Raw genomic sequence first — 112,508 nt, forward strand, 5'->3', positions numbered from 1 at the left:
AGCGGTCCGCACCCACGACGTCCGCTACCACCACATCTCCACCGACGAGGTCTACGGCGACCTCGAGCTGGACGACCCCGCCCGGTTCACCGAGAACACCCCCTACAACCCCTCCTCGCCGTACTCCTCCACCAAGGCCTCCAGCGACCTGCTGGTGCGAGCCTGGACCCGATCCTTCGGCGTCCGCGCCACCATCTCCAACTGCTCCAACAACTACGGCCCCTACCAGCACGTCGAGAAGTTCATCCCCCGCCAGATCACCGGCGTCCTCACCGGCATCCGCCCCAAGCTCTACGGCGCCGGACTCAACGTCCGCGACTGGATCCACGTCGAGGACCACAACACCGCCGTCTGGACCATCATCGACAAGGGCGCCCTCGGCCAGACCTACCTCATCGGCGCCGACGGCGAGGTCGACAACCGCACCGTCGTCGAGACCATCCTCGAACTCTGCGGCCACGACAAGGCCGACTTCGACTTCGTCACCGACCGCCCCGGCCACGACCTGCGCTACGCCATCGACAGCACCCGCCTGCGCACCGAACTCGGCTGGACACCCCGCTACTCCGACTTCCGCAGCGGACTCGCCGCCACCATCGACTGGTACCGCGACAACGAATCCTGGTGGGCGCCGCAGAAAGCCGCGACCGAAGCGGCCTACGCATCGGCCGGCGAACGGACGCTCTGATCACACAGGGCTACGCGCTTGTCGCCCACTGCATGTCATCCAGAACCATTGCGGAGACGATTGCGTCGAAATCACGGGACGGTGCCCACCCGAGCATTGTTCGGAGTTTCGATGCGTTGCCCACGGCTCCCGCAGCATCCGCCGGTCGGAGAAGGTCCTTATCTGACGTAACCCTGTGTTCCCACTCAGTGACACCCGAGGCGTCGAAGGCAGCGCCAACGAAATCCATGATCGACCTCGCCTCCCCCGTCGCCACGATGAAGTCGTCACCCTTCCCGTGCATCGCCATCCTGTACATCGCGTCGACATAGTCCGGGGCCCAGCCCCAGTCGCGCCGGATGCTCGTGTCGCCGAGTGTCAGGGTGTCCTGTTTGCCGGCCGCGATGGCGGCGACGGCCGCGGTGATCTTGCGGGTGACGAAGGTGGTCGGTCGACGAGGCGACTCGTGGTTGTACAGAATCGCGTTGGTCCCCTCGAGACCACGGGCTCGGTAGACCTGAACAAGGTTGTGCGAGAACGCTTTGGATGCGCCGTACGGCGACGTGGGCCTGATCGGGGTGTCCTCGGTCTGCGGTGACTCGGTCGATCCGGCGAAGATCTCGGCGGACGAGGCGTTGACCACCATCACCTTCTTCCCCGACTTCTCCTGCTGCTGCAGGCAGGCGTCGAGCAGCGCAGCCGCGGAGACTCCGTTGACTCGCGCGGTGGTCACCGGGTCCTGCCACGACTTCCACACGGACGAGATGCCGGCCAGGTGAAAGACGTAGTCGGGCGCGATCTCCTGCACCGCCGTCGTCGTCGCGATCGGGTCGGCGACGTCCTGGTATCGCACGGTCACGCCGTCGAGGTACTGCAGGAACGGCGGTCCGTCGTCGTTCGGGCGCGTGATGCCGTGGACCTGCCACCCTTTCGACACCAGCAGCTCGGCCAGGTAGGTGCCGTCCTGACCACCCACTCCGGTGATCAGCGCTACGGGTGCGGTGTCGTCGAGCTCCACGTCGGTAGGGCCGGTGCTCATGCGGTCAGTATGCCGTCCCGCGTGCCTCGATCCCCAGCCACGTTCGCAGTGTTGCCCAGGCGTGAACGGGCGAAGTCGTACGCCTCGGTCAACCGCCCGGCCATCAGCGCGAAGTCGAAGGACTTCGCCACCTCCACCGACTGCGCTCTCACGAGTTCCTGGTAGTCGAGGTCGGCGAAGAACCGCCGGACGGCGATCGCCATCTCCACCGGGGTGGTGCCGGCCAAGGGGTAGTTGAGCGACACCATGCTGGGAATCGAGCGGCTGAGAATCGGGCATCCCATCTCGGCCGCCTCGAGAGTGGACAGCGGAGCACCTTCCCACGCAGCGGTGTGGAGGTAGAGGCTCGCGGTCTGGACCAGACGACGAACCTCGGCCGGCTCGATCCATCCCGTGATGCGGACTCCCGCTCGCTCGAGGCACTCGCGCCCCTCGTCACCCGACCCGATCCACACGAACTCGCACGACGGGCCCACCACCTCGGCCACCTCGGCGAAGAAACGCGGGTCCTTCTGGTCGGCAATCCGTCCGAGCATTGCCACCAACGGGCGGTCCGACGCGGGCGGGCGCTCCACGACGAGGGACATGGGGGTAGCGGTGTTGGGCACTTCGCGGCTCGGCATGCTCGGGCGCAGATCGTGCCCGATGGCCAGTTCGCGAGGACTCACGGCCATCAGCATCTGCTCGCGGCCGGCGAGGAAGCGTTCCACCGCCCAGTACGTGAGGCGCTTCGCGGGCGGGTGGCCCTCCTCCATGGCGTAGCAGTGCGGGGAGTAGACGATGCGGGTGCCCTTGGGGAGCATCGCGCGGAGCAGCCCCGCGTAGCTCGAGTGCAGGTGCACGATGTCGAAGTCGTTGTCCAGGATGAATCTTCGTGCGTCACGGAGGAACGCCATGAGGTCGCCGTCGAACGTCTGGACGGTCGCCGTCTCCGGCACGTCGAACGTCTCGTGCCCCACGCGCGTGCGAACGAACAGATGGTGCTCGTGGGCGTCGGCGCCGCGGACGTAGTTCACGATGGCGCTCCGCAGCCCGCCGCCGAACGCTTCCGACACATGCACGATCTTCATCTCGCACCTTCTCGGTCGTGGGTGGCACGACGCTCCCCACCCGCGTGCAGACGAAACATAACGCCCAGAACCATTCTTCGCACTCCGAACAATGTTTGTTCGCGTCGCTCGCGTTCTTACAATGGAAAAGGCGAGGCTACTTTACTCATAAGGGCGCTGAAACCGGGCAGAAAGCGGCGTCGTGACTGTTTCGAGGCTGCGGACGCACGCTGACGGACCACGACGATCCGTCCATTTTCGTGCCATAGTTGTCGGCATGGCGGCACCGGTCTCGACGGACGATTCGCGCAAGCAGTGGGTCTCCCGCGTGCAGACGGGCGCTCGGGAGCAGGCCGGTGAGCGGCTCTACAACGTGGTGATCACCCGAATCCCGTCACGCACGCTTCGCGTGAGCTGGTTGCGGCTGTTCGGGGCCACCATCGGCGAGGGCACGACCATCAGGATGGGCACCCGAGTGCTGGGGCTGCGCTCCCTTGTCATCGGTGCGCACTGCGCCATCGGTGCAGGCTGCCTGCTCGACGCGCGGGGGCAGCTCACCATCCACGACGACGTGGAGATCGACACGCACGTGCAGATGATCAGCGGCCAGCACGTCGTCGACTCGGACGATTTCGGCACCACCTACTGCCCCATCGTCATCGGACACCACGCCTGGATCGCCAGCCGGTCGATGGTGGTGGTCGGCGTGCGCATCGGAGCCGGTGCAGTGGTGGGAGCCGCGTCGCTCGTGCGCGACGACGTGGCGCCGAGGACCGTCGTCGCGGGTGTCCCTGCTCGTCCCATCGGGACACGCGACGCGGCGCTCGACTATCACCCGGTACGGAGCCCGCGCCTCACCTGAGGTGCGTCGTGCTGCCTGCGCCGACGGTGGCTGGTGGCCACGCACCCCAGGACACTCGCGCCGGACAGTCCCAACTTCCCCACCGAGTGCGTCAGATCCGCCGAGGTGGTCGACCCCAGAAGCGCCACCAGCAGGACGCCGTCCGCGACTCCCGCGAGGACGGCCGCGTCGGCCGAGCACAGCACCGGCGGTGCGTCGATGATGACGAACTCGAAGTACTCGTGAAGTTGCTTGACCATCTCGTTCATCGTCACGCGGCCGAACAGGGCGCTCGACGACTCGGTGGCGACGCCGGTACCGATGATGCTGAGGTTGTCGCGGTCGGTGGGCACCACGGCGTCGTCGAGTGTGGCCTTGCCGCGCAGCAACTCGCTCAGCCCCGGCACTCCCCCGATACCGAACAGGGTTGGGAGCCTCCCGCCGCGGAAGTCGGCGTCGATGAGGGCCACCGATCTGCCGGTGTCCGCCAGTGCAGCCGCCAGTCCTGCCGCCACCGTCGTCGATCCGGTCCCCACCGTCGGCGCCGCCACCACGATGGTCCGCGGCGGTGTGCCCGTTCTGAGCGCGAGGATCGCTGTGCGGATCTCGCGGAATGCTTCCTCCGCCGTCGGGAACGACGAGCCGAGAAGCAGGGAGTCGGCCATCGCGTCGTTCTGGCGGGGAACGACGCCGAGCACGGGCCCGGCGGCGCCGGCCGCGATGTCGTCGTCGGTGTGCACGGTCGAGTCGAGGGCCGAGCGACCCACCGCCGTCGCGAGACCGAGGATCAACCCTCCGAACAGGCCGAATACCAGGTTGCGGCCCCAGCGGGGACTCGAGGGAGCGACGGGGAGGTCGGCGAAATCGGCCACGGTGGCGGTGGCCGCCGGCAGTTGCCCCGCCTGCGCCGTCTCCAACTCCTGCACGAGCTGGCTCGTCTGGGACGCCACCGCATTGGCCAGGTCTCGAGCAGCGGCCGCGTCGGAGTCGCTGGCCGTGACGTCCAGCAGAACCGATCCCGTGACGGCCGCGGCGGTGACTCTCGACATCACGCTCTCCGGAGGAACGTTCAGACCCAGTTCGTCGATCGCGCGCTCGGCCACCTGCTTGCCCACCGCGAGCCCCGCGTACGACGCGACGCGACCGGTGGAGAACAGGCTGCCCTGATACGCGTCGCTGATGGAGCCCGCACCGGTGGTCGAGATGAAGAGTCGCGCCGTCGCCACGTAGGTCGGTTGCGACAGGGCCGACACCGCGCCGGCAGCACCGACCGCGAGCACGGTGCACAGCACGATGGTGACCCAGTGTCTCCGCCAGGCCGAGAAATACTCCCGTATGTCCATGACCCGTTCTCCCCGCGGAAGATACCCAGCGATTGTGGCCGGGAATGATTGCTCATAGTATGCGGATGATCAGTGAAAAGCGCAGGGCAACATGGGTGTCACAGAATGGTCATCCGCTCGCGCAGTCGCACTGACAGAATGAAACGGCGATACCCGGAAATGGCCCCGTTTACGGGGACGTACATGAGCACGACGCGACGGAGTTCGGCGTTTCGGACACTCGAGCTCGACTGACGGAAGCGATGGTGTGTCTTGACCAAGCGAGCTCTCATCACAGGAATCACCGGGCAGGACGGCATGTACCTCGCCGAACTGCTGCACGAGAAGGGGTACGACGTGTTCGGCCTGGTGGCCGGACAGAACAATCCCAAGGCAGATCTGCTCCGCGTCACACACCCGTACGTCGAGATCATCAGCGGCAACCTGCTCGATCTGGTGAGCCTCATTCGCGCCGTCGCCCATGCGAAGCCCGACGAGGTCTACAACCTCGGCGCCATCTCCTTCGTCGCGTACTCGTGGGAGAACGCCCGGCTCACCAGTGACGTCACCGGCGGCGGTGTGCTGAACATCCTCGAGGCGGTGCGCTTCTTCCAGGACAGCTCCGGCCGCGACGTGCGGTTCTACCAGGCATCGAGTTCCGAGATGTTCGGCAAGGTGCAGGAAGTACCGCAGACCGAGAAGACGCTTCTCTGGCCGCGCTCGCCCTACGGCGTCGCCAAGGTGTACGGCCACTACATGACGATCAACTACCGCGAGTCCTACGGCATGCATGCCAGCTCCGGCGTCTTGTTCAATCATGAATCACCGCGCCGTGGACCGGAATTCGTCACCAGAAAGGTGTCGCAGGCCGTCGCTCGCATCACATTGGGCCTGCAGGACGAGATCGCACTGGGAAACCTGGACGCCAAGCGCGACTGGGGCTTCGCCGGCGACTACGTCGAGGCGATGTGGTTGATGCTGCAGCACGACCACGCCGACGATTACGTCATCTCCACCGGTGAGACGCACTCGATCCGCGAACTGCTCGACATCGCGTTCGACGAGATCGGCATCTCCGACTGGAGCGAGCGGGTGCACATCGATCCGGCCTTCATGCGACCGGCCGAGGTGGACGAACTCATCGGCGATTCCACGAAGGCACGGGAGACGCTCGGCTGGCGCCCCAAGGTCGGCTTCGACGAGTTGGTCCGCATGATGGTGCGGCACGACGTCGACGATCAGTCCAAGCGTGCGGCCGGTGCCCAGTGAACTCCGCGCCCTACTCGAGCACGCGCAAGGAACAACTGGGTGAGCGCGTCTTCAACTTCCTGATCACCCACATCCCGTCGCACACGCTCCGCCAGGGGTGGCTCCGCTTCTTCGGCGCCACCATCGGCACGGGCTCGTCGATCATGCTGGGTTCCACGACGTTCGGGCTCCGACGGCTGGTGATCGGCAACAACGTCTCTATCGGATCGTCCGTGCTGCTGGACGCCCGCGGGGGTCTCCTCATCGACGACGACGTGGTGATCGCGTCCGACGTCCACATCATCACCGGGGACCACGACGTCGACAGTGACGATTTCGGTGTCCGCCTCGGGCCGGTGCACGTGGGACACCACGCGTGGATCGCGAGCCGCGCCACGGTGCTGAGGGACGTGGAGATCGGCGCCGGCGCCGTGATCGGTGCCGCGTCTCTGGTCCGCCGCGACGTGGGCGAGATGGAGATCGCCGCCGGCGTCCCCGCCACGGCGCTGGGCAAGCGCACGTCCGCGTTGGACTACCACCCCACCTTCCGCCCACTCCTCTACTGATGGGACCCGACGTGGTGGATCTCGCCCGTACACGGCTGGTCTACGTCGCGCCTGCTGCCGGCCGCAGCGGCGTCGGCGACTACGCCGACGATTTCCTCGCCGAGGTCGCCCCGCACTTCCTCGACGTCGTCGACTACCGCATCGAGACAGAGGGCGCGGAGACGGCGCGCGAGGTACTCGCCCATGCGAGACGGATCCGCGCGCTGGTGAAGGCATCGTCGGCGCAAGGCCCCACCCTCGTCCACTTCGAGCAGAGCGGCGGGTCGCTGTCGGTGTTCTGGGCATCGCTGCTGCGCGGGGTGACCGTCACGGCCACGGTGCACGATCCGCCGTACCCGGTGTGGTGGCCGTTCAAGACCAAGTCGGTCGGGCGCCACCGCCTCCTGCACCACGCCGTCCACTACCCGTTCCGGATCGTCACCACCGCGCTGCAACGTCGAGTACTGCGGGGGCGCACCGTCTTCGCCCTCACGACGATGGGCGCCGACAGCATCCGTCGCACCTTTCCCCGGTCACACCCGGTCGCGGCACGCATCTTCGTGCCGGCCCGCCCCGACCTCACTCCGCCCGCGGAGCGTCCACTCGCAGTCGGATTGTTCGGCCACGTCTACCGCGGCAAAGGCTTCGATCTCATCGGCCGTCTGCGCGAGGAACTGGACGTCGACATCGACATCCGCGCCGCCGGACGAGGAACGGCGGCACTGCCGGCGATGGACGGTGTGACCCTCGTGGGCGAGGTCAATGGTCCCGACGAGGACCGCTTCTTCGAGTCGATCCGACTGCTGCTGGTGCCGTACTCCAAGCACAATCCGTACGGCAAGGCCTATCCCGCCTCGAGCGCCGTCACCCGATCGTTCGCGTACGGAACACCCATCGTCTGCATCACCGAGGGAGCGCTCGCCGAGACGGTGGAGCGCGGAGGCGCCGTGGGAGTCGACAGCGTCGACGATCTCGCCGCCGCGGTCCTCGACGTGGTGCGCGACGGGGCCCGGCTCGACGACCTCACCCGCCAGGTCGACGCGGTACGGCGAGCCGATGCCATGACCCACTGTGCGGCCGTCTTCCTCGACGCGTGGTCCGCCGGGGCGAGCGTCGACGCCGCCGAGTACTCGGTGCGATGAGAGCGCTCGACAGCCATCTCCTCCGCACGGGGGTGGCGTCGTTCTGGAACTACAGCGGCCGGCTCGTCGGGCTCGGCTGGACGTTCGCCCTCATCCACACCCTCGGCATCGGCTCCTACGGGCAGTACGCCGTCGCGGTGGCGACGGCTGCCATCGTGAACGCCGGCATCGACAACGCGTTCTACGTCCGCTCCCTCCGACTCGACGAGGCCAGATACGAGCGGGAACGCTGCGCCCGCGTGCTGTTCGGCTCGGTGGTGGCGGTGGTCGGTGTCGCCGCGTTCACCGCGTCGTTCGTCGTGGGTTTCGCCGTGATCGTCGCGGCGGGCGAGCTGCTGTTCAACACCTGGAAGAGCCACCTGCTCCGCGAGGGGCGTCCCGACGTCGCCATGCGCTTCGACGCGGTCCGGCAGATCACGAGCATCGTCCTCGGTGCCACGTATCTGTATGCGGTGGAGGCACCGTCGCTGTCGACGGCCGCGGCCCTGTACCTGCTCCCCTACCTCGTGGTGGCGGCCGCCTGCCTCCGGTACGTCCCCGGACGGACCCCCGCCGCACCCGGCGGGCCGAAGGAGTTCGCGCTGCTCTCCTTCGAGGCTCTCGCCGCCGCCCTCTACGCGCAGGGCGACGTCGTCGTGATCGGGTGGGTCGCGGGCGACGAGGTCGCGGGCTACTACTCCGTGGCACTCGTGGCGGCACTGGCCATCTCGACCATCGGCCAGAACTACGCCAACACCTACCTCGAGAAGATCCGGGCCGCCGGCGGCCACGTGTCGGGAGCGCCGGCGCTCCGCGACGTCGTCAAGGTCGGCCTGCTCACCGGTGGGTCGATGGCCGTCATCGGCGTCGGCATCCTGCTCTGGGGCGGCGCCGACTACACCGGCCACATCACGCTGATCCTCTCGCTGTTCGTGGTCGCGCGGGCGATCAACCACTCGTTCATCGTGGTGCTGTTCGTGCAGAAGCGCGACGCCCTGCGGGTGAAAGCCACCGTCGCCGTGGCGGTGGCGAAGCTCGCGGCACTGGCGTTGCTCGTGGGCCCGCTCGGCGGGTACGGCGCGGCCGTGGCCTGTGTCGTGTGCGAGGCCGCCCTGCTGTTCGTGTACCACCGCGCCGTGCACGGCACCGGCTCGTCCTACATCCGAGAACCACTCCACGACAGGGCTACTCGATGAAAGCGGCATTTCTCCTGGCCAAGGATCCCCGGTTCGAGTCGACCGGCGATCTGACGATGGCCAAACTGGTGATCACGCTCTCCCGGTCGTCGTACGACGTCGCCGTCGTGTGCCTCTCCGGCCGCCCGGAAGTGGCGGAGGCCGACGTCGTCCGCATTCCCAAGACGGCTCCGCGCCCGGCCGAACTGGTGAGCCGGAGCCTGCGCACCCGTCGCAGTCTGGTGCACACGCGCTTCACGTCGGACAGCCTCGTGAAGGCCGTGGACGACACGGACGCCGACATCTTCGTCGCCGACCACAGTTACATGGCCGAGGCCTTCCTGCACTCCTCGCGGGCACACACCCGTCGACACGGAGACCCCATCCTCGCGGTGAGCACCGTCGTGTCGGAGACGTTGGTGTGGAAGGCCACTCGGGGAGTGCTCGGCCGGGTCGACTCGCGCCGCATCGTGCGCGACGAGCTCCGCGTCGCGCGGCAGGCCTACTCCGTCGGGACGTACGACGCGGAGGAGGCGCAGTTCTACTCCGATCACGGGGTGCGGCGAGCGCACTGGCTGGATCTGACACTGCCCCCGAAGACGCAGGTGGACATCGGCGAGTCCGGCCCTCGACTGGTGTTCCTCGGCGACCGCCAGTGGTCGCCCAACCAGGAGGCGTTCGAACGGCTGCTGACGTGGTGGCCGGACATCGCCCGCGGCATCGACGGTGCGGAACTGCGCATCGTCGGCTCGCGCGGACCCGGCCGGCCCGTACCGCTGCCGCCCGGTGTGGAGGATCTGGGCTTCGTCGACGACCTGGACGCGTTCCTCTCGACCAGCCGCGCCATGGTCGCGCCCATCGTCACCGGCGGCGGAGTCCGGGTGAAGATCCTCGACGCTGCCAGCCGGGGCATGCCCGTCGTCGGCACCACCGCGGCCGTCGGATCGCTCGGACCCGTCCTGGGAATCGACGGTATCGACGACAAGCACGAGTTCGTGCAGCGCTGCCGGCGCTACCTGCTCGACCGTTCGGCCGCGGTGGCCGACGGCGACGCCCTCTACCGAGCCAACGCCGACCGCTGGAACGAGGGCGCACCGCACCGCGCGGTGCAGGAGTGGTTGGCGCCATGACCCCCCGCAGAGCGTCTCTCCTGGTGGGCATCCTCGGCGCCGGTGTGGCCGTCGCGGTGGGCCTGCTGTCCGGCTCGAGCACCAGCGCCGCCCGGCTGCTCGCGGTGGGCCTGATCGGCATGGTGGTCGGCGTGACGGTCACCCTTGCCTCACCGAAATTCGTTTATGCCGCACTCGGATTCACGCTCGGTGGCATCCCGTTCGCGGTGATTCCCGGCGCGGGACCCGCGGTGCTGCTCCTCGCGGTCGCGGTGTGGGCCGCGATGCTCACCCACCCGCCCCCTGTCCTGCGGGTGCGCAGCCTCGACGTGATGGTGGCGCTGCTCCTGCTCGTCTCGTTCGCCTCGGTCACCGAGAGTGCCACCAGCGGAGTCCATGTCACCGAGTTCCTGAAATGGGCAGTGGCGACGTCACTGATCTTCCCGCTGCTCCGACTCGATGCGGTCGACCTGCGCCGCTTCGGCCTGTCCTACGTGTGCGGCGCGGCGGTGGGCGGCGGCGCCTCCCTCCTGATCCTGTTCTTCGACCGCACCGGGACGGCGATCTCCGTCCTGTCCCCCATCGGGTACGGGAACACCGGGACCATCGGCACCACGCTGCGCTGGTTCGAGGTGGGCGGCACGTCCATCCGTCGGTTGGCCGGCACCTACATCGACCCGAACGTGGCGGGCATCTTTCTGTTCCTCGGCTTCGCCCTCGCGTTGGCGTTGACCCGCGGGTGGATCCGCATCGTGTCGAGTGCCGTCATCGGTCTGGCGCTGATGGCGACCCTGTCGCGCTCGGCCATCCTGTCGGTGATCGTCGCGCTGGCTGTGTACCTCGCGTTCCAGCGACTGCGGACACGGACCCGCGTGATCGTCGTGGCGGCCACGCTGCTGGGCGCGGCTGTCGCACTCGCCATCCCCGCCGTCAACGCGCGGTTCCTGTCCAGCTTCGGCTCGTCCGACCGCGGAACCGACGACAGGGCCCGCGCACTCGCGAACTTCCTTCCGTCGATGGACGGGCATTGGCTCTTCGGGCGCGGGTGGGGTGCCCTCGAGCTCATCGACGAGGTGGCCGGCTACAACGCGAACTACGTCGCCAACACCCCGTTGCTGACGCTCTATCGCGGCGGCATCATCGTCGGCGTCGTGTTCCTCGCGCTGCTGCTGGCCGCGCTGGTCATCGCGTACCGACGGATGCGCTCGTCGACGCACTGGCAGGCCGGTGTGATCGGTGCGGCCTTCATCGGATTCCTGCTCGTCGCACTGCAACTGGACTTCCCGGTGGTCACCAATCCGATCGTCACGATGGTGTTCTCGGTCTTCCTCGCTCTGCTCACAGTCAACCCGACACCCACACCGGACGACAGCGCCGTCGAACCCGATCATGCTCGACTGCAGGAGGTTCCACGGTGACCGATACTCCCGCTCCCGTCACCGCACCGCCGACCCAGCGGAAGGCCTGGATCGCCGGGCTGGAAGGCCCCCGCGGTGTCGCCGCGATCTGCGTCGTCCTCGCCCACGTGGCCGTGGTGCACACCCCGAACATCGTCGCGTCGACGCGGATCGACTTCCTGGGCCAGGCCCTCACGTTCTTCTTCGCGCTGTCCGGGTTCCTGCTCTACCTTCCGTACGTCACGCGCTTCGCCGACGGGGCAGCGTTCCCGAACACGAAGCGCTACTTCGTCGCCCGCGTCCGACGGGTGTTTCCCGCCTACATCGTCATCTTCCTGATCGTGAACTTCGTCCTGGGCGCCGGCTACGTGGTGAATCCCGTGACGAGCGGCTGGGATCATTCCGCCGACGGCACCGGCACCATCACCGCGCCGCTGCCCCTCCTGGCGCACCTGACGCTGACGCAGTCGTACTTCCCCAGCACTCTGCAGACCGGAATCAATCCCTCCTGGTCGCTGAGCACCGAGTGGGGCTTCTACCTCGTCCTCCCGATCGCGGGCTTCCTGCTCTTCCGGTTCGGCCGCGGCGGCCGGCGACCCCTCGTGACCGCGCTGATCCCCGCGGTGGCGCTCATCGCGCTCGGACTGATCGCCAACACCATCGTCGGCAGGCTGCAGCACGCGAGCGGCCTCCCACCGCTCGAGCAGTACTGGGGACCGAACTGGGTTGCGGTGTTCTCGCGCAGCTTCCTCGCTCTCGCCGACCACTTCGCCTGGGGCATGGTGGCGGCCGTCGTCTACGCCGCGATCGCCCGGGGAGCCTTCTCCCGCTTGTCGACGTCGCGGTTGTCGGCGGTTCTCCTCAGCATCGCCGTCCTGGCGCTGTCCGGCTCGATGCTGCTGTTCGCGCTCGGATCTCGCTACATCTCCTCGGTGTTCGCGATCGCCTCGTGCGCCTCCATTCTCGCGATCGTCGCGCCTCTCGGCCGCGGCGAGGACTCCCGCCTCGCGAGGATGACCGACTGGGCGCCGCTCAAGTATCTCGGCATGGTCTCCCTGTCCTCCTATCTGTGGCACTACCCCGTTCTGGTCCTGGTCGGCCGTGCGGGGATTCCCATCCCGCCCACCGCACTCGGTCTCGTGTGGGGATTCGTACTGGTCATGTCTCTGACGGTGGCGCTCGGGTCGCTGACGTACTACCTGGTGGAACGACCGATGATGCGATGGCGAGCCGGACGTACCACGTGAACCGACGGGGGTTCCTCGTGCTCGCGGCCGCGGCAGCGGCGGCCGGGTGCACGCGGGACCGGAGTGCGACGCCCGTGCCCGAGGAACTCCAGGCGCCTCCCCGGGTACTCGGCTACTCCACCGGGTCGTCCATCCTGTGGGCCGACGACGCGGACGTCTCGCGGACGATGGCCGCGGTCCGCGACGGGGGGGCGACATCGGTTCGTATCGACGTCTCGTGGCGCTTCGCCGAACCTGCTCGGGGTCAGTACGACTGGCGACCCTCCGATCGGGTGGTCGACGCTGCCAGGGCGGCCGGCCTGGACGTGGTGGCCACGCTGACCACGACACCGGCGTGGGCGGCCATCGGGTTCTCCGACCTCGCCGCAGCGGCTCCCCGGAACCCGCAGGAGTACGGCGTGTTCGCGGGCGTCGTCGCCGATCGGTATCGCGGGCGGGTGTCGACCTACGAGATCTGGAACGAGCCGAACGGCCGACTGTTCTTCTGGCCGAACCCCGACCCCGCCCGGTACACCGCCATGCTGCGGTCCGCCTTCACCGCCGTCACCGCGTCCGATCCCGACGCCGTCGTCGTGGCCGGGGCACTGGGCAACACGGACACCACCGACGGCCGGATGGACTCGAACGAGTTCCTCGTGGGTATGTACGACGCCGGTGCGGCCGGGTCGTTCCACGCGCTCTCGTACCACGCGTACGACTACGGCACCACCCTCGCCGACGCCGGCCTGTACCCCAATTCGGCTGTGCAGCAGATCATCAGGATGCGGCAGACGATGGTGGCGCACGGGGATGCGGCGGCACGCATCTGGATCACCGAGTACGGCGCACCCGACACCGGCGTGGACGCGGACACGCAGGCGCGGCTCATCGTGGAGTCGGCGCAGCAGTGGGGTGAGGTGCCGTACGGCGGGCCGTTCTACGTCTACACCGTCCGTGACGGCGACAGCCTGTCCCCCGATCCGGAGGCCCGCTTCGGCGTGCTCGACGATGCCTTCGTACCCAAACCCGTCTACGGACAGTTGGCCGCACTGGCCGCGGCGGGGCTGCCCCAGCGCGACATCGCGGACCAGTTCGATGCCGCCGCATCCACCGACTTGGGCGAGCCGTGGGGCCCGGTCTTCGCACTCCCCGCGGGCTCGGGCCGCCAATACACCCACGGCAGTCTGTACTCGACCGCGAGCGGCTGGCTCACCTCACCGCCGGCGGTCGCCGACATCGCACGCACCACTGGGCTCGTTCCGGCGGGCCCGTTCCACGACGGATACCAGGACCTGCTGGCCGACGGCGGGATCCGGGTGTTCTCCGATCCGCGCTTCGGCACATGGGCCGTCGTCGGCGCGATCCTCGATCAGTGGCGGCCGGAGCTCGGGTTCCCGGTCACCGGGGAGTACGAGACGCCCGACGGTCAGCGCGTCGTGGACTTCGAGTCCGGCCGCATCCTGTGGAACCCGACGGACGGGGCAGTGGTGGTCCGCGACCGGTGACGCGGCTGGGCGCGCTGTGCCGGGTTTCCGCTGACGTCGCCAATGCTGGACATAGCGACACCGTTTCGGCGGCCGCTACTCGAGCGTGACGGGCGTCCGGGGAATGCGGTTCAGAGGCGTCTCCTCGCGCAGGATGCGAGCCCCATCCTCGATGTCCGCATTGTGAATGGCACGGCCCATGACGACGCCGATGACCAGGGCTGCGACAACCCAGACGGCGCCGATGCCGTAGACGATCCACCACATCGCACGAGTGTGACACCGAAATCCGGAAATGTGACCATAAATGGCAATGAAACCATTGAGAACGTTTCTCGGCGGGGTTCGAAGCGCCACCACGGGCGTCTTCGGTACGCGATCCGCACCACAGAACCTGTCATTCGATCGGAGGACGGGGTCAACGACGCTTCCGCGCACCCGGCCTGTTCAGGCGTGTTTCGAGTTCTTCGACGCCGAGGACGAGTCGGATGAGATGACGGGATGACTTGCAGCAGAAACAGCGGATGGCCATACTTTCCGCATGGTCAGACGACGTTCGCGCATTGTTGCGCCCGATAAACCGACGCTCGGACAAGTCAGTTCCGTCGGTGTCAGCTTCGTCGCTTTTCTCGTGTTGCTGTTTCTCTGCATCAGCCACGGCCTTCTCTAGATTCGGCCCACTTGCGCGCATGTAGGCAAATCGAACACACGTTCGATTCATGTCGGTGGGTCGCGGTACTGTGAGGCATGTTTTCGGGGGGGAACGCAGGGGATGGTCGTCGTGACGACGGCTCCATCGGCGACCCCGTTCTCGCCCAGCTCGTCGATGCGCAGGAGGAGCTGACGCGCCGCATCGCGGCCTACGACACTCAGCACATCGGGACGGCCGACCGTCTCGCCCTTCTGGTGCGGGACGAGAAGGTGACGCGGTCGCGGCAGGCGCAGGCTCACGTGTGGCTGGCCGAGCTCGTCCAGCAGCGCGGCTTCGAGGAGACCGGAGCACACAACGCCGATGCGCTGGCTCAACTCTTGACCATCGACCGCGCAGCCGCCGTCGCGCGACTGTCCGTGGCCGCTCAGCTCGGCAACAGGACCACCCTGCTCGGCGACGTCATGGAACCCGAGCTGCCCGCCACCGCCGCGGCGCTGCGCGACGGTGCCATCGACTCGGCCCATGTGAAGGTGATCCGGAAGTTCGACAAGAATCTCCCCGCCGCTGTGGATGCAGACACCCGCGCCCACGCAGAGCGTCACCTGGCCGACGCGGCGCGCGAGGTGCGTCCCGCGGAGCTCACGGCTCTCGCCGAGCGCATCACCGCGCACATCGTCGAGGAAGGCGAGTTCGAGCTCCCGCCGGAGCGCGTCCGCAAGCGCGGCATCTTCATGGGCAAGCAGGACAGCGACGGGATGCGCAGCGGCAGGTTCGTTCTCGATCCCGAGACCGCGGCGTACTTCGACGCCTACAACAGCAAGTACGCGGCGCTCGGAGTGGGCAATCCCGAGGACACACGCGCGCCCGTCATCGGAGAACCGGACGACGAGACCCGCCAGCGCGACACCCGGACCACACCGCAACGACGGCACGACGCCCTCAAGCTGCTACTACGCGACACACTGTCCTCCGACGATCTCGGCAAGCACCGCGGTGTGCCGGTCAAGGTCATCATCGTCGCCCGTCTCGAGGACCTGATCCGAGGCACCGGACTGGCCACCACCGCAACGGGTTCCACCATGCCGATCCGCGACGTCATCCGCATGGGGTCGCACGCCGATCACTACCTCGCTGTCTTCGGCGACGACGACGGCAGGCCACTGCACTTCGGCCGCACCCGCCGCATCGCCAGTGAGGACCAGCGCCTCGTCCTCATGGCCACAGACCGCGGATGCACCGCACCGGGATGCGATCGCCCCGCCGTCGCCACGCAGGCGCACCACATCCACGAGTGGCAGGACGGCGGGCCCACCGACATCGAGTCGCTCACCTTCGTGTGCGACATGCACCATCCAATGGTCCATGACGGAGCACTCGGATGGTCCACCACCACAGCGCCGCCAGGCCATCCCTACGCCGGGCGCACTCTGTGGCACCCGCCTGCCCTCATCGACCCGTCGAGGACGGGCCGGGTGAACCACTATCACCACCCACAGGACTATCTGTGGGAGGACGACGAGCCGGCGGCATGAGTCATCTCGCTGAGTCGCAACGCATCCCACGGCGCGAAGCCCTTCGCGTCGTTGTCGAAGTAGACGTACACGTCTCGCTTCGCAGCGCGCCACTCACCGATGCGCTCGGCCCACCGGCCGAGCGCCTCGTCGGAGTACCCACTCGTGTACGGCTCGGTGTCGCCGTGCAGCCGGACGTAGACCACGTCGCTGGTCACCTCGGTGAGCATCGGGAACTTCCCCGCCGAGTCGGCCACCACGCACCCGATGCCCTGTGCCCGCATCAGCTCGTACGCCTCCGCTGAGTCGAAGCTCGGGTGCCGCGCCTCGAGGCAGTGGCGCAGTGGACGGTCCTCGTCGACGTCCAGGAACACGCGGTCGTCGGCGAGCTTGTCGTCGTGCTTCTCCCCCAGCCGAGCGGCCTCCGTCGTCGACCGCGGCAACAGCGCGAAGAAGTCGGCCATCCGCGAAGCGTCGAAACGGAACGTGGCCGGCAGCTGCCACAGGATCGGGCCGAGCCGCGGGCCCAGCGCCAGAACACCCGACGCGAAGAAGTTGCCCAGCGCCGCATCCACTCCGACAAGCTTCTTCATGTGGGTGACGAAGCGAGGACCCTTCACTGCGAACACGAAACCCTCGGGTGTCTCCGCACGCCAACGCTGGTAACTCGACATCCGCTGCAGGGAGTAGAACGAGCCGTTGATCTCGATGGAGGTCAGTGCACGGGAGGCGTACTCGAGCTCACGGCGCTGCGCCAGGCCTGCGGGATAGAAGTCGCCCCGCCAGCCCGCGTAGCGCCACCCGGAGATGCCGATGCGCAGTTCCATCGGCTACCTCCCGTCCTCTCGGCCTCCGTCAGCAGGTACCCGCACACCGAGCTGCGACACATGGGCCTGGTGCGATCACGGTCGCGGTGGCCAGGCGGCCCAGCCGTCAGGAAGTGAGCTGAGAATATGGTCCGCGGCGTCGAGACGTGCTGCGGGGATACCGTCGGAACCGGTCCGCCCCGAGCTCGCGCCGTCGGGAAAGGTGAATGCGTACCCGACCATCGGACGGAGCCCGCGCTTCACACTCTCCCGATAGTTGCCGTTCACGACCGCGAACACCTGACGCTCGAGGCCGTCGGCTTCGACCTGCCAGGTCGAGTCGCACGCGTCGCACCCGCAGCTCGGGAAGTAGAAATCGTGCAGCAGACCAGCGTGCATCCCGATCCCGGGGTAGGACGTGAAGATCAGTGTCAGTGTCGCGCAGTCGGAATCGCTCGGTCGCATTCGAACAGCACGGGTCGTATCGCGATGCGGCCGAACCAAGTCCGCCACCGCCTCCGGACCCTCGTCGAACTCGACGTCGTAGGTGTCGCCCAGGTGCTCGATGAGGGCGTCGGCGACGACGTGAAGGGGTGCATAGCGTTCGAGGTGTTCGGTCACGGAATACGCACTCTCGGGCGGGGAGTCGGCCCACAGGTTCCCGTAGTCGATGACCCGACCGTCGGAGTCGCGGAACACCGGCTCCTCGATCGTGGGGCGTACGTACGAACTCACGTCAGTCATCCCCTCTCTCGCTGCGAGCAGTCCGATCGGCGCTACTGCCCGGTCGGTGCGGGGATCGCGCCACACCGCGACACACGCGTCGACCATCTGGGTGGGCGCACCCATTCCGGAGTCGGGGAGCAGCGGAAACGTCCATTCGTCGACGTACTCGAGATCGGGGCCCCACATCGGTCCAGTGTGGCAAGCATTCCGGTGCTCGGAAAACTGTTTTTCACGATCCCGTCGACACCGTACGGTTCGGTGCATGGACGAGGTCGTGACCCGACGGAAGAACCAGCCACCGCCCCGACATGTGGTCTTCGACGATCTCGCGCATCCGGGTCGAGAGACCAGACGACCGTGGTTGCACCTGCTCGATGACGAGACGCTTCCGCGCGTCATCGAGTCCGAGCCGCCGTCGCTGATCGTGTGGTCGTCGCTCTGGCCGGCGAGACCCGATGCTCTCATTCGATTCGACCTGGCCGACGGTGGCGCTGGGACGAACCTCCGGTGGACATTGCTCCTCGACCCACCGCGCCCGGACGACGACGCCGTTCGCAGCTTGCGCAAGCGCATCGACAGGCTGATCAATGGCAACCTCCGCCATACCTACGGCCAGTGACCGACCGGTGCGGTGGACGGGAGCGTGCGAGCAACCATGACGCCGGGATCAGGGGCCGTCCAGCACCCGCTCCAGCGGCACGTTCGGGATCGTGATCCCCCTCGACGCGCCGAGGCCGGTGATCTGCAGCCAGATGGTGTCGGCGAGGAAGGCGGCGAAGGTGTCGAGATCGACCGAATCCTCCTGTGCGCGCCACGTTCTCACCGCGCCGACGCAGCCGGAGATGAGGCTCGACACCCACGGTCCGACCAGGCGCAGGTCGTCGTCGCCCAGGTCGGCGTCGACGAGGGCGAGGAATCCGCCGACGGCCACCTCGATCTTCTCGGCGACGCGGGCGATGGTGCTCTGCAGCGGTGATTCGGACGATCCGGTGACGTTCTGCTCGATGACGTACGTCCAGGTGGGGTGGGCCACCACCCAGCGCACGTACGAGTCGACCACCCGTTGCACCACCGAGCGTGGCAGACCCTCGAGTGTCACCGACGCCGTCAGGGTGTGTTCCAGCTGCTCACAGATGGTGCGCTGGATGGCGACGTCGAGGTCAGCCCTGTCGGCGAAGTAGCGGTAGATGCCGGTGCGATGGATGCGCGCCTCGTCGGCGATCTGCTGCGCCGTGACCCACTCCCCCGGATGCACGCCCCGCTCGAGCACGTCGAGGGCAGCGGCGATCACCTGACGGCGGCGGTCGGCGTTGTGCTGATCCCACCGTCGCCTCCGGCCGTCACCGGAGGTGGTGCGCTCGGTGCTCATCGCACCGAAGCATCTCACGTACGCAGTAGTCTCCGCGGAGCCCTGACGTTCACACGTGCCGCGACGGCCTCCTGATCGAGCCGATCGACGATCTTCACGCGCGGCCGACCGTTCCGTCGACCGAGAGCGAGCTCCTCCGTATCCAGCCGGCGCCATGCCGCCAGGTCACCCGCCCGCGGGATCGCCGCTGCGATCAACTCGTCGGGCGTGTGGTGCGGCTCGGTGATGTCGGAGTCCAGGTGGTCGAGCACCGCCTCCGCCGTCTCCTGCGCGCAGGTCTTGTTCGTGCCGATGAAGCCGCGCGGACCGCGCTTGATCCACCCGACGACGAACACACCCGGCGCCACCCGCCCGCGATCGTTCGGCACGGTGCCCGTGCGCTCGTCGAACGGGAGCCCGGGCAGACCGACACCGCGGAAGCCGACCGACCGCACCACCAGGCCGGCGTCGAGGACGTACTCGTCGGACGTCGGGACGGCGACGACGGCACCGTCAGCACCCTCGACCAGGTCGTTCCGGGCGACGCGGACGCCGGTCACCCGGCCGTCCCGGCCCAGGATCTCCACCGGCGACACCGCGAACGTGAGCACGATGCGACGGCGCGTGGCGTCCGTCGATCGCGGCCGAGCAGCCAGCTCCGCGAGCAGGCGACTCCGCTGATCGTCACCCTGCAGCTGCGCAGGATCCGCCTCGACGATGACGTCGACATCGGTGAGCGCGGCGAGCCCCATCAGTTCGGGCACGGTGAAGGCCGCGTCGGCCGGTCCGCGTCGGCCGAGAATCTGCACCTCTCGGATCTGAGAACCCCGCAGCTGGTCGAGAGCGTGCGGCGCGATGTCCGTTCTCTCCGATAGCCATTCGGTGTCGCGAGTGAGCATGCGCGCGACGTCGAGGGCGACGTTGCCGTTGCCGACGACGACGGCGCGCTCGTGATCGAGCGTGACGGCGGCGTCCCGATGGTCGGGATGGCCGTTGTACCAGCCGACGACGTCGGTGGCCGCCACGGAGCCCGTCAGGTTCTCACCGGGAATGACGAGCAAGCGGTCGGACGACGCGCCGACGGCGAACACCACCGCGTGATAGACCGACTGCAGTTGCGCCACAGTGACAGTCGTTCCCACCTCGGCGCCCAGCACGTAGCGGAAGCCGGGCTCGTTCTCGATCGCCTCGAAGAGGTCGGTGACCTTCTTGGTGGTCGCGTGGTCGGGTGCGACGCCGTGCCGCACCAGGCCGTGCGGAGTGTGGAGCTTGTCGTAGACGTCGACCGACGCCACCTCGGGATGCTTGAGCAGCTCGTCCGCGGCGTACAACCCGGCAGGCCCCGCACCGATCACCGCGACGCGGAACGGGCCACCGCGGCGCAGACGTCGTTGCGGCGCAACGAGAGCCAGCGGAGTGCGGTCCGCGTGCGGAGACCGCTCGAAGTACTCCGCGTTGAGGGCCGCGTACGGAGCGGTCTCGATGGTCAGCTTCGTATCGGGGACGATCGCGCCCACCGGGCACGCCGTCACACAGGCACTGCATCCCACGCATGTCGCCGGGTCGATGAACAGCATGTCGGTGGTCCCGAACCCGGGCTCACCCGGCGCGGGGTGGATGCAGTTGACCGGGCACGCGAGGACGCAGGACGCGTCGGCGCAGCACGTCCCGGTGACGACGTGGGGCATCGAATCAGGCCGCGGCGGAGGCGGGCTCGCTGCGGAACCGCGACGGGCGTCCGTCGATACGCAGACTCGTCCACAGACGCTTCGAGACGCGGTTCATCAGGCCCATGTCCTCGGACAGCTTGCGGACGTCACCGAACATGTCGCGCAACGTCTTCGCGGAGGCCTCGTTGTCCCACCACACCTCACGCACCACTTCGGGCGGGATTCCGAGCTCGCGCTGCACCTGCTTGCTGGGCTTCATGATGACGTCGCACAGCACGCGCATGATGATCGGCGTCGCGATGGACATCGCGAACCGCTGACGTCGGGACAGCTTGGGCGCGCGGTGCTCCAGGTACTGGTGCGCGAAGCCGATGTGCCGCGCCTCCTCGGCGACGTGGATCTGCATGATGCGCGTCATCAACGGGTGCTGCGATGCACCGGCGCGCAGGATCGACTTCTGCGCGTGGTCGATGGGCTCCTCGCCGGCCAGCACTCCGACGAAGAAGCCGAACGGCAGCGGGCCCGCGAAAAGGGGAAGAAGAGGGCCGGCCTTGCGGAACCACCTCGGGCCACCGGGCACGGCGACCCCGATGCGGTTCACCAACTCCTGGAACATCTGGGTGTGGTGGCACTCCTCCGTCGCCTCGTGCGTGGAGTAGCGGAACTCCGGCGAGCCGTTCGGGAGCCGCAGCGCGTAGTTCATGATGCCGGCGATGAGCACCTGCTCGAACTGCAGACCCACCTTGAGAATGTTGGCCTGCCGGTACATCCCGACCGCGATCTGCCGATCGAGAGGGAGCGACCGGTACCACTCGGTGTTGCCCAGCGGATCGGCTGCCGGGAGCACCCAGCGGGGATCGTCGGCCACGATCGCGTAGTGCGGATCGTCCCAGGGGATGTCGAGGAAGGCATCGAAGTGCTGGTGAACGGACGCCTCGGACAGGGTGCGCAGCGTCTGCTCGTACTCGGAGCGCGTGTCGGATGTGATCGTCATGGCGTGAACCTCCGTGAGTGCCGGGCCGACTTGGTGCGACAGGCTGTTGCAGTAAAAGTTACTGCAACTCGGTGTACCACGCAAGCAGTGAGCCGTCGCGAATTGGTACAACGAACGTTGTCATCATGGCCGAAATCAGGCCATTCTCGGTTGTTGCATTCACTCGGTATCTATTCTTCGATCATCGGGTACCGTTTGCCCGTCCTTGCGAACCGCAGCTCCGAATACCGGGAACTCGACCTGTCCTTCTCCTCACTGCCGCATCGTTCGTCGGGGGTCGACGCGGCTCGACGAACGAGAGTGTGTGTTGCCCGTACGTCCGATCCCGACCGCTGACCACGCCGCGGCACGCCTCGAGTACCCGAGCGTGCCTGCGATGCGTCTCGTCGTGTTGACGCTGGTCATCATCGTGGGCCTGGCCGGGATCACCTGGGGTCTGTCACCGCAGTTCGACAGGACGTCCTTCGTCATCGTCGCCGTGGCGGCGCTGACCACTCTTCCGTCCGCGTTGCTCATCTACCTCTACGGGCGGAACCTCCGCTACTCGATCCCTTTCGTCGTCTACGCCGACATCGGCATCACCGTCGTTCTGTTCGCCTCCCGGTCGCCGTTCGACGCCCTTCCCGGCGTAGTGCTGCTGATGCTGGTGTCGTTGTTCGCGGGTGTGTACGTCTCCGGGCGGATCCTGGCGGCCCAACTGGCATTCGCCGCGGCGATCCTCGTCGTGCTGTCCGTGCTCTCGGTACACGACGGTGTCCCCGGCTGGCTCGTTCTGTCGCGAGCGCTCACCCTGCTCACCGCGGTCATCGTGCCGATTCTGCTCAAGATGCACGTCGACTTCCTCACCGACAAGCTCGAGAACAGCCGACGCGACAGCGTCAGCGGCCTGCTCAACCGTCGCGGCCTCGACGGCGCCGTCGCCCGGTTCGATGTCCCCCGCGGAGTCGAGCAGACCCTGGGCACGGCCGTCGTCCATCTCCGCGACTTCGTGCAGATCGAGCGACGCCTCGGCCGCGCCACGAGCCACGACCTGGTCGCCGAGACATCGAGTCTCCTCACGGACGCGTTTCCCGACGCCATCGTGGCCCGGACCCAACCGGGCGAATTCGCTTGTGTCTGGCTCGGTTCCGCGGACGACGTGGCCGAGCGGCTCGCCGCGGCGCGCGCCCTGGTGGAGTCGACCCGCCTGCGCAGCGCCACCGTCAGCATGACCTGCACCAGTTCCACCGTGCCGGTCGACTACCGCACCACGGTGACCGTCGCGCTCGGCAAGACCCTCACCGCCGCCGCGTTCCTGCAGTACGGCGACGCCGTGGCTCCGCGCAGCAACCACCACGTCGCCGAGCTGATCGCCGACGGCGGGCCCGCCATCGTCTTCCAACCCGTATTGTCGGTGTCGACGGGTCGCGTCATGGGCTACGAAGCGTTGTCCCGCTTCCCTTCCGGGCACGGCACCACCCAGAGCTGGTTCCTCGACGCGGCCGCCGACGGCCTGCAGATCCCGCTGGAGCTCGCTGCTGTCCGACGCGCCGTCGCGGCGTCCCGAGACCTCCCGACCGACGTCTTCCTCGCCGTCAACGTCTCGGCGACCACCATCGTCGCCACCGACCTGGTGCCGATCCTCGACGAGGCCGCCGAGTGCCGACGCGTCGTCGTCGAGATCACCGAGCACGACCTGGTCAGCGACTACACCGCACTCGGCGCCGCCCTCGATCATCTGCGCGACGAGGGCCTGTCCATCTCCGTCGACGACGTCGGGGCCGGCTACTCCGGTCTCCGTCAGCTCGTCGAGATCAAGCCCGACGTCCTCAAGCTCGACGCCTCGATCGTCCGCGGCATCGACACCGACCCCATGCGCCGCGCCGCCGCCAGCGCCCTCACCACCTTCGCGGCCGCCATCGGTGCGGAATGCGTGTACGAGGGCATCGAGACGCCGCAGGAGCTGGAGTCGGCGCGCAGCCTCGGTGCCGACATGGTGCAAGGGTTCCTGCTGGGGCGCCCCACCTCCACTCCGATCCTGAGCCGTCAGAACGGCATGAACGCCCTCTGAGCGGGTATGGCCCGGCCATGACGACACCAGGTTCCGACTTCGTTCCCCGCACCGCCGTCGTGACCGGCGGCGACTCCGGCATCGGCCGCGCGGTGGCCGTCGCGTTGGCCGGCGGCGGCCTCGACGTCGGGGTGACCTACAACCGCGACCGCGAGGGCGCCGAGGCCACCGTCGCGGAGATCCGCGCGCTGGGGTGCAGCGGGTTCAGTGCCCACATGGACCTGACCGACCTCCCGGGCGCCCCGTTCGCCGTGGACTCACTGGCCAGTGAGCTCGGCGGGATCGACGTGCTGGTGAACTGCTCCGGCACGGGGACCGCCACCTCGTTCCTCGACCTGGACTTCGACTAGTGGCGCACGGTGCTGTCGGTGGACGTCGACGGCGCGTTCCCGTGTGGACAGCACGCCGCACGGTTGATGGTGGAGCAGGGTCACGGCGGGCGCATCGTCAATGTCACCAGCGTGCACGAACACCTGCCCAAGGTCGGTGCGGCACCGTACTGCGCCGCGAAGGCCGGTCTCGGCGGACTGACGCAGGTGATGGCGATCGAGCTCGCGCAATACGGCATCACCGTGAACTCGGTTGCACCGGGCGAGATCTCGACACCGATGACCGGTCAGACCGACGAGAACCCCGAGAGCAACCCCCGGCCGGGTGTCCCGCTCGGGCGTACCGGCGACGCACGTGAGATCGCCTCCGTCGTCGCGTTCCTCGCCGGCCCGACGTCGTCGTACATGACGGGCGCCTCCCTCGTCGTGGACGGCGGCATGGCCCTGATGGGGCCGCAGGCCGTCCAGTTCGTGAGGGACGACGCCTGGCGGAGCGTGTGACGTCCGATGGCCCTGCACTGCAGGGCCATCGGGGTCGTCAGGTGCCCTTGACGTTCATGATCTGGCGGAGCTCGTGGAGCACCGTGACCAGATCGCGAGCATCCTCCATCACCACGTCGATGGACTTGTAGGCATCGGGGATCTCGTCGATGAACTCGGCCGAGTCCCGGTACTCGATCCCCACCATCCGCTCACGCAGGTCGTCCTGCGTGTAGCGCTTGCGCGCCTCGGTCCGGGAGAACCGCCGACCCGCACCGTGCGGAGCCGAGTGCAGACCGCTCGCGCTGCCCTTGCCCTCGACGACGTACGACCGCGTTCCCATGCTGCCCGGAATGATGGCCCGCACACCCTCGGCCGCGTGGACGGCGCCCTTACGGGTGAGCCACACGTCCTTGCCGGCATGCTTCTCCGGCCGGGTGTAGTTGTGGTGACAGTTGATTCGATCCGACTCGACACTCGTGTCGGTACCGGCCCGATGCACGAACTGGTGCAGGAACCGATCCATCATCTCCGCCCGGTTGAGGTACGCGAACCGCTGCGCCCACGTCAGATCCGCGATGTACCGATCGAACTCGGGCGTGCCCTGGGCCAGGTACGCGAGGTCACGGTCGGGCAGCTGGATCCACCACTTCTCGCACATCTTCTGCGCGATCGCGATGTGCTTCTTGGCGATCTTGTTGCCCACCCCTCGCGAACCCGAGTGCAGGAACAGCCACACCCGGTCCCGCTCGTCGAGACACAGCTCGATGAAGTGGTTGCCACCACCGAGAGACCCCAGCTGCTGACGCCACTTCGGCGAGTGCGACAGGTCCACCCCGCTCTTCTCTGCCAGTTCCTCGAGCTCCGCGATCTTGGCAGCGGTGAACTCGAAGCGGTCGAGGTGCCCGTTGTAGTTGCCGGGCGAGAGGGGGATGACACGCTCGACGTCCTGACGCAGCTGCGCCAGGTCGAGGTCCGTGATGTCGCTGTGAGTCAGCGTCGTCTCGACGCCGATCATCCCGCACCCGATGTCGACGCCGACCGCGGCGGGGATGACCGCGCGCAGTGTCGGAATGACCGTGCCCACAGCGCTTCCCATTCCGGGGTGCGCATCGGGCATCAGGGCGACGTGGGGGTGGATGAACGGCATGGCCGCGGTGCGACGCGCCTGCTCCAACGTGGCGTCCTCGATGGCCGAGGCCCAGTTGAGCAGCCGCGTTCCCGCGCCTGTCGGTGGCATGGTGATCTCCTTCGTTGTCGGTGAGTCAGTGACGGTACGAGGTGTGGGTACCTCGGGGCCAGGCAATTACGCTGTCCCGCATGCACTCGGAGTACGACGCGATCGCCCCGGACTACGCGGCCGCCTTCGCCGACGAGCTCGGCTCGCGCCCCTTCGACCGCGGGTTCCTGTCGTCGTTCGCTCGCTCGGTACGGTCCTCGCGCGGCACGACGGTGCTCGACGCCGGGTGCGGGCCCGGCCAGGCGGCACGCGAGCTCGCGGGTGCCGGCCTCGACGTCCTGGGCCTCGACGCGTCGCGCGGCATGATCGCCGCAGCATCGGGGCCGGCCTCGTGGGTGGTGGGCGACATGACCGCGCTCCCCCTGGCCGACGGTTCTGTGCACGGCGTGTGCGCCTGGTACTCGATCGTGCACACCCCCACCGCCGATCTGCCCGCTCTGTTCTCCGAGTTCCGCCGCGTCACCGTCCCGGACGGCTGGCTGCTGCTGGCATTCCAGACCGCCGCACCCACCCGCGAACTGCGCACCGCGTTCGGGCGGGACGTGCACCTCGACTACCTCCGCCACGACGTCGACGAGGTGCAGTCGCTGCTCATCGACAGCGGGTACGTGCTGCACCGGGACGCCGTGCGATCCGCTCACGGCACGGAGACGGCGGCGCAGGCGTTCGTCGTCGCGCGGGCACGCGATCACCTCGTGGAGCCGCCGCCGCGGGGGTGTTGATCGTGGATGTCAGACCCCGGTTTCCGGGGTCCTGGTTCCACTATTGCTCCCGGGATCCCCGGTGGGCCCACGCCCGTCCAACAGTGCGTGGACGAACTGGACAGATTCGCTGGTCGGCACGACGGCGTCATCAGCCGGGCGCAGGCCCTGGCACTGGGGCTGTCGTCCACTGCGCTCGAACGCCGCGTGTCCGCAGGACGCTGGACCCGCATGGCTTCGGGCATCTACATGCCGGCAGGTCAACCGGTCACCCAGCAGGCGATGGTGCGCATCGCGGTGCTCCGATGCGGTCGCGGAGCACTCGCGAGTGGGCCCACCGCCGCATGGTGGCTCGGGCTGCTCGAGCGGCCGCCCGCCCACTCCTGGGTCACCATTCCGCGTGCTCGGCGCTACCTCGATCGGTCGGTCACCGTGCGACGACGCGACGTTCCCGCAGTCGACGTGGCGGTGGCCCGTGATCTCCGCGTCACCGGCCTCGCTCTGACTGTGCTGGAGACCGCGGTGATCCTGGAGGAGGCACGACCCGGCGACGGAACTCAGTTCCTCGACCGCGCACTGCAGACCCGCACATCACTGGACCGGCTGCGGAGTGCCCACGCTCGCAACCCCGGACGTGTCGGCAGCCCTCGCGCCGCGGCGATGCTCGTGCACGCCGCGACCGGCGGCGAATCCGAGGCGGAGCGAATCTTCCTTCGACTGCTGCGCACCTTTCGCATCACGGGATGGGAGTGCGCCATGCGATCGTGCGGCTACGTGATCGACGTGGCCTTCGTCGACCGGCGGGTGTCGATCGAGATCGACGGCTGGGCGTATCACCGCACGGCCGAGCGCATGGCACACGACGCGGTGCGTCAGAACGCGCTCGTGAACGACGGCTGGACGGTACTCCGGTTCACCTACCACCGGCTGATTCGGGAGCCCGATGCCGTGATCGCCGAAGTGCGTCGAGCACTGCGTCGATAGTGGAATCGGCACCCCGGATTCCGGGGTACAGATTCCACTATCAGCGTTTTCCACGCAACAGGATGATCGCGAACGCCGGCACACCCACGAGCGCCGTCACGACCCCCACCGGAATCTCCTGCGGTGCGAAGACGCTGCGCGCCAGGGTGTCCGCCCACACCATGAACACGGCACCGATCGCCATGGACACCGGCAGCACGCGGTGATGGGCGGTGCCGACGAGGATGCGAGCCGCGTGCGGGATGACCAGCCCGACGAATCCGATGGCTCCCACCGACGCCACGATGGTCGCGGTCATCAGTGCAGTGACTCCGAGCAGGACGACGGACAGGCGGAGCATCGAGACACCGAGCGCGCGGGCCGTGTCCGATCCCAGCGTGACCGCGTCGAGCGACGGCGCCGCCACCACGCACGCCACCGCCCCGATCCCGACGGCGCCGGCGCACACCGCGACATCGCTCCACCCGGCACCGGCGAGCGAGCCCAGCAGCCAGAACAGCACCCCGCGCGTCTGCTCGGCGTCGGCAGAGGACAGCACGATGAACGAGGTGAGGGCCGAGAACAACTGCGTACCGGCCACTCCCGCCAAGGTCACCGGCCCTGTTCCACCGCCGGCGCCGGTGGCCAGCATCATCACCAGCACGAAGGACACGAGAGCACCGACGAAGGCGCCGGTCGACAGCGACAGTGCGCCCGCACCCACACCGAGCACCGCCACCGACACCGCGCCCGTCGAGGCACCGGACGAGATGCCGAGAACGAACGGATCCGCCAAGCGGTTACGCAGCAGCGACTGCATGATCGCGCCACACAGCGCCAGGCCGCACCCGCAGATCGCCGCGAGAAGTGCACGGGGAAGCCGCAGTTCCCAGACGATGCCGTCCTGGATGCGGCTGACGTCCGCCGGCGGGCCACCGAGATGCGCGACGACGACGGCGACCACGTCGGGCACCGTCACGTTCGCCGGGCCCAGCGCGATGGACACCGCCACCGACGCGACGACCGCCAGCAGCGTGGCCACGACCGCCAGTACCGGTCGCACCCTCACCCGTTCGACCACTCCTGCAGTGCCGCAGCCACTTTCTCGATACCGTCGATGGTCCGGATCGACGGATTGAGGTCGGCACCGTTCACGACGATGTAGCGCTTGTCGATCACCGCCTGCATGCGACTCGTCACCGGGTTGCTCTCGAGGAATGCGATCTTGCTCGCCAGCGCGTCACCGTCGATGCTGCGCCGGCTGAGGTCGGCCAGCACGAGTGCGGAGGGGTTGCGGTCGGCGACACTCTCCCAACTCACCTGCGGCCATTCGTCCTTCGTGTCCGCGAGGACGTTGCGCACGCCCACCGCGTTCGAGATGACACCGGACGCTCCGCAGCACCCGGCCATGTAGGGAGCAGTGGTGTCGGCGAACCAGTACGCGAGCGACGCCTCCGACACCGGCGTGGATGCCGCGTCGTAGCGCGTTCGCAGCTCGTCGACGAGAGCATCCCCTCGGTCGCGCACATCGAAGATCGCCGCGAGATCGCGCACCTCCTCGAACACCGTCTCGATGCTCAGTGGCTCGTCCCGGGCACCGTCAGCGTTGACGCTGGTGGCCGACTTGCCGATGCAGTCCGTCGGCGACAGGTAGGTCGGGACGCCGAGGGCATCGAACCGGTCGCGGTCCGCGACTCCACCCTCTCCCAGCGTTCCGCCGAACGACGCGGTGACCAGATCGGGCTCGGTGTCCAGCACCACCTCGAGCGAGGGCTTGTTGTCCGCCAGCCGAGGAACCTGCGCGTCGGCGTCCGCGAGGTCGGCCCGTACCGGGTCGGTCCAGGTGGCGGTACCGACCATCCGATCTTCCAGCCCGAGGGACAGCAGAATCTCGGTGGATCCCTGGTTGAGGGAGACGGCGCGCTGCGGCGGCGCGTCGATGGTGACGGTGCGGCCGCAGTTCTCGAGGGTGACGGGATAGTTGCTTCCAGCCTCGGCCGCAGCCGTCGTGGTCGGGCCGGTGGAGCATCCTGTGGCGAGGAGGCCGACTGTCGTGACGACAGCGGCGATCGCGAGGCGTGGGGTCATGTTCGGTTGTGCCGTCCTGCTGGGAGCCCGTGCGCGGAGCTTCGAGGGTGGTGCCGGACAGCAAGCGATCGGACTTCGAGCCGAAGCTCGTCACCGTTGCGCGCCAGTCCCGGAATCGCACCGGGTTCCCTCGCTGAACGACTGTTCGAGGGTCACTCTAACGGTCGGTCGTCAGGCCGCCGAGTCGCGGCGGTGTTCGGGAGTCGACTCCTGCCGACGCGCGTCGCGCTCGTCGCGCTCCGCCTTGCGGACGGCGCGACCGATCCAGACACCGATGAGGACCGCCATGAGAAGCCACGCGACCGCGATGCCGACCACGAGCATCCAGCCCGTGGTCACGAGCGGGTCCCGAGGTGGTGCGGTGTCGTCACGACGAGTTTTCGTCACGGCCATTCGCGAGGATTGCCGTGCTCGATCACAATCCGATCTCGGCCCCCATCACCTCGTGGGAGCGAGTGGCGCGTCACCGTCGACGTCGTGTGCATGCTCGACATCCTCCTCGACGTCGGCCACATGGATGGCATGGCCGACTCGGACGCCGAGAACGACCGACACCACCATCCAGACGGCCACGAAGCCGATGACGAACCACCACATGTCACGAAGTGTTCCACCGATACCGGCGACCGAACCGCCTGCGAGGACGCGACATGGTCACGGTATCCGCTCAGTTCACATACGGAATGTTCACGAAGCTGGGGTTCGCGGGGTCGAGTTGCACGTGCTGAGGTGCCAGCGCGGAGTCGACGAGCATCGGCCCCAGTGGCAGGTAGCGCGGCACGCTGGCGGCGTAGACGTCGATGCGGATCCGGTGGCCCGGCGCGATCACGGCATCCGTGGGGAGCAGGTTGATGTCCACCGTGGTCGGGACGCCGGGCACGAGCGGCTGCCGGCTCGCGAGCGTGAGCGCCGGCTTCGCGTCGACGTAGTCGCCGTTGGCCGAGCGGGTGCTCTTCGCCTCGTCGATCTGGCGCAGCGATGCGGTGAGAGCGCCGTGGCTGATCGGGGTGGACGTGCCGTCCGGCGCGACGTCGTTCATCGTCGCGGCCCAGAAGCCGTCGGGCCGATCGAGCACCGTGTTGAGATGCAGGTTGGTGGCACCCGAGATCTGGGTGGGCTTCTCGGCCGGCGCGCTGGTGAACGTCAGGGCCTCGGCTTCGTTGAACCGGGAGTCCTTCGTGCACACGGACCCCAGGATCGCCGCCGCACCCGCAGTACCGACCGCGGCGTCGCGAGAACAGACCCCGCGCAGCCCGGGAGCAACGGTGAGGCGCGCGGTGTCGGACGTCGGCGACGAGGACAGCGAGCCGTCATGGAGGCTGTGCCCGGCGGTGCCGCTGGGGGCGGCAGAGAGGTAGGTGCGCTGAGACTGCGCTCCGGCCCGGGGGAACTGGTCGGTGGTGGTCCACCCGCCGCCCTGCTGGAACAGCGTCACGGGGCCGTACTTCTCGACACCGTTGTCGACGCCCTTCAGCCAGTGGTCGAACCACGCGCGTTCGAGTGCATCGAGTCGCGGCGGGTTGCCCGGGCGTCCGAAGCCCGCACCCGGATTGACGTGGTAGCCGTCGCCCATGATCAGCTGCTTGCGTCCGGGCGCGACCGGGATGTCGTTGTAGATGCGCGGCTCGCTGTTGGTGAAGATGTCGTGCCAGCCGCCGTAGACCATGGTGGGCACCTCGATCTGCGACAGATTTGCGGATCGATCCGCGTAGAACTGTCCGTCCTGGGCGACACCGAGGGTCTCCGGCCGGATGTCTCCGATGGTCGGCGCCGTGAAGGCGTTCGCGAGTTCGGGGATCAGGATCGCCGGATCAGCCAGTCGATCGGCGAGCCACCGAGTGTCGAACTGCCCCTGCAGGATCGACTGCACGTTCGGGACGAACTTCAGCACGTTGACCAACGTGAGCCACAGCGGCATGAACCCGACACCCAACGCGCCGCCGGTACCCACGATGTCGCGCAGCAGGTCGTTGCCGGGCTCGACCGGGAAGATGGCCTTGAGCGCCGGCGGACGCAGCGCCGCGGCCTGCACGGAGTTGATGGCCGAGTAGGAGATGCCCGACATGCCGACCTGACCGTCGGACCAGGACTGCCGTGAGGTCCAGTCGATGATCTCCGCCGAATCCTGTTGCTCGCGTGGACCCAACACGTCCCATGTGCCCTGCGAGAACCCGGTGCCGCGGGCGTCGACGACCACCTGGGCGTAGCCGTTCTGGACGAGGTTCCGGTTGACGGCGAAGATGCGCAGGCCCCCGCCGTCGACCGCCTGCGTGAGATCGGTGATGCCGTCGAACGGCGTACCCGCGAAGTTGAGGCTCGCCAGGAAGTCGAGCACCGGCTCGCTCACTCCGGGGATCTGCTGGATCGAGTCGATCAGGTTGCCCACGAGCTTGGTGTACGGCGTGATGTTCAGGACGGTCGGGAGGTCGGTCTCCACCGGGCGACCGGACGCATCGGCGGGCCGGTAGATGTTGGCCTGCAACACCGTTCCGTCACTCATCGTGATGGGGACGTCCCAGTCGATGGCCACCTGCGGGTACTGCGGCGGCGCATCGGCCGCGGCGGTCCAGGCGACGGCGTCCGCGCCGCCGGTGGGATCCGCCGTGGCCGGCACCGCGGTACCGGATGCGACGAGGAGGGCGACGAGAACGCCCGAGATGACCGTGGAACGACGCCGCACACGAGCCCCCATGCTCTGATCGGCACCCTCCCCTGTGATGGGCGCCACTAACCTACCGGACGGTAACCTACGGTCACGGAAAGGTCAACGACCATTCATGCACCGAACAACAAGAAGAGACCGAGGAAGGTGTACAGCACCATCACCAGCATCAGTGCCAGTTCGCCGAGCAGCGCATCCTTCTTCGGTAGGAGCCGCAGAGCCGCGTCGTGCGCCAGTGTCACTCCGACGATGTGCCCGATCACCACGCACAGCACCGTTATGGACGCGACCACCGACGGGTGCGAGGACAACGCGTAGTTCACCGACGCGTCCGCGATGCCGAGCGGATTCCATCCTCGGTCGAACGGATCGAACAACGTGAAGACGCTCTGCTGACCTTTCTCCACGAGATAGGTGAGGTAATGGGCGAAGAAGTACCCGACGACGATCGGGATCAGCGAGTGCGCCAACAGACCGGGCAACTGCGCGCGACGCTCCCTCGTCACACCGCCGGTGGTGCGCGCCGCGAGCCAGAACACGGTGCCCACCAGTGCGACACACGCCAGCACGCCGGCCGTGCGGATCAGCACCGGGTCACCGAGGTCACGCGCGAACGACTTCCAACTCGGCGTCTGCGCCAGCGAGTCGAACGCGGTGGAGCCGAGCAGCGTGGCCGTCACGGCGACGGTTCCGCGTCGTACGGGGAGGGTGGCGGCGCCGTCGAGCGGGTTGCGCACCACGAGGGCGCGTGACTCCCTGTCGCGCGCCAGGATCGACAGCCGCGCCACGGTGTCACTGAACACCTCGAACGGATCCGCGCGCGCGAACCATTCCTCGCCGAAGATCAGGGCGCCGCCGAGCAGGACCACCACGTACAGCAGACACCAGGTACGCACGGCGGCAACCGAACCGGGATCACTCGACGCCAGTTCGAGCCACACGAAGGCCAGTAGGCCCAGCACCGCCGGGACCACCCCGATGCCGTCGGGCAGGGTCCGCGGCCGGCCGTGCGGCAGAACGCGATACAGCGCGCGGACCGGGGACACGATGCGCCACACCGGCCCGAAGACCAGCGATGCCGGGACCAGCCCGACCCACACCAGCACGTAGAACACGCCGAGCAGCGCGTTGGATGCATCCTGCGGACCCAGCACCGACGCCGCACCGACCCACACGGCCAGCGCCACCGACGCGGTGCCGACGACGCCCCGGAACGCGGCAGCGTCCACGAGTCGCGCCAGCGGCGTCCGGACCAGGTGTCGATCGGGCGTCAGACGCGGAGTCTTCCACGCCAACAACAGGACCGCGAAGGACGCTGCCAGCGCCCAGGCGCCGCCGATGAGAGCGTACGTCACCGGGATCGGCAGGTCGGTCGACCCGCCGAGACCGTGCGCGAGGAGCTCGCTGCTCACGACCGGACGAGCACCGTCGCCACGGTGACGTCGGCCTCGTGCAACTCGATGTCGACCGAGCCCGGCACGTCGACCGTGAAGCGGAACTGCTGATCGTCACCGACCGCCACCGGGAAGCTGTGCTCCGGAACGGAATGCACGTGGATCTCGTCCTCCGCGTCGCTGGACACGGTCACGAGGATCTCCTCGCCGACCCTGCCCTCGAGACGCTGGTCGACCGGGGTGACCTCACCGCCCGCGATGGAGACGTCGAGCGTGGTGGTCGGCGTGATGCGCGGAATATTCGCTGCCCCTACCGATATGGACGGTGCCGGTGCAGAGGAATCCCGCTCGAGCGTCGCCTCGGTCTCCGGCTCCGCCTGTGCGCAGCCAGCCAGCGCCAGTACCGCCAGCCCGACCACCACTACCCGCCTCACTCCGTGCCCTCCCTCTCGTTCGCGTCCTTCAGGTCGTTCTCCGCCCGCTCGGCCCGCCGGTCGCGCACGACGATGACGATCACCACGAGAGCGATGAGCACTGCGGGGATGACGGCTGGAAGTGCCAGCACGACAGAGTGATCCGCGAGGTAGATCACGTTCGGATCGGGCGTCATACGCGACTGCGCTCCTTGCTGCCCTTCGTCGCGGTGTTGCCGGGGGTGGCCAGGCTGATGCGCGCGGCGCCCCAGGACAGCGACCAGATGAGGGCCAGCGAGCAGGCCAGCACCACGAGGCACGCCGCCGTGAACAGCCACGCCGGGTGGTCGAACGAGCGCTCGCGCTGCAGCAGCTTGGTCTCGTACTGGAATTCGCGGGTGAACTCGGTGGTCGCGGGGACCTCCTCGGCGCCGATGCCCTCGTCCGCCGCCATGAAGATGGGCGCACCGGCCATGGTGCGGCCGTCCTGGATGCGCAGGAACGTCTTCCACGTCCCGTCGACCGGCATGGCACGCGTGGAGCGGTACTCACCCGGGCCGGTGCGCTCGAGGTTGTCGACGACGAGTCCGTGCAGCGAGTCGCCTGCGCCCTGCCAGGCGAGGATGGAGACCCACTCGGGATCGTCGGACACCAAGTCGCTCGGGTCGATGCTCACCGTGGCGGTGACCATGCGGAAGCCGTCCTCGCGGGGAGCGTCGGTGAGACTCACGGTCGCGCTCGCGCCCTGCGGAACGTCGATCATCAGGCCGTTCGCGACGCTGCCGCCGAGCACCAGCACCATCGCGACGACGATGGAACGCCGGACGGCGGGACGCGGGAGTCCGTCACCGCTGAGCGCCTGCGCGAAGAGACCCGCGGTGAGACCGACGACGAGGCCGGCGGGGATGCAGGTGGCGAGCGCCTCGACCCACATGCTGTTCGGCCACGGGTAGAGGAAGACGGCGTCGACCCACATGGACTCCAGGTACAGGCCGACGGTGCCCACGGCGACACCGGTGACGGCACCGAACAGGAGGCGGCGGTGGACGAGAGTGGTCAGACCCATGATCTCGACGACCACGGCCATGCCCAGGTAGAGCGTGAACACGCTGTGCGGCTCACCGAGGACGGGACCGACGATCAGCGCGGTGATCTCGCGGATCACCGCGGCGAAGGCGACGGCGAACAGAGCGGATCCGCGGCCCACCATCAGGCGGGCGGCGATGAGCGCGAAGGCGCCGGCAGCCGTCATGAGCAGCGGCTGGAAGACGAGGCGGAACTGTTCGACGCCGAAGTCGTACTCGATCTGGAAGACGGACAGGCCGATGACGAGACCACCGAAGGCGGAGCTGCGCATGAACCAGGTGATGATCGAGCGCTTGCGCGAGTCGACGGCCTGCGCCGGGTCCGCCGTCGTCTCGCCGTCGGGCTCACCGGCGGTGGCGGCGGTGGTCACGGCGGTGGAGGCCATCGCGACGCGACCCTCGTGCTCGAGCAGCAGCACGCCGACGAGCGAGAGCCCGGCGCCGCCGATGAGCATGAGGTGCGTCGGTCCCCACAGCGTCACGTCCTGGCCGAACATGCGGTGCCAGATGTCGTCGAGCGGGAAGCCGATGAGCGCGTACAGGCCCGAGCCGGCGATGAGCAGCCCGCCGGTGGGGGCGTACCAGGTCCGGGTGATCTTGATGGCTGCCGGACCGGGCTTCTCGTCGCGCGGCAGGATGATCGCCAGCGCACCGGCGATGAACAGGAAGAACAGGCCCACCAGGATGAAGTAGTGCGCCGGGTTGGCCAACGGGCCCTCGTCGCGACCACGTCCGATGTGCAGGCTGACGTCCCAGATGAAGCCGAAGAACGCGGTGAGGATCGTCGAGATGAACATGACGAGCGGCAGCGCCACCCACCCGGGGCGGTGCAGCTTCTCGCCCGCGTAGTCCGCGAGGCGCTGCAGCCACGTGATGCGCCTCGTCCGGTGCATCACGGCCAGATACAGCAGGAACAGCGAGATGACACCGGCTGCCGCGGTCATGCCGAAGACCTGATCGAGCGCGGCGCCGCCACCGGCCGGCGCCTGTGCGATCAGGTTACTCGAGGTAACACCTACATTGTTCACGCATCGGATTATGTCTGTAACCGGGCGTCGACACCAGAGCTACCCGAAAGTAATTTCTCGGGCACTCTCACGTGCCGCGCGCGGCGGTCGTCGCTGCTCTATCGTCTGCGCATGGACGTCGAACTCCGGCACAACCCCTCCAACACCGTCGCCCGATGCCGCCTCGCGCCACGGGAATCGCTGAACACCGAGGGCGGGGCGATGCTCGCGTGTTCGGCCGGTGTGGACATCCGGAGCAGCACCCCGGGCGGATTCCTCGGCGGACTCAAACGCAGCGCGCTGAGCGCCGGATCCTTCTACGTCACCACGTACACGGCACCGGACCAGGGCGGCTGGGTCGACCTGGCCGGCAAGCTGCCCGGCGACGTCATCACCGTCGACGTCGCCGACGGGCAGGAGTGGTTCGTGGGCCACGGTTCCTGGCTCGGCAACTCCCCCGACGTCACCGTCGACCCGCAGTTCGGCGGAATGAAGCAGATGTTCGGCGGCCAGGGCGCCTTCGGCTACAAGGCGTCGGGACGCGGGCACGTGCTGCTGGGTGTGTACGGCGCCATCGACGTCATGGACCTCGGTCCCGGGGAACGCGTCACCATCGACACCGGTCACGTGGTGGCGTACCACCTCGCGATGACGTTCGACGTGCGTCGAGCGGTACAGGGGAAGACGATGCAGACGCTGAAGTCCGGCGAGGGGCTGGTGTTCGACTTCACCGGTCCGGGCCGCGTCCTGCTGCAGACCAGAAACCCTCGCGAACTCGAACGGCTCATCGACGAGAACCGGCCACGCTCGAGCTGATCGTGGAACTCAGACCCCGGAATCCGGGGTTCGGACTCCACGATTCGCGGTGTAGGCCCGCCAGCCGCCGAACTCGGTGATGTCGGTGCCCGCCTCCGCCGCATCGGCGGCGCACATGAAACCGACCACCTCCCGACCGTCGGACAGCGTCACCGATCCCAGGCCCATCGGTGCGGGCAGCCCGGCCAGGAACGTGCCGAGGTGCGCCGGGGCCATCCGATACAGCTCGCCCGCGATGGAGGCGCTGCCGCCGCGCACCAGTCCGGGCTTGGGCGGCGTGGTGCCCAGATCGACCAGGCGGTAGTCGGCGGAGGTGCTCACCTCACCGACGAACCGCGCACCACGCTCGACCAGCTGACCGTTCAGCGGGAACCCTCGCAGGTGCGCGCCGACGACGAGCACGTCCACGCCGTCCTCCACGAGTACCGCCGTGTCCTGATCCGCCACCGCGGCGCCGATGTCGAGCAGTACCTGATCGGTGAACGCGGGGCCCACGACCATGACGCCGAAGGGATCCCCCGCCGTCGTGCGCGCACCCGGCACCGCGACGGCCGCCATGTCGAGAAGGTTGCAGAAGTTGGTGAACGTGCCGAGCCTGCGATTGATGCCGAGCGGATCCGCCTGTACCGCAGCGATGGTGGGGTGCTCGGTGGTCGTCGGCAGCACCAGGCCGTCGAGCCCGTCGAGAATCGACGCCGCGTGCGCCTTCGCCGCCAGCAGCGTCGAGAGGTCGTCGACGTACGCGTGCGCTGCCGGATCCTTCGCGCCCAGCACGATGCGGGAGACGGTCGGGTCGGCGTGCTCGGGCGATGTCGACAGAAACTCGCCGACCGCCGCGTAGCGCTGCGCCACGATCGCCCCGTCGTACAACAGCACGGCCGCGTCCAGCAGCACGGAGATGTCGACGATCTCGTGGTCGATCCCCACAGCGTCCAGTCCCGACACCGTGCGCTCGAACGCCTCCGCGTACTCGGGGCACAGCGCGCGGAGATCCTCGGTGCGTGGAACGGCGACACGGGGGCGCGGCGGGGCCGACAACGGCACCGTCGCGGGCCACGCACGACTCCGTGGATCCGCCGAGTCCGCACCGATCATGATCGCCATGGCTGCTGTGGCCGTGGTGATGTCGGCGGCGAAGACCGTCACGGCGTCGTAGTCCACGCACGCCGGGACGACGCCGGTGTTCGGCACCAGTCCCAGCGTCGGCTTGATGCCCACCAGGGACGCGAAGGCCGCAGGAACTCGGCCCGACCCTGCCGTGTCCGTTCCGAGGGCGATGTCCACGATGCCCAGCGCGACCGCGGTCGCGGAGCCGGAACTCGAGCCGCCCGAGATCTTCTCGGGGTCGTGCGCGTGCCGCACCGCGCCGTACGGGCTGCGCGTTCCCACGAGTCCGGTGGCGAACTGGTCGAGATTGGTCTTGCCCAGCACCAGAGCGCCGGCGGCGCGGAGTCGCGCGACAACGGTCGCATCGGCGTCCGGGGTACGGGCGAACTCGGGGCACGCCGCCGTCGTCGAGAGACCCGCGACGTCGATGTTGTCCTTGACCGCGAGCACGGTCCCGTACAGCGGCAGGCTCTCGTCCAGACCGGCGGCCTCCGCGAGGACGTCCGCCTCGTCGCGCAGCGTGATCCACACCTCGGGGCGGTCGACCTCGGCAATACGCTTGTACGCGAGCAACACTCGATCGGTGGCGGTCGTCATCATGCTCCCTGTGCTGTGGTGAGGGCGAACTCGCCGGCCGCGGACCAGGCATCGCGCTCTATGCCGAACGCCTCGGCCTGCTTCTTGCGGAACTCGGCGATGGAGCTGTCGTTCTCGGCCAGGAACTCGTCGTGGTCGGCCAGAGAGAAGGTGCCGTCGGTGATCTCGACACCCGCTCCGCGCCCGGCCGCGAGATCGGCGCGCATGTCGGCGAGTTCCTCGGTGCTGACGGGGTACCAGGAGATGCGGTCGAAGAAGCGCAGCAGCCAGGGCGTGCCCTCTTCGAACCCCTTCGTGGTCAGAGGATGACGGTGGTTCCAGACCTGGGTGGTGCGGCCGACGAACTGGTAGCCGCCGGGTCCCTCCATGCCGTAGATGCACAGATACGCGCCGCCGATCCCCACGGCGTTCTCCGGTGTCCACGTGCGGGCCGGGTTGTACTTCGTCGTGACGAGGCGGTGCCGTGGATCCAGCGGAGTCGCCACCGGCGCGCCGAGGTACACGTCGCCCAGGCCCAGCACCATGTACTCGGCGTCGAAGACCGTGTCGTACACGTCGTCGACGGACTCGAGCCCGTTCATCCGGCGGATGAACTCGATGTTCCACGGGCACCACGGCGCGTCGGAGCGTACGCCGTGCATGTAGCGCTGGATCGCCTCGCGCGTGGACGGGTCGTCCCACGAGAGCGGCAGCCGCACATGCCGACTGGGCACCGTGAGCTCGGAGGTGTCCGGCAGCGCGTCCTCGGCCTCGAGCAGCAGATCGAGGAGCTTCGCGGTCGGCAACACGTCGGGGTCGACCTTCACCTGCAACGACCGGATACCGGGCGTCAGATCGACCAATCCGGCGGGAGCGATGGCCTCGACGGCCTCGTGCAGCGCGTGCGCGCGGGCCCGCAGCGCCAGGTCGAGGGACATCTCGCCGTACTCGACCAGGATGTTGTCGTCACCGGAGCGTCGGTAGGTGACCGGCGTGGCACCGTCGCGGCGCGCGATGACACCGTCGTCCCCGTCGCCGCCGCGCGAGAACACCACGGGCAGGCCGGCGCGCCGGCCGACACCCAGCGTGTTCTTCGAGGCGGCCGCAGCGGCCTCGAGCGCGACGAAGCGCACCGTGTCGCCGGGGCGCAGCTGACCGAGCTTCCAGCGATCGGCCGCGACCACCGTCACCGGGCACACGAAGCCGCCCAGGCTCGGGCCGTCGGGACCGAGCAGGATGGGGGTGTCGCCCGTGAAGTCCAGCGCCCCGACCGAATACGCGTTGTCGTGGATGTTCGACGGGTGCAGACCCGCTTCTCCCCCGTCGGTACGCGCCCAGTCCGGGCGGGGTCCGACCAGCCGCACGCCGGTGCGATCGGAGTTGAAGTGCACCTCGTAGTCGGTGCCGAGAATGGTGTCCATGTCGGAGCGGGTGAAGAACTCGGGTGCTCCGTGCGGCCCCTCCGTGACGGCGAGCTGCCACGAGTGCGTCAGCGCCGGAACGTGTTCCATCGGCACGGGTGCGGGCGTGCCGGTCGCGCGATCCGCCGGGGCGAGGTCGTCGCCCGCCTGCAGCACACGGCCGTCGAGCCCGCCGAACGTCCCGAGTGTGAAGGTCGACGCACTGCCGAGGTACTCCTCGGCCAGGACGCTGCCGCGGATCGCGACGTACATCCGCAGACCGGCCCCGGACACCGCACCCACGTCGAGCACCCCGCCCGCGGGCACCGTGATCGGAGTCCAGCGCTCGGCGGGCTCGCCGTTCACCGTGACGGGTGCGTCCGCACCGGTGACGCACACGACGGTCTCGTCGTCGAAACGCAGTGCGGGACCGCTCATCGTGGTCTCGAGCGCCGGCGCTCCCTCCGGGTTGCCGACGGCGACGTTGGCCAACCGCAGCGACAGGTCGTCCATCGGCCCCGACGGGGGTACTCCCACCTTCCAGTACCCCACCCGGCCGGGCCAGTCCTGAATGGTGGTGAGCATGCCGGGGCGCTCGACGCGGATGCTCATGCGGGCCGCGTCACGATCAGACGAACCGGTGTCGGGTCGAAACCGTTGCACGGGTTGTTGATCTGCGGGCAGTTCGAGATCAGGACCAGCGAGTCGATCTCCGCGCGCAGCGCGATCCGCTTGCCCGGCGCGGACAGTCCGTCGACGATGCCCAGGCTGCCGTCCGCGTCGACCGGGACGTTCATGAAGAAGTTGATGTTGGAGACGATGTCGCGCTTGCCCAGACCCCACCGCGACCCCTCGAGCACGAAGTTCTCGACACACGCGTGCTGGTGCTTGGTGTGGTGGCCGTAGCGCAGCGTGTTCGACTCCTGCGAGCACGCACCGCCGATCGTGTCGTGATTGCCCACCTCGTCGGCGACGATGGTCATCATCGGCCGGGACTCGCTGTCGCGCAGAACAGTTCCCGTGGTGAGGTAGACGTTGCCCTGACCCACCATGGTGGCCGGTGCGCTGTAGCGGACGGTGTGATCGTCGGCGCCGTAGACCAGGGTGTCGACGGCCTGGTTGCCCTCCAGGTCGAGGATGGTGAGGACGTCGCCGGCGCGCACGACGGCCGACCACGGGCCGCGGGCAGGCGCGACCTCGTCGAGCACCACCTCGCCGGAGACGAGGGCCAGTTCCTGTACTGCTGCGATCATTTCGAGCCTCCTGCTGCGTACGTGTCCAACGTGTTGGCGACGGCACGGAGGTATTCGGGATCGGTGTTCGGCAGCGCGTCGAGATCCTGCGGCGACGGCCAGGCCAGCACCTGGAGCGACGTGGTGTCGAAGGTGGGCGACGGATCGATCGGGTGCGCCGTGTTGGCGATGCTCACGATCACCGGCAGGTGCAGGATCAGGTCGACCTCGCGGCCGGCACCCGCGGAACCCGTGCTGCGGAGGGCCCCGTCGGGATCGACGGTGACGCCGTGGAAGAAGCTGAGTGTCGGCGGCACGTCGCGGGGACCGAGTCCGTTCTTCAGGGCGGCCAGGATCAGCAACTCGCGGCCCGCGGGCGACGCCGAGTACGCGCTGCCGTCACCGTACTTCGCGGTGTTGGTGAGCAGCGTCGACGTACCGCACAGTGCGTCGTGGTGTCCGGACGAGTCGGCCAGCACGGTGGCGAGCACCCGCCCCTGGTCGGACAGCAGCGGATGACCCACCCCCAGGTACGCCTGCCACGGCACCTTGACGGTGTCCGCGGTGTTGAGGCGTTCCCACGGTGCGTCGGCACGGTGCAGCAGGACGTGCGCGCAGGCCGCTCCGTCGATGTCGCGCAACCGGACTCGGGTTCCGCGCTGGAGCACCTTCGTCGTGTACCGCCCGCCGGGAACCGTCTCGGCCCAGACGAGCGACGCGGCACCGGCTCCGGGAACCTCGTGCGGCCACAGGGAGGGTGGGACCACCGGCATCGAGTCGGTGATCTCCCGAGCCTGCGACCGGGCGTGCTCGCGGGCGGCTGTGGTGGTGGCGGTCATGCGGACACTCCTGTGGTGACGGGGTTGGGGTGGGCCTTGCCGCGCGGGAAGCACAGCGCACCGACGGCGACGACGGCCAGCACGGTGAGGGGTGCGGCCCAGCGCAGCAGCGGGAAATCGCCGGAGGGGTCGTAGATCTCGGGGCGCGGCCAGGACAGGTTGACCACCATGGCAGCGCCGTAGACGACGGCGAGAAGGTTGACGGGCAGGCCGAGGCGGCCGAGGGTGAACAGCGGCTTGCCCTCGGAGTCCACCTTCGGGGCGCCGGTGGTGCTGCGGGGCCAGCCCTTCAGCCGCTGGAGGAGTAGCGGCACGGTGACCATCATGTACGCGAGGTAGATGAGCACGATGCACACGCTGGCGAGGGTGGAGAAGATTGCCGCGTTACCGACGTTGACCACGAGCACCAGAACGCAGCCCAGCCCGATGACGACGGCCGGGGCGATGGGCGTGCCCGTGGTCTTGTTGACCGATCCGAGAACACGGGACGCGGGAAGCCGGCCGTCACGGGCCATCGAGAACATGAGCCGGGACGCGGCAGTCTGAATGGCCAACGTGCAGATGAGGATCGCGGTGGCCACGTCGATCAGGAGCACGGTGCCCCACGGGGACGAGAGCACGGAGTTCAGCACGTACGGCAGGCCCTGCGTCGCGAGTTCACCGTCGGTGAGGCTGGGTGCCGCCATGAGCGCACCGATGATCATGAGCCCGCCGCCCAGCGCGGAGACGGACAGCGCGAGACGGATGGTGCGCGGTGCGACCCGACGGGGATTCTTCGTCTCCTCGGCCAGTTCGCCGGCGGAGCCGAATCCCACCATGACGTAGGCGGCCATGAGTCCCGAGACGATCCACGCCCCGATGTAGCCGGAATCGACGGGCACGCCGCCGGTGTCGAACACGACGTCCGGTCCGCGCTGAGCATGAGTGAAGAACACGCCGATCACCGCGATGACACCGACGATCTCGCACGTCACGCCGATCGAGTTGATGCGCGCCATGGCGTTGACACCGATGGAGTTGACGGTCGTGGTGATCACCAGCAGCGCGGTGCCCAGCACGACGGCGTTGGTGGCGCCGTCCGACGAGGTCAGTGCGGTGTCGGTGCCGACGATCTGGAAGCCGCTCCAGACGTTCGGCAGCACCACCTGCAGTGCGATGGCGGCGGCGGAGGCCGTCACGATCTGCGCGATGATCATGAACCATCCGGCGAACCAGCCGGTGATCTCACCGCCGACGCGGCGTGACCACTGGTAGATGGCCCCGGAGATGGGGTAGCGCGCGGCCAGTTCGGCGAAGCACAGCGCCACCATGAACTGGCCGACGAACACCACCGGCCACGCCCAGAAGAACGCCGGGCCGGCGAAGCTGAAGCCCAGGCCGAACAGCTGGAAGATCGTCGTCAGGATCGAGACGAACGAGAAGCCCGCCGCGAAGGACGCGAACTTCCCCAACTTGCGATGCAGCTGTTGTTCGTACCCGAACTCGAGGAGATCGTCGGAGTCGCCGTCCGCGTGACGGTCCGACGGGGGTGGGAGCACGGCCTGGCTCATGGGTGTTCTCCATTGACGGGAGGGGTGTATCTGTCGAGTGATAGTTAATCGGACGCAGCGGCCGCGGTGGTGTCCGTGATGTATCGAGATGTTGCGAGTGCGTTACGAGCTCAGGGCGCGCAGGAGGAGGGGAATGAAGGGGCGTGCGGACGGTGCGCCGGCCTGGCGGAACGGTGCCGAGTCCTGCGATGCGGCGATCCAGTCCCGCCGCTCGACGTCGGTCAGATCCAGCCGGAACCCGGTCGGCGCGACGAGCAGATGCAGCAGCATGGTCGCGGCCCGACCGTTGCCTTCACGGAAGGGATGCACCTGATTGAGGTCGGCGTAGGTGCGGCTCAGGAGGTACGCGAGCTCGCCCCGGTCGGCGGCCGCCCAGTCGGCACTCAGGATGGTCTCGTGCACGCCCATGAGGCCGTCCCACACGACGGAGCACCTCGCGAACGCGGTGCCGTTCTTCGACAGTTCCACGGTGCGCACGTCGCCTGCCCACACGTAGACGTCCTGGAAGACGTAGCGGTGCACGCTCAGCAGGCGGTGCACACCGACGGCGCCCCCGAGGTCGGCCCGCCCGGTGTGACAGCGGACCAGACGGAGTGCAGTGAGGATGCTCTCCGCGCGGTGCAACGCGGCCGCGTCGACGATGCCCAGCACGTTGCGCAGCGTCGTCGACCCGGGCAGCAGGTACGGGGTGTGCCGCGGACGCAGTGCCGCCCAGCGTGATTCACGCTTCGGTCCGTCGCCGACGAGCCCCTCGCGCACCGACGGCAGCACCGTCTCGCCGCGACACTCGGCGACGAGGAGTGCGAGCTCCGCCGGCGTGGGACGCCATCCCTCGAGCCGTTCGGCGGCGACGGCCTGATCGACGGCGTGGCACTGCTCCGGGGTGAGCCCGGCGAAGGTGTCGGGATGTTCCTCGGACGGCCTCATCGAGCCAGGTACGCCGAGGCCCGTTGCACGCCCGCCACTTCCCGCGCAGCCGCGTCGAGCAGGCTCCGGTCGAGGGGCGTGAGGTCCGACGGGCGCACCAGGTCGTCGACGGGGCGGCCGTCGCGCAGTGCCTCGCACTGGTGCCGCAGCCGGATGCGCTGGACGACGTCGAACGATTCCGCGAGCACCGCGGCGTCGTCCTCGGACAGCACCTGCGCGCGAGCACCGTGCTCGAGCCGAGCCGGCGTGCCCACGGCGTCGTGCCCGGCGGAGACACCGGCCCAGCGCGCGATGTCCACGATGGGAGTCAGGATCCCCGCCTTCACGTCCATCGTGTCCGCACGACGGAAGAGCTTGTCCCGCAGTGTCACCCGCGCCTTGATCGTCGTCGCCTCACGCAACATCAGCAGTCGCGAGTGAGCGGCGTCGGCCAGCGCGGCGCGCGCGGGCTCCGCCGGTGTCCATCCGCCCGGCATCACCGGACGCGCATCGAGCGCGAGCGAGAGCATCACCACACCGGTGTCCTCGTACGGATCGGCCACCCAGCCCGCCACCGCGTCGGACCACTCGTCGACCGTCCGCACGAAGCGCGGCGACGCGGCACTCGCGTGATGGGGATCGGCTGCGAGACCGCAGCGTTCGAGTACGGCGTGCACGTCCGACCCCATCGGGGACGGGCCGCCCACCCGCGCCGTCTCGACATCGGACGACGGGACCGATTCGCGCCGAGCGACGCTTCCGGAGACGAGCCAGGTGGACGCGTCGTCGCCCAGCAGTTCGGCGGCCCGGCGCACGGTGGCCGTCACCACGGACGATCGCACTGCCGTCACGTCGGCCGACGGGACGCGGGAATCGTTCAGCGACAACGTCACCGAGGCAAGCCGCCCGCACGCCTCGACCAGATCGTCGACACTCGCCGAGCGCTCCACCGCGGTGCGCAGCGCTGTGCCCGCACGCAGCGCCGGCGAGAGCAGGTCCTGTTCGAGGGCGATGCCGAGCACGCCCCCACTCGCATCCAGCACCACCAGTCGGCGGACACCCGCAGCGAGCGCGACGGCCGCCGCCTCCGCGACGGGCACCTCGGCGTCGACAGTGACGGCAGGAACGGACGCGACGGCCGACACCGGTGCCGCGGTGCTCAGGCCCGCGGCGATCACGCGTCGGCGCAGGTCGCCGTCGGTCACCACTCCCCACGCCGAGCCCGGACACTGCACGACGAGGGTGCTCGACCTCGCCCGGGTCATCGCGTCGGCTGCCTCCGCGACGGTGATGTCGGCTCGACCGATCGGGACACCGCGACGCGTCAGCGCGCTCACCGGGGAACGCCGACGCGAGGAGGTCACCCGGCCACGTTAACCCCGACGGCCCCACTGTTCCCGGTGCACGGCGTCGGACAGGGGCCGACGCGGACGCCACCCGAACCGCTCGAGGTCCGGAACCTCCTGGAACTCCGTCACCGGACCGACGCACAGCCACGCGACGGGCCGCACGGCGGCGTCGCCGGTCAGGCCGACGATGTCCCGCAGCACCGCCTCGTCGTAGAACGACACCCACCCGACGCCGACACCCTCGGACACCGCTGCGAGCCACAGGTTCTCGATGGCGAGGGCCACGGAGAGCAGGCCCGTGTCCCGCACCGTGGCCCGGCCCAGGACGTGCTCACCACCGCGGGAGTCGTCGTACGTCACGACGACGCCGGTGCCACTGGTCTCGATCCCCTCGACGCGGATCGGGTCGAAGGTCTCGGCGCGGTCGGCGGGCAGTGATGCCGCGAAGTCGGCGCGGCACTGCGCCACGTGCGCGGCGAATCGCCCCAGCGTCTCGGGGCGTCGGACGATCACGAAGTCCCACGGCTGGGTGTTCCCGACACTGGGTGCGCGGTGGGCGGCGGCGAGAAGACGGGTGAGGACGGCGTCGTCGACCACCTCACCGCTGAATTCGCTACGGACGTCCCGACGTGCGGCGATGGCGTCGTGGACGGACAGGTGCTCGGTGCTCATGTGGTGACCGTGCCAGAACACGCCTAGTGTCGACACCACTCGGTGCGTCCGAGTCTCGAGACAACGGGGGGGTCGATTCATCGTGGGTTCGACGCCCGGCACCACGCCACCGCCCGGTAGGGGTCAGCTCACCCGCACCGTCATCCTGCGCGCGGGCATCGCCTTCATCGACGACAACGGCGCTCGGGATCTGACGATGCGCCGACTCGGCGGGCGTCTCGGCGTCGAGGCGATGGCGCTCTACCACTACTTCGGTGGCAAGGAAGAACTGCTCGACGGCATCGTCGACCAGGTCATCGACGATCTGGGCAGCGACCCGCAGGTGCTGATGAAGGGCGCCTCGAGCTGGCAGGACTACCTGCAGCGGCTGGCGCACGGCGTGCGACGGATGGCGCTCGAACATCCCGAGGTGTTCCCGCTCATCGCGACCCGGCCGAACAGCGCGCCGTGGGTGCGGCCCCCACTCCGCAGCGTGCGGTGGCTCGAGAACTTCCTCTCCAGCCTGAAGGAATGGGGATTCGACGACGCGGCCGCGGCTGCCGCCTACCGCTCGTACACGAGTTTCCTGCTCGGACAGCTGTTGCTCGAGGTCTCGGCGCAGGGAGTCTCGATCGGTCCGACGGACCCCAACGATCCCGACGATCCCCGCGCCACCGCTCAGCCCGGAGACGACATCGACCCGACGGAGTTCCCCACCGTGGTGCGGATGAAGGCGGAGCTGGCGCGCGATCTCGGCCTGCCCGAGTTCGAGAAAGCGCTCGAGGCTCTGCTCGACCGACTCGCCGCGACCCTGCCTCAGGTGGACGGGTAGCGCAGCTTGGCTCCGGCCTCGACGATGTCCGCGGCAAGCTTGTGCAGCGGTCGGTTGTTGTTCTGCGACAACTTCGAGAGCATCTCGAACGCCTGGACCGAATCCACATCGAACCGCTCCATCAGCATGCCCTTGGCCTGACCGATGATGTCGCGGGACGCGAGACCGGACCGGAACTGCGCTTCCTTCTGCAGACTCTGCACCGCGATGGCGGCGTGCGCCGCGATCGCCGTCGCCACGGTCAGGCTGTCCTCGTCGAACGCCGCGGTCGACGACGAGTACAGCGTGAGCACTCCCAGCGTGCGCTCGTGCATCGCCAGCGGTACGGCGGCCAGCGCGCGGACACCGACGGCGTCGGCCACCTCCGCCAGACCGGGCCAACGATGCACCGGACCGGCGACGACGGCAGCGAGGTCCACGTCCGCCTCGGAGGACCGATGCAGGAGATCGACGGTCGGTCCGTCCCCCGGTCGCCTCTGCACCCGGTCGAGTGCGGCCGCGATGTCGCTGCTCGTGCGGCTGGGCTCCGCAGGCCCCGATACCTCGGCCGCCAGCCGCACCGACGCGTGATCCGCGGCGTCGATCAGATCGACCGACACCGCGAGGACGTGATCGAGAACCTCGTCGATCGTCCGGACCTGGCGCGACCCGGCGAACTCGCGCGCCAGCTCGGCCAGAGTGCGCACCAGATCGAGGTGCTCGGAGCTCGGCGGCCGACCGTCGTTGCTCATGTGTGGTGCTGATCCCTTCGGTTCTCTCATCATCCGTCGTCACTCGGTCGTCGCAGACCGGACGACAAAAGGCGACACCCACCAGTGCCGACGCCTACTGCTGGACGCCGGGCGGGGTATCGCCTTCCGCGCAACTATAACCGGACACCCCGACAGCGGTACGGTGGTCTCGCACTCCGCGTACGGGTCGTCGAGTGATGAATCGGCGAAGGCGGGAGATGCGGGAATGACCGACAGCGCGGACACCACGGCCGAACGACGGGCGTTGGCCCTGTTGGCGGAGGCCCTGACAGACCTGGACAGTGCGCTCGCCGTCTCCCACACGGCCGACGGCGCGCTCGACACGATCTGCGCGCGCGTCGTGACGGCGATTCCCGACGCCGACGCAGCGGGCGTCACGGTCTTCCGCCGCGGCAGGCCGCAGACCGCCGCGAGCACAGAGACGTTCGTCCTCGAGGTGGACCAGGCCCAGTACCGCAGCGAGCAGGGACCGTGCATCGAATCGACGTTGACCCACGAGGTGGTGCGTGCCGATCTCGACGACGTGTCCCAGCGCTGGCCCGTGTTCGCGAAGGCGATCGATCACCTCGACGTCGCGAGTTTCCTGTCCGCGCCCGTCACCGCGGGTGGTGCCCACATCGGCGCCCTCAATCTCTACAGCCACACCGGCCACCGGTTCGATTCCGTCGACGAGTCGGCGATGCGGGTGTTCGTGCAGGCCGCCCAGTCGGCCCTGACCGGAGCGGAGAACTCCGAGCACGCCGCGAGACAGGTCGAGACCTACGCCGCCGCGATGGAGTCCCGGGCCGCGATCGAACAGGCCAAGGGCGCCCTGATGCTGGGACTCAACGTGTCGGCCGACAAAGCCTTCGACCTGCTGCTCTGGCGCTCGCAGACCACGAACATCAAGGTACGGACTCTCGCCGAGCAACTGGTCCGCGACATCGGCTCGCTCGGCGATGCACCGGACGCTCTGTCCACCGAACTCGGCAAGCTACTGATGACAGCGCACACGCGCGTGCCGTCGGGTCAGGTCACTCCGGCCGAGTAGTGCGCCCCGTGTGGCGGGAACGAGCCCGGTCAGCTCAGGGCATCGATCACCGCACGCGCCCGATCTGCGAGCGAGGTCCGTGAGCGGCGGGTGTCGGTGACGAGCAGGTCGGTCGCGGGGCCGATGGCGAGACCATGGGTCTCGGCGAGCACACCGATGGCCTGATCGATCACGGCGGCGTCCTCGAGGACCTGCTGTCGACGCGTCGCCTCGACCGACAGGCGCACGTCGCCCTCGGTGTCGACGCTGACGGCCAACGCCGCCAGATCCGCGACGGCCTGAACGAACGCCGCCGCGTGACCCGGTGCCCGCCACGGCCCCGACGTGTGGACCACGACGGCGCCGATGACCCGGTTCGCGATCCGAGCCGGGTAGGCACGCATACCGCCGATGCCGGCCGCACGCGCCTCGCGGGCGTGGTCCTGCCAGCGCCCCGGAGCGTTCTCCAGATCGTCGAGCAGCACGGCCGCGCCGCTGCGCACGCACATCGCCACCGGTCCGCCCACGGACAGCGATCGGTCGAGCAACCCGGTCGAGGCCGCAGCGACCAGGTCGAGGTCGACCGACCCGGACCCGTCGAACACCACCGACACCGCGGCGGCCCGCAGGGCCTCGCGGGTGCGGGTGGCGAGGAGGTGGAGCAGATAGGGGGCGTCGACCCCGGCGGCCAGATGGCCCGTCAACTCGGCGAGGACGACGACGGGCGACGGCACGTCGGTGTCACCGACGGGGCCGGTGCCGGGCGGATCGAAAGTGGGCGGGAAAGTCACGACGGCTGTCCTTTCGTCGTCGAGTCCGACGCGGTGTCGTCGGTGGAGAAGCGCACCTTGCGCTCGACCACCTCGCGGGCGATGTCGTCGACGGGGCGTCGGGCCGAGTACGCCGCGGCGCGCAGCCGGGCGAGCGCCTCGGTCGGCGACACCCGCATCTGCACCGTGATCATGCCGACGGCCAGATTGACGTAGGGCCGGGTGCGATGGTCGCCCAGCGGCGAGTCGTCCGAGGCGTCGCCGAGCGACTGTCCCGCGCCGAGGCCGGGCGCGAAGGCTTCCAGCAGGCTGATGGCTGCCGCGTCCGCGGTCAGCTGGGCGACAGCGGCGAACTCGTCGCTGAGTTCACCGACGGATGCGCGATACAGCTCGAGCACGCCGAACACGGTGTTGCCGCCGCGCAGCGGGAAGGCGAACAGAGCGGCCGCGCCCCCGTCCGACGCGTCGGCGGCGAATCCGGGCCAGTGCTCCTCCGCCTCGCTGTCGAGATCGGCGACGAACACGGTCCGGCCACGGTGGAAGGCGTCGACGCAGGGACCCTGACCGGTGGTGAACTGCAGTTCGTCGAGGTACTGCGACACGGCGTCGGTGGCGTAGACCAACTCGCGCGTGGTGCCGCTCATGACGGTGATGGCGGCGCCGTCCACCTCGACCAACTGCACGACACTGCGGCACAGATCGGCGATGTCGGTGATGGACAACGGTGCGTACGCGTCGTCGTCACCACCCGATCGCGTCGTCATGACCTGCACTCACTCCTCGTCGATCGACGTCCACACCGTTGTCCGCGACCCGAGGAATGCCCCGTGTGCCGCGAGTCAACCGTAGCGACAAGTCTGGACCGCGCGGGCGACCGGCGTAGAGTTTTCCCGCACCGTTGCACTCGTGAACGGGCGAACAGGCGAACGACCGAGAACACGGAGACCCATGACGAGCGACCCGGAGCAGTCGTTGCATGAACGCATCCGTGCGGCCGCAGACGAGCTCGTACTGCTCGAGCGACTCCGGGCCGTGGTCACCGAGCGCATCCGGCTGTCCCTCGATGCGCGCGCCGCGATCGATCTCGCCGTGGGTGCACTGATGGTGCGGCACGGATGCGAGGCACCTGCCGCGGTCGCGCGACTGGCGTCGACGGCGTCGTCGCGGTCCGCCACGATGCCCGAGATCGCCGCCGAGGTGCTCGCGACCATCCGATGAGCGGTCGACTCAGTACGCGCCGTCGCTGCCGACGACGGCCTTCAGGGTCTTCAGCACGATGAGCAGATCACCTGTCATGGACCAGTTCTCGACGTAGCTCAGGTCGAGGCGCACCGATTCCTCCCAGGACAGGTCGGAGCGGCCACTCACCTGCCACAGGCCCGTCAGACCGGGTTTGACCAGCAGCCGGCGGCGCACGTCGCCGTCGTAGGTCTCCACCTCGCGGCGCAGCGGCGGCCGCGGGCCCACGATCGACATCTCGCGGCGCAGCACGTTGAAGAACTGCGGCAGCTCGTCGATGCTCAGCCGCCGCATCACGCGGCCGACCTTGGTGACACGCGGATCCTCGCGCATCTTGAACAGGACGCCGCCCTCGCTGTCGTTGAGCGCCAACAACTCCGACACCCGAGCGTCCGCGTCCTGCACCATCGAGCGGAACTTGATCATCTGGAACGGTGTGCCGTCGAGGCCCATGCGCTCGGATCGGTAGAACACCGGACCCTTGCTGGTGGCCTTGACGAGAAGGGCGGCGAGAAGGAACAGCGGGGCCACGGCGACGAGGGCGACCACGGCGAACACCATGTCGAACGCCGTCTTCCCGAAGCGGCTCGCACCGTTGTACTGCGGCTTCTCCACGTGGATGAGCGGGAGGCCGGCGACCGGCCGCATGTGCAGGCGCGGGCCGGCGACGTCGACGACGCCGGGAGCCACGACCAGATCGACGTTCTTCTTCTCGAGGTCCCAGACCATGCGGCGGATGCCCTCGTGGCCGATGTGGTCCGTCGCGGTGACGGCGACGGTGTCCGCGCCCGTGGCCTCGATGGCATCGAGCACGTCGTTCTCGTTGCCGAGGACGGGAATCTCGAGACCGTCGACGGACAGCTGATCCTCGGTGACCGACTGGGTGCGCGGCAGGCACACCCCGACCACGGCGTATCCGGCACTCCCGTCGCGGTTGAACGACCGCGCCATGGAGAGGGCCGAGCTGTGACTGCCGACGATGACGACCGACGTCTGATAGTCGCCGCGACGACGTCCGCGAGCCACGTGCTTGCGGAAGAGCCACCGCGAGACCAGGAGCCCGATCAGCCCGACCGGCAGTGCGATGGCCAGGTAGCCACGCGCCAGTTCGAAGCGGAAGAGCAACGAGATGATGGCCACGAGCCCGAAGAGGCGGAAGGTGGCGGACAGCAGACGCCTGTACTCCTCGGCTCCCCCGCCGAGCACACGCGGCGAGCGGGTGCGGAAGATCGCGAGGAATGCGATCCACGTCAGCGCGAGGGTGACCGAGACCAACGTGTAGTTGAACGCCGCGCGCGGCACCTCGAGATCCGGCCGACCGAAGCGCACCACCTGTGCGCAGGCGACGGCGGCGACGACGACGAGCACGTCGGTCACCCGGAGCCGGTCCATGTACGCGCGCTCCCAGTCGCGTCGCGAGGTCGCCCTCCGCGATCGCCGAGCCCGCGGCAGTGCGACGTCGCGGCGCTCGGCCGACTCGCTCGCCGCCGGGCTGAGAGCAGACACGTGTACCTCGTTCCGTTCGACTGGATCCGCCTGGGACTCGACCGCTGATACGTGTACCAGGGCAGTCGGTAGCTTATTGCCTTCCCGCAAGGCTCGCTCAGACAACCACAGTGCGGTGAATCACACGGTGAGTTCACACAGATTTAGCGTGTTCGAACGACACGATTTCAGAGGACCCTCAGGCCATTTGTTTGCGGCCGCTCACGAAGAAGACGATCCGCGACGCGACATCGATGATCTGGTCGGCGTAGCGCTCGAAATACCGTCCCAGCAGTGCGATGTCCACGGCATTCATCACGTCGTGCCCGTGATCGTCCGCCGACACGGTGTCCACGACCGTTGTCTTGAGAGAATCGACCCGATCGTTCTGTGAACTCAGACAATCGATACGTCCGAGATCACTCGTACGCAGTGCGTCGACTATTCGACCGGACATGTCGAGACACAATTCGCTCATCTCGCGAAACTGCGGCATCAGATGATCGGGAACGATCGGCTCGGGAAAGCGACGGCGTGCGGCTTCGGCGATGTGCACCGCGAGGCCGACCATCCGTGAGAGGTCACTGCTGATGCGCACGGCCGAGAACACTCGCCGGAGATCTGCCGCGACGGGTGCCTGCAGCGCCAGTACGGTGACAGCCTGATCCTCGCAGCGGGCACCGAGTTCTCCGAGTGCCTCGCCGCGGGCGATGACGGACTCCGCAGCCTGCAGGTCGCCGTCCAGCAGAGCGATGCTGGCGTCGCGCATGGCGGTCTCCGCCGCCTGCGCGAGAGCGCACAGATCGTCGTTCAATCCCTCGAGTTGAGCTGTGTACGCGTTGCGCATGATGTCCCCGATCCTGGCCGTCCCGCCGACGCATCCCGAAGGACGCGACGATGGGGGGTACCCACGAGCGCGCCCCTTAATCGAGCAGAGAGCGAACATCGCGCGCGGGCACCGCACGAGAGTAGAGAAATCCTTGGACGCGAGTGCACCCAGTATGGCGGGCGGCCGCGACCTGGTGGTCGCTTTCGATTCCCTCGACGACCAGGGCACGGCCGGTGTCGACCGCGAATCCGGCCAGTGCGCGGACCAACGAGTCGCCCGCGGCTGTACCGAGCGTGCGCGCGATGCCCGCGTCGATCTTGAATCCGTCGACGGGGAAGTCGACGAGGCGTTCGAGCGACGAGAAGCCGATGCCGATGTCGTCGAGCAGCACCCGGAACCCGACGGCCTGCAGGGCGCTGACGAACTCGTGTGCCCGTGCCGGTCGAGCATGCGACACGGTCTCGGTCAGTTCGAAGACCACGCGCGCCGCCGGTACCGCGGACGCGGCGACGATCTCGATCAGGTGGTGCACCGCGTCGGGGGCCGCGAGATGCCGCGCGGACAGGTTGACGTGCAGGTCCATCTCGGGAGCGTCGACCATCCACCGCTCGAAGTCGACGAGCGCGCGGACGAGGACCGCGTGGTCGACGTCGATCTCGAGGTCGCTGCCCTCGATGGTGGGCAGGAAGTCCGCGGGACTCACCATCGACGGCGCAGTGGTGCCGTCGCCCGGACGCGTCCAGCGGGCGAGAGCCTCGACCGCGGTGACGGCGCCGGACGACACGTCCACGATCGGCTGATACCAGGGGGTGATCTCGCCCCGCTCGATCGCGGCCGCGACAGCGCGGACGCACCCGGCGGTCTTCGCACGGCCGTGACCACGCAGCGCCTCGAGATGGGTTTCGACCACCCGACCGAACTCGGTGAGAGTGGTGACCGTGTACTCGTTCGCGGGGTGCGGCTCGGCGTCCAGCACGCAGAGGGTGCCGATGATCAGCCCTTCGCGTCCACGGAGCGGTACCCCGACGTAGGACCCGAGTGACAGGGCGTGCAGAGCCTGCGCGGTGGCCGCGCGGACCGGATCGTTCGAGAACCGGTCGAGGCCGGAATCCGAGACCGCGACGGGCCCCGCGGACGCGACGACGTGCTGACAGGCGGTGACGGAGCGCGGCAGTGTGTGCGGGAACGGTCCCCCGTGCTGAGCACGGGTGTACTGCACGTCTTCGTCGAGGATGTTGAGCTGCGCGGCGGAGAACCCCAGCGTGGTCGCCGCGAGAGCTGTGAGGGTCTGCAGCGTGGAGTCCGTGGCCGTGAAGTCGACATAGTGCCGCGCCGACTCACTCTGGCGCCGGAGTGCGCTCCTCTGCATGACGTGTCCGTTCTACGAGGCCACCGTCGGATGGTTCCGACGTGGCGTGTCCCGACACCGTGACCCCCCGGATCGTCAGTGATTCGTACCTGTTCCAGCCCCGTATCGGTCACGGGCGGGAAAAGGTTTCGTCCATTCCACAGCCGAGTCATCGTACAAGCCGTCAAACAGGCACGACGCCGGGTATCGGAGGTTCCGCCGTAGTATCACCGAATGACAGCGGACGGGCCCCTGGCCGGGTCGGACTGGAACGCACGCGAGCGGAACGAGACCGAGACCGAGCGCCTCGATCGCAACTGGTCGAACCTTCTGCAGGAGCTGCGCGTGGTGCAGACCGGTATCCAGTTGCTCACCGGCTTCCTGCTCACCCTCCCGTTCCAGGCCCGGTTCCCGGAACTCGAGACGTACGAGCAGGCCGTGTACCTCGTGACGCTCGGAGCATCGGTCACCGCCACCATCCTGCTCGTCGCGCCGGTGGCTCTGCACAGGATCCTGTTCCGTCGCCGGGCACTGCGTCAGCTCGTCGACCACGCGAACCGGTTCGCTCTCGCCGGCTTCGTCCTGCTGGGCATCGCGATGTCCGGCGTACCGCTGCTCATCTTCGACCTGGTGGTGGGTCCCACCGCGGGCATCATCGCGTGCGCAGTGGCGGCCACCCTGTTCGTCTCGGTCTGCCTCGTACTGCCCGTGTCGCTGCGCCGCCGGCTGGGTCCGGTGAACGATCGGTCCGATTCGACCGAGTGACCTCGACCATGGATGTGCAAAATCTGCGCGCAGTGGGTACAGGGCTTCCATGATCACCGACGTCGCCGACGACATGCCGGTCACCGACCGTGGTGACGCGACCCGCGATCTGATCCTGCAGGACATCCCCGCCGAGCCTCGGGCGCTGACCGGTGTGCGTACGACGGTGCTCGCGTGGCTGCGCGACCGCGGCCTCGACGAGGACCTGTGCCAGGACATCACCCTGGCCACGTACGAGGCACTGGCCAACAGCGTCGAGCACGCCTACGAGCGCTCCGCGGACACCGTGGTGCGCACCGTCGGACTCGAGGTGCGTACTCCGCGGGCCGGCGAGGTGACCATCGACGTGACCGATCGGGGATCCTGGGTCGACAACGGCAACGATCCGCGCCGAGGTCGAGGGCTTCCCCTCATCCATGCGCTCGCGCACGAAGCGTCGGTGGATTCGTCGGAGGACGGCACGACCGTCCGGATGCGGTGGAACGCGGCCTGACGGTCAGACCAGTGCGTGCCGCGACTGCGTCGTCACCACGGCCACCGGTTCCGACCGCGTCGGTACCACCGGCAGCGGCGCGCTGAACGGAGACTCCGACCGTCGTGCGGCGAGAAGGGCAGCCCCCGTCGCGGCGATGGACTGCGGATCCTGCGGCATCACCAGAGCGGAACCCCACTCGCGCGCGAACACTCCGCGCAGCAGAGGGAGGTTCGCCGGTCCGCCGGCCAGCACCACGGCGTCGACACGATGCGCACCCCGGCGCACCACATCGCTCACCCAGTCGGCAGCCTCGGTGACGTAGTCCAGCATCAGCCGGTCCACCGTCGTCCGCCAGACGTTCACGGTGCCCCCGACGAACGGTCCGCCGACGCGCACGACGCGGTGCAGGGCGATCATCTCCATCGCCCACTCGACGCCCTCGGTCAGTAGCTGAGAGTCGTTCGGCGACAGCGGTTCCGCTGTGCCGTAGGCAGCCAGGAGGTGCTCGCGGACACTGTCCGCGAAGGCGCTGCCCCGGTAGCGGTCGGTCCACGTCGCATCCTTGACGAAGCCCGTGGCCACGTCGACGACGGACACCGACGTACCGCTCTTCCCCATGTCGACGACGGCGATGGTGGATCCGGACTCGACCAGGCCGCGCATTCTCAGATACATCAGCTGGGCGCCGAGTTCCGAAGCGAGACGGACACATCCGCCGGTGTGCACGGACAGGGAGATGGTTCCCACGCGTGACCGGGGCTCGTCCGGAACCACCAGCACGGCGGTCTCACGATCGGCGCCGTGGCGCGCACAGACCGAATCCACCACGTCGACAGCGGCTTCCAGTCGATCGCGACCGCGTGCCACCGTGACGGACTCGGTACCGAGCAACGCACGGCCCATGGGATCCATCACCGCGGCTCGTATCGCCGACGCTCCGAGGGAAATTCCTACCACTGCTCGCATGACCCGCCCCGTTCCTGGTGTTCCGCGACGAAGCCTAGGCGCTCGAACAGGGAAAAGGTCGGTTCTCAGTGGCTATTGGCAAAGTTTGGTTGGTTTCACTAGGAACCGGGGCGTCACTCGACCGACGCGGTACCGGACTCGTCCGGCGTCGGGTCGGGCTCGGACGGCTCGGTAGGCGGCTCGGAATCCGTCGGCGGCTCGGACGACGAGCCTCCCGTCGATCCGGGTGTCTCGCCGCCGCCGGAACCACCGCCCGTACCAGTGCCGGGATCGGTACCCCCCGTGCCGGTTCCGCCGCCGCTGGTCGATCCGCCACCGGCGGAGCCTCCGCTGGTCGAACCTCCACTCGTCGAACCACCGCTCGTGGAACCACTCGTCGTCGATCCACCGCTCGTCGATCCGCCGCTCGTCGATCCGCCGCTGGACGGCGCCGCCGACGAGGTTCCCGGTCGCGTGGTCGCGGCACCGGGTGCGGCGGGCACCGAAACGGCTCCGCTCTGCTGCGTGACATTGGGGCGGATGCCGGTGAGGGCGTCCGCGACCGTGGTGCCGCCGGGCACGGGTGCCGGCACGGCCGTGGGGCTCGATCCGGCGGGCGCTGCGGGATTGGGGGCGATACCGGTGCCCGCCTCGGCCGAGTCGGTGGCCGACGTGGACAGGGGTTCCGCGACACCGGCGGCCTCGGGAGCCCGCGGTCCCGTCACGGCCCAGACCGCGAACGATCCGGCCAGGACGGCGGCAGCGACTCCCGCACCCACGACGGCGAACCCTCGGCGCGTCTCGCGTGAGGACGCGTCGACCGGCTCGGGCAGCACCACCGGGATCGGACCGGTGATCGCGTCGCCCGCGTCGTGGTCGGCCCACAGCGCGACGGCGACCGCCGGTTCGAGGGACGGATCGACGTCCACCGCGTCGACGACGACCACGTCGCGAACGTGACCGTCGCGCAGCGCGGACTCGACGGGCTCACGCAGATGCGGCGACTCGAGGACGACGGCGGCACCGGTGAGCAGCAGGTCGGCGCGGGCAGCCCGGAGCCGCATGACACCGATGGACGTCGCGACCGCCGCGGCCACCTCGGCCGGGGACCCGGTCTGCATCGGGATGGTGCGCTCGTCGACCGGACCGAGCCGAGGCAGCTCGACGTCGACGAGAGCCGCCGTCACCTCGTCGCTCGTCGCCGAGATTCCCAGCACGATGTGCATGTCGTCGTCGTCCGCCTGTTCGTTCTCGATGATGCGTGGTCTCGTACGGTCCCGCCCGGCAACGTCAGGGCGTCGTGGTGGCCTGCGCGCTGGTTGCCGTGGGCGTGGTCGTCCGAGTCGTCGTGGGCGTCGGCGACGGAGCCGCAGATGTCGTCGTCGTGCTGGTGTTCGAGTTCGGCCGCCGTGTCGTGGTGAGCTCCGGCGTCTCCTCCGGCTCGTCCTGTACCGCGGTGGAGGGTGCCGGGGCGAGCGTCGGGCGCTGGGAGATCGAGGTCGACGGGGTGACGCTCGACGGTGCTGCGACGGGCGTCTCCGTGGACGGCGCCGGCGCGGCGGTGGCGCTCGACGACGCCGCCGAGGGCGAGGCCGGCGCCGCGTCGACGCGCGGGGCAGTGCTGGGCACGGTGGTGGCGGTGGGCGTGGCGTCGACGGACGACGTGACGACGACGCGATCCGTCGCCTGCACGGCCTCGGTCTCCGACCGTCCCGACGCACCGGCGGCTGCGCCGAGGGTGACCGCGGCGACGAGCGCCGTGGTTCCCACCACGACACCGGCACGGGACCGACGTCGCCGCGTGGAGCGGGCGCGTCGAGGCGCACCGGTGACGACGCGCGGCGTGGGCAGCGGTGGTCGAGCGGTCTCCGGCTCCGGTGCCACCTCGGGTTCCGGGGTGGGAACCGGCTCCGCCGCTGGGGTGTGAGCCGGCTCCGCCACCGTGGTGAAGGCGGCCGTGACCTCGTCGTCCGCCGGCGGTGCGGTGACGACGGGCAGCGGCATGGCGTCCACGGCGGGGGGCACGACGGTGGAGAGATGTGCGGCGCCCATGGCCGCGAAGAACTGCGGCCAGCGCGGCGTGATGACGGGGACCGCGACGCGGGCGGCGATGTCGCGGCGCACCGACGGGATGTGCGCGCCGCCGCCGACCAGGAGCACTGCGTCGGCTCCCCGGGCCACGGCGTCGTCCACGAGGTCGAGGAGCATCGCGGTGGGCTGGGCGATGAGAATTTCGAAGTCTGTGCGGCGCAGGCGAACCGAGTCGGTGACGAACGGCCCCGACAGGTCGACCGCACGCTCGTCGGACAACATCTCCTTGGCCGCGAGACTGTCTCGGGCCAGGGTGCGCACGGCCGCGGGGCTCATCTTCTCGGCAGCACCGAAGGTGGTGGACAGGTGATCGGCGACCGCGGCGTCGATCGCGTCACCGGACAGTTCCGTGATGCCCACGCTCGAGTACAGGTCACCGGTCTGCGTGTCCAGGACGTGCACGCGCGTGCCGACCCGACCGAGGTCGACGACCGCGAGCGTGCGAGCCGCGTCGACGCAGCCCTCCATCCGTGCGGCGGCCAGCAGCGCGTCGCACTCGGCGACGAGTCGGACTCCGCCGGGACCGTAGGTGCTCTCGGGGTCTCCCCCCACTGCGATCACCGGCGCGTCCGGACTCACGCACAGATCCGCGGCCATCTCGAACGCTGCCGCAGCGGCCGCGGACAGAGGATGGTCGGATCCGGTGGCGAGCGAGCGCACCTCGACGACCCGGCCCTCCGGGTCCATCACGACTCCGCGCACGCACCCGGTGCTCATGGAGACACCGAACGTTTCCGTCTCGGTTCGCATCATGGATCACCACCATCGGCTGTCGGAGTTTCAGACAGACCGATAGTAGAGCGTCAAACCGGGCATAGCAACGTATACGACGGCTGAAACCGACCGTAGGTCTACTGGAGAAAGTTCAAATAAGCCTTCGACGGGGTCGGACCGCGCTGTCCCTGATACTTCGATCCCAGCGCTGAGCTGCCATAAGGATTGATCGCCGGACTGGAGAGACGGAACAAGCACAGCTGCCCGATCTTCATGCCCGGCCACAAGGTGATGGGCAGATTGGCGACATTCGAGAGCTCCAGCGTGATGTGTCCGCTGAAGCCCGGATCGATGAAACCCGCCGTCGAGTGTGTGAGAAGTCCCAGCCGGCCCAGACTCGACTTGCCCTCGAGTCGCCCCGCGAGATCGTTCGGCAGCGTCGTCAGCTCGAGCGTCGACCCGAGCACGAACTCGCCCGGATGCAGAACGAACGGCTCCCCCTCGGCGGGCTCCACCAACGTGGTCAGCTCGTCCTGCTGCAGCTTCGGATCGATGTGGGTGTAGCGCGAGTTGTCGAACACCCGGAACAGCCCGTCCAGGCGCACGTCCACACTCGACGGCTGCACCATCGCCTCGTCGAACGGTTCGATGCCGAGCGTTCCGGCGTCCACCTCGGCCTTGATGTCGCGATCGGAGAGCAGCACGCACAGAGACTATCGACCGAGCCCGCCGAGGCCACCCGGGCGCCCTGCTAATCTTCAGGGGCAGCTCCACCGGCCGATGTAGTTCAATGGCAGAACATCAGCTTCCCAAGCTGAATACGCGGGTTCGATTCCCGTCATCGGCTCCACGTCTCCCCTCGCCGCCGGGCGATGGTGGAATCCGGACCCCGGAATCCGGGGCCTACATTCCACAGTTCACACTCGCGGTCGTCCCACTGTGTCCAGCGACACGCGTCGTTCCTGGTCAGGCTGGGTACATCTCCGCGCACACCCCCTCTCCCCCCGGAAACGAGCACCTCCATGACCGAACGCGTCGTCTCCGCACGCCTCGATGTCGACATCACGGCCGCCAGCACCCTGGAGTTCCAGATCGCCGTGGCCCCGCATCCCGGCGCGCAGGTCGCCGAGACCCTCTCGTTCGTCCTGGACGGGAAGACGGTCGAGGCCCGCGAGGTCAGCGGAGCCCACGGCAACCGGATCCACGTCCTCGAGGCACCGGTGGGCAACCTGCAGGTCTACTACGACGCGACCGTCACCGGGAACGCGGAGCCGTCCCCCGTCACGGATCTCGATCGCTCGGTCTACCTCCGTCCGAGCCGGTACGCGGAGGCCGACAAGTTCTTCGGCTTCGCCGCCACGGAGTTCGGCAGCGAGTCGGACGACGCGGTGCTGTTGTCGGAGGTGTCCGACTGGGTCGGCCGTCGACTGCACTACGTCCCGGGGAGCAGCGATCCCATCGACGGTGCGGCGGACACGCTGCTCGCCGGTGCCGGCGTGTGCCGTGACTACGCGCACCTGGTCGTCGCGATGCTGCGCGCGCTGAACGTTCCGGCTCGTCTGGTCGCCGTCTACGCACCCGGATGCGACCCGATGGACTTTCACGCCGTCGCGGAGGCCCTGGTGAACGACACCTGGCACGTCGTCGACGCGACGTGTCTCGCACCTCGATCGACGCTGGTCCGGATCGCGACCGGACGCGATGCGGCCGACACCGCGTTCCTCGACAACCACAAGGGTTCGATCACGCTGAACAGCTCCACGGTCACGGCCGTGGCGACCGACGGCCTGCCGAAGGACGACATCCACGAGCTGGTCTCGCTCACCTGATCCGGCGCATGCGTCGGTCGCCTCCTGCGTCGTCGGGTTACTGTGACTCGACGAATCAGGAAGCGAGACGCACATGAGCATCGAACGAGATGCAGCGTTCACGGGTGGGCGAGGGACGGCGGCGGACCGGAGCAACGACTCCGACGATGCCGTCGAGCGGCTGACGACGACGCCGAACAAGGACCCGTTCTACCGCTCCCCCGCCGGGTTCGAGAAGGCCGAGCTGGGGACCGTGCTGCGGTCGCGCCGTGTCGAGATCGCCCTGTTCGGCACCATCCGCCAGCGCGTGTCGGCATGGCAGCTGCTCTACCGGTCGTCCGACATGCACGGCGAACCGCACACGGGTGTCACCACGGTCCTGCTGCCGGCCGGCGCGGTCCCGGGTCGGAGCAGGCCGCTGCTGTCCTACCAGTGCGCCATCGACGCCGTCTCGGACCGCTGCTTCCCGTCGTACGCGCTGCGGGACGGAGCACACGCCCACGGCGCCGTGCCCCAGTTCGAGCTGCTCATCATCCTGTACGCGCTCCGCCGCGGGTGGGCGCTGTCCCTGCCGGATCACGAGGGCATGGACGGCCGCTGGGGTGCACCGATCGAACCCGGATACTGCACTCTCGACGGCATCCGCGCCGCCCTGTCCTTCGCACCTCTGGAGCTCGACGACTCGGCGCCCGTCGCACTGTGGGGGTACTCGGGCGGCGGCCTGGCCACGTCGTGGGCCGCCGAGGCCGCCGACGAGTACGCGCCGGAGCTGAACGTCGTCGGTGCTGCGCTGGGCTCGCCCGTCGGTGATCCGGCATCGGCGTTCTCCCGCCTCAACGGCACGATCTTCGCCGCGTTGCCCACCATGGTGGTCGAGGGGCTGCGCCGCACCTACCCCGATCTGGACCGGACGATCCGCGATCACGTCGCGCAGCCCGGCATGACCATTCTGTCCTCGCTCGAGCGCAAGACCACGGTGCACGCCGTTCTGACGCTGCTGATGCACGACCTCGAGCGCTACACCGACATCCCGCTCGCCGACGTCATGGCGACCCCCGAGCTGGTGCAGATCTTCCAGGACATCCAGCCGGGCAAGTCCGCACCGAGTTTCCCGCTCCTCATCATGCAGGCGGTGCACGACCCCATCATCGCCGTCGACGACGTGGACGGGCAGGTGGAGCGGTACCGCACCGCCGGCGCCCACGTGACGTACGTGCGCGACCGGCTCAGCGAGCACCTGTCGCTGCATCCCATCGCCGCACCCGCCACGCTGAACTGGCTCGCCGATCGCATCGCCGACCGCCCGGTGCCCCCGAACACCACCGAGACCGTGTGGTCCTCGGCCCTGTCGGTGTCAGGTGTCCGAGGGCTGCTCGGGCTCACCGTCTCGACCGGTCGCGCTCTGCTCGGCCGGGTCCGCTAGGCGGTCGTCGCCGGAGTCGCGGCGCGTCGGCTCGATCCCGAAGTCGGGTGGCCCCGACGCCTCCGCGAAACCGGACGGCTCCGAGTGCTTCTCGTCGGACGTCGACATGATCACGCCCCGAGCTTGTCGATCATGTCGTTCAGCGCGGTGGCCGCCGTCTCGAGTCGCTCGGGTGACCTGTCGTCTCCCAGTTGCTCGACGAGTGCCGCCTTGGTGGTCACCAGAACGGCACCCGAATCGTCGTCGGTCATCGTCAGTTCGCCGTCCCGCATCACCAGCAGCGTTCCGTCGGGTGCGTCGAGCACGCCGCGCACCGTGTCGCTCGTCATCGTCATCGTGTCGATCCTCCGGTCAGGGTGTTGCCTCGTGACCGCGCTTGCCGTGCGTGCGCCGGTCCTCCTTCATCTCCGCCTCGAAGACGTGACGGCGGCCGTCCATCAGGTCGTCGCGGATCCGGCGTTCGTGCTCGCGCGCGGTGGTCCAGTACCCGTCGTCGAAGTCCTCGACCATCTGGAACGTCCACCGACCCTCGATGACGTTGCGGCCGATCACCTCTCGCTCCAGTGCGTCCGCTGCGTCACCGTGCCCGGCGTCGCGGAGCTCGTCCGCGGCAGAGCCGAACTGGAGATCGGCGTGGCCCATGAGCTGGTGGAACGTGTACAGGTGGCCGCGGGCGCGTTCCACCCACTCGAGGGCCTCCGAGACCGAACCGACGGCGGACACCGTGGCATCGTCGGACCCGTCCGGACGGTGGTGGTCCGTCAGCATCTTCTCGCGATCATCGCTCATACGTGCTGGTTACCCGTCCGGCAGTCACGGCACACACCCCAGAAGAAGACGTCGACGCCGTCGATGTCGAAGTCGTCGTCCTCCGGCTCGGGAGCACGTCGACGCACATCGGAGGTGAGGGCCGTGTCGAACACTCGGCGGCACTGCCGGCACATCAGATGGTGGTGGTCGTCGCCGTCGACCCGAAGTTCGTACAGCGCGGGCGAATTGGCGGGCTCGATCCGGCGCAGGAGATCCACCGACACGAGTGCGTCGAGGTTGCCGTAGACGGTCTGCCGCGACATCCCCTGGCTCTTCAGCGTGCGGGCCACGTAGCCGGCGTCGACGTGTGGGTGCCGCGCCACGACGTTCAGCACGCGAAGGCGCGGACGGGTCACGCGCAGCCCGCGCTCACGCAGTATCCGACGCCACTGCTCTTCCGACGAGACGTCCGGAGACTGTTCCTTCGTGTCCACGACGCCGGAGTGCCCCCGCAGGGCGCCGTGAAACGTCCGGGCCGTGTCAGTCGTCGCGACCCCGGTCCTCGGTGGTGGCCGCGCGGATCTTGCGGCGATGGCTGGTGTCGCAGAAGGGGTAGTTCTTGCTGCGTCGACACGCGCAGAGCGCCACCATGAAGCGGTCGGACCGCACGCGGGTGCCGTCCTCCATCTCCACGTCGACGGGCCCCTCCACCATCACCGGCCCGCCCGGAACAACACGGACGAGCCGTGCTGCGGGAGCAGCGTCAGGCGCGTCGGGCACGGACGACCACCAGTTCCTCGGAGCGCCGACCCGGCTGCAGGGCGCCCGTGGCCTCGAGCCACTCGGCGCGTGCATGCATGACGGGACCGAACGCGATGCGACGGCGAGCCACCACGTCGACCGTGGTGCCGGACCGCATCAGACGCTCGATCGTGCGGTCCACACCGGCGAACTCGGACTGCACGATCAGCATGGTGCCGCCCGGAGTGAGGAGATCGAAGGCATTGTCGCACAACGGGTCCAAGACGATGCGACCGTCGGCGCCGGCGTCCCACGCACGGTGCACACCGCGCCCCTCCGGCGCGGTCGGCGACGGTACGTACGGCGGATTGGAGACCACGAGGTCGAACGGCGCCTCGGCGAGGGCGTCGATGAGCGTGCCCTGTCGCGCATCGACCTCGACACCGATGCGCTCGGCGTTGTCCAGGGCGCACGCGACGGCGCGAGCATCCAGGTCGTAGGCGAGCACCTCACGTGCACCGAGACACGCAGCCTGGAGTGCGAGCACTCCGGTACCCGTACACAGATCGAGGGCACGCGCACCCAGGGGCGACGCCGCCACCGGCATGACCTCGCAGAGCAGTCTCGAATCGTCCTGGGGGGCGTACACACCGGGGTGTGCACGCACCATGCTGATCGTGTCGCGATGAATCGTCGTCACACGAGAACCTTCCGTCGGCGCAGATGCGCTGGCAGCATCTGCCGCCTTTCTTCAGGAATGGCATTCCCGAACGGACGCGATTCAAACGCGGGACCGGCGCGTCACCACCTCCGGGCGATGATGGAGACGATGCGCGGAATCTCCTCGTCGGCAAGCGGTTCGACCCCGATGACCACCTGGCGGGTGAGCAGACCGTCCACGGACATGGCGAACAGTTCCGCCGACGCCACGGTCGCGGGGTAGCCCGCCTCGCTCATCTTGGACGACACCAGGCCGACGAACGCGGCCAACTGGGCGTCGAACGCCGCCTTGAGTTCGGGCCGCACCAGACCCTCGCCGAGAAGGTGGTGCCGTGCGACGACGCGGCCGCGATGCTCCTCGCTGCACATGTCGCGAACGAACCCGACGACGGCGTCGACCACGGCGTCGTGATGCCAGGTGTCGAGTGCGAAGTGCCGACCGGCGACCTCGAGATCTCTCCGGAACACCTCGTCGAGCGCCAGCGAGAGCAGGGTGGCTCGATCGGGCGCGTGATAGTTGACGGCGCCGGCACCGAGACCGGTTGCCTGATCGACCGCACGATGTGTGAACCCACGGGGACCGCGTTCGGCGAGCACCTGCACCGCGGCGGCAGAGATCAGTGAGCGCCGACTTCTGGGCTTCTCCACCGTCTCACCATCACTCATTGGTGAGATGTTACGGCCCTGACGTGCCGGTACCACCATCACCGGTCACGGTCGGCTCACGATGATCGCGCCGGCGGAACGGGCTGATCGAGCCCGCTCCACCGTCCCCCGACTGCCGCGTCACGATCATGACAGGCGTTGAGGGTACACCCGTCTCGGCACGTCCGCTCGTGCTTGACACCGGGGTCGCCGGCGTCTTTTCTGTACAGATGTTGAGGAATCGGTCCATGAGTCGTCGCGGGATGTTGGGAGCGGCCGCCGTCGCCGCGGGAGCGGTCACGGTGGGGATCGCCCCGCGCGTCCGCGCAGCGCCGACACTCCCCTCGGCGGCCTGCGCCGTTCGCTATCCCGGCTACCGCGGCGCCGACTTCGCGCTCCCGTACGCCCGCTACATGCAGGCCCGGACCGCCCCCGCGCCGCAGATCGTGACCGACGCCTTCGCCGGCCCGGCGCTACCGCCGGGAGCGGTACCTCGGTTCGAGGACATCACGCGCGATCTCGGCCCGACCGGGACGTCCGCCGTGGAGACCGGGTACGGCCAGGGCGCCGACGGGGTGGTCTTCGTGGCAGTGCGCACCGTCATGCCGAGAGTCACTGCGGCCATGTGGGACTGGTGGTTCGGGTGGCACTCCAGCGAGGCCGCGCGCTACAAGCTGTGGCATCCCGACGCGCACCAGTTCGCCGCCCTGGACACCGACCTCACCACCGCCGACCTCACGGACCGGCAGAAGTACATCGGCAACACCACCTACGTCGACGAGTACGTGGGGCCGAAACTGCAGCAGCTCGGGATCAACTTCCGAGACCCGGTGGCGCACGGGTTCACCGTGCCGTCGGATCAGACCATCGTCTTCGGCCGCGTCGGGAGCAGCATCGCCCCCGTGGACCTGGGGTGGCTCGCCCACCAGGTCCGCCCGATCGAGGGCGGCGCCGAGATGCGCAGCCGGTTCCACCTGAACCTCCGCGGCCTGCACGTACCGAACGTGACGCAGGCCGCGTGTGCGGTGGCCCGTGGTGCGTCGGTCGATCCGACCGATCTGCAGCTGAGCCTCGACCTCGGTCGTGATCTGCTGATGCACTGCGGGCAGGAGATGAACCACCTCGCGGCGTTCCTCCCCGAACTGCACGCCGAGTTCTCGTGACCCGGCACCTCAGCGAGCCGACTCGGACCCCTTCTCCACCAGTTGGACCGACAACCGGCCGATCGGGGTGTTGGAGTCCTGGGACAGCCTGGTCAGCAGGGTGAAGGCCTGCTGGGCGTCGACGCCGACACGCTCCATGATCATGCCCTTGGCCTGCCCGATGACGTCCCGGGACGCCAGGGCCGAATGCAGTTGATCCTCGACCCGACCCGCTGTCAGAGCGATCGCGGCATGGGTGGCGAGCGCCTCCCCGACCATGATCGCGTCGTCGGTGAAGGCTCGGGGCTCGAACGCGAACAGGTTCAGGGCACCGAAGGTGTCGCGGTGGGTGAAGAGCTGAAAGGAGAGCGAGCACCGCACGCCCTCCGCCAGGGCGATCGGCGCATACTTCGGCCACCGGGTGTCGGTGGTCAGATCATCGGCCCGCACCACCGCGGTGGTGGTCGCCGCGTCCAGGCACGGGCCTTCCCCGAACTCGATCTGAGCCGCGTCGAGCCGCGGCGGAAGAGACGACGTGGGCCCGTGCGAGGTGAACGACGACCTGCCCGAGATCGCCACCACGTCGGCGGCGTCCGTTCCGGGAATCAGATCGAGGGCCGCCTCGGTGACCCTGCGCAACGTGTCGTCGAGATCGGTGTGCGCCGTCAGGTCGCGAGCGAACGCCGCCAGCGCCGACGCGATGTCCGACGGCTCCCGTTCTCGGGACGCGTTCATCCGACCTCCTCGAGCAGCAGCGGGCATGACACTCGGCACAGATTGACCGCGACCGGGGACGGGTAAACCAGGACCACTCACTCGAAAGGCATGTCTTGCGCATCCTGGTCACCGGGTCCACCGGCTACATCGGCTCACGTCTCGTTCCCATCCTGCTGAGCGACGGTCACGACGTGCTCGCCGCCATGCGCGACGACAGCAAGGCGTCCTCCTTCAGCTGGGAGGACGACGTGACGCCGGTCCACTTCGACATCACCGACGAGAAGTCAATCGATGCCGCGCTCGAGGGTGCGGACGCGGTCGTCTACCTCGTTCACTCGATGGACGACGGCGACTTCGTGACCAAGGATCGAGAGGCCGCGCAGGCCGTCGCGCGCGCCGCGGAGAAGCACGGCGTGGGCCGCATCGTCTACCTGTCCGGCCACGTGCCCGACGACGACGAGGACCTCTCCGACCACATCACGTCCCGCCTGCAGGTCGAGGAGGTCTTCCTCAACTCGTCCGTCCCGGCGACGGTGTTCCGGGCGGCCATCATCCTCGGGTCCGGCTCCACCTCGTTCGAGCTCGTACGCAGGATGGTCGAACGGCTCCCGGTCACCCCCGTGCCGAGCTGGATGGTGAAGAAGGTGCAGCCGATCGCGACGACCGACGTCCTGCACATCATCGCCGCCGCTCTCGGTGACGAGCCCATTCCGGGGTCGTACGACATCGGCGGGACCGAGGTGCTCACGTACCCCGAGTTGCTCACCCGCTACGCGACCATCGCCGAACTGTCGCGGCCCCAGTTCCGCGTGCCGCTGGTTCCCACACCGATCGTCGGGCGAGCCGTCGCCGCCATCACACAGATGCCGCCCGGCACCGTGATCTCGTTGGTGGACAGCCTGCATCACGACATGATCGTCCGTCGCGGCAACGCGGCCACGGACACGTTCGCGCACGCCGTCGACTCTCTCGTGGGTATCGACGAGTCCATCAGGCGGTCGCTGACGGTCAGCTCGCACGACGGCACCGACGCCGAGGGCACCACCGACCCGCAGTCCGCGGCGGACACCGACCCCTCGTGGGCCGGCGGCGTCGTGTCGATCGGCCGAGACGGACGGGTGCGTCACGACGTGTCCGGACGATTCTCGCGAGCGCTGTTGCACCCGCGTTCCTGAGGCGGGACCAGGATTCCCGGTCGGGAACGCGGGTACCCGACCGGCATGACTTCTCCGAACGGCTCGATCGACCAGTACTCCAAGAGAGACCCGCGTACCGCCTACGCGACGCCGGATCGCGAGGGGCAGCAACCGATCTCGCATCCCGGGCTGACCGAGGACATGCGGACCACCCCCGACCACGGGGAGTCCACCTACCGCGGATCAGGGCGGCTCACCGGCCGGAAGGCACTGATCACCGGAGCGGACAGCGGCATCGGCCGCGCCGTCGCCCTGGCGTTCGCGCGCGAGGGCGCCGACGTCGTGCTGTCGTACCTCGAGTCCGAGGAGCCCGATGCGCGCGAGACGGTGCGGCTCGTCGAGGAGGCCGGCCGCCGGGCCGTCAGCGTCCCCGGTGACATCCGCGACGAGGCGCACTGCGACGCCCTGATCGACACCGCGGTGCGCGAACTGGGCGGTCTCGACATTCTCGTGAACAACGCGGCGTTCCAGATGGCCCAGAGCGGCGGTATCGCCGACATCACCACCGAGCAGTTCGACCGCGTACTGAAGACCAACCTGTACGCGTTGTTCTGGCTGTCCAAGAAGGCTGTGGCCGTGATGGATCCGGGCTCGACCATCGTCAACACCTCCTCCGTCCAGGGCGTGAGCGCCTCACCCGAGCTGCTCGACTACGCCACCACCAAGGCCGGCATCATCAATTTCTCCAAGGGGCTCGCGAGCGATGTCGCCCAGCAGGGCATCCGCGTGAACGTCGTGGCACCCGGACCCATCTGGACACCGCTGATCCCGGCCACGATGCCGTCGGACAGTGTCGACGGTTTCGGCGACCAGGTGCCGCTCGGACGTCCGGGACAGCCCGCGGAACTCGCACCCGCGTACGTGTTCCTCGCCTCGGGCGAGTCCAGCTACATCACCGGGCAGGTCATCGGCGTGACCGGCGGTTCCCCGATCACCTGAGCATTCCCGCATCCGCACGACACGAAAGGCACATCATGAGAGCAGTGACCTGGCACGGCAAGCGCGACGTCCGCGTCGACAACGTCCCGGATCCGACGATCCAGGATCCGACGGACGCCATCATCGAGGTGACGTCCACCAACATCTGCGGCTCCGATCTGCACCTCTACGAGGTGCTCGGGCCGTTCATGAACGTCGGTGACATCCTCGGCCACGAACCGATGGGCATCGTGCGCGAGGTCGGCAGCGCCGTGTCGACGCTGGCGGTGGGCGACCGCATCGTCGTCCCGTTCCAGATCTCGTGCGGCTCGTGCTTCATGTGCGATCAGTCGCTGTACACCCAGTGCGAGACCACCCAGGTACGCGAGACCGGTATGGGCGCAGCACTGTTCGGCTACTCCGAGCTCTACGGATCGGTGCCGGGCGGCCAGGCGCAGTACCTGAGGGTGCCGCACGCCGACTTCACCCACATCAAGGTCCCGGAGGGCCCGAGCGACGAGCGATTCGTCTACCTGTCCGACGTACTGCCCACCGCGTGGCAGGCCGTGCAGTACGCGGGGGTGCCCGAGGGTGGCTCGCTGACCGTGCTGGGCCTCGGTCCGATCGGCGACATGGCGGCACGCATCGGTACCCATCTCGGATACCGCGTCATCGGCGTCGACCGCGTACCCGAGCGGCTCGAGCGTGCTCGCGCTCGCGGCATCGAGACGGTGGATCTCCGGGCCCACGGCGGGCAGGTCGGAGACGTCGTCCGCGAACTGACCGACGGCCGCGGTACCGACTCGGTCGTCGACGCGGTCGGAATGGAGGCCCACGGCTCACCGGTGGCGAAGGCCGCGCAGCAGGTGGCGGGTCTGCTCCCGGACGCCCTCGCGAAACCGTTCATGGAGAAGGCCGGAGTGGACCGCCTCGACGCGGTCTACTCGGCGGTCGACATCGTCCGCCGGGGCGGCACGATCTCACTGTCCGGCGTGTACGGCGGCGCGGCGGATCCGATGCCGATGATGACCATGTTCGACAAGCAGATCCAACTGCGCATGGGTCAGGCGAACGTCAAGAGGTGGGTCGACGACATCATGCCGTTGCTGACGGACGACGATCCGTTGGGCGTGGACGATTTCGCGACCCACACCCTGCCGTTGACGCAGGCGCCGCACGCCTACGAGATCTTCCAGAAGAAGCAGGACGGAGCCGTGAAGATCATCCTGCGTCCGTGACGAGCGGGTCAGCTCGCGAGCGGCTCCGGTTCCACCGAAGCCACGACCGGCACGAGACGGGTGAGGCCGAGGACACCGAGAGTGCGCCGCACCCGAGGTGACGGCGAGATCACGACGTCGATCGCGGTCGGGGCGTCCGACAGGACGTCCTCGATCGCGGTCACGCCGGCCGAGCTGAAGAACCGGACGTCGGTGAGGTCGACCGTGACGGGGCCGTCCGAGACGGCCGCTCGGAGGCAGCGGGTCAGGTCGCGCGCGGTGACGAGGTCGACGTCGCCACGGACGGCGACGATGCGGCGGCCGTCGTGGCCTGCGTGGACGACGACGTCGAACGGGCTGGAGGAGTGGTGGGAAGGAGCAACCGTGGTCATCATGTTCCTTCTGCGGCGCTGCTCGGACGCGGTGTCTCGCACCGGTACCGAGGGTGTAGCGAAGGGCCCTGGGCTGGACCGCCTTGCAGACAACTCTGATCGATCGACATCGCGGTTCGGCGAACCGGAACATCACGATCAGGTCACGGCGGGTAACGGAATGATCACGGCGCCGGGCTCGCCGAGCGGGTTCATCAGACTGTCCTCATGAACCCCCGCCCTCTCGCCCGGTTCTCGGACTCGGTCGTCACGTTCACGGGACGCTCGTCTACCGACTACGGCGCACTGCATCGCTGGTCGGTCGACGAGCCGGAACAGTTCTGGGCCGGCGTCAGCACCTTCTTCGACGTGCCGCTCACCGGTCACGAGTCCGTCCTGTCCCCCTCGGAGGACCCCCGCGTGTTCAGCGGGCGGCAGTGGTTCCGGGGTGCCCGCGTGAACTACGTGGATCGCGTACTGGCGTGGTGCGACCGGTCACCCGAGTCCGTGGCGATCATCGACGACGCCGAACCGGGCGGGCTCGGCACCCGCACATCGTCGTACGCGGAACTGGCCGAGCAGATCTCCTCGATCGCCGCCGCGCTGCACCGCCTCGGCGTGCGGAGCGGCGACCGGGTGGCCGGTTACGTCCCGAACACGACCGAGGCCGCCGTCGCGTTCCTCGCTACCGCCGCACTCGGCGCCGTCTGGACCTCGTGCGGGCAGGACTACTCCGCGGCCGCAGCGGTGGACCGGCTCGGACAGCTCGAACCGACGGTGCTGGTGACCGCCGACGGCTACCGCTTCGCCGGTGTGGACCGCGACCGCCGGGACCAGGTGGCGGTACTGCAGGCCTCGATTCCCTCCCTGCGCGCGGTGATCGCCTTCTCCCGACTCGGCACCGACGTACCCGGAGCCGTCCGATGGGACGATCTGCTCGACGAGGGGCGCGGTGGCCCACGGGTGATCCCCGAGCCTGTCCCGTTCGACCACCCACTGTGGGTGCTGTTCTCCTCCGGCACCACCGGGCGCCCCAAGGGCATCGTTCACGGACACGGCGGTGTGCTGCTCGAGCACCTCAAATCTGCTGCGCTGCAGTCGGACATGACCGAGGACGACGTGTTCCTCTGGTACACCTCACCCAGCTGGATGATGTGGAACTACCTGCTGGCCGGGCTGCTCGTGGGCTCGACCGTCGTCTGCTACGACGGCAGCCCCGGCCATCCGGACGCCGGCGCACTGTGGGAGCTCGCGGCGCGGCACCGCGTGACGGTGCTCGGCACCAGTCCCGGGTACCTCCTGCACTGCGAGAGCGTCGGGGTCGAACCGGCTCGGGCACAGGACCTCTCGGCACTGCGCATTCTCGGGGTCACCGGGTCGGTCCTCCCCGCCGCGGCGCACGGCTGGGTGGCGGAGCACGTGGGGCGGTCGGTGCACCTCGCGCCGGTGTCGGGCGGCACGGACGTCGTCAGCGGATTCGTGGGAGCGCCCACCGGGGTGCCCGTGGTCCCCGGCGAGATTCCTGCCGTGAATCTCGGTGTCGCTCTGGAGGCGTGGAGCGACGACGGGACCCCGCTGGTGGACGAACCGGGTGAGATGGTGATCGTCGCGCCGATGCCGTCCATGCCCGTCGGGTTCTGGAAGGACCCGAGCGGTGACCGCTACGCCGACGCGTACTTCTCCACGTTCCCCGGCGTCTGGCGGCACGGCGACTCGATCACCGTGACCAGCAGGGGCAGCGTGGTGATCCACGGACGATCGGACGCCACGCTCAACCGCAACGGTGTGCGCATGGGCAGCGCCGACATCTACGGCGTGGTCGAGCGTCTGCCCGGCATCGCAGAGAGTCTCGTCGTGGGTCTCGAACGCCCGGACGGCAGCTACTGGATGCCGCTGTTCGTCGTCACGTCCGACGACGTGGAGCTCGATGACGATCTGCGCGAACGCATCTCGGCGGCGCTGCGGAGGGAGGCCTCGCCGCGTCACGTCCCGGACGACATCATCGAGATCCGCGCCGTGCCGCACACGCGGACCGGGAAGAAGCTCGAGATCCCGGTCAAGAAGATCCTGTCGGGTGCGGACCCGTCGACGGTGGCCGATCCGGAGTCGGTCGACGACCCCGACGCGCTGCGCTGGTTCGCGGCGCTGGCGCCGGGGTCCTGACCGGTCGGCTCAGCTCAGCGTGGCGCGCAGCGCGTCGACGGCCGAGACCGGCTCACGCTCGAGCAGTCGAGTCAGATCGCCCGACTCGGTGTCGAGGTCGCCGCGGGCGATGCCCGCGTCGGCGCTCGCCAGCATCTGCGCGACGGGCGCGGGCAGTCCCGCACCCTCGAGCGCGCCGATGTGCTCGTCGGTGCTCAGATCCTGGTACTCCACCGGCGCGCCGATGATCTCGGAGATCGCACCCGCCAGACCCTCGTACGTCAGACGCTCGCCGCCCAGCTCGTACACGGCGCCCGCCTGGTCGTCGGCGATCAGCACCGCGGCCGCGGCCGCCGCGTAGTCGGCCCGAGCAGCGCCGGCCACGACACCCGACCCGCCGCTCCCGATGATGGCGCCGGTGTGTTGTGCCTGGCCGATCGACGCCGCGTAGTTCTCCCAGTACCACCCGTTGCGCAGCAGCACGGACGGCACGGAGGACGACGCGAGGCGCTCCTCGGTGGCGACGTGCTCGGGCGCGAGACTGATGCCGCTCGTCGGCGCCTTCAGCACACTGGTGTACGCGATGAGCGAGACACCGGCCGCCTCGGCAGCCTCGATGACGTTGGTGTGCTGCGGGATTCGCTTACCGGGCTCGGAACCCGACACGAGCAGGAGCTTGTCCACCCCGTCGAGAGCGGCGCGCAACGCAGCGGGATCCGCGTAGTCGGCGACGCGGACGACGACACCGCGCGCCGCCAGGTCGGCGGCCTTGGCCTCGTCGCGCACCACGGCCACGATGTCGCCCGCGGCGACCCCGTGATCGAGGAGCGATCGAATCACTGCGCTGCCGAGTTGTCCGGTCGCGCCGGTCACCGCTGTCGTGGTCATGAGCATGTCTCCCTGGAGAGTGAGCGTCGTCCGGCGCACCACGAGGGTGTGCCGCTTCGACCGATCCGGCCGTAGGCACCACTATGCACTTACTATTCGTGCAGTGCAACATTCCTCGTAATCACTTACGGACCAGCTGGTAGGATGGCACTCGTGCCCGACACCGACCCGACACTCGAAGCCGACGTGTTCTCTCGCCACTGCTCGTCCCGCGACACGATGCAGGACATCACCAGTCGCTGGGGCCTGCTGGCGCTCGCCGCGCTGCACGAGGGGCCGTACCGGTTCGGGGCTCTGCGGCGGCGCGTGGACGGGGTCAGCGAGAGGATGCTGTCGCAGACACTGCAGCGGCTGGAGCGTGACGGGCTGATCACCCGCACCGTGCTCGAACAGATTCCGCCGAAGGTGGAGTACGCACTCACCGACCTCGGGCGCGAGACGGCCACCCGGCTCGTCGGACTCATCGAGTTCGTCGAGTCGACTCTTCCGACCGTGACGGCCGCGCGCGCCGAGTACGACGCGCGCGGCACGGACGGGGTCTAGCTGGTTCCGCGGCCCGTCTCGGACTGCAGCTTGTCGATCATCTCGGACGCCTGCGCCTTGGTCAGGTCCGACGGCACCTCTTCGCCGGCCTCGCGGGCCAGCGTCTCGAGGTAGCTCAACTGGGGGCCGGTGGGCGGCTCGTCACCGGTGACCCAGTCGGACGGATCCTTCTCCGCGCTCTGGTCGACGTCCGCATTGCCTGTCTTGGTGGTGTCATTCGCATCGCTCATACGTTCGACTGTACCCACGAGTACCTCCGCGCAAACCGACTCGAATCGGCGAGCAGGCAGCCGCCGAGCGCGCCGATCGAGATTCATTCCGGTTTACTCCGTAAGAAACCGATCCGAGTCTCGCGTTTCACAGAATGTTTTCAGTTCGAGGTGCTACAAACGGAATCGTGATAGTCGTCGTGGTCGTCGGAGTGGTGTGGCTGCTGGTCGCCGCGGGTGCCGCAGTGCTGCTCGGACGCGCCGCATCGCGCGCGGACCACGAGGAACTCGGCTCCGAGCTCCAGTGGGACATGGCCGAACTCGATCACGAGGTCTTCGGCTCCCGCTGACTGGCCGACCATTCTCAGTCGGTCGCCCCACTTCACAGCACGACGGCGGAATAATCCCCGTCGGTCGGTTTCAGGGATTGGTACGCGAACGCAATTCGGTCGATCGCAGCCTCCAATCGATCGGCACCCTCCGTGTACGGCAGGCGCACGTGGCGCTCGAACGCCCCCTCCACCCCGAACCGCGGCCCCGCCGCCAGCGCCACCCCGTGCGCAGGCGCGATCGCGGCGAGAGCCGTGGACGCCGCGGCAGGCATCTGAACCCACAACGACAGGCCGCCCGGCGCCGGGTCGTACGACCAGTCCGGCAGGTGCCGCGCCAGAGCCGCCGTCAGCGCATCCCGGTTACCACGGAGTTCCGCGCGGCGGGGAACCAAGATCTCCTCGTGCCGCTCGATCAGTGCCGCGCACGCGAGCTGATCCATGATCGGCGTGCCGATGTCGACGGCGGCCCGCGATGTCGCCAAGCGAGAGATCAGCGACGGCGACGCCCTGATCCAGCCGACCCGCAGACCACCCCAGTACGCCTTCGACGCGGACCCCACGGTGACGACGGTGCCGGGATGCCCCACCGCCGCGACCGGAGCGGGCGGCGCCTCGTCCAGCCACAGGTCGGCCATCGACTCGTCCACCACCAGCGTGGTGCCGGTCCGGCGAGCGTTCGACGCCAGTTCCGCGCGGCCGGCGACATCGAGCAGAGCACCCGTCGGATTGTGGAAGTCGGGCAGCACGTACGCCATTCGCGCCCCCGTCTGCACCGTCGCGTCACGAATCGCGTCGAGGTCCCACCGCCGCGACGAGCGCTCCGATCCAGGGGTCGAGTACTCCCGCGGCCTCAACGGAACGGGCACCGCGCGCGCCGCAGTTCGTCGAATCGCCTCCAGCGCATTGGGATACGTCGGGTGATCGACCACAACCCGGTCACCTGGCGACACCAGCACCTCGAGCAGCAGCCGCCAGGCCTGCTGCGCGCCGGACGTCACCATGATCTGGTCCGGCGACGTGGGCAGCCCCCGCTCGTCGTACCGGCGAGCCAGGGCCTGCCGCAGTGTCGCGAGACCGACCGGCTCGATACCGTGACCCGTATAGTAGGCCGGAAGTGCCTCCAGCGCAGCGGTGTACGCCTGTGTCACCTCGTCGGACGGGGCGGTGACGGCGGCATGGGTCAGATCGATCACCGACGCCGCCGCGCGGGCCGGCCGCCCCGCCAGGGTGGTCCGCGGCAGTGCGACCGTGCTGCGGGAACCCTGCCTGCTCAACAGGTACCCCTCGTCACGCAGTGCCGCGTACGTGTTGGTGACGGTGGTGCGGGACAGCGACAGGGCTCCCGCCAGATCGCGCTCACTGGGCAGGGCGACGCCCAGGGGGATGCGGCCGTCGTGCACCAGGAGCCGGATCCCGTCGGCGAGTGCCCGGTAGACCGGCCGGTGCCGCCCCGACGGCCGCCAGTGCCCGAGGTCCCGCGAGAGAGTCGACGCACCGATCACGCGAGTCACCATGAGGTCCAGTATCCACCTCGGTGGACACCGGGGTGCAGTCCAGTTCAGGCGGTGCGGACGGATCCCATGAGGAATGCCCCGGTACCCGGGAGCCATCCGACGGTGCCGTTCTCGAACACGTTGTAGCGGCCGTGGCCCGTCGGAGTGCGCTTCTCGTCGGTGAGCGGGTAGCCGAGCGATCCACTCGGGCCGCCGTGCGCGAGGTACCAGGCGAGGATGTCGCCGTGCACCTCGTGCGCGCCGCCCTCGGGGAGCGCGAAGACCATGGCGTGCTGGAACTCGAGCATGCCGCCGCCGCGCGGCCCCAGCATCAGCTCGCCGACACGGTCACCGATCCACGAGTGCTCGAAGCTGAAACGCTCGAACTGGCACTGGAAGACCTCGAGCCCGACGTAGGTGCTGTCCATAGCGGTCCTCCACTGACCTGCTCTCGCCGAGAGGGGGATCCGTTTTGTTCCACCTCATAGCGAACCTGAGCCACAGTATGAGCCATCCTGGCGTTATCGTCACGCCATTTGTGATATCTCGACCGTGTCAGGACAGGATGTCGCGCCGCACGATGGTCTGGTCACGGCCCGGACCGACGCCGATGTACGACATGTACGACCCCGAGAGCTCCTCGAGACGCAGCACGTACCTCTGGGCGTTGACGGGCAACTCCTCGAAGGTCCGCGCCCCCGAGATGTCCTCCCACCACCCTGGCATCTCCTCGTAGATCGGCTTCGCGTGATGGAACCCGGTCTGCGTCATCGGCATGTCGTCGTGACGCACGCCGTCAACGTCGTACGCGACGCAGATCGGGATGGTGTCGAGCGAGGACAGTACGTCGAGCTTGGTGAGGAAGTAGTCGGTGATGCCGTTGACGCGCGTGGCGTACCGCGCGATGACGGCGTCGAACCAGCCGGTGCGCCGGGCGCGGCCGGTGGTGACACCCACCTCGCCGCCCTGCTTGGCCAGGTACTCGCCCGACTCGTCGAACAGCTCCGTCGGGAACGGACCCGAGCCGACGCGCGTGGTGTACGCCTTCAGGATGCCGAGGACGGTGGTGATCCGACCCGGGCCGACGCCCGAGCCCACGGCCGCGCCGCCCGCCGTCGGGTTGGACGACGTGACGAACGGATAGGTGCCGTGATCGACGTCGAGGAGCGTGCCCTGCGAACCCTCGAGCAGCACCGTCTCGCCGCGCTCGAGCGCCTGGTTCAACGCGAGCCGGGTGTCGGCGATGCGGTGCTTGAAGCCCTCGGCCTGGCCGAGCACCTCCTCCACCACCTTCTCCGACTCGAGGGCGCGCCGGTTGTAGATCTTGGCGAGCACCTGGTTCTTGAATTCCAGTGCGGCCTCGACCTTCTGGGTCAGGATCTTCTCGTCCAGGACATCCGCCGCGCGCACTCCGACGCGGGCGATCTTGTCCTGGTAGCACGGGCCGATGCCGCGTCCGGTGGTGCCGATCTTGCGGGCACCGAGGAAACGTTCGGTGACCTTGTCGATGGCCACGTGGTACGGCATGATCAGGTGCGCATCGGCGCTGAGCAGCAGTTTCGACGTGTCCACGTCGCGCTTCTCGAGGCCGTCGAGTTCGGTGAGCAGCACACCTGGATCCACGACGACGCCGTTGCCGATCACGTTGTTCACACCGGGCGAGAGGATGCCCGACGGGATGAGGTGAAGCGCGAACTTGTCGCCGTTCGGCAGCACCACGGTGTGGCCGGCGTTGTTGCCACCCTGGTAGCGCACCACCCACTGCAGTCGCTCGCCGAACAGATCCGTGGCCTTGCCCTTGCCCTCGTCGCCCCACTGGGCGCCGATGAGGACGATTGCCGGCATGTGTTGCTCCATCACTCGGGTGGACAGCCGGACCATCCCGGGCTGTGGCACGTGTCGGAACGCACTTCGTGACGTGCGGAACGCGCACCGACCATGACCGGTGACACAGTGTACCGCCCGAGACGACACGTGCCGCTCACAGCCGACCGCACACCGTACTGCCTGGTCTTCTGTCGCGGCGGCACGGTCAAAGCGACGCGAAATCGAGACCGGGCAAGCGCCTTCCCGGGGTCCACGACGACCGTGTCCTGATTAGGGTGGGGCAGACCCGTCCGGCTGAGAAGGAATTCGCGTGACTCCGTTCGTCTTGCAGTGCGGCAGGCCCTTGCTGCCCATCGCGCTGTCCTCGCTACCGCTCACCGCGGTACCCGAGGTGCCGTCGAAGGAGGAGTGCGACGCCCTGCTCGCCGAACTCGACGCGGTACACGACCCCCGGCTGATCGTGCTCGGCACCGACGCCTCGCTCGCCGCCGTCCTCACCCGGTTGATGCGGCGCGACCGACTCGACATCGAGCTCGCCTACGTCGCCGAGACCGCCAGCGAGGCCAGCCACCTCTTCCGCGTCGGCACCGGATCGCGCGCCGCCAAGGTCGCGCTGTCCGGCACCGCCTCCCCCACTCCCCTCATCCGTGACGACGCCGGATCGGCTGTCGTCGGACTCGCCACCGTCTCGGGGCCGTCGGGCCACCTCGTCGGCGAGGCCTACGTCGACGACACCAAGCTCTTCTCCGGTGAGGTGCCGGGCATCGAGGTCACCCCGACGCTCGAGATGCCGGGACTCCGAGCTCGGGTGCAGGGCAAGCGCGGACTGTTCCGCCGCCGCTGGATCACCGGCCGGGCGATGCAACTCGGAGCCACGGCGGCGCGTCTGACGAAGGACGGCATCGACATCCCCCGCGAGACCACCCGGTCCACCATCTACCGCCACGACAAGCAGTGGTTGCTCGTACGTTAGCGCCGACTGATACTGCTGCTCAGCATCTTTCGTAGTTCTTCGGCGTCCCGTGGTCGCGATCCCGGTTCGAGCATGCCGTCCCGGACGAGGTCCGCTGCGAGCGCCAACGGCCACGGTGTCCGCAACCTGGCCCGTCCCAGCAGGTCGATGTCCGACAGCAACGTCACCGGATCCCCCTGCACCACAGCGCCGTCCACGACCACGGCGACCGAGTGCGACCACTCCAGCGCCAGGGCCACGTCGTGTGTCGACAGCACCACGGTCGTGTGGTGATTCTCCAGGCGGTGCAGCGCAGCGAACATCTCGTCGACGCCCTGCGGATCGAGCCCGGCCGTCGGTTCGTCGAGCAACAGGATGCACGGCCGCATGGCCACGGCGCCGGCCGTCGCGACGCGCTTGCGCTCACCGTAGGACAGCTGGTGCGTCGGCCGGGACCGCAGATGGTCGATGCCCATCACCTCGAGCGCCGCCTCCGTGCGCTCGCGCACCTCGTCGGGCCCCAGGCCGAGGTTCACCGGACCGTAGGCGACGTCTCGGTACACGTCGACCGAGAACAACTGATCGTCCGGATCCTGCAGCACCAGTTGGACTTCCTGGCGATGTGCCCGCAGGCCCGACCGGCTGTGGCGCAGTGCGACGTCGTCGATCTCCACCCGTCCGCCATCGGGAACGATCGCTCCGGACAGGCACCGCAGCAGGGTCGTCTTGCCCGAGCCGTTGGCGCCCAGGAGCGCCACCCTCGCCGCGGCGGGAACGCTCAGGCTCGCGCCGGCCAACACCGGCGGCCCGCCCTGATACCGCACCTCGAGGTCGCGGGCGGTGAGAGTGCGGTGGCTCATGCGCGATGTCCCAGCAGGGACAGCGCCACTACGGCTCCCAGCACCGCCACGACGGTCACCAGGAAGCTCGGCGAACTGCGCTGCCGGTCGACCGGATCCGCCGAGACCGCGTCGCCGAACTCGCGACCCGCCAGCCCCGCCTCGAGCCGCGAGGCCCGGTCCCACGACTTGATCAGCACAGCGGCCGTCAGCAGACCCGCGGAATGCAGTGACCGGCGCGGCGACGAGTAGCCGAGGCGGGCGGTCTGCGACTGGCGGATCGTGCGTACCGACGACAGCAGCACGAACAGGAAGCGGTACATCACGGCGGCGACGTCGATGCATGCCTGCGGTACCCGCAGCCGTCGTAGCCCGGTCAGGATGTCGATCATCGGTGTCGTGACGGCCAACAGGAGCACGGCCGATGTCCCGGCGATCGCGTGACCGGACACCTCCAGCGCTCGTCGCGCGCTGTCGGCAGTGACCCCGACACTCCAGTCCGGCGTGGCGGTCACCGTGACGGCGACCGAGACGGCGCCGAGGGCGATGAACGCAGCCGGCGCGGTGAGCGCACGCAGCACCGGCCGGAGCGGTGTGCGGGCAGCCCCGACGGCCGCACCGAGCGCGACCACCGTGACGATCAGCGCGCCCGGCCACGGCGGGAGCAGCAGCGCGCACAGCACGAGGCCCAGCGACAGGGCCGCCTTGTCCCCCACCGCGCGCGTGCGCCACGGACTGGCCCAGGCCGCGTCGTCGACCGCGAGACCCTGCACCTACGTCCGTTCGAGTTCGGTGCGGAGCGCGTCGAGCTTGCGCCGACCGCGCAGCGCCGCCAGCACGTACCCGAGGACGAGCCCACCCAGCGCGGCCTGCAGCGCGAAGAGACCCGACTCCACCTCGCCCGACGTCGGCGAGAACACCGACTCGAACCACGGCACGTAGTCCGGGTGGTCCTCCTCGATCTGCGACGTGGCGGCCGAATCGGTACCGACGAACCGCTCCTCGTCGCCGCTGCGTCCCGCGTCGAGCATCAGCGCGGCGCCGACGATGAGGACGATCCCGAGGACGAGCAGCAGGTTGATCACGACGTTCCTACGCATCGACGGCACCCTTCTCGCGGCGGAGCACTCCGAGGTCCCGCAGCTCCGGCGTCGCCACGGTCCGCAGGACGCGGAACACCAGCACACCCAGCAGGCCCTCCGCGATGGCGAGCGGAATCTGGGTGACAGCGAAGATGGACAGGAACTTGGTGACGGCTCCGAGTACGCCGCTCTGCGGATCCGGGAACGCGAGCGCGATCTGCACCGACGTCGTGCAGTACGTCGACAGGTCGGCCAGCATCATCGCGAAGAACACCGACAGCGACAGACCACCGCCCAGCCGGCCGGTGACACGGAACGCGGCGTACCCCACCCACGGGCCGACGATCGCCATGGAGAACGCGTTGGCGCCCAGCGTCGTCAGGCCGCCGTGCGCGAGCAGCAACGCCTGGAAGAGCAACACCACCGTGCCGAGGAACGCCATGACCGGCGGCTTGAACAACACCGCCCCCAGCCCAGTTCCGGTGGGATGACTCGAGCTGCCCGTGACGGACGGCAGCTTGATGGCGGAGAGAACGAAGGTGAAGGCACCGGCAGCACCCAGCAGCAGACGGCTGCGGGGGTTCTCCCGGACCTGGACGACGACGGCGCGAGCGCCGTGAACGACGAACGGCGCCGCGGCGCACGTCCAGACTGCCGCGTGAACGGGTGGCAGAAAACCCTCGGCGATGTGCACGAGTGGAACTCCTCAGATTGCGCGTCCGATTCGAGTCTCACGTGCCGGATCGGCGATCTGACTCACGGACGACGAAGCCCGCTCACAGTGGCGCGACCGTTCCGGATTCTCACCGGATTCCCCTCGCCAGCACGTCGCAGGTACTGACCTGCCGTGTCATGGTCGCACAGGTGTTCCGATGCCTGTCACCATCCCGGCCGGCCTGCTACCAGGTGAGCTCGTCGCGGCAGGTGGCACCGTGCACCGCGGGCTCGACCTGCACGGTGGCGTGGTCCAGGCCGTAGGCCGAGAGCACTTCCTTCCCGCGGGCCAGCATCACCGATCCGGAACCGTCCGACGTGATGTGCACCGTGGCGACGTCCATGCCGGTGGTGAGGGTCCAGACGTGCAGGTCGTGGACGTCGACGACTCCGGGCAGCGCCCGCAGATCGGCCTCGAGCGCACCGATGTCCACCGACGACGGGCTGGCCTGCGTGAGGATGCGCAACGACTGGCCGGCGAGCGAGAGTGCCCGCGGCACCACCCACAGCGAGATGGCGATACCCACGACGATGTCCGCCCACGTCCAGTCGAACGCCAGGAGCAGCACACCGGCGACGAGCACCCCGACGCTGCCCACGGTGTCCGCGAGCACCTCGAGATAGGCCCCGCGTACCGCGATGGAGTCCTTCGCGTCGGCGCGGATGAGCAGCATGACGACGATGTTGGCGACGAGTCCCGCGGCGGCCGTCAGCGCCATCGCGAGGCCCGGGATGTCCGGCTGGTCCCCGATGCGGCGGATCGCCTCGACGAAGATGAAGACCGCGACTCCGAGCAGCAGCACCGCGTTGGCGACAGCGGTGAGGACCTCGGCCCGGTGCCACCCGAATGTCCGTGCAGCGGAATTCGATCCACGCCGGGCCATCGTGAGTGCGACGAGGCCCATCGACATGCCGATGATGTCGGTGAGCATGTGCCCGGCATCGGCGAGCAGGCCCAGCGAGTTGATGATCAGGCCGACGGTCAGCTCGAGGGCGAAGAACGCGACGAGCACGAACCACGCGATCCCCATGCGTCGCAGCCGCCCGGTGCCGGCCTCACCAGCCGCCGGTGTGTGCGCATGTCCGTGCCCCGCTCCCATGATCGAGACCATACATGCGAATGTGTGCATATGGTGAGTCACGCTTCCCGCGGGGCTTCCGTACTCGAGGAGGGGTTGCAGCCTCCGCGGGAACACGGAACGGCTGCGGGAACCCAGAGACCTCCGGCGTCAGCGGAACGCGATGGCCATCCCGGCCGCGAGCAGACGCCGTAGCCGTTCGGGATGACGCAGGTCGTCCCACGTCCACCGCACCACATGGCAGCCGAGCGCGCGGAGGGCGTCCTCGCGCAGCTTCTCGTCGATCACCGACTGTGCTCCGCCGCGATACTTCATCAGCCCGTCGAACTCGCCCACCAGCCGACCGTCCCAGTCGAAATCGGTGCGGGCCACGATGCGACCACGATCGTCGAGGAAGCGATGCTGCAGCCTCGGCGAGGGAATCTCGGGCCACTGCATCATCAGGGCTCGGCTCCACGATTCGCCGATGCTCTCGGTGAGAGGGCTCGCGAGGTCCACCGCGCGGCGGGCGGTGGCGATGCCGCGACGGCGCCCGAGCCGTGCGAGGCACTCGTGCAGATCCGGCGCCTCCGTGCGGAGTGCGGACTCGACAGCGCACAGCGCACGATCGAGTCCCACCGTGCACGCGATGTCGAGCGCCGTCCGCGTCGGCGTCGTGACCTGCACACCGTCGACGGTGGTGACGTCCAGCAGGGACAGCGGCACCCGGTGCTCGGCGACCCTCCTCGTCGACGCACCACCTCCTCGACCGTCGACGCTCACGTGCACTCGGTCTCGGTCGGGAGCGAGAAGGGGGAGCCGATGCAGCGCCGCCGCGGACTCGTGACTGGCGACGGCCACCGCGGTGCGTCCCGCCATGACTCCGAGCACGCGCAGGCGGTAGCGCTCGTCTGGTGATGCCGACGCCCACTCCGAGCCGGGGCCGTAGGAGCCGCGGCTCACGCGGACCAGTTCGCCGCGCCTCACCAGACCGCGCAGCGCCGCATCGGTCACGTCACCGGTCGCGCGGCGGTGCAGGTCCATGGCGGTGAGTGTCGATCACGCGCGGACGGGGACACGCCTTCCTGGCGCCCGCCTGTGGAGCACCCTCGTCCTGTGTACCGGCAGCTCCCGCAGGGGTTCCGTACTCGGGGAGGGGTTGCAGCGTCCGCGGGAACACGGAACGGCAGCGGGAACCTAGTAATCGAGCTCCGGCGGCACGGCGGGGTGGTCGACGGTCGGGGGCAGGGTCGCCAGCGCGGAGATACGCGAGAGCCCCGCCACCTGGAGCAGGTCGACGACGATGGACCGGATCTGCGCGAGCACCACCACCGCGGACAGGCCGGCGTCCTGCATGAGCTCCGCCTTCGCACCGACCGCCACGTGCCGGAGAACCCGCGCTGCCTCTGCTTGGTCGGGTTGCTCGCCGGGATCAGCGAGCATCATCTTCCGCACCACCTCGGTGGCCTGCGCGAGCTTCTCGACGAGGTCGACCAGTCGGGGGTCGAGAATTTCGTCGTCGCGCACCAGGGACAGGGAGCGCCTGGCGAGAACCCGGATGTTGCGCACCGCGTTGTCCAGCGGATCAGCCGTCGCTGCCAGCTCGGCCAGGCGCTGCTTGCTGTTCCAGTACAGCGGGGAGATGCGGCTGATCTCGCGCCCGCCCTTGAGATCGGTGCGCATCGCGTCGATGGCCGGTTGTGTGGCGCGCGCAGCCTTCAGCGCCTTGGCGATCGGTTCCGCGTCGTTGGCCAGGAGACCGTCCGCGACGAGTTGCAGTACCCGGCCCGACGTGGCGATGACGGTGGCCGCGTCCTTGCGTGCGCGGCGCACGGGGTGCGTCGGCACGACGGCGACGACGGCGAGTCCCACCAGACCGCCGATCAACGCGTCGACCATGCGGTTGAGTCCGCCGGCGTTGCCCGGCGGGATGAGCGTCGCCACCAGCACGGCCGACGATCCCGCCTGCATCGCGATGATGGCGCCGCTGTCGAGGAAGACGGCGGTCGACATCGCGAGCGCGACGACCAGGGCGATCTGCCACGGGCCGGTCCCGATGAGGGCGATGATCGCGTCACCGACACCGATACCGACCGTGACGCCGACGACGAGTTCGGCCGAGCGTCGCATCCGCGCCCCGAGGGACACACCGAGCGAGACGACGGCCGCGATCGGTGCGAAGAAGGGCGTGACGTGCCCGACGACGTCCGTCGCCACGAACCACGCGATGCCCGCGGCGAGCGCGCACTGGATGATCGGCAACCCGGAGACACTCAGTCGCCGCAGCGAGGCGTCGATCCGCGCGGAGCCGCGGGTGCGCAGGCCGAGATGCGGGGCCGTGAATCGTGGGTAGCTCCCGAATCGGCCCATCAAGCTGGTGCTAGCCGACGCCGAGTTCGTCCGCGGCGCGCGGATCGCAGTCCTCGAGCAGGTCGAGGCAGCGGGCGTACTCGTCCGTCTCCCCGATCGACTGCGCGGCGCGGGCCAGGACGGCCACGCAGCGCAGGAAGCCGCGGTTGGGCTCGTGGCTGTACGGCACAGGTCCGAAGCCCTTCCAGCCGTTGCGACGCAGCTGGTCGAGCCCGCGGTGGTAGCCGGTGCGTGCGTAGGCGTACGCGGTGATGGTGCGGCCGTCGGACAGGGCGGCCTCGGCGAGGTAGGCCCACGCGATCGACGCGGTGGGGTGCGCCGCGGCCACCTCCTCGGGGGCCGTGTGGTTCAGCAGAGCGGACTCGGCCTCGTCGTCGCCGGGCAGCAGGGTGGGCTGGGGACCGAGGAGATCACCGAAGGAAGTCATGACGACAGTCTCCCACGGAGCGCGCGGGAGACGTCGGGCGCTGGATAAGGTGCACGCGTGTCCCCGGATAACTCGCGCCCCGCCGCACCGCGCCGCATCGAACCCAGCGCCGCACCGAAGAAGGTGTCGACGCGCTCCGGTGGACGGCGGCGCGGACCGTGGATCGCGGCGGCCCTCGTGGCCCTGCTGGCGATCGCGGGTGTCGTGGCGTTCGCACTGCTGCGGGGCGGCACGAGCGTCACGGGTCCGAGCAACGACGAGAAGATCCGCACCTCGATCGACACCTTCACCGCGGCGTTGCGTGACGGCGACCTGACCGCTCTGCGCGGCGTCACGTGCGGCGCGCTGGCGTCCTTCTACGGCGGCATCTCCGAGGCCGACTTCGCCGCGACGCACGACGCCGCCGTCGCATCCGGAACGGTGCCGGTGGTCCAGAGCGTCGACACCATTCAGATCACCGAAGCGGAACCGCCGGATCAGACGACGGCGATCGCACAGGTCACCGCGCGCACCGAGGGCGCGGAGCCCTCGGCGCGCACGTTCGACCTCGCGCTGGACGGCGAGACCTGGAAGGTCTGCGCCTGACCGCGCTCGTCAGCCCGCTGACACACTCCGACCGGCGGACTTCAGGTCGTTGCACGCCTCGACGACGCGCGCCGTCATACCGGCCTCGGCCTTCTTGAGGTAGCTGCGCGGGTCGTAGGCCTTCTTGTTGCCCACCTCGCCGTCGACCTTCAGCACGCCGTCGTAGTTGCTGAAGAAGTGGCCGGCGATGGGCCGACTGAACGCGTACTGGGTGTCGGTGTCGACGTTCATCTTCACGACGCCGTACTCGAGGGCCTCCTCGATCTCGCTCTTGGCCGAGCCCGAGCCGCCGTGGAAGACGAAGTCGAAGGGCTTGGAGCCGGCAGCGAGTCCGAGCTTCTCGGTGGCGACGCGCTGGCCGTCCGCGAGCACCGACGGCTTGAGCTTGACGTTGCCCGGCTTGTAGACGCCGTGGACGTTGCCGAACGTCGCGGCCAACAGGTAGCGCGATCCGGCATCGCCGGCACCGAGCGCCTCGACCGTCTTCAGGAAGTCCTCGTTCGAGGTGTACAGCTTGTCGTTGATCTCCGCCTCGACGCCGTCCTCCTCGCCGCCGACCACGCCGATCTCGATCTCCAGGATGATGCGCGCCGCGGCGGCCCGGGCCAGCAGATCCTTGGCGATCTCGAGGTTCTCGTCGATCGGCACCGCGGAGCCGTCCCACATGTGCGACTGGAAGAGGGGGTTCTTCCCGGCGTCGACGCGCTCCTGCGACACCGCGAGGAGCGGACGCACGTAGGTGTCCAGCTTGTCCTTGGGGCAGTGGTCGGTGTGCAGCGCGATGGTGACGTCGTACTTCGCGGCGACGACGTGGGCGAACTCGGCGAGCGCGACGGCGCCGGTGACCATGTCCTTCACACCGAGGCCGGACGCGAACTCCGCGCCACCGGTGGAGAACTGGATGATGCCGTCACTGCCCGCGTCGGCGAAGCCCTTGATGGCCGCGTTGACGGACTCGGATCCCACGCAGTTGATGGCGGGAAAAGCGAACTTGTGTTCCTTGGCGCGGCCGAGCATCTCGGCGTACACCTCGGGAGTTGCGATCGGCACGAAGAAACCTCCACGGTGAGCGAACGGGGCACCCGATCAGGTGCGGTCACTAGCAGTATGTCAACCGAGGTGACACCGGTCGCGCCCTGCCCGATCTACTCGCCGGTAGTTGCTGAGAGTTGCTCGTGAGTTGTACTACCCGCCACTCGGCGTGCGGGTATCGGCTGCTCTCGCCGGTACTGTGGGCGCTTGTGACTACCGTGGCCGCCTCCGTGACCGACCTCGCCCTGCTGCCGGGGTTCCTCGATCCCGTCAACCTGCTGAACTCGTTCGGCACCTGGGTCCTGGTCGGTCTGCTGCTGGTGGTGTTCATCGAGTCGGGCCTGCTGTTCCCGCTGCTCCCGGGCGATTCGCTGCTGTTCACGGCCGGTCTGATCGCCGCGTCGAAGAGCGCGGAGATCGAGCCGTTCGCGCCGCTGTGGGTGCTGTTGGTGACCATTCCGATCGCCGCGGTGCTGGGTGATCAGGCGGGATATCTGATCGGCAAGAAGGCCGGCACGGGCCTGTTCACGGACGACGCCCGCTTCCTGAAGAAGCGCTACATCGACGAGTCGCACGCGTTCTTCGAGAAGCACGGTCCCATCACCATCTTCCTGGCGCGCTTCGTGCCCATCGTGCGTACGTTCGCGCCGGTCGTGGCCGGCGCCTCGGGCATGCGCTACCGCACGTTCATCACCTACAACGTCGTCGGCGGCATCGTCTGGGGCTCGGGCGTCACGCTGCTCGGCTACCTGCTGGGCCAGATCGCCGTCATCCGCGACAACGTCGACATCATCTTCCTGCTCATCGTCGCCGTGTCCGTCCTGCCCATCGCCTGGGAGGTCGGCAAGCGGATCGTCTCCTCGCGCCGCACCCCGCTCGGTGAGGCCGTCGACGCGTTCGACGGCAAGCTCGACGGCAAGGTCGAGCCGTCCAAGTGGTCCGAGCCGGCCCAGAGGTCGGACACTGCTCAGCGGTCGGAACCAGCTCAGTGGTCCGAGCCCGTCCAGCGCACCGAGCCCGCTCCGCGCGACTCGTCCTCGTAGATCGGTCCCCCGTTCATGCTTCTCGCCGGTAGCACCGTGCTCGCCGAAGGCGGCGCGATGGGATTCCTCGAATCGGCCGGGCCCACCCTGGTCTGGCTCATCGTGGTGTCCTTCGTGTTCCTCGAGTGCGCCGTCATCGTGGGCCTCTTCCTTCCCGGCGACTCGCTGCTGATCACCGCCGGCATCGGACTGGCCGCCCACGCCTCGGGCACCTCGCACGTGTGGGCGCTGTCCGCGGGCGCGTTCCTGGCCGCCATCGCCGGTAATCAGGTGGGGTACATGATCGGTAAACGCACCGGTCATCGCCTCGTGGCGCGCAAGAACGGCAAGTACGTCAACACCGCGAATCTGGAGAAGGTCAACCGACTTCTCGAGAAGCACGGCTTCTGGGCGGTGCTCGTCGCGCGCTGGATCCCGTGGGTGCGGACCCTGTGCCCGATGGTCGCCGGTGCCGGTGGGATGAACCACCGCCGCTACACCATCGCCAGCACGCTGGGTGCGCTCATCTGGGCACCCGTGCTGCTGCTGATCGGGTTCTACTTCGGAGCGGTGCTCGACAAGGTGTCGTGGCTGTTCCCCACCGTGCTCACGCTGATGATCGTCTCGATCGTGGTCGGCACCATCTTCGGTCTGTACCAGTACCGCAAGGAGATGAAGAAGCCGGTGGAGACCACCGAAGTGCACGATCTCTGACGGCTGACGTTCAGCCGAGGCTGTGCGCCGCCTCCATCAACATCCAGCCGCCGAGCTGGACGGAGAAGTCGCGCTCCGGCACGGACGACGACGTGACGGTGCCGGCGCTGAACCGGGCGATCGACGCACCGAACGAGGGCAGCTTGGCGATGGCGGACCAATCGCTGCCGAACAGCGGCAGGCCCTCGATGGACAGGCAGTTGTCCCACGCGGCCTCCGCCGACGCCAGCACGATGTCGGCGGCGACCGAGCGCGCCTCGTGGTCCTCGTCGTCGTCTCCGGGCAACGACGTCGCCACCAGTGCGAGGTACCGGGCGAGGATCCCGTTGAACAGGCCGCCGTCCCCTCCCCCGCCGCCGATAATCACGCCGTCCTTCGTGAGGTGCTGCTGCACGGCGGCGACGAGTCGATGCACGCGCTCGCGGTGCTTGTCGTCACCGAGGCTGATCGCGAGTTCGGTCTCGGCGCCGAGCACGACACCCTGGCAGTAGGAGTAGATCGGCGACTCGACGCGGCCGTCGGCGTGGATGCCGTCGAGCACGAGATGGGTCGTCGGATCGACGAGAGTCGCGTCGATCCAGTCGGCCATGGCCTGGGCGCGCCACAGCTTGCCGGTCCGTGCGAGCAGCACCGCCGCCGGGCCGTTGGCCGGCACGTTGAAGAAGTCGCTCTTCCTGGACCAGCGGATACCGCCCCCGTGCGCCGGATCCCAGGCGTCGAACAGCTCCGACTCCAGGGCCGCGATCGCGGTGCGATTGTCGACGAGGTGCAGACGCTGCGCTCGCTCGAGGGACAGCCCCAGCCACGCCATGTCGTCGTAGTACGAGTTGGTCCAGCCGGTGAGGTTGCGCAGCCGGTGGGTGCGCGCGATCCGGGCCAGCCGTCGTCGGCGGCGCGCCGACGGCGCCCGCTCCTCGGCGTCGACCACACAGTCGATGAGGTGCGCCTGCCACCAGTAGTGCCAGCGGAAGAACAGCCGCTCCCGTCGGACCGGCGGCCACGCCACGACACCCAGAGCCGTCCCCGGCAGTCCCCACAGACGGCGGACGTGGCGAGAGAAGACGGCCTCCTCGGCGGCGTCCGCCCTGGAGGACCACGTGTCGTGCATGATTCGATCCTGCCAGTACCCCTCGGCTCGGGAGCCGTCGGGCACGGTCACCAGGCCAGGTCGGGATCCGCGTGCTGCCGGATCCAGGCGTGCATCGTGATCCCGGCTGCGACACCGGCATTGATACTGCGGGTGGAGCCGAACTGCGCGATGGACACCGTCATCGACGCGGCGGCGCGCGCGTCGTCGGTCACGCCCGGGCCCTCCTGACCGAAGAGCAGCAGCGCATTCCGCGGGAGAACGGCAGTCTCGAGCGGGACGGACCCGGGCACGTTGTCGACGGCCACCACCGTCAGGCCCGCCTCCGCCGCGTACGCCGTCAGCGCCTCGACGGTCTCGTGATGCTCGATGTGTTGGTAGCGATCGGTGACCATCGCACCGCGACGGTTCCAACGCCGACGCCCGACGATGTGCACCGCGGCGGCGCCGAACGCGTTGGCCGTGCGGACGACCGTCCCGATGTTGGCGTCGTGCGCGAAGTTCTCGATGGCCACGTGCATCGGATGCCGGCGCGTGTCCAGGTCCGCGACGATGGCCTCGCGCGTCCAGTACCGGTACGCGTCGACGACGTTGCGCCGATCCCCCTCGTCGAGGAGTTCCGGGTCGTAGCGGGGATCGGTGGGCCGAGGCCCGTCACGCTCGACGTCCCAGGCGGGTACGCCGCGCGGGTGCTCACCCCACTCGGTGGCACCCGCCTCGTCGCTGCGGTCGTTCTCGGTCAACTCAGGAATGGGACAGACGGCGGTTGACCTCGCGGGTCAGCCAGACCGGGGAGAACCGCGAGCCCATGGACAGTGCCTTGGACGGGAGCCCCACCGGGAAGTGCACCTTGTGGTAGATCCGCTTGGCGGGCTGCGTCGACTTGAAGATCGCGTCGGCGACGTCCTGCGCGGTCAGCTTGATGCCCAGCGAGCCGGTGGTGCCGGTCTGGATCCCCTTGGTCATGGCGGTCTGGACGAAGAGCGGCCACATGGCCTTCACGGCGATGTCGTGCTTGTGCCACTCGAGGTCGAGCGCCTCGGTGAGCCCGCGCACCGCGAACTTGGTCGCGCCGTACGTGGCGAGCTCGGGCTGGCCGTAGATGGCGGAGGCGGAGCACAGGTTCACCACCTGGGCGCCGCGCGTCTTCTTCAGGTACGGGAACGCTTCGAGCAGCCCGTTCAGCACGCCGCCGACGTTGATGTCGAACTGCTTGCGGTGCGTCTCGATGGCCTGCTCGGCGAACTGGCCCGCGATGAGGATGCCCGCGTTGTTGATGAGCACGTCGAGTCGCCCGCCCGCCGCCTCGTCGAACTCCTTCAGTCGCTCGGTGAACTGTGCGGTGTCGGTGACGTCGAGGATTCCCGTCGTCGACGTCGAGCCCTTCGCCGCGATCTCCTTCGCGAGAGAGGCCAGTCCCGTCTCGTCGATGTCGTACGCACCGACGTGGTACCCGGCGGCGGCGAACGTGAGTGCGGTGGCCCGCCCGATGCCGGCTGCTGCGCCGGTGATGAAGACAGTAGGTTGAGACATGTCTGAAGAGTAAAGGGTCGGGCTGAGCTGCAACAGAGCGGTGAGCCGAAAACTTACCGCCGAGTAGCTTCCGGCGTCCTCGGAGGCGCTCACGGGAGGGATCCGAGTCGATGGACCACGAGAGAGTGGGTCGGGCGGTGGCCGTGGTCACCGCCATCTACGTCGTCGTGCTGGCGGTCTGGGCGCTCGTGCTGCTCCCCAAGGCCCCGGACGGCACCGTTCCTTATCAGATCGCTGCGCTGGTCGCGGGCTTCGGCGCGGCACTGGGACTCGCGATGATGGCTGCCGGGCGCCCCACCGCCGACGAACGCCGCATGCGCGACCACGGGCTCGAGGGGTGGGCCGTCGTCGACGAGGTACGGGAGGTCGGAGCCGAGACGGAGGTCGACCTCACGATCACCGTGCCCGGGTCGGGGTCCTACCCGGGCACCGTCCGACGCACGGGGTCCGTCCGGTACGAGGTCGGCGCGACCGTTCCCGTCGTCGTCGATCCCGATGACCGGACGCGGATCCGGTTGTGACACCGACCGACTCGACCCGGCACCACACCGTTCTCGACACCCCGGTGGGTCCTCTCACCGTCGTGCGCACCGGGGCGGCGCTGTCGGGCGTCTACTTTCCCGGTCACCGTCCGGCACCGGCTCCCGGCCGGATCGGCACCGCCCGGGCGGACGGGTTCGACGAGATCCGCGATCAGTTGGCGGAGTACTTCGGCGGCCGGCGGCGCCGCTTCGATCTCGAGCTGGCCCCGGTGGGCACCGAATTCCAGAACGAGGTGTGGGCCGCGCTCCGCACTATCCCCTACGGCGAGACATGGACGTACTCCGCTCTGGCCGTCGCCGTCGGCCGGCCCACCTCGGTGCGAGCGGTGGCGTCGGCCAACGCCCGGAACCCGTTGTCGATCGTCGTGCCGTGCCACCGCGTCATCGGAATGTCCGGCAGCCTCACGGGTTTCGCTGGCGGCGTCGAGCGCAAACGCCTGCTGCTCGATCTCGAGTCGGGAACCCCGACGCTGTTCCCGTGAGGGAGTCGACGAGCGCGTACTGAGCGCCGATGTAGGTCGCGAGCACCGCGACCTCGAGGACGTCGCGCAGGCGCGCGTCGGCCGTGGTCCGCCGCACGAGCACCATACCGTCGGAGACGGTGAACAGCGTCGATCCGACGACGGCACGGGTGTCGCCGTCCGCACCGAGAACGGACATGGCACCGAGGGCGACGCCGTAGGCCATGGAGATCGGTGCAATGGTCGGGGCGCGTCTCGTGGCCAGCACGGCGCCGCTACCCCATCCCGCCGCTCGAAGCAGAGCATGGTGCGGCCGCACGCGAGAACCGTTGCGATGCAACAGCACCGACCAGCACCCCTGCATGACGGCGAACGACGACGCCCCCGCAGTGAACCGGCGATCGTCGTCCGGATCGATCATCGCGACGTCGCCGAGCGTCGCCGCCGAGAGCCCCGCAGCCAGCAGTGGCGAGCGGTGGGCGCCGGACCGCACCGCGAGAATCGGCATGAGGAGCGGCTTGCACACCGCCTGCACGACGGATCGATGCGTGGCGGCACCGACGATGGTGCCCGCCGCAGCGACGGCGTAGGCCAGGGCCGTGGCCCTGCGGACCAGCGTGGCGGACGACCCGGACGGCATGCGGACACCGTAACCGACCCCACACTGGATTTCGATAGTTAGCTTATGTAACGTTAAGGGAGTGCAGACCACGGCGATGCGAACCGACGAACTGCGGACACTGCTGTCCGAACTGGTCACCACGACCTCGCGTTTCACCCGGCTCGCGGCCTCGGTCGCGCCCGCGGAGCATCCCCGTACGTGGTCGCGCGCGCTCTCCCTGCTCGACGAGTACGGCGCGATCCGGATCAGCGAGTTCGCCCGCCTCGACCGATGCTCGCAACCCTCGGCGACGGCCCTGCTGCGCACGCTCCACGAGAACGGTCTCGTCGACCGCATGACGGATCCGACCGACTCCCGCGCAGTGGTCGTGTCGCTCTCGGACCGCGGGCGCACCTGGCTCGCCGACTCTCGTCGCGCCATCGGCGACGGACTGCTCCGCCACCTGGGCGAGCCCGATCCCGACCAACTCCGACGCATCGTCGAGGGCCTCGACGACCTGCGCTCGGTACTCAAGAACACAGCACGAAAGGAACACCCGTGACGACGATCGAGGAGAAGAAGGACGCGTCCCAGCCGAGCCTTCTGCAGCAACCGAAGGCCGTGTGGGCAGTGGCGTTCGCCAGTGTCATCGCCTTCATGGGGATCGGCCTCGTCGATCCCATTCTCAAGCCCATCGGCGAACAGTTGAACGCGACACCGTCGCAGGTGTCTCTCCTGTTCACGTCCTACATGCTGGTGACGGGCGTGGCGATGCTCGTCACGGGCGTCGTCTCGTCGCGCTTCGGCCCGAAGAAGACACTGCTGGCCGGTCTCGCGATCATCATCGTGTTCGCCGCGCTCGCAGGCTCGTCGAGCACCATCACCCAGATCGTCGGGTTCCGCGCCGGCTGGGGACTGGGCAATGCACTCTTCATCGCGACCGCCCTGGCGACGATCGTCGGCGCCGCGAGCGGTGGCGTCGCGCGGGCCATCATCCTGTACGAGGCCGCACTGGGCATCGGCATCGCCACCGGCCCGCTGGTCGGCGGCGTCCTGGGCAGCATCAGCTGGCGGGGCCCGTTCTTCGGCGTCGCCGTCCTGATGGCCGTGGCCGTCGTGCTGCTCGTCGTCATGCTGCCGGAGGGCGAGAAGCCCACGCACCGAACCTCTCTCGCGGACCCCTTCCGCGCACTGCGGCACCGCGGGCTGCTCACGGTCGGCATCACGGCACTGCTGTACAACTACGGATTCTTCACCCTGCTCGCCTACACGCCGTTCCCGCTCGACCTCGGCACCTACGCGATCGGCTTCATCTTCTTCGGCTGGGGACTCGCGCTCGCGGTGGCCTCGGTGTTCCTCGCACCGCGCCTGCAGCGCCGGTTCGGGACGCTGAACATGATGATGCTCGCGCTGCTCCTCTTCGCCGCCGACCTCGCCGCGATGGCTCTGTTCACGGAGAGCAAGCCGGTTCTGATCGTGTGCGTCGTCCTCGCCGGACTGTTCCTCGGCGTCAACAACACCCTCATCACCGAGACCGTCATGATCTCGGCGCCGGTCGAACGGTCGACCGCCTCGGCGGCCTACAGCTTCGTGCGGTTCGCCGGCGGCGCTGCCGCCCCGTACCTCGCCGGCAAGCTCGGAGAATCCAATGTGCACGTGCCGTTCTGGGTGGGCGCCGCCTGCACCTTCCTGGCCATCGGCGTTCTCGCGACCGGTCGGAAGGTCCTCGCACACGTCGACGACCACGACCCCGCTCCGCACAGCGTCGACGAGGCGGCAGCATTGACCGTGGGCGACTGACCAGGGAAAACCGAATCACACCAGTCACATTCACCGCATGAACACCATCTGCACCAAAGGTCACACTTCGATGACGAAGTAACTCTGAAGTAAAGGTCTAGGCGGACCGGAAGGTACGTTCTGTTCGGTCGGGGGACGCGTACACCATTCTTCACCGCTTCTCGGATACGGCAGGAATGCCGTCTTCGGTATCGAAAGGCCATTCATGTCGGACAAGTCCATCACCCGTGCCCGCAGGACGCGGCTCGCTGCAGCAGGCGCCGTGCTCGCCGTGTCGCTGGCTGTCGCCGCACCCGCCGTGGCCGTCGCCCAGCAGGATCAGCCGGACAGCTCGGAGAGCAGCGAGCCCTCCACGAGCACCACCACCGAGGCTCCCGCCACGTCGAGCACCGAGCAGGAACCCTCGGCGACGGATGCGCCACCGGTCACCACCGTGCCCACCACCGCTCCCCCGGCCCGGCCGCTGCCGCAGGTCACCGGTTCCGTCGTGGTCGACGACGAGGGCAACTCCTCCATCAAGGTCGACATCGACGCGAAGCTGACCGAGGACGAGAAGAAGGCACTGCAGGTGGCCAAGGACGCCACCAAGGCCGCCGTCGACGCCATCAAGAAGGCGCAGGCATTCCTCGACGACGCCATCGCCGCAGCGCAGGGCGGCGACGCCGCTGCCGAGGCCGAGGTCGACGAAGCGAAGGCCGAGCTCGAGGCATCCAAGGCCGAGGAATCGGCGTCGGTCGCCGAGCAGGAGAGCATCGTCGCCGCCGGTGTCGCCGCCAAGGCGCAGGAAGAGGCGGACGCCGCCAAGGCTGCAGCGGACGAGGAGAAGAGCAAGGCGGACGCCGCTCAGGCCGAGGCCGACGCTGCGAAGGACAAGGCCGACGAGCTCGAGGGCGACGCTGCCGCGGATCCGACCGAGGCAGAGGCCGCGCGTGCGGACGCCGATGCGAAGGCCGAGGCCGCAGCCGCCGCGCGCACCGCCGCGGAGGAGGCCACGAAGGCTGCCGAGGAGTCGTTGAAGGCCGTCGGTGACGCGTTCGCGACGCTCGACGCCGCCAAGGTCACCACGGCGATCCAGGCCGCGTACGCGAAGGCGTCGACGCTCTTCGCCGCTGTCGTCAAGGCAGCGACGACGCAGGTGGCCGCCACGGTCGCCGAGGAGAACGCGAAGCGGCTCGAAGCAGCCGGTGACGCCGAGGCGGCAGCAGCAGCCGAGGCCGCCGCAGCAGCGAAGGCCGAGGCCGAGGCAGCTGCGAAGGATGCCGCGGACAAGAAGGCCGCCGACGAGGCTGCCGCGGAGAACGCCGCCAAGGAGACCGTCACGGTCGAGGTCGGCGACGAGAAGAAGGAGGACGTCGAGGTCGCGACCATCGACTCCACCACGGTCGAGGTCACCGCCTCCGGAATCCGTCTCATCGGCTTCTACGTCGACGGCCCGACGCGCACGTTCAAGGTGGTCGACTACTTCACCGACGACGAGGAGGGCAACGTCATCGTCGCCGGCGAACTGCCGGAGATCGGTCTCGTGTCGTCCGAGTCGAGCCTCGCGGGGTCGGATCAGGCGAGTGCCTCGAACGACGAGGGCGGACTGCCCGTCGCCGCGATCGGCACCGGCGTGGCCGTCGTCGCCGTCGCGGGTGTCGGTGCGTTCGCACTCTCGCGTCGCAAGGGCACTCGCTCCTGACGACCGAGCGCGTGGGTGCGGGGGCTCTCTCGGCCCCGCACCCACGCGCTCTCGGCGTTTTGGGATGATGAAGACATGCCGACACTCGCCTACGTCATCGCCGGATCCGAAGCCACGGGAGGCGCCGGCCTGCAGGCCGACCTCAAGACGTTCGAGCGGCTCGGGGTCTACGGCGTCGGCACCATCACCTGCATCGTCTCGTTCGATCCGAAGGCCGGGTGGGGCCACCGTTTCGTCCCCATCGCGGGACCGGTGATCGCCGACCAGATCGAGGCGGCGACGGCTGCCCACTCACTGGACGTCGTGAAGATCGGCATGCTCGGCACACCCGAGACCGTTGCCACCGTCGCCGAGTCGCTCCGTCAGCAGCCGTGGCGACACGTCGTCGTGGATCCCGTCCTCATCTGCAAGGGCCAGGAGCCGGGCGCGGCGCTGGACACGGACAACGCCCTGCGCGCCGAGATCCTCCCGCTCGCGACCGTCGTCACGCCCAATCTCTTCGAGGCGCAGACCTTGTCGGGAATGGACTCGATCGAGTCCGTCGCCGATCTGTCGGAGGCCGCCCGCCGCATCGCGGACCTCGGACCGCGCTACGTGGTGGTCAAGGGCGGCGCGGGTCTGCCCGGCGACGAGGCCGTCGACGTCCTGTTCGACGGCACCGACGTCTCGGTGTTCCGTGCGCCGAAGATCGGCGAGGAGCGCGTCTCCGGAGCCGGCTGCATCTTCGCCGCCGCCATCACCGCCGAGCTGGCGAAGGGTTCCTCTGTCCAGGACGCGGTGGCCACGGCCAAGGACTTTGCGCACGCCGGCATCGTCGGCCGCGTGACGACGAACGCGCCCTTCACCGCCGTCGGCTGGCAGTAGAGCTCAGAGGTTCAGGTCGCCCAGACCGAGGAGGGACCGGTACTCGAGACCCTCGGCCGCGATGACCGCGTCGGCGCCGGTGGCGCGGTCCACCACCGTAGCGACGCCCACCACGACGGCACCGGCGTCACGCAGAGCCGCGACGGCCGTGAGCGGGGAGTTGCCGGTGGTGGTGGTGTCCTCGACGACCAGGACCCGTTTGCCCACGATGTCCGGGCCCTCGATCTGGCGCTGCATGCCGTGGGCCTTGGCCGCCTTGCGGACGACGAACGCGTCGATGGGACGGCCAGGCGCGTGCATCACCGCCAACGCGACGGGGTCGGCACCCATGGTGAGTCCGCCCACGGCGTCGAAATCCCAGTCCGACACCAGTTCTCGCATGAGCTGCCCGATGAGGGCACCGGCGCGGTGGTGCAGCGTCGCACGGCGCAGGTCGACGTAGTAGTCGGCTTCCGTGCCCGACGACAGCGTCACCTTCCCGTGCACGACGGCCAACTCGCGGACCAGTTCTGCCAGTTCGGACTTCTCGGTAGCTGCCACGAGCAGTGAATCTATCGGGTGCGCTCAGGCGGCGTGCTGCGGCGCCCGCAACCACGCCGTGTCGGCGTCCGCGGTCTCGGCGAACGCCTCGGGTGCCCGGACGCCCAACAGCCGGACGACGGGTCCGGACAACGGCGAGTCGGCGAGCGAGGCCAACGACGAGGCCTGCGTGTTGTACACGCGGACGGCCCCGGCGACGCGATGCTCGATGCGATCGAGTTCCGTTGCGGGCGAACTGAAGTCCCACCCGAGAGGCCCACTGGCCCGACCGTCGAAGAGCACCTCGTGCAGCGCGACCGACAGCGCGTTCTCGGCGCCGGCCCGGGCGCCGAGCTCGGCGCGCCGATCCCGCATCATGGCCGACAGCGACCGCGCTCCGACGAGTTGGTTCACGGCGGCGCGGTCGAGATCTGCGTCGACGGCAGCGCGCACGAGATCGGGGATCACGGCCCGTCGTCGATCGAGCTCGATCTCGAGCAGGTTCAGTCCGGCAGCGACGGAGTCGGCCGACCGACGTGTCCGCCGGACGACCGACACGATCCAGCCGATACCGATGATCATCACGAACGCCACCAGGGCCACAACAGTCACACCAGAAACATAGCGCCGTCGAGTATGAACGTCGACCCGAGGTCGAGGGTTCGCCCCGGCCGCCGGAGCCTACGTGCGACCGCGCGCGCTGCCGACCAGGGAGACCACGCGGCGAGCGATGGTACGGGGCACCAGACGCGATACCGAAGTCAGTGACTTGTACTGAAGCCCAGGCACACTCAGCACGGTGTTCTTGTCCAGGTCGGCGAGCGAGGCGTCGACGACCTGGTCCACGGAGAGGTACATGAACGACGGAATCGACGACATCTCGATGCCGGCGCGCTCGTGGAACTCGGTCAGCACGAAGCCCGGGCACAGAGCCTGGATGCGGACGCCGGTGCCGGCGAGACCGCCCGCGAGACCCTCGCTGAACGAGACGACGTACGCCTTCGACGCGGAGTACGTGGAACCGCGACCCGACAGCAGGCCGGCGACGCTGGCCACGTTGATCACCGAGCCCTTCGCACCCGCGATCATCGACGGCAGCGCCGCGCGGGTGAACTGCATGACGGCGGTGACGTTGACGTCGAGCTGCGACTGCAGCAGCGCGGGATCCGCCGTCCAGAACTCGCCGGACGTGCCGAAGCCGGCGTTGTTGATCAGGACCTGCACGCCCTCCTGCAGTCGGGCGACCACGGCAGCGCGGCCCTCCTCGGTCGCGAGGTCCGCGCCCAGGATCTCCGACGAGGTGCCGTACGACGCGCGTAGCTCGTCGGCCAGTGCCTCGAGCCTGACGGTGTCGCGGGCGACCAGGACGAGGTCGTGGCCACTGGCGGCGAGACGGCGGGCGAACCCGCCGCCGATGCCGGACGTCGGACCGGTGACGAGTGCGATGGGCCGCGGTGTTGGAGTCGACATGCGCACGAGACTAACGGGTGAGGTTCCTCACGGCAGCACGTGGCTGATGAAACGATCAGTCGTCGCGTCCGGGTGCTGCGCGGCGTCGCGAGGGCGGCAACACGTGCAGAAGGCCGGACAGGCGGGTGACGGCGTCGATCGCGGCGTCCCAGTCGCGTCCCGAACTGCCCACCGGAACGGTGCCCAGCGTCCACGGACCCTCGCTCCACAGCAGCTGCACCACATCGGGCACCGAGTGCGTGAATGCGACCATGCGCTGGTCACAGACTCGCCGTGCCACGTCGAGGTCGGTCGCGAAGATGATGCGCGGACCCAGCGAGCCGAGGAGCTGCATGTCGGCCTCCTTGGGCGGCGGCGTCGTGCGGGACCGCAGATCGAGGTCGACGTCGGATCCCACCTCGCGGCGCACCGCCACGACGGTCGCGGCGTCCTCGAGGTCGAACAGGACGAACTCCTCGCCGCGTCGCACACCCTCGACCACGTCGACGGCACCGAGGAACTCCTGGTTCGCCATGGCCGCGCGCGAGAAGGTCGACGGCAGGTCGGGATCGGCGGGAACGTACTGGTAGCCCTGCGCTTTCGCCCAGATCTGACGCACCCGGCCCTGCTGTCCGCGGCGGGCGCGATCGATGTACAGCAGTGCCACCGCACCGAGGAGTGCGATCAGAGCAAGGCCGAACCACATCGCTGTCATCGCTCTCCACTGTACTTTTCCCGGGGCACGGCGCCGTCGTCGGCCCATCGTGTCATTACCCGCCGGTATACCCGTGGGTAGCGCATCGCCACAGGTCAGTGACCGATCACGACCCTTTCGGGCGTTGGTGAGATGTACTCGCCAGTACGCTCGTGGACCGTCACACTGGCTCGGAAGACACTTTCCCTTCGAGACGGCGGAGCGCATGTTCACACGCATAGCAGTAGTCAACCGAGGCGAAGCAGCTGTTCGCCTCATCCGAGCGGTACGCGAGCTGAACAACGAATCGCGGTCCGCCGAGCCTCTGCGCGTCATCGCTCTGCACACCGACGCCGAGCGGAAGGCGATGTTCGTCCGCCAGGCCGACGAGGCCGTCACGCTCCGCAAGACGGGCGTGCAGAACCCCTACCTCGACTACGTCGAACTCGAGCGCGCACTCGTCGAGGCCCGCGCCGACGCCGTGTGGGTCGGCTGGGGCTTCGTCGCCGAGGACCCGACCTTCGCCGACATCTGCGCTCGCCTGGGCATCACGTTCATCGGCCCGTCCGCTGCCTCGATGCGCCTGCTCGGCGACAAGGTCGAGGCCAAGATCCTCGCCGAGAAGGTGGGCGTCCCGGTCGCGCCGTGGAGCGGTGGTCCCGTCGAGACCCGCGCCGATGCACGTCGGCACGCCGCCGCCATCGGTTATCCCCTGATCATCAAGGCGCGCAGCGGCGGTGGCGGTCGCGGTATCCGCAAGGTCTTCGCCGAGGACGAGCTCGAGCTCGCACTCGAGCGCACCCAGGGTGAGGCCGAGCGCTCGTTCGGCGACCCTGTCGTCTTCCTCGAGCGGCTCGTCACCGAGGCGCGCCACGTCGAGGTCCAGGTCATCGCCGACACCCACGGCAACGTGTGGGCACCCGGCGTCCGCGACTGCTCGATCCAGCGTCGCAACCAGAAGGTCATCGAAGAGTCCAGTTCGGCCGTCCTGACCCGGGAGCAGGCCGACGAGCTGCGCGCCGCCTCCGCGGAGCTGGTCCGCGCCGCCGGGTATCACGGCGCCGGCACGGTGGAGTACCTCTACCAGCCGGAGCAGAAGATCTTCACGTTCCTCGAGGTCAACACGCGCCTGCAGGTCGAGCACCCCATCACCGAGGTGACGACGGGCCTCGACCTGGTCAAGCTGCAGATCCTCGTCGCGGGCGGCCACGTGCTCGAGGGCGACTGCCCGACCGAGTTCGGTCACGCCGTCGAGGCACGACTCAACGCCGAGGATGCAGACAACGGTTTCGCACCGGCGCCCGGCACCGTCCGGTTGCTGAAGTTCCCGCTCGGATCGGGCCTGCGCGTCGACACGGGCATCGCCCAGGGCGACGTCATCCCGCCCGACTACGACTCCATGGTCGCGAAGGTGATCGCCTGGGGCCGTGACCGTTCCGAGGCCCTCGCCCGGCTACGTACGGCGCTTCGCGAGACCACAGTCGTCATCGACGGCGGCACCACCACGAAGTCGTTCCTGCTCGACCTGCTCGACCGCGAGGAGCTCATCGACGCCACTGCCGACACCGGCTGGCTCGACCGCACCGGCGCGGGCACCGCGGAGGGCCCCACCCGCGTCGCTGACGTCGCACTGATCGCCGCGGCCGTCGACGCCTACGACGCGGACGAGGCCCGTGAGCGCGCCAAGTTCCTGCTGTCCGCCCGCGGCGGCCGTCCCCGCGCCAGCCACGACATCGGCCGCACGGTCGAGCTCAACTACCAGGGCCAGGGCTACCGCCTGACCGTCGGCCAGGTGGGACCGCACCGCTACCTGGTCGCGGTCGACGACCACGAGATCACCATCGACATCGAGCGGCTCGGCACCTTCGAGCGTCGCGCCGAGATCGACGGCACCCGCTACTCCGTCGTCACCGTGCCCGGCCCCGCCGGGTATCTCGTCGAGGTCGACGGCGTGAGCCACCAGATCAGCCAGGACGAGGCCGGCCTGGTGCGCGCACCTGCCCCCGCCGTCGTCGTCGCCGTGCCGGTCGCCGTGGGCGACGAGGTCGAGGCGGGACAGACGCTCGTGGTCCTCGAGGCCATGAAGATGGAGACCGCGGTGCGCGCCGCCTCGGCCGGTCGGGTGAGCGAGGTGCTCGCCGTCGTCAACGCACAGGTCGACAACGGCGCGGCGTTGCTGCGCGTCGACCCGATCGGTGAGACGGCCGCCGCCTCCACCACCGCCCGGGTCGAGTTCCGCTCGCCGTGCGGCGACGCCGACCGCGACGACCGCATCGACGCACTGGCCCGTCTCGACGAACTGCGGGCTCTCCTCAGCGGATTCGACGTCAGCGCGTCCCGTGCGCTCGCCACCATCGCCGAGTACGACGCTCTGCGCGGGGCACTCCCGCGCAAGGACGGCGAGCTGGTCCGCGCCGAGCTGGACCTGCTCACCACCTTCGCCGACATGTGCGAGCTGACGCGTAACCGTCCGACCATGGACGAAGAGGGCACCGACGAGCGCGTCCACAGTCCGCGCGAGCACTTCCACGCGTTCCTGCAGTCGCTCGACGCCGACGTCCAGGGCCTGCCGGACGAGTTCCGCGACAAGCTGGCTCGCGCACTGCGGCACTACGACAAGAACGATCTCGATCGCGGCACCGATCTCGAGGAGGCCGTCTACCGACTCTTCCTGGCGCAGCAGCGCATCGAGAACCAGGTGCCGGCCATCGCGGCGCTCCTCGATCGGTGGATCGCCGACCCGTCGGTCGCCCCCGACGCGGACAGCGCCGTCGGTGAGGTGCTCGACCGCCTCGTCGTCGCGACCCAGGTGCGGTACCCGGTGATCGGCGACGTCGCCCGCAACCTCCGTTTCCAGTTGTTCGACGAGCCGCAGATCCGCAAGGCGCGCGAGCAGGTCTACGACGGTGTCCGCGGCAGTCTGCAGTACCTGGCCGAGCGGCCCGACGCCGACGATCACCAGGAGCGCATCGACGCCCTGGTCGCCACGGAGGAGCCGCTCGTGGAGCTGCTCTCCCAGCGCATGTCCGATCCGGGCGCCCTGCTCGAGGTGATCACCCGCCAGTACTACGAGATCCGTGACTTCGAGGACGTGAAGGCCTTCGATCGCGAAGGGCAGCACTATGTCTCGGGCACCTTCACCCTCGTCGGCGGCAAGGTCAACCTGCTCTCGACGATGACCGATCGCGCGGGCCTCTCGTCGACGCTGGTGGCGCTCACCGAGACCGCGGGGCCGGCACCCGAGAACCTCGCGGTGGATCTGTACCTCTCGTGGCCGACAGCTCCCGAGGACGGCGACCAGGTGGTCGAGGAGCTGCGCACCGAGATCGCCGCACACCCGGCGACCACGTCGTGGCGTCGCGTCACGGTCACCGTCTTCGGACGCGGCACCGGCATCTCGCGCCAGGTGACGTTCCGGCCGCAGGCAGGCGTTCTGACAGAGGACGTCTCGCTCCGCGACCTGCATCCGCTCACCGGTCAGCGACTGGACCTGTGGCGCCTCAAGAACTTCGACGGCACCCGCATCCCCTCCGCACCCGGCACGTACCTGTTCGATCTGGTGGCGAAGGACAACCCCAAGGACGAGCGACTGGTCGCCCTGGCCGAGATCCGCGACGCCGCAGTGCAATTCGATGCCCAGGGCAACGTGGTCTCGGTTCCCGCGATCGAGCGCACACTCTCCGCGTGCCTCGACGGCATCCGCCGCGCCCAGGCTCGCCGAGGCAACCGCCGCCTCGACCACAATCGCGTCGTCCTCTACGTGTGGCCGGTGCTGAACCTGCCGCTCGACAAGCTGCGCATCGTGGCCCGGCATCTCGCGCCGCTCACCGTGGCCGCCGGTCTCGAGGAGATCACCATGATGGCCCGCGTCGTGGTGCGCCCCGGCGCGGAGCCCACCATGCAGGCCCTGCGCTTCTCGTACCGACCCGGTACCGGTGTGGTCACCAAGATCACCGACCCGCCCACCGAGCCCATGCGCCCGCTGGACACGTACACGCAGAACGTGCAGCGCTCGCAGGCACGCGGCACCGTGTACCCGTACGAGCTGATCCCCGTGCTGACCAAGCGCGACGGTTCCTTCGTCGAGTACGACCTGGACGAGTCCGGTGCGCTGCAACCCATCTCGCGGCCGTACGGTCAGAACACCGCGGGCATCATCGTGGGCCTGGTGTCCACGCCGACGGCGCTGTACCCGGAGGGCATGACCCGCGTCGCCCTGTTCGGCGATCCGACCAAGGCGTTGGGCACGGTGGCCGAGGCCGAGTGTGCGCGCGTCGTCGCCGCGATCGACCTGGCCGAGGAGATGAACGTCCCTGTCGAGTGGTTCGCGCTCTCCTCAGGCGCGACCATTTCCATGGGCAGCGGCACGGAGAACATGGACTGGGTGTCGCGGGCTCTGCGCCGCATCATCACCTTCACGCAGGCCGGTCACGAGATCAACGTGATCGTCGCGGGCATCAACGTCGGCGCGCAGCCGTACTGGAACGCCGAGGCCACGATGCTCATGCACACCAAGGGCATCCTGGTGATGACGCCGGAGAGCGCGATGGTGCTCACCGGCAAGCAGTCCCTGGACTACTCCGGTGGCGTCTCCGCGGAGGACAACTTCGGCATCGGTGGCTACGACCGCGTCATGGGCCCCAACGGGCAGGCGCAGTACTGGGCTCCGAACCTCGGAGCAGCGTGCGACGTCCTCTTCGCGCACTACGATCACGCGTATCGCGCACCGGGAGAACGCTTCCCGCGCCGCACGACGACCGTCGACCCGGTCGACCGCGACGTGCGGACCTACCCGCACGTCCACCCGTCGAGCGACTTCAAGACCGTCGGCGACATCTTCTCCTCGGCCACCAACCCGGAGCGCAAGAAGCCGTTCGACATCCGCACCGTCATGCGCGCCGTGGTCGATCAGGACCACGCCGTGCTCGAGCGGTGGGCCGACATGGCCGACGCGGACACGTCCGTCGTCTTCGACGCCCACCTCGACGGTTACCCGGTGTCGGTGATCGGCATCGAATCGCGTGCCATCTCGCGCAAGGGATGGTTCCCGTCCGACGGCCCCGACCAGTGGACGTCGGGAACGCTGTTCCCCCGCTCGTCCAAGAAGACGGCCCGTGCGATCAACGCCGCCAGCGGCAACCGCCCGCTGGTGGTGCTGGCCAACCTGTCCGGCTTCGACGGGTCACCGGAGTCGCTGCGCAACCTGCAGCTCGAGTACGGCGCCGAGATCGGCCGTGCCATCGTCAACTTCGACGGACCGATCGTGTTCTGCGTGGTCTCCCGGTATCACGGCGGCGCGTTCGTGGTGTTCTCCGGAGCGCTCAACGAGAACATGGAGGTGCTGGCCGTCGAGGGATCGTTCGCGTCCGTCCTCGGTGGTGCACCGGCCGCAGCAGTGGTCTTCACGCGAGACGTCAACAAGCGCACCGCATCCGACCCGTCCGTCCGCGATCTGGAGGCACGCATGAACTCCTCCGAGGACGACACGGAGCGGGCCCGGTTGCAGGTGGAGCTGTCGGCCACCCGCACCGCGGTGCGCTCGGAGAAGCTCGGTGAGGTGGCGTCCGAGTTCGAGGCGGTGCACAACATCGAGCGAGCGCGGACCGTCGGTTCGGTGCACCACATCGTGGCGGCCGCCGAACTGCGCCCGCAGATCGTCGCGGCTATCGAGCGCGGAATGGCCCGCCAGGCCTGACCTGATCGACAGAGAGACACCCTCCCCCGCGTGTGCGGGGGAGGGTGTCTCTCGTTCGGTGGTGTCGGTCGACGCCCCAGCGTCAGTTGAAGCCGATACCGGCGCTGACGATGACCTCGGCGGTGATGGACCCCTCGGCCAGCGGGGTGCCCTGCACCACGATCGAGGTGCCGGGCGCGAGGTCCGCCACCGTGGCGGCGCCGAGTGCGAGGATCTGCGTGTTCGCGTTCGTCACCACAGTGACGGTGGACCCGCCGATCCCGTCCATGACGATGGTGGTGCCGTCGTTCGAGATGATCGTGCCCACGGAGGCCCCCTGAGACCCCAGCGCCTCCCCCACTCCCCCGGGAATCTGCTCCAGACCCGGCAGCGAGCCCAGCGGCGGGACGCTCGTCGACGGCGGCGCCGTGGTCGTGGGCGGGGCGGAGCGCGGCGTGATGGCCGGCGCCGCGGTGCGCGAGGACGACGTCGAGTCGTACAGCAGATACGCCCCGGTGCCGATGAGTGCGATCACGACGAGCGCCGCCACGACGATGAGTGCGGTCTTCGGACCGCGCGGGGGCTTGCTGTCGCCGTTCTCGAGGAAGGGCGCCTCGCCGTACTGGTTCTGCTGGTACGGGGGCTGCTGGTACTGGGGATAGCCCTGCGTCGGGTAGCCCTGCTGTGCCGGGTAGCCCTGCTGCTGCGGATGACCCTGCTGTGTCGGGTAGCCCTGAGTCGGATACTGCTGCTGCTGGGGGTAGCCCTGCTCGTACGGCGGTTGCTGGGCGTACCAGTCGCCTGCCGGGAGCGCCTCGGTCGGGTTGTAGCCGGACTGCCCGTAGGCCTGGCCCGGATCCGACGTGTGACCGGGAGTGCCGAGGTACTCCGTCGGCTGGTCGCGGTCGCGAGCCGAGTCGTCGTTGTCGCGCGGTCCGGTCGGCGTCGTCATGACCTCAGGATAGTCCCCGAAAAGACCGGGCAAATCGGACGAGATGTGCCGTGCGCCGGGCACCGAACCGACCGTTGTGATCGACTCGGAAGGTTCGCATCTCACGAGGAGAACTGACATGTCGATCGACAACAAGGACGCGGACCCAGTCAGCGCGACCGGACAACCCGGCGCTCTGGGAACCAGCCTGAAACCACGTCACATCACCATGATCTCGATCGCCGGTGTCATCGGCGCCGGACTGTTCGTCGGATCCGCGACCGCGATCAACCTGGCCGGCCCCGCCGTGCTGTTGTCGTATCTGTTCGCCGGCATCCTCGTCGTCCTGGTGATGCGCATGCTCGGGGAGATGGCGACCGCCAACCCCGACACCGGGTCGTTCTCCACGTATGCGACCCGCGCGCTCGGCCATTGGGCCGGGTTCTCCGTCGGGTGGCTCTACTGGTGGTTCTGGGTGCTGGTCATCCCGGTCGAGGCCACGGCCGGTGCGCTGATCATGTCGTCGTGGATCGGCGGTGACCAGTGGATCTGGGCGCTCGCCATCACGCTGATCCTCACCGTCACCAACCTGCTGAGCGTGGGCAACTACGGCGAGTTCGAGTTCTGGTTCGCGCTCATCAAGGTGGTCGCGATCATCGGGTTCATCGCGCTCGGCGTGCTCGCGATCCTGGGTCTGCTGCCGGGCAGCGACGTCAGCGGGGTATCGCACCTGTGGTCGGACGGCGGGTTCATGCCCTTCGGTTTCGGTGCCGTCATCGCCGCCATGCTCACGACGATGTTCTCGTTCATGGGCACCGAGATCGTCACCATCGCCGCCGCGGAGTCGCCCGATCCGAAGAAGGGCATCACCCGCGCGGTCAACTCGGTGATCTGGCGCATCATGATCTTCTACCTCGGCTCGATCTTCATCGTCGTCGCCCTGGTGCCGGCCGCGGAGCTCGACGCCGAGACCGGCTCGTACCAGTTCGTGTTGGGGCAGATGAACATTCCGCACGCGGACCGCATCATGGACGTCGTCATCCTCACCGCCGTCGCCTCGTGCCTGAATTCCGCGCTGTACACGGCGAGCCGCATGCTGTTCTCGCTGTCCGAGCGTGGCGACGCCCCCGCGGCGGTACGCAAGGTATCGAGCCGCGGCGTGCCCTACGTCGCCGTACTGGCCTCCACCGCACTAGGATTCGTGGCCGTCGTCGGCAACTACGCGCTGCCGGAGAAACTGTTCGGGTACCTGCTCGCGACCACCGGGGCCGTGGCTCTCTTCGTGTACCTCGCCATCGCGGCCAGCCAGTTGGTGTTGCGGCGCACGCTCGACCGGGAGGGTCGCCGACCTCCGGTGCGCATGTGGCTGTATCCGTGGCTGACGTATCTGGCGATCGGCTTCATCGTCGTCGTCCTCGTGATGATGGTGATCATGCCGGAGCAGCGGACGGCCATCGGCTTCTCCGCGGTGCTGGCAGCGGTCACCGTGGTGGCCGGTGTGCTGCGTCAGCGACGCGTGACCGCCGCCGAATCCGCGCGCGTCTGACAGCCCCGCTCGTCGTTCAGAACGGTGGCGGGTCGTCGATCGCTGCGGCTTCTCGAGCTCGGCGGTTGCGTGCCCGTTCAGCGCGTCGCCGCGCATGAACGGCCGCAAGGCGAGTGCGTCGTCTCGTCGGTGGCGACTCGGTCCCGGGCGGCGGGTGCACCACTGGGTCGTCGAAGGTGACGTCGGCCAGTTCCGGGTGGAGGTCGTATCCGTTGTGAGCCGGACCGGGAACGGTGCGACCCTCCGGGGTGGTGACGGTCGAGAGGACTCTGCCGGGTAGCTCCGGGTCGGGGTACTGATCGTCGAGGAAGTCGGTGAACGTCTTCAGAGTGTGGTGAAAGCGGCACTTGCCGTTGAGATTCACCGCCGTGGTCTGTCCACCGGCGGCCGGGTCGTCGTGGTCGTACTCGGTCACGTGGTCGAGGTCCGCCGTCACCGCCGGGTTGTTGCATCCGGGCCACGTGCAGTACTGGTCCCGGGCACGGACGAACGTCTCGAGTGCCGCGCTGGGCCGATACGGGTCGGCCGGCTGATGGGCTGCGGGCGTCGCGTCCATCCGTCGACGCACGGCATCGGAACGGTTCGCCAGATCCCGCAGGTGGTCGGGCGAGATGACACCGTGACCGTGCAGGAAGCCGGAGCGGCCGGACGTGTCGGGGGCTGCACCTTCCGGGCTCGATGCAGCTGGGGTGGCCGCATCCAGAGTGGCCGCGTCACCGACCACGTGCACGACGACGGTGGTCGCGCTGATCGAGTCGGGGTCGGTCTCCGTGTGTGTGCACGTGAGATCGCCGCACTGACAACCGAATCCGGTGCCGGTAACGAGCGCGAACAGTGCGTCGGACGCGCGAGCGTTACGGCTGCGCGGATCGCGCGAGCAGACGTTCGCAGCAAGAGCCTCGACACGGGTTGCGACGAGCAGCGCGTCCTCGGCCGCCAGGGTGGCACCGACGGCCGCCATGCCGTCGGGAGCGTTCTCGACCCAGAAGGAGCGATTCTCCTTGGCCTTGATGCGCCTCTCGCGCACCGCATCAGGATCATGACGATGAACGACGCAGTCGACCATGTCCCGAAGCCGGGTGTCGGACCACGAACGGCGACGCCGAAGGGCGGCAGCGATCTCGGCGTCGACCTCGTCGGCGTAGTCGCGGCCGTCGACCAGATCGGTACGAGTGACGATGGTGTGCAGGTGTTTCGGCGCGAGCAGCCCGTCCCGCAGACACTCTGCGACACGCGGCAGGCGATCGCGCAACACGAGGGCGCGAAAGAGAATGCCGTCGGCGGCACCCTGACTGACGGACAGCACGGTGGCGATGCGGGCGGCGCACTGCGTCGCCGCGTCCAGGCGTCGGCGGTCCGAGGCCTCGACCGGCGCGACGATCAGGGCGTGGAGGTGCGCGGCCGCCCGGTAGCGAGTCCACTCCAGGAAGCCGAGGCCGGCGGTCGCGTGAACGACGGTGTCCAGAGCCTCCTCGATCGACGCATCGGTCAGCGCCACCGGAAGGCCCATGGCCTCCGGATCCTGCTGCGCCCACCCCGACTCGAACATGTGTGCGAAGATAACAGGAGCCACCGACACCGTCAGAAATGTCAACGAGCGAGGTCTGCCGCCAGTTCCGCGACGCGTGTCCGCGCCTCGTGCGGCTCCACCACCTCGAGGTGATCGGCGAACTGCAGCAGTTGCCGTACCCCCTCGATGGTCGAGTATCTGATCGACATCTGCGTCCAGCCGCACCACGAATGTCCGGGTCGCCCCCGTCGACTGACCCGAGCGTGACGGCCACCACACTCGATTGACCGTGACGCAGCGACACAGTTACCTTCGGTCCACCTTCTATGCGCTACCGCATAGAACCGACGGAGCGGGGTTCCATGGCACTGCATCAGGCACCACCCACCACCTCGCTGTCAGGGCGAGGCCGCGCGCTGGCGCTCCTCGTCATCTGCGCGGCCGAGTTGCTGGTGGTCCTCGACAACACCATCGTCAACGTCGCGCTGCCGTCCATCGGCGTCGAGCTCCAGACCTCGATGTCCGGCCTGCAGTGGGTGGTCGACGCCTACACACTGACGTTTGCCGGCTTCCTGTTGGCGCTCGGGCACTTCGGCGATCGGTACGGACGCCGCCGCGTCATGATCATCGGCCTGCTCGGGGTGGCGGCGCTGTCGGTGGTGGGGGCGCTGTCGAGTGACCTCGGCCAGGTCATCGCGGCACGCGCCGTCATGGGCGTCTTCGCGGCGGCAGTGTTCCCGGCGACGCTGGCCATGATCATCACCATCTTCACCGACCCCCGTGAGAAGGCACTGGCCATCGCCGCCTGGACGGCCATGGCCGGCTTCGCCATCGCGATCGGTCCGACCGCGGGTGGCTATCTGCTGGAACACTTCTCGTGGCACTCGGTCTTCTGGATCAACGTGCCCGTGGCACTCGTCGTGGCCCTCGCCGCTCGGGTTCTGGTCCCGGAGTCGCGCGCCGAGCACGTCGGCCGCTTCGACGTCGTCGGACTCGTGTCCTCCTTGGTAGCGATCACGGCACTGGTGTGGACGATCATCGAGGCCCCGCATCGCGGATGGCTGTCGGCCACCTCCCTCGCCGGCTACGCGCTCTCCGCCGTGGCGATCGCCGGCTTCCTCGCGTGGGAGAAGCGCACGGCCGCTCCGGTTCTCGATCTGACTCTGTTCGCGAACCGTCGCTTCTCGCTCCCGGCCCTGTCGATCGCCGTCGGCTACTTCTCCATGTTCGGCTTCCTGTTCATGATCACCCAGTACTTCCAGGGCGTCCGCGAGTACTCACCGCTCGAGTTCGGCCTGCACTCACTGCCGTTCGCGGTGGCCGTGGGCGTGGGCGCACCGATCGCCACGCTGATCGCTCAGCGCTTCGGTGCCACCGCCGTCATCGTGCTGGGACTGCTCATCGTCAGTACGGGGATGGCCATCGCCGGCCAGACCACCGTGGACACGCCCTATGTCGGCCCGGTATTGCTGTCGATGGTCCTCATGGGACTGGGACTGGCCGTCGTCCAGGGACCCGCGACCGACTCCATCATGTCCGCAGTCGACCTGGACGGCGCCGGCGCCGGGTCGGCGGTCAACGACACGACACGCGAGATCGGCGGCACACTCGGTGTGGCGGTACTGGGTTCGATCGTCGCCTCGGTCTACTCTGCGCGGGTCACCCCCTTGGTCGATGCGGTGCCCTCGTCGCTGATGACGGACGGCGAGAAGGGTTT

At 68.8% G+C, this 112,508-nt stretch carries 113 protein-coding genes, 1 tRNA gene, 2 pseudogenes and 1 riboswitch (1 of these 117 running past the window's edge); of the genes and pseudogenes, 46 read left to right on the forward strand and 70 right to left on the reverse strand.

The annotated features are described in order from the left end of the window. Window positions 1–688: dTDP-glucose 4,6-dehydratase (locus BR07_RS0116275; protein ID WP_027506353.1), on the forward strand; the 688-nt coding region annotated here is incomplete at its 5' end. A 10-nt stretch (window positions 689–698) separates the two neighbouring features. Here the strand turns inward: BR07_RS0116275 and BR07_RS0116280 are convergent. Both BR07_RS0116280 and BR07_RS25015 read right to left on the reverse strand, forming a co-directional pair. After that, window positions 699–1,706 carry a GDP-mannose 4,6-dehydratase gene (locus tag BR07_RS0116280; RefSeq protein WP_051613480.1) on the reverse strand — a complete coding sequence of 336 codons (1,008 nt, stop codon included), beginning with the start codon at window positions 1,704–1,706 and terminating at the stop codon, window positions 699–701. After that, on the reverse strand, window positions 1,703–2,776 hold the full coding sequence (locus tag BR07_RS25015; protein ID WP_051613481.1) for a glycosyltransferase: 1,074 nt from the start codon (window positions 2,774–2,776) through the stop codon (window positions 1,703–1,705). The genes BR07_RS0116280 and BR07_RS25015 overlap by 4 nt, the downstream gene beginning before the upstream one ends. 256 nt (window positions 2,777–3,032) lie before the next feature. On the opposite strand from BR07_RS25015, the gene BR07_RS25020 reads away from it, so the two are divergent. After that, a complete protein-coding gene (locus BR07_RS25020) occupies window positions 3,033–3,617 on the forward strand; it encodes an acyltransferase (RefSeq protein WP_231476409.1) in 585 nt (194 codons plus the stop codon). On the opposite strand, the gene BR07_RS25025 is transcribed toward BR07_RS25020, so the two are convergent. Next, a complete protein-coding gene (locus tag BR07_RS25025; protein ID WP_051613482.1) occupies window positions 3,587–4,939 on the reverse strand; it encodes a polysaccharide biosynthesis tyrosine autokinase in 1,353 nt (450 codons plus the stop codon). The genes BR07_RS25020 and BR07_RS25025 overlap by 31 nt on opposite strands. 252 nt (window positions 4,940–5,191) lie before the next feature. Between BR07_RS25025 and BR07_RS0116300 the strand changes: the two genes are divergently transcribed. From BR07_RS0116300 to BR07_RS25050, 8 genes are read left to right on the forward strand one after another with little or no spacing between them, the layout of a single operon-like run. Continuing rightward, the gene (locus BR07_RS0116300; RefSeq protein ID WP_027506355.1) at window positions 5,192–6,187 is read left to right on the forward strand and encodes a GDP-mannose 4,6-dehydratase; all 996 of its coding nucleotides are present in this window, start codon (window positions 5,192–5,194) and stop codon (window positions 6,185–6,187) included. Beyond that, a complete protein-coding gene (locus BR07_RS25030; RefSeq protein WP_051613483.1) occupies window positions 6,184–6,732 on the forward strand; it encodes an acyltransferase in 549 nt (182 codons plus the stop codon). The genes BR07_RS0116300 and BR07_RS25030 overlap by 4 nt, the downstream gene beginning before the upstream one ends. Further along, window positions 6,732–7,853 (forward strand): glycosyltransferase family 1 protein, encoded by a 1,122-nt coding sequence (locus BR07_RS25035; protein WP_051613484.1) that lies wholly within the window; start codon window positions 6,732–6,734, stop codon window positions 7,851–7,853. The genes BR07_RS25030 and BR07_RS25035 overlap by 1 nt, the downstream gene beginning before the upstream one ends. Then, complete coding sequence (locus BR07_RS25040; protein ID WP_155957064.1) at window positions 7,850–9,028, forward strand: lipopolysaccharide biosynthesis protein; 1,179 nt, start codon at window positions 7,850–7,852, stop codon at window positions 9,026–9,028. Before BR07_RS25035 ends, BR07_RS25040 begins: the two co-directional genes overlap by 4 nt. Further along, entirely contained in the window at window positions 9,025–10,137 is a 1,113-nt protein-coding gene (locus BR07_RS0116320; RefSeq protein WP_027506356.1) for a glycosyltransferase, read from the forward strand. Before BR07_RS25040 ends, BR07_RS0116320 begins: the two co-directional genes overlap by 4 nt. Beyond that, window positions 10,134–11,534: an O-antigen ligase family protein gene (locus tag BR07_RS27025; RefSeq protein WP_155957065.1), complete on the forward strand. Its 1,401-nt coding sequence runs from the start codon at window positions 10,134–10,136 to the stop codon at window positions 11,532–11,534. The genes BR07_RS0116320 and BR07_RS27025 overlap by 4 nt, the downstream gene beginning before the upstream one ends. Next, a complete protein-coding gene (locus BR07_RS26670; protein ID WP_027506357.1) occupies window positions 11,531–12,760 on the forward strand; it encodes an acyltransferase family protein in 1,230 nt (409 codons plus the stop codon). Before BR07_RS27025 ends, BR07_RS26670 begins: the two co-directional genes overlap by 4 nt. Continuing rightward, window positions 12,736–14,244 (forward strand): cellulase family glycosylhydrolase, encoded by a 1,509-nt coding sequence (locus tag BR07_RS25050; protein WP_051613487.1) that lies wholly within the window; start codon window positions 12,736–12,738, stop codon window positions 14,242–14,244. Before BR07_RS26670 ends, BR07_RS25050 begins: the two co-directional genes overlap by 25 nt. Before the next feature lie 75 nt (window positions 14,245–14,319). Here BR07_RS25050 and BR07_RS27030 read toward each other — a convergent pair whose 3' ends face one another. Then, window positions 14,320–14,490, reverse strand: a complete 171-nt coding sequence (locus BR07_RS27030) for a hypothetical protein (protein ID WP_155957067.1) — start codon at window positions 14,488–14,490, stop codon at window positions 14,320–14,322. A gap of 480 nt (window positions 14,491–14,970) precedes the next feature. Between BR07_RS27030 and BR07_RS0116345 the strand changes: the two genes are divergently transcribed. Beyond that, window positions 14,971–16,407: an HNH endonuclease signature motif containing protein gene (locus BR07_RS0116345; RefSeq protein WP_051613488.1), complete on the forward strand. Its 1,437-nt coding sequence runs from the start codon at window positions 14,971–14,973 to the stop codon at window positions 16,405–16,407. Here BR07_RS0116345 and BR07_RS25055 read toward each other — a convergent pair. Together BR07_RS25055 and BR07_RS0116355 are read right to left on the reverse strand one after the other, a co-directional pair. Beyond that, complete coding sequence (locus BR07_RS25055; RefSeq protein WP_051613489.1) at window positions 16,374–17,213, reverse strand: DUF72 domain-containing protein; 840 nt, start codon at window positions 17,211–17,213, stop codon at window positions 16,374–16,376. The two genes, BR07_RS0116345 and BR07_RS25055, sit on opposite strands and share 34 nt — an antisense overlap. Before the next feature lie 75 nt (window positions 17,214–17,288). Then, window positions 17,289–18,104 carry a DUF6226 family protein gene (locus tag BR07_RS0116355; RefSeq protein WP_197027818.1) on the reverse strand — a complete coding sequence of 272 codons (816 nt, stop codon included), beginning with the start codon at window positions 18,102–18,104 and terminating at the stop codon, window positions 17,289–17,291. A gap of 76 nt (window positions 18,105–18,180) precedes the next feature. On the opposite strand from BR07_RS0116355, the gene BR07_RS0116360 reads away from it, so the two are divergent. Beyond that, complete coding sequence (locus BR07_RS0116360) at window positions 18,181–18,537, forward strand: SRPBCC family protein (RefSeq protein ID WP_027506360.1); 357 nt, start codon at window positions 18,181–18,183, stop codon at window positions 18,535–18,537. 48 nt (window positions 18,538–18,585) lie between these two features. Here the strand turns inward: BR07_RS0116360 and BR07_RS26320 are convergent, their stop codons facing one another. From BR07_RS26320 to BR07_RS0116375, 3 genes are read right to left on the reverse strand one after another with little or no spacing between them, the layout of a single operon-like run. Continuing rightward, window positions 18,586–19,287 (reverse strand): TetR/AcrR family transcriptional regulator, encoded by a 702-nt coding sequence (locus tag BR07_RS26320; RefSeq protein ID WP_155957068.1) that lies wholly within the window; start codon window positions 19,285–19,287, stop codon window positions 18,586–18,588. A gap of 14 nt (window positions 19,288–19,301) precedes the next feature. Then, window positions 19,302–20,954: an FAD-dependent oxidoreductase gene (locus BR07_RS0116370; RefSeq protein ID WP_027506361.1), complete on the reverse strand. Its 1,653-nt coding sequence runs from the start codon at window positions 20,952–20,954 to the stop codon at window positions 19,302–19,304. A gap of 4 nt (window positions 20,955–20,958) precedes the next feature. Continuing rightward, complete coding sequence (locus BR07_RS0116375) at window positions 20,959–21,930, reverse strand: AurF N-oxygenase family protein (RefSeq protein ID WP_027506362.1); 972 nt, start codon at window positions 21,928–21,930, stop codon at window positions 20,959–20,961. Window positions 21,931–22,306: 376 nt separating this feature from the next. On the opposite strand from BR07_RS0116375, the gene BR07_RS25065 reads away from it, so the two are divergent. Both BR07_RS25065 and BR07_RS25070 read left to right on the forward strand, forming a co-directional pair. Then, window positions 22,307–23,980, forward strand: coding sequence for an EAL domain-containing protein (locus tag BR07_RS25065; protein ID WP_155957069.1), 1,674 nt, complete (start codon window positions 22,307–22,309; stop codon window positions 23,978–23,980). 17 nt (window positions 23,981–23,997) lie between these two features. Then, window positions 23,998–24,810: pseudogene (locus BR07_RS25070) on the forward strand (SDR family oxidoreductase). Window positions 24,811–24,847: 37 nt separating this feature from the next. Here the strand turns inward: BR07_RS25070 and BR07_RS0116390 are convergent. Then, on the reverse strand, window positions 24,848–26,029 hold the full coding sequence (locus BR07_RS0116390; RefSeq protein WP_027506363.1) for an RtcB family protein: 1,182 nt from the start codon (window positions 26,027–26,029) through the stop codon (window positions 24,848–24,850). An 80-nt stretch (window positions 26,030–26,109) separates the two neighbouring features. Here BR07_RS0116390 and BR07_RS25075 point away from each other — a divergent pair, with 80 nt between their 5' ends. Together BR07_RS25075 and BR07_RS0116400 are read left to right on the forward strand one after the other, a co-directional pair. Continuing rightward, window positions 26,110–26,751: a class I SAM-dependent methyltransferase gene (locus BR07_RS25075; RefSeq protein WP_037186278.1), complete on the forward strand. Its 642-nt coding sequence runs from the start codon at window positions 26,110–26,112 to the stop codon at window positions 26,749–26,751. Window positions 26,752–26,838: 87 nt separating this feature from the next. Continuing rightward, window positions 26,839–27,714, forward strand: coding sequence for a type IV toxin-antitoxin system AbiEi family antitoxin domain-containing protein (locus BR07_RS0116400; protein ID WP_027506364.1), 876 nt, complete (start codon window positions 26,839–26,841; stop codon window positions 27,712–27,714). Between the two features lie 40 nt (window positions 27,715–27,754). Here BR07_RS0116400 and BR07_RS0116405 read toward each other — a convergent pair whose 3' ends face one another. The 5 genes from BR07_RS0116405 to BR07_RS0116425 all read right to left on the reverse strand — a co-directional run bounded on the left by BR07_RS0116405 (window position 27,755) and on the right by BR07_RS0116425 (window position 32,395). After that, window positions 27,755–28,762: a FecCD family ABC transporter permease gene (locus BR07_RS0116405; protein ID WP_027506365.1), complete on the reverse strand. Its 1,008-nt coding sequence runs from the start codon at window positions 28,760–28,762 to the stop codon at window positions 27,755–27,757. After that, the gene (locus BR07_RS0116410; RefSeq protein WP_051613492.1) at window positions 28,759–29,781 is read right to left on the reverse strand and encodes an ABC transporter substrate-binding protein; all 1,023 of its coding nucleotides are present in this window, start codon (window positions 29,779–29,781) and stop codon (window positions 28,759–28,761) included. The genes BR07_RS0116405 and BR07_RS0116410 overlap by 4 nt, the downstream gene beginning before the upstream one ends. A gap of 171 nt (window positions 29,782–29,952) precedes the next feature. Further along, the gene (locus BR07_RS0116415) at window positions 29,953–30,120 is read right to left on the reverse strand and encodes a hypothetical protein (protein ID WP_155957070.1); all 168 of its coding nucleotides are present in this window, start codon (window positions 30,118–30,120) and stop codon (window positions 29,953–29,955) included. A 99-nt stretch (window positions 30,121–30,219) separates the two neighbouring features. After that, a complete protein-coding gene (locus BR07_RS27035; RefSeq protein WP_155957071.1) occupies window positions 30,220–30,378 on the reverse strand; it encodes a hypothetical protein in 159 nt (52 codons plus the stop codon). 70 nt (window positions 30,379–30,448) lie between these two features. Next, window positions 30,449–32,395: a CocE/NonD family hydrolase gene (locus tag BR07_RS0116425; RefSeq protein ID WP_442970355.1), complete on the reverse strand. Its 1,947-nt coding sequence runs from the start codon at window positions 32,393–32,395 to the stop codon at window positions 30,449–30,451. On the opposite strand from BR07_RS0116425, the pseudogene BR07_RS27890 reads away from it, so the two are divergent. After that, window positions 32,349–32,480, forward strand: a pseudogene (locus BR07_RS27890) (hypothetical protein); the annotation flags it as partial. The gene BR07_RS0116425 and the pseudogene BR07_RS27890 overlap by 47 nt on opposite strands. 76 nt (window positions 32,481–32,556) lie before the next feature. Here BR07_RS27890 and BR07_RS0116430 read toward each other — a convergent pair. Genes BR07_RS0116430 through BR07_RS0116445 form a run of 4 tightly spaced genes read right to left on the reverse strand, consistent with a single transcriptional unit; the run spans window position 32,557 to window position 36,363 of the window. Continuing rightward, the gene (locus BR07_RS0116430; RefSeq protein ID WP_027506369.1) at window positions 32,557–33,855 is read right to left on the reverse strand and encodes a hypothetical protein; all 1,299 of its coding nucleotides are present in this window, start codon (window positions 33,853–33,855) and stop codon (window positions 32,557–32,559) included. Further along, entirely contained in the window at window positions 33,852–34,271 is a 420-nt protein-coding gene (locus BR07_RS0116435) for a hypothetical protein (protein ID WP_027506370.1), read from the reverse strand. The genes BR07_RS0116430 and BR07_RS0116435 overlap by 4 nt, the downstream gene beginning before the upstream one ends. Further along, window positions 34,268–34,447, reverse strand: a complete 180-nt coding sequence (locus tag BR07_RS0116440) for a hypothetical protein (RefSeq protein WP_027506371.1) — start codon at window positions 34,445–34,447, stop codon at window positions 34,268–34,270. The genes BR07_RS0116435 and BR07_RS0116440 overlap by 4 nt, the downstream gene beginning before the upstream one ends. Beyond that, window positions 34,444–36,363 (reverse strand): hypothetical protein, encoded by a 1,920-nt coding sequence (locus tag BR07_RS0116445; protein ID WP_027506372.1) that lies wholly within the window; start codon window positions 36,361–36,363, stop codon window positions 34,444–34,446. Before BR07_RS0116445 ends, BR07_RS0116440 begins: the two co-directional genes overlap by 4 nt. A 111-nt stretch (window positions 36,364–36,474) precedes the next feature. Between BR07_RS0116445 and BR07_RS25080 the strand changes: the two genes are divergently transcribed. Further along, window positions 36,475–37,158, forward strand: a complete 684-nt coding sequence (locus BR07_RS25080; protein ID WP_051613494.1) for a TIGR00266 family protein — start codon at window positions 36,475–36,477, stop codon at window positions 37,156–37,158. A gap of 9 nt (window positions 37,159–37,167) precedes the next feature. Here the strand turns inward: BR07_RS25080 and atzF are convergent, their stop codons facing one another. The 8 genes from atzF to bluB form a co-directional block, all read right to left on the reverse strand. Beyond that, entirely contained in the window at window positions 37,168–38,862 is a 1,695-nt protein-coding gene (atzF, locus tag BR07_RS0116455; RefSeq protein WP_155957072.1) for an allophanate hydrolase, read from the reverse strand. After that, on the reverse strand, window positions 38,862–40,853 hold the full coding sequence (locus BR07_RS0116460; RefSeq protein ID WP_027506374.1) for a 5-oxoprolinase/urea amidolyase family protein: 1,992 nt from the start codon (window positions 40,851–40,853) through the stop codon (window positions 38,862–38,864). Before BR07_RS0116460 ends, atzF begins: the two co-directional genes overlap by 1 nt. Beyond that, window positions 40,850–41,494, reverse strand: a complete 645-nt coding sequence (locus BR07_RS0116465; RefSeq protein WP_027506375.1) for an urea amidolyase associated protein UAAP2 — start codon at window positions 41,492–41,494, stop codon at window positions 40,850–40,852. The genes BR07_RS0116460 and BR07_RS0116465 overlap by 4 nt, the downstream gene beginning before the upstream one ends. Beyond that, window positions 41,491–42,312 carry an urea amidolyase associated protein UAAP1 gene (locus BR07_RS0116470; RefSeq protein WP_027506376.1) on the reverse strand — a complete coding sequence of 274 codons (822 nt, stop codon included), beginning with the start codon at window positions 42,310–42,312 and terminating at the stop codon, window positions 41,491–41,493. Before BR07_RS0116470 ends, BR07_RS0116465 begins: the two co-directional genes overlap by 4 nt. Beyond that, complete coding sequence (locus BR07_RS0116475; protein WP_051613495.1) at window positions 42,309–43,862, reverse strand: amino acid permease; 1,554 nt, start codon at window positions 43,860–43,862, stop codon at window positions 42,309–42,311. Before BR07_RS0116475 ends, BR07_RS0116470 begins: the two co-directional genes overlap by 4 nt. A gap of 102 nt (window positions 43,863–43,964) precedes the next feature. Continuing rightward, complete coding sequence (locus BR07_RS25085) at window positions 43,965–44,789, reverse strand: Fic family protein (protein ID WP_051613496.1); 825 nt, start codon at window positions 44,787–44,789, stop codon at window positions 43,965–43,967. Beyond that, window positions 44,786–46,132, reverse strand: a complete 1,347-nt coding sequence (locus BR07_RS25090) for a putative nucleotidyltransferase substrate binding domain-containing protein (protein ID WP_155957073.1) — start codon at window positions 46,130–46,132, stop codon at window positions 44,786–44,788. Before BR07_RS25090 ends, BR07_RS25085 begins: the two co-directional genes overlap by 4 nt. Before the next feature lie 9 nt (window positions 46,133–46,141). Next, window positions 46,142–46,789, reverse strand: coding sequence for a 5,6-dimethylbenzimidazole synthase (bluB, locus tag BR07_RS0116490; protein ID WP_027506378.1), 648 nt, complete (start codon window positions 46,787–46,789; stop codon window positions 46,142–46,144). Window positions 46,790–46,868: 79 nt separating this feature from the next. Between bluB and BR07_RS25095 the strand changes: the two genes are divergently transcribed. Then, entirely contained in the window at window positions 46,869–47,600 is a 732-nt protein-coding gene (locus BR07_RS25095; RefSeq protein WP_051613498.1) for a TetR/AcrR family transcriptional regulator, read from the forward strand. Here the strand turns inward: BR07_RS25095 and BR07_RS25100 are convergent. After that, window positions 47,585–48,331: a GAF and ANTAR domain-containing protein gene (locus BR07_RS25100; protein WP_051613499.1), complete on the reverse strand. Its 747-nt coding sequence runs from the start codon at window positions 48,329–48,331 to the stop codon at window positions 47,585–47,587. The genes BR07_RS25095 and BR07_RS25100 overlap by 16 nt on opposite strands. A 226-nt stretch (window positions 48,332–48,557) precedes the next feature. Between BR07_RS25100 and BR07_RS25105 the strand changes: the two genes are divergently transcribed. Then, entirely contained in the window at window positions 48,558–49,382 is an 825-nt protein-coding gene (locus BR07_RS25105) for a GAF and ANTAR domain-containing protein (protein WP_051613500.1), read from the forward strand. 29 nt (window positions 49,383–49,411) lie between these two features. Here the strand turns inward: BR07_RS25105 and BR07_RS25110 are convergent, their stop codons facing one another. Next, window positions 49,412–50,152 (reverse strand): GAF and ANTAR domain-containing protein, encoded by a 741-nt coding sequence (locus BR07_RS25110; RefSeq protein ID WP_037186284.1) that lies wholly within the window; start codon window positions 50,150–50,152, stop codon window positions 49,412–49,414. After that, window positions 50,149–50,895 carry a GAF domain-containing protein gene (locus BR07_RS25115; protein ID WP_155957075.1) on the reverse strand — a complete coding sequence of 249 codons (747 nt, stop codon included), beginning with the start codon at window positions 50,893–50,895 and terminating at the stop codon, window positions 50,149–50,151. Before BR07_RS25115 ends, BR07_RS25110 begins: the two co-directional genes overlap by 4 nt. A 184-nt stretch (window positions 50,896–51,079) precedes the next feature. Here BR07_RS25115 and BR07_RS0116520 point away from each other — a divergent pair, with 184 nt between their 5' ends. Continuing rightward, window positions 51,080–51,349, forward strand: a complete 270-nt coding sequence (locus BR07_RS0116520) for an ANTAR domain-containing protein (protein ID WP_027506379.1) — start codon at window positions 51,080–51,082, stop codon at window positions 51,347–51,349. A gap of 9 nt (window positions 51,350–51,358) precedes the next feature. Here BR07_RS0116520 and BR07_RS0116525 read toward each other — a convergent pair whose 3' ends face one another. The 3 genes from BR07_RS0116525 to BR07_RS0116535 all read right to left on the reverse strand — a co-directional run bounded on the left by BR07_RS0116525 (window position 51,359) and on the right by BR07_RS0116535 (window position 55,053). Continuing rightward, window positions 51,359–52,876, reverse strand: a complete 1,518-nt coding sequence (locus tag BR07_RS0116525; RefSeq protein WP_442970356.1) for a sugar transferase — start codon at window positions 52,874–52,876, stop codon at window positions 51,359–51,361. 178 nt (window positions 52,877–53,054) lie between these two features. Continuing rightward, the gene (locus BR07_RS0116530; protein WP_027506381.1) at window positions 53,055–53,702 is read right to left on the reverse strand and encodes a phosphate signaling complex PhoU family protein; all 648 of its coding nucleotides are present in this window, start codon (window positions 53,700–53,702) and stop codon (window positions 53,055–53,057) included. A 76-nt stretch (window positions 53,703–53,778) separates the two neighbouring features. Further along, window positions 53,779–55,053: a sensor domain-containing phosphodiesterase gene (locus tag BR07_RS0116535; RefSeq protein ID WP_027506382.1), complete on the reverse strand. Its 1,275-nt coding sequence runs from the start codon at window positions 55,051–55,053 to the stop codon at window positions 53,779–53,781. Window positions 55,054–55,266: 213 nt separating this feature from the next. Here BR07_RS0116535 and BR07_RS0116540 point away from each other — a divergent pair, with 213 nt between their 5' ends. Next, window positions 55,267–55,797 carry a DUF6328 family protein gene (locus tag BR07_RS0116540; RefSeq protein WP_027506383.1) on the forward strand — a complete coding sequence of 177 codons (531 nt, stop codon included), beginning with the start codon at window positions 55,267–55,269 and terminating at the stop codon, window positions 55,795–55,797. Window positions 55,798–55,846: 49 nt separating this feature from the next. Then, window positions 55,847–56,290, forward strand: a complete 444-nt coding sequence (locus tag BR07_RS0116545; protein WP_051613502.1) for an ATP-binding protein — start codon at window positions 55,847–55,849, stop codon at window positions 56,288–56,290. Between the two features lie 3 nt (window positions 56,291–56,293). Here BR07_RS0116545 and BR07_RS0116550 read toward each other — a convergent pair whose 3' ends face one another. The 4 genes from BR07_RS0116550 to dcd form a co-directional block, all read right to left on the reverse strand. Continuing rightward, window positions 56,294–57,238, reverse strand: a complete 945-nt coding sequence (locus BR07_RS0116550) for an Hsp70 family protein (protein ID WP_155957076.1) — start codon at window positions 57,236–57,238, stop codon at window positions 56,294–56,296. 113 nt (window positions 57,239–57,351) lie between these two features. Next, window positions 57,352–58,443 (reverse strand): hypothetical protein, encoded by a 1,092-nt coding sequence (locus BR07_RS26325; RefSeq protein ID WP_027506386.1) that lies wholly within the window; start codon window positions 58,441–58,443, stop codon window positions 57,352–57,354. A gap of 64 nt (window positions 58,444–58,507) precedes the next feature. Beyond that, window positions 58,508–60,061, reverse strand: a complete 1,554-nt coding sequence (locus tag BR07_RS0116560) for an Hsp70 family protein (RefSeq protein ID WP_027506387.1) — start codon at window positions 60,059–60,061, stop codon at window positions 58,508–58,510. A gap of 98 nt (window positions 60,062–60,159) precedes the next feature. Further along, a complete protein-coding gene (gene dcd / locus BR07_RS0116565; protein ID WP_027506388.1) occupies window positions 60,160–60,726 on the reverse strand; it encodes a dCTP deaminase in 567 nt (188 codons plus the stop codon). Window positions 60,727–60,798: 72 nt separating this feature from the next. Here dcd and BR07_RS0116570 point away from each other — a divergent pair. From BR07_RS0116570 to BR07_RS0116580, 3 genes are all read left to right on the forward strand, one after another. Then, window positions 60,799–60,872 (forward strand) — tRNA-Gly (locus BR07_RS0116570). Between the two features lie 172 nt (window positions 60,873–61,044). Further along, window positions 61,045–61,851 carry a transglutaminase-like domain-containing protein gene (locus BR07_RS0116575; protein WP_027506389.1) on the forward strand — a complete coding sequence of 269 codons (807 nt, stop codon included), beginning with the start codon at window positions 61,045–61,047 and terminating at the stop codon, window positions 61,849–61,851. A 73-nt stretch (window positions 61,852–61,924) separates the two neighbouring features. Then, window positions 61,925–63,253: a lipase family protein gene (locus BR07_RS0116580; protein WP_027506390.1), complete on the forward strand. Its 1,329-nt coding sequence runs from the start codon at window positions 61,925–61,927 to the stop codon at window positions 63,251–63,253. Window positions 63,254–63,363: 110 nt separating this feature from the next. On the opposite strand, the gene BR07_RS0116590 is transcribed toward BR07_RS0116580, so the two are convergent. From BR07_RS0116590 to BR07_RS0116615, 6 genes are all read right to left on the reverse strand, one after another. After that, entirely contained in the window at window positions 63,364–63,588 is a 225-nt protein-coding gene (locus tag BR07_RS0116590; RefSeq protein WP_027506392.1) for a hypothetical protein, read from the reverse strand. 16 nt (window positions 63,589–63,604) lie between these two features. Further along, window positions 63,605–64,042 carry a hypothetical protein gene (locus tag BR07_RS0116595; protein ID WP_027506393.1) on the reverse strand — a complete coding sequence of 146 codons (438 nt, stop codon included), beginning with the start codon at window positions 64,040–64,042 and terminating at the stop codon, window positions 63,605–63,607. Beyond that, complete coding sequence (locus tag BR07_RS0116600) at window positions 64,039–64,497, reverse strand: Fur family transcriptional regulator (RefSeq protein ID WP_037186286.1); 459 nt, start codon at window positions 64,495–64,497, stop codon at window positions 64,039–64,041. The genes BR07_RS0116595 and BR07_RS0116600 overlap by 4 nt, the downstream gene beginning before the upstream one ends. 46 nt (window positions 64,498–64,543) lie before the next feature. Then, window positions 64,544–64,717, reverse strand: a complete 174-nt coding sequence (locus BR07_RS27650; RefSeq protein WP_231476425.1) for a CDGSH iron-sulfur domain-containing protein — start codon at window positions 64,715–64,717, stop codon at window positions 64,544–64,546. A gap of 49 nt (window positions 64,718–64,766) precedes the next feature. Beyond that, entirely contained in the window at window positions 64,767–65,444 is a 678-nt protein-coding gene (locus BR07_RS0116610; RefSeq protein WP_027506395.1) for a methyltransferase, read from the reverse strand. A 101-nt stretch (window positions 65,445–65,545) separates the two neighbouring features. Continuing rightward, a complete protein-coding gene (locus tag BR07_RS0116615; RefSeq protein WP_027506396.1) occupies window positions 65,546–66,130 on the reverse strand; it encodes a TetR/AcrR family transcriptional regulator in 585 nt (194 codons plus the stop codon). A 227-nt stretch (window positions 66,131–66,357) separates the two neighbouring features. On the opposite strand from BR07_RS0116615, the gene BR07_RS0116620 reads away from it, so the two are divergent. Further along, complete coding sequence (locus BR07_RS0116620; RefSeq protein WP_197027819.1) at window positions 66,358–67,272, forward strand: DAPG hydrolase family protein; 915 nt, start codon at window positions 66,358–66,360, stop codon at window positions 67,270–67,272. 9 nt (window positions 67,273–67,281) lie between these two features. On the opposite strand, the gene BR07_RS0116625 is transcribed toward BR07_RS0116620, so the two are convergent. After that, a complete protein-coding gene (locus BR07_RS0116625) occupies window positions 67,282–67,986 on the reverse strand; it encodes a GAF and ANTAR domain-containing protein (protein WP_027506398.1) in 705 nt (234 codons plus the stop codon). Between the two features lie 95 nt (window positions 67,987–68,081). On the opposite strand from BR07_RS0116625, the gene BR07_RS25130 reads away from it, so the two are divergent. Genes BR07_RS25130 through BR07_RS0116640 form a run of 3 tightly spaced genes read left to right on the forward strand, consistent with a single transcriptional unit; the run spans window position 68,082 to window position 71,320 of the window. Continuing rightward, window positions 68,082–69,143, forward strand: coding sequence for an NAD(P)H-binding protein (locus BR07_RS25130; protein ID WP_051613504.1), 1,062 nt, complete (start codon window positions 68,082–68,084; stop codon window positions 69,141–69,143). 45 nt (window positions 69,144–69,188) lie between these two features. Continuing rightward, the gene (locus BR07_RS0116635) at window positions 69,189–70,103 is read left to right on the forward strand and encodes an SDR family oxidoreductase (RefSeq protein ID WP_027506399.1); all 915 of its coding nucleotides are present in this window, start codon (window positions 69,189–69,191) and stop codon (window positions 70,101–70,103) included. A 35-nt stretch (window positions 70,104–70,138) separates the two neighbouring features. Continuing rightward, window positions 70,139–71,320, forward strand: coding sequence for a zinc-dependent alcohol dehydrogenase (locus tag BR07_RS0116640; protein WP_027506400.1), 1,182 nt, complete (start codon window positions 70,139–70,141; stop codon window positions 71,318–71,320). Window positions 71,321–71,328: 8 nt separating this feature from the next. Here BR07_RS0116640 and BR07_RS0116645 read toward each other — a convergent pair whose 3' ends face one another. Further along, entirely contained in the window at window positions 71,329–71,691 is a 363-nt protein-coding gene (locus tag BR07_RS0116645; RefSeq protein WP_056443708.1) for an STAS domain-containing protein, read from the reverse strand. 207 nt (window positions 71,692–71,898) lie between these two features. Between BR07_RS0116645 and BR07_RS25135 the strand changes: the two genes are divergently transcribed. Next, complete coding sequence (locus tag BR07_RS25135; RefSeq protein ID WP_037186292.1) at window positions 71,899–73,833, forward strand: acetoacetate--CoA ligase; 1,935 nt, start codon at window positions 71,899–71,901, stop codon at window positions 73,831–73,833. Window positions 73,834–73,842: 9 nt separating this feature from the next. Here the strand turns inward: BR07_RS25135 and BR07_RS0116655 are convergent, their stop codons facing one another. Next, a complete protein-coding gene (locus tag BR07_RS0116655; RefSeq protein ID WP_197027820.1) occupies window positions 73,843–74,700 on the reverse strand; it encodes an NmrA family NAD(P)-binding protein in 858 nt (285 codons plus the stop codon). 144 nt (window positions 74,701–74,844) lie between these two features. Here BR07_RS0116655 and BR07_RS0116660 point away from each other — a divergent pair, with 144 nt between their 5' ends. Then, window positions 74,845–75,243, forward strand: coding sequence for a winged helix-turn-helix transcriptional regulator (locus BR07_RS0116660; RefSeq protein WP_197027821.1), 399 nt, complete (start codon window positions 74,845–74,847; stop codon window positions 75,241–75,243). Here BR07_RS0116660 and BR07_RS0116665 read toward each other — a convergent pair. Continuing rightward, window positions 75,240–75,473, reverse strand: coding sequence for a DUF3072 domain-containing protein (locus BR07_RS0116665; RefSeq protein ID WP_027506404.1), 234 nt, complete (start codon window positions 75,471–75,473; stop codon window positions 75,240–75,242). The genes BR07_RS0116660 and BR07_RS0116665 overlap by 4 nt on opposite strands. Window positions 75,474–75,640: 167 nt before the next feature. Here BR07_RS0116665 and BR07_RS27040 point away from each other — a divergent pair, with 167 nt between their 5' ends. Further along, window positions 75,641–75,802, forward strand: coding sequence for a hypothetical protein (locus tag BR07_RS27040; protein WP_155957078.1), 162 nt, complete (start codon window positions 75,641–75,643; stop codon window positions 75,800–75,802). Window positions 75,803–75,834: 32 nt separating this feature from the next. Here BR07_RS27040 and yczR read toward each other — a convergent pair whose 3' ends face one another. The 3 genes from yczR to BR07_RS0116685 all read right to left on the reverse strand — a co-directional run bounded on the left by yczR (window position 75,835) and on the right by BR07_RS0116685 (window position 79,122). Next, complete coding sequence (gene yczR, locus BR07_RS0116675; RefSeq protein WP_027506405.1) at window positions 75,835–77,298, reverse strand: MocR-like transcription factor YczR; 1,464 nt, start codon at window positions 77,296–77,298, stop codon at window positions 75,835–75,837. A 44-nt stretch (window positions 77,299–77,342) separates the two neighbouring features. Further along, window positions 77,343–77,705 carry an LGFP repeat-containing protein gene (locus BR07_RS25140; RefSeq protein WP_051613506.1) on the reverse strand — a complete coding sequence of 121 codons (363 nt, stop codon included), beginning with the start codon at window positions 77,703–77,705 and terminating at the stop codon, window positions 77,343–77,345. 127 nt (window positions 77,706–77,832) lie between these two features. Beyond that, window positions 77,833–79,122: an adenylosuccinate synthase gene (locus BR07_RS0116685; RefSeq protein ID WP_027506406.1), complete on the reverse strand. Its 1,290-nt coding sequence runs from the start codon at window positions 79,120–79,122 to the stop codon at window positions 77,833–77,835. A gap of 292 nt (window positions 79,123–79,414) precedes the next feature. Between BR07_RS0116685 and BR07_RS0116690 the strand changes: the two genes are divergently transcribed. Next, window positions 79,415–80,077: a hypothetical protein gene (locus BR07_RS0116690; RefSeq protein WP_027506407.1), complete on the forward strand. Its 663-nt coding sequence runs from the start codon at window positions 79,415–79,417 to the stop codon at window positions 80,075–80,077. On the opposite strand, the gene BR07_RS25145 is transcribed toward BR07_RS0116690, so the two are convergent. The 8 genes from BR07_RS25145 to BR07_RS0116730 all read right to left on the reverse strand — a co-directional run bounded on the left by BR07_RS25145 (window position 80,074) and on the right by BR07_RS0116730 (window position 86,546). Further along, entirely contained in the window at window positions 80,074–80,916 is an 843-nt protein-coding gene (locus BR07_RS25145; RefSeq protein ID WP_037186296.1) for an energy-coupling factor ABC transporter ATP-binding protein, read from the reverse strand. The two genes, BR07_RS0116690 and BR07_RS25145, sit on opposite strands and share 4 nt — an antisense overlap. Beyond that, the gene (gene cbiQ, locus BR07_RS0116700; RefSeq protein WP_027506408.1) at window positions 80,913–81,668 is read right to left on the reverse strand and encodes a cobalt ECF transporter T component CbiQ; all 756 of its coding nucleotides are present in this window, start codon (window positions 81,666–81,668) and stop codon (window positions 80,913–80,915) included. The genes BR07_RS25145 and cbiQ overlap by 4 nt, the downstream gene beginning before the upstream one ends. Next, complete coding sequence (locus BR07_RS0116705; RefSeq protein ID WP_027506409.1) at window positions 81,669–81,995, reverse strand: energy-coupling factor ABC transporter substrate-binding protein; 327 nt, start codon at window positions 81,993–81,995, stop codon at window positions 81,669–81,671. After that, entirely contained in the window at window positions 81,988–82,671 is a 684-nt protein-coding gene (locus BR07_RS0116710) for an energy-coupling factor ABC transporter permease (protein ID WP_027506410.1), read from the reverse strand. The genes BR07_RS0116705 and BR07_RS0116710 overlap by 8 nt, the downstream gene beginning before the upstream one ends. Window position 82,672: 1 nt before the next feature. After that, window positions 82,673–82,819: riboswitch (adenosylcobalamin (AdoCbl) riboswitch) on the reverse strand. 57 nt (window positions 82,820–82,876) lie between these two features. Continuing rightward, entirely contained in the window at window positions 82,877–83,791 is a 915-nt protein-coding gene (locus BR07_RS0116715) for a cation diffusion facilitator family transporter (protein WP_027506411.1), read from the reverse strand. Window positions 83,792–83,920: 129 nt separating this feature from the next. Next, on the reverse strand, window positions 83,921–84,793 hold the full coding sequence (locus BR07_RS25150) for a type IV toxin-antitoxin system AbiEi family antitoxin domain-containing protein (RefSeq protein WP_051613507.1): 873 nt from the start codon (window positions 84,791–84,793) through the stop codon (window positions 83,921–83,923). 153 nt (window positions 84,794–84,946) lie between these two features. Next, window positions 84,947–86,119 (reverse strand): FUSC family protein, encoded by a 1,173-nt coding sequence (locus BR07_RS0116725; protein ID WP_081821364.1) that lies wholly within the window; start codon window positions 86,117–86,119, stop codon window positions 84,947–84,949. Window positions 86,120–86,129: 10 nt separating this feature from the next. Next, window positions 86,130–86,546: a DUF3151 domain-containing protein gene (locus BR07_RS0116730; RefSeq protein WP_027506413.1), complete on the reverse strand. Its 417-nt coding sequence runs from the start codon at window positions 86,544–86,546 to the stop codon at window positions 86,130–86,132. Window positions 86,547–86,603: 57 nt separating this feature from the next. Between BR07_RS0116730 and BR07_RS0116735 the strand changes: the two genes are divergently transcribed. Further along, window positions 86,604–87,131 (forward strand): Rv0361 family membrane protein, encoded by a 528-nt coding sequence (locus BR07_RS0116735; protein WP_027506414.1) that lies wholly within the window; start codon window positions 86,604–86,606, stop codon window positions 87,129–87,131. A 9-nt stretch (window positions 87,132–87,140) separates the two neighbouring features. Here the strand turns inward: BR07_RS0116735 and fbaA are convergent, their stop codons facing one another. Beyond that, window positions 87,141–88,181: a class II fructose-bisphosphate aldolase gene (gene fbaA / locus BR07_RS0116740; protein WP_027506415.1), complete on the reverse strand. Its 1,041-nt coding sequence runs from the start codon at window positions 88,179–88,181 to the stop codon at window positions 87,141–87,143. Window positions 88,182–88,372: 191 nt separating this feature from the next. Between fbaA and BR07_RS25155 the strand changes: the two genes are divergently transcribed. Together BR07_RS25155 and BR07_RS0116750 are read left to right on the forward strand one after the other, a co-directional pair. Further along, entirely contained in the window at window positions 88,373–89,206 is an 834-nt protein-coding gene (locus BR07_RS25155) for a DedA family protein (protein WP_231476412.1), read from the forward strand. A gap of 15 nt (window positions 89,207–89,221) precedes the next feature. Beyond that, window positions 89,222–89,899, forward strand: coding sequence for a DedA family protein (locus tag BR07_RS0116750; RefSeq protein ID WP_051613508.1), 678 nt, complete (start codon window positions 89,222–89,224; stop codon window positions 89,897–89,899). Window positions 89,900–89,909: 10 nt separating this feature from the next. Here BR07_RS0116750 and BR07_RS0116755 read toward each other — a convergent pair whose 3' ends face one another. Genes BR07_RS0116755 through BR07_RS0116765 form a run of 3 tightly spaced genes read right to left on the reverse strand, consistent with a single transcriptional unit; the run spans window position 89,910 to window position 92,519 of the window. Then, entirely contained in the window at window positions 89,910–91,007 is a 1,098-nt protein-coding gene (locus tag BR07_RS0116755; RefSeq protein WP_027506417.1) for a glycoside hydrolase family 76 protein, read from the reverse strand. Window positions 91,008–91,054: 47 nt separating this feature from the next. Beyond that, window positions 91,055–91,729 carry a TrmH family RNA methyltransferase gene (locus BR07_RS0116760; RefSeq protein ID WP_027506418.1) on the reverse strand — a complete coding sequence of 225 codons (675 nt, stop codon included), beginning with the start codon at window positions 91,727–91,729 and terminating at the stop codon, window positions 91,055–91,057. Window position 91,730: 1 nt separating this feature from the next. Continuing rightward, window positions 91,731–92,519, reverse strand: coding sequence for an SDR family oxidoreductase (locus BR07_RS0116765; protein WP_027506419.1), 789 nt, complete (start codon window positions 92,517–92,519; stop codon window positions 91,731–91,733). Window positions 92,520–92,629: 110 nt separating this feature from the next. On the opposite strand from BR07_RS0116765, the gene BR07_RS0116770 reads away from it, so the two are divergent. Further along, window positions 92,630–93,040 carry a hypothetical protein gene (locus BR07_RS0116770; protein WP_027506420.1) on the forward strand — a complete coding sequence of 137 codons (411 nt, stop codon included), beginning with the start codon at window positions 92,630–92,632 and terminating at the stop codon, window positions 93,038–93,040. Continuing rightward, window positions 93,037–93,543, forward strand: a complete 507-nt coding sequence (locus tag BR07_RS0116775) for a methylated-DNA--[protein]-cysteine S-methyltransferase (protein WP_027506421.1) — start codon at window positions 93,037–93,039, stop codon at window positions 93,541–93,543. Before BR07_RS0116770 ends, BR07_RS0116775 begins: the two co-directional genes overlap by 4 nt. On the opposite strand, the gene BR07_RS25160 is transcribed toward BR07_RS0116775, so the two are convergent. Further along, entirely contained in the window at window positions 93,464–94,162 is a 699-nt protein-coding gene (locus tag BR07_RS25160) for a lysoplasmalogenase (protein WP_051613509.1), read from the reverse strand. The two genes, BR07_RS0116775 and BR07_RS25160, sit on opposite strands and share 80 nt — an antisense overlap. A 76-nt stretch (window positions 94,163–94,238) precedes the next feature. Between BR07_RS25160 and BR07_RS0116785 the strand changes: the two genes are divergently transcribed. The 4 genes from BR07_RS0116785 to thiD all read left to right on the forward strand — a co-directional run bounded on the left by BR07_RS0116785 (window position 94,239) and on the right by thiD (window position 98,468). Next, entirely contained in the window at window positions 94,239–94,685 is a 447-nt protein-coding gene (locus BR07_RS0116785; protein ID WP_027506422.1) for a MarR family winged helix-turn-helix transcriptional regulator, read from the forward strand. Beyond that, on the forward strand, window positions 94,682–95,923 hold the full coding sequence (locus BR07_RS0116790) for an MFS transporter (protein ID WP_081821365.1): 1,242 nt from the start codon (window positions 94,682–94,684) through the stop codon (window positions 95,921–95,923). The genes BR07_RS0116785 and BR07_RS0116790 overlap by 4 nt, the downstream gene beginning before the upstream one ends. 205 nt (window positions 95,924–96,128) lie before the next feature. Beyond that, window positions 96,129–97,604 (forward strand): hypothetical protein, encoded by a 1,476-nt coding sequence (locus tag BR07_RS26330; RefSeq protein ID WP_051613510.1) that lies wholly within the window; start codon window positions 96,129–96,131, stop codon window positions 97,602–97,604. A 75-nt stretch (window positions 97,605–97,679) separates the two neighbouring features. Continuing rightward, window positions 97,680–98,468 (forward strand): bifunctional hydroxymethylpyrimidine kinase/phosphomethylpyrimidine kinase, encoded by a 789-nt coding sequence (gene thiD / locus BR07_RS0116800; RefSeq protein ID WP_027506424.1) that lies wholly within the window; start codon window positions 97,680–97,682, stop codon window positions 98,466–98,468. A gap of 3 nt (window positions 98,469–98,471) precedes the next feature. Here thiD and pyrE read toward each other — a convergent pair whose 3' ends face one another. The 4 genes from pyrE to BR07_RS25175 form a co-directional block, all read right to left on the reverse strand. Next, window positions 98,472–99,008 carry an orotate phosphoribosyltransferase gene (gene pyrE / locus BR07_RS0116805; RefSeq protein WP_037186299.1) on the reverse strand — a complete coding sequence of 179 codons (537 nt, stop codon included), beginning with the start codon at window positions 99,006–99,008 and terminating at the stop codon, window positions 98,472–98,474. A 24-nt stretch (window positions 99,009–99,032) separates the two neighbouring features. Beyond that, window positions 99,033–99,599: a hypothetical protein gene (locus BR07_RS25170; RefSeq protein ID WP_155957081.1), complete on the reverse strand. Its 567-nt coding sequence runs from the start codon at window positions 99,597–99,599 to the stop codon at window positions 99,033–99,035. 69 nt (window positions 99,600–99,668) lie between these two features. Then, entirely contained in the window at window positions 99,669–100,457 is a 789-nt protein-coding gene (locus tag BR07_RS0116815; protein WP_027506426.1) for an SDR family NAD(P)-dependent oxidoreductase, read from the reverse strand. Between the two features lie 55 nt (window positions 100,458–100,512). Next, the gene (locus BR07_RS25175) at window positions 100,513–101,142 is read right to left on the reverse strand and encodes a hypothetical protein (protein WP_051613537.1); all 630 of its coding nucleotides are present in this window, start codon (window positions 101,140–101,142) and stop codon (window positions 100,513–100,515) included. Window positions 101,143–101,356: 214 nt separating this feature from the next. Here BR07_RS25175 and BR07_RS0116825 point away from each other — a divergent pair, with 214 nt between their 5' ends. Next, window positions 101,357–106,825, forward strand: coding sequence for an ATP-binding protein (locus BR07_RS0116825; RefSeq protein WP_027506427.1), 5,469 nt, complete (start codon window positions 101,357–101,359; stop codon window positions 106,823–106,825). Between the two features lie 82 nt (window positions 106,826–106,907). Here the strand turns inward: BR07_RS0116825 and BR07_RS27420 are convergent, their stop codons facing one another. Continuing rightward, a complete protein-coding gene (locus BR07_RS27420; RefSeq protein WP_197027822.1) occupies window positions 106,908–107,756 on the reverse strand; it encodes a hypothetical protein in 849 nt (282 codons plus the stop codon). 118 nt (window positions 107,757–107,874) lie between these two features. On the opposite strand from BR07_RS27420, the gene BR07_RS0116835 reads away from it, so the two are divergent. After that, window positions 107,875–109,281 (forward strand): amino acid permease, encoded by a 1,407-nt coding sequence (locus tag BR07_RS0116835; protein ID WP_027506428.1) that lies wholly within the window; start codon window positions 107,875–107,877, stop codon window positions 109,279–109,281. Between the two features lie 16 nt (window positions 109,282–109,297). On the opposite strand, the gene BR07_RS25185 is transcribed toward BR07_RS0116835, so the two are convergent. Both BR07_RS25185 and BR07_RS27895 read right to left on the reverse strand, forming a co-directional pair. Continuing rightward, the gene (locus BR07_RS25185) at window positions 109,298–110,830 is read right to left on the reverse strand and encodes an HNH endonuclease signature motif containing protein (protein ID WP_037186301.1); all 1,533 of its coding nucleotides are present in this window, start codon (window positions 110,828–110,830) and stop codon (window positions 109,298–109,300) included. A gap of 41 nt (window positions 110,831–110,871) precedes the next feature. Continuing rightward, window positions 110,872–111,165, reverse strand: a complete 294-nt coding sequence (locus tag BR07_RS27895) for a hypothetical protein (RefSeq protein ID WP_442970358.1) — start codon at window positions 111,163–111,165, stop codon at window positions 110,872–110,874. Between BR07_RS27895 and BR07_RS0116850 the strand changes: the two genes are divergently transcribed. Next, window positions 111,154–112,508, forward strand: the 5' portion of a protein-coding gene (locus BR07_RS0116850; RefSeq protein WP_037186303.1) for an MFS transporter. The gene runs 241 nt beyond the window's last position; only the first 1,355 of its 1,596 coding nucleotides appear in the window; the start codon lies at window positions 111,154–111,156; its stop codon lies beyond the right edge, outside the window. The genes BR07_RS27895 and BR07_RS0116850 overlap by 12 nt on opposite strands.

The organism is Rhodococcus sp. UNC23MFCrub1.1, assembly GCF_000686025.1.
GTDB lineage: Bacteria > Actinomycetota > Actinomycetes > Mycobacteriales > Mycobacteriaceae > Rhodococcoides.

Excerpts from the sequence above, each read along its gene's own strand:
- BR07_RS27420 (WP_197027822.1), bottom strand. The coding sequence starts at position 107,756 with ATGACGACGCCGACCGGACCGCGCGACAACGACGACTCGGCTCGCGAC.
- BR07_RS0116360 (WP_027506360.1), top strand. The coding sequence starts at position 18,181 with ATGGACGAGGTCGTGACCCGACGGAAGAACCAGCCACCGCCCCGACAT.
- BR07_RS0116375 (WP_027506362.1), bottom strand. The coding sequence starts at position 21,930 with ATGACGATCACATCCGACACGCGCTCCGAGTACGAGCAGACGCTGCGC.
- BR07_RS25100 (WP_051613499.1), bottom strand. The coding sequence starts at position 48,331 with ATGAGCAACGACGGTCGGCCGCCGAGCTCCGAGCACCTCGATCTGGTG.
- BR07_RS0116575 (WP_027506389.1), top strand. The coding sequence starts at position 61,045 with ATGACCGAACGCGTCGTCTCCGCACGCCTCGATGTCGACATCACGGCC.
- BR07_RS0116535 (WP_027506382.1), bottom strand. The coding sequence starts at position 55,053 with ATGCAGAGGAGCGCACTCCGGCGCCAGAGTGAGTCGGCGCGGCACTAT.
- BR07_RS27895 (WP_442970358.1), bottom strand. The coding sequence starts at position 111,165 with ATGCAGTGCCATGGAACCCCGCTCCGTCGGTTCTATGCGGTAGCGCAT.
- BR07_RS0116705 (WP_027506409.1), bottom strand. The coding sequence starts at position 81,995 with ATGCGTAGGAACGTCGTGATCAACCTGCTGCTCGTCCTCGGGATCGTC.
- BR07_RS25035 (WP_051613484.1), top strand. The coding sequence starts at position 6,732 with ATGGGACCCGACGTGGTGGATCTCGCCCGTACACGGCTGGTCTACGTC.
- BR07_RS0116520 (WP_027506379.1), top strand. The coding sequence starts at position 51,080 with ATGACGAGCGACCCGGAGCAGTCGTTGCATGAACGCATCCGTGCGGCC.
- BR07_RS0116620 (WP_197027819.1), top strand. The coding sequence starts at position 66,358 with ATGAGTCGTCGCGGGATGTTGGGAGCGGCCGCCGTCGCCGCGGGAGCG.
- BR07_RS0116280 (WP_051613480.1), bottom strand. The coding sequence starts at position 1,706 with ATGAGCACCGGCCCTACCGACGTGGAGCTCGACGACACCGCACCCGTA.
- BR07_RS0116390 (WP_027506363.1), bottom strand. The coding sequence starts at position 26,029 with ATGCCACCGACAGGCGCGGGAACGCGGCTGCTCAACTGGGCCTCGGCC.
- BR07_RS27025 (WP_155957065.1), top strand. The coding sequence starts at position 10,134 with ATGACCCCCCGCAGAGCGTCTCTCCTGGTGGGCATCCTCGGCGCCGGT.
- BR07_RS0116470 (WP_027506376.1), bottom strand. The coding sequence starts at position 42,312 with ATGACCGCCACCACCACAGCCGCCCGCGAGCACGCCCGGTCGCAGGCT.
- BR07_RS0116635 (WP_027506399.1), top strand. The coding sequence starts at position 69,189 with ATGACTTCTCCGAACGGCTCGATCGACCAGTACTCCAAGAGAGACCCG.
- BR07_RS27035 (WP_155957071.1), bottom strand. The coding sequence starts at position 30,378 with ATGTGGTGGTTCGTCATCGGCTTCGTGGCCGTCTGGATGGTGGTGTCG.
- BR07_RS0116625 (WP_027506398.1), bottom strand. The coding sequence starts at position 67,986 with ATGAACGCGTCCCGAGAACGGGAGCCGTCGGACATCGCGTCGGCGCTG.
- BR07_RS0116755 (WP_027506417.1), bottom strand. The coding sequence starts at position 91,007 with ATGCACGACACGTGGTCCTCCAGGGCGGACGCCGCCGAGGAGGCCGTC.
- BR07_RS0116465 (WP_027506375.1), bottom strand. The coding sequence starts at position 41,494 with ATGATCGCAGCAGTACAGGAACTGGCCCTCGTCTCCGGCGAGGTGGTG.
- BR07_RS26320 (WP_155957068.1), bottom strand. The coding sequence starts at position 19,287 with ATGAGCACCGAGCGCACCACCTCCGGTGACGGCCGGAGGCGACGGTGG.
- BR07_RS0116540 (WP_027506383.1), top strand. The coding sequence starts at position 55,267 with ATGACAGCGGACGGGCCCCTGGCCGGGTCGGACTGGAACGCACGCGAG.
- BR07_RS0116645 (WP_056443708.1), bottom strand. The coding sequence starts at position 71,691 with ATGACCACGGTTGCTCCTTCCCACCACTCCTCCAGCCCGTTCGACGTC.
- BR07_RS25135 (WP_037186292.1), top strand. The coding sequence starts at position 71,899 with ATGAACCCCCGCCCTCTCGCCCGGTTCTCGGACTCGGTCGTCACGTTC.
- BR07_RS25065 (WP_155957069.1), top strand. The coding sequence starts at position 22,307 with ATGCGTCTCGTCGTGTTGACGCTGGTCATCATCGTGGGCCTGGCCGGG.
- BR07_RS0116770 (WP_027506420.1), top strand. The coding sequence starts at position 92,630 with ATGGACCACGAGAGAGTGGGTCGGGCGGTGGCCGTGGTCACCGCCATC.
- BR07_RS0116685 (WP_027506406.1), bottom strand. The coding sequence starts at position 79,122 with ATGCCGGCAATCGTCCTCATCGGCGCCCAGTGGGGCGACGAGGGCAAG.
- BR07_RS0116460 (WP_027506374.1), bottom strand. The coding sequence starts at position 40,853 with ATGAGCATCCGCGTCGAGCGCCCCGGCATGCTCACCACCATTCAGGAC.
- BR07_RS0116815 (WP_027506426.1), bottom strand. The coding sequence starts at position 100,457 with ATGTCGACTCCAACACCGCGGCCCATCGCACTCGTCACCGGTCCGACG.
- BR07_RS0116580 (WP_027506390.1), top strand. The coding sequence starts at position 61,925 with ATGAGCATCGAACGAGATGCAGCGTTCACGGGTGGGCGAGGGACGGCG.
- BR07_RS0116440 (WP_027506371.1), bottom strand. The coding sequence starts at position 34,447 with ATGACGCCCGATCCGAACGTGATCTACCTCGCGGATCACTCTGTCGTG.
- BR07_RS0116345 (WP_051613488.1), top strand. The coding sequence starts at position 14,971 with ATGTTTTCGGGGGGGAACGCAGGGGATGGTCGTCGTGACGACGGCTCC.
- BR07_RS0116660 (WP_197027821.1), top strand. The coding sequence starts at position 74,845 with ATGGCACTCGTGCCCGACACCGACCCGACACTCGAAGCCGACGTGTTC.
- BR07_RS25055 (WP_051613489.1), bottom strand. The coding sequence starts at position 17,213 with ATGGAACTGCGCATCGGCATCTCCGGGTGGCGCTACGCGGGCTGGCGG.
- BR07_RS0116530 (WP_027506381.1), bottom strand. The coding sequence starts at position 53,702 with ATGCGCAACGCGTACACAGCTCAACTCGAGGGATTGAACGACGATCTG.
- BR07_RS0116665 (WP_027506404.1), bottom strand. The coding sequence starts at position 75,473 with ATGAGCGATGCGAATGACACCACCAAGACAGGCAATGCGGACGTCGAC.
- bluB (WP_027506378.1), bottom strand. The coding sequence starts at position 46,789 with ATGAGCACCGAGCACCTGTCCGTCCACGACGCCATCGCCGCACGTCGG.
- thiD (WP_027506424.1), top strand. The coding sequence starts at position 97,680 with ATGCCGACACTCGCCTACGTCATCGCCGGATCCGAAGCCACGGGAGGC.
- BR07_RS0116725 (WP_081821364.1), bottom strand. The coding sequence starts at position 86,119 with ATGGGCCGATTCGGGAGCTACCCACGATTCACGGCCCCGCATCTCGGC.
- BR07_RS25160 (WP_051613509.1), bottom strand. The coding sequence starts at position 94,162 with ATGCCGTCCGGGTCGTCCGCCACGCTGGTCCGCAGGGCCACGGCCCTG.
- BR07_RS0116545 (WP_051613502.1), top strand. The coding sequence starts at position 55,847 with ATGATCACCGACGTCGCCGACGACATGCCGGTCACCGACCGTGGTGAC.
- BR07_RS0116590 (WP_027506392.1), bottom strand. The coding sequence starts at position 63,588 with ATGACGATGACGAGCGACACGGTGCGCGGCGTGCTCGACGCACCCGAC.
- BR07_RS0116475 (WP_051613495.1), bottom strand. The coding sequence starts at position 43,862 with ATGAGCCAGGCCGTGCTCCCACCCCCGTCGGACCGTCACGCGGACGGC.
- BR07_RS26330 (WP_051613510.1), top strand. The coding sequence starts at position 96,129 with ATGTCGGACAAGTCCATCACCCGTGCCCGCAGGACGCGGCTCGCTGCA.
- BR07_RS25185 (WP_037186301.1), bottom strand. The coding sequence starts at position 110,830 with ATGTTCGAGTCGGGGTGGGCGCAGCAGGATCCGGAGGCCATGGGCCTT.
- BR07_RS0116560 (WP_027506387.1), bottom strand. The coding sequence starts at position 60,061 with ATGATGCGAACCGAGACGGAAACGTTCGGTGTCTCCATGAGCACCGGG.
- BR07_RS0116715 (WP_027506411.1), bottom strand. The coding sequence starts at position 83,791 with ATGGGAGCGGGGCACGGACATGCGCACACACCGGCGGCTGGTGAGGCC.
- BR07_RS25050 (WP_051613487.1), top strand. The coding sequence starts at position 12,736 with ATGGCGAGCCGGACGTACCACGTGAACCGACGGGGGTTCCTCGTGCTC.
- BR07_RS0116550 (WP_155957076.1), bottom strand. The coding sequence starts at position 57,238 with ATGCGAGCAGTGGTAGGAATTTCCCTCGGAGCGTCGGCGATACGAGCC.
- BR07_RS0116785 (WP_027506422.1), top strand. The coding sequence starts at position 94,239 with ATGCGAACCGACGAACTGCGGACACTGCTGTCCGAACTGGTCACCACG.
- BR07_RS25140 (WP_051613506.1), bottom strand. The coding sequence starts at position 77,705 with ATGGACAGCACCTACGTCGGGCTCGAGGTCTTCCAGTGCCAGTTCGAG.
- BR07_RS25085 (WP_051613496.1), bottom strand. The coding sequence starts at position 44,789 with ATGAGGCCGTCCGAGGAACATCCCGACACCTTCGCCGGGCTCACCCCG.
- BR07_RS0116640 (WP_027506400.1), top strand. The coding sequence starts at position 70,139 with ATGAGAGCAGTGACCTGGCACGGCAAGCGCGACGTCCGCGTCGACAAC.
- BR07_RS0116825 (WP_027506427.1), top strand. The coding sequence starts at position 101,357 with ATGTTCACACGCATAGCAGTAGTCAACCGAGGCGAAGCAGCTGTTCGC.
- BR07_RS0116730 (WP_027506413.1), bottom strand. The coding sequence starts at position 86,546 with ATGACTTCCTTCGGTGATCTCCTCGGTCCCCAGCCCACCCTGCTGCCC.
- BR07_RS25075 (WP_037186278.1), top strand. The coding sequence starts at position 26,110 with ATGCACTCGGAGTACGACGCGATCGCCCCGGACTACGCGGCCGCCTTC.
- BR07_RS0116320 (WP_027506356.1), top strand. The coding sequence starts at position 9,025 with ATGAAAGCGGCATTTCTCCTGGCCAAGGATCCCCGGTTCGAGTCGACC.
- BR07_RS0116615 (WP_027506396.1), bottom strand. The coding sequence starts at position 66,130 with ATGAGTGATGGTGAGACGGTGGAGAAGCCCAGAAGTCGGCGCTCACTG.
- BR07_RS25080 (WP_051613494.1), top strand. The coding sequence starts at position 36,475 with ATGGACGTCGAACTCCGGCACAACCCCTCCAACACCGTCGCCCGATGC.
- BR07_RS25025 (WP_051613482.1), bottom strand. The coding sequence starts at position 4,939 with ATGGACATACGGGAGTATTTCTCGGCCTGGCGGAGACACTGGGTCACC.
- BR07_RS0116765 (WP_027506419.1), bottom strand. The coding sequence starts at position 92,519 with ATGTCTCAACCTACTGTCTTCATCACCGGCGCAGCAGCCGGCATCGGG.
- BR07_RS25150 (WP_051613507.1), bottom strand. The coding sequence starts at position 84,793 with ATGGACCTGCACCGCCGCGCGACCGGTGACGTGACCGATGCGGCGCTG.
- BR07_RS25105 (WP_051613500.1), top strand. The coding sequence starts at position 48,558 with ATGACCGACAGCGCGGACACCACGGCCGAACGACGGGCGTTGGCCCTG.
- BR07_RS25115 (WP_155957075.1), bottom strand. The coding sequence starts at position 50,895 with ATGACGACGCGATCGGGTGGTGACGACGACGCGTACGCACCGTTGTCC.
- atzF (WP_155957072.1), bottom strand. The coding sequence starts at position 38,862 with ATGACGACCGCCACCGATCGAGTGTTGCTCGCGTACAAGCGTATTGCC.
- BR07_RS27030 (WP_155957067.1), bottom strand. The coding sequence starts at position 14,490 with ATGTGGTGGATCGTCTACGGCATCGGCGCCGTCTGGGTTGTCGCAGCC.
- BR07_RS25145 (WP_037186296.1), bottom strand. The coding sequence starts at position 80,916 with ATGAGCCACCGCACTCTCACCGCCCGCGACCTCGAGGTGCGGTATCAG.
- BR07_RS0116370 (WP_027506361.1), bottom strand. The coding sequence starts at position 20,954 with ATGCCCCACGTCGTCACCGGGACGTGCTGCGCCGACGCGTCCTGCGTC.
- BR07_RS0116835 (WP_027506428.1), top strand. The coding sequence starts at position 107,875 with ATGTCGATCGACAACAAGGACGCGGACCCAGTCAGCGCGACCGGACAA.
- BR07_RS0116750 (WP_051613508.1), top strand. The coding sequence starts at position 89,222 with ATGCTTCTCGCCGGTAGCACCGTGCTCGCCGAAGGCGGCGCGATGGGA.
- BR07_RS0116655 (WP_197027820.1), bottom strand. The coding sequence starts at position 74,700 with ATGACCACGACAGCGGTGACCGGCGCGACCGGACAACTCGGCAGCGCA.
- BR07_RS0116595 (WP_027506393.1), bottom strand. The coding sequence starts at position 64,042 with ATGAGCGATGATCGCGAGAAGATGCTGACGGACCACCACCGTCCGGAC.
- BR07_RS25020 (WP_231476409.1), top strand. The coding sequence starts at position 3,033 with ATGGCGGCACCGGTCTCGACGGACGATTCGCGCAAGCAGTGGGTCTCC.
- BR07_RS25015 (WP_051613481.1), bottom strand. The coding sequence starts at position 2,776 with ATGAAGATCGTGCATGTGTCGGAAGCGTTCGGCGGCGGGCTGCGGAGC.
- BR07_RS25040 (WP_155957064.1), top strand. The coding sequence starts at position 7,850 with ATGAGAGCGCTCGACAGCCATCTCCTCCGCACGGGGGTGGCGTCGTTC.
- BR07_RS25175 (WP_051613537.1), bottom strand. The coding sequence starts at position 101,142 with ATGTGGTTCGGCCTTGCTCTGATCGCACTCCTCGGTGCGGTGGCACTG.
- BR07_RS0116355 (WP_197027818.1), bottom strand. The coding sequence starts at position 18,104 with ATGTGGGGCCCCGATCTCGAGTACGTCGACGAATGGACGTTTCCGCTG.
- BR07_RS0116410 (WP_051613492.1), bottom strand. The coding sequence starts at position 29,781 with ATGACCCCACGCCTCGCGATCGCCGCTGTCGTCACGACAGTCGGCCTC.
- yczR (WP_027506405.1), bottom strand. The coding sequence starts at position 77,298 with ATGGTGACTCGCGTGATCGGTGCGTCGACTCTCTCGCGGGACCTCGGG.
- BR07_RS26325 (WP_027506386.1), bottom strand. The coding sequence starts at position 58,443 with ATGCACATCGTGCTGGGAATCTCGGCGACGAGCGACGAGGTGACGGCG.
- BR07_RS27650 (WP_231476425.1), bottom strand. The coding sequence starts at position 64,717 with ATGGTGGAGGGGCCCGTCGACGTGGAGATGGAGGACGGCACCCGCGTG.